The 115343-nt window shown below is 59.7% G+C and carries 92 protein-coding genes, 1 other RNA gene and 4 pseudogenes (2 of these 97 cut by a window edge); 44 read left to right on the forward strand and 53 right to left on the reverse strand.

Features of this window, described 5'->3' with window-relative positions:
- Both Enr8_RS03195 and Enr8_RS03200 read left to right on the forward strand, forming a co-directional pair.
- Positions 1-487: the end of an arylsulfatase gene (locus tag Enr8_RS03195; protein ID WP_246119928.1), read on the forward strand. 1013 nt of this gene lie to the left of the window's left edge; only the last 487 of its 1500 coding nucleotides appear in the window; its start codon lies beyond the left edge, outside the window; its stop codon occupies positions 485-487.
- Positions 488-532: 45 nt separating this feature from the next.
- A complete protein-coding gene (locus Enr8_RS03200) occupies positions 533-1093 on the forward strand; it encodes an ankyrin repeat domain-containing protein (protein WP_146429166.1) in 561 nt (186 codons plus the stop codon).
- Here Enr8_RS03200 and Enr8_RS03205 read toward each other — a convergent pair.
- The 3 genes from Enr8_RS03205 to Enr8_RS03215 all read right to left on the reverse strand — a co-directional run bounded on the left by Enr8_RS03205 (position 1028) and on the right by Enr8_RS03215 (position 4261).
- Positions 1028-1993: a methyltransferase family protein gene (locus tag Enr8_RS03205; protein ID WP_146429167.1), complete on the reverse strand. Its 966-nt coding sequence runs from the start codon at positions 1991-1993 to the stop codon at positions 1028-1030. The genes Enr8_RS03200 and Enr8_RS03205 overlap by 66 nt on opposite strands.
- A gap of 671 nt (positions 1994-2664) precedes the next feature.
- Positions 2665-3216, reverse strand: coding sequence for a hypothetical protein (locus Enr8_RS03210; protein ID WP_146429168.1), 552 nt, complete (start codon positions 3214-3216; stop codon positions 2665-2667).
- Positions 3217-3283: 67 nt separating this feature from the next.
- A complete protein-coding gene (locus Enr8_RS03215) occupies positions 3284-4261 on the reverse strand; it encodes an MBL fold metallo-hydrolase RNA specificity domain-containing protein (RefSeq protein WP_146429169.1) in 978 nt (325 codons plus the stop codon).
- A gap of 208 nt (positions 4262-4469) precedes the next feature.
- On the opposite strand from Enr8_RS03215, the gene ssrA reads away from it, so the two are divergent.
- Positions 4470-4838: a transfer-messenger RNA gene (gene ssrA / locus Enr8_RS03220) on the forward strand.
- Positions 4839-5012: 174 nt separating this feature from the next.
- Here ssrA and Enr8_RS03225 read toward each other — a convergent pair.
- Positions 5013-5207, reverse strand: coding sequence for a helix-turn-helix domain-containing protein (locus Enr8_RS03225; protein ID WP_186767407.1), 195 nt, complete (start codon positions 5205-5207; stop codon positions 5013-5015).
- Positions 5208-5354: 147 nt separating this feature from the next.
- On the opposite strand from Enr8_RS03225, the pseudogene Enr8_RS25940 reads away from it, so the two are divergent.
- The 6 genes and pseudogenes from Enr8_RS25940 to Enr8_RS03250 all read left to right on the forward strand — a co-directional run.
- A pseudogene (locus tag Enr8_RS25940) lies at positions 5355-5456 on the forward strand (transposase); the annotation flags it as partial.
- A complete protein-coding gene (locus Enr8_RS03230) occupies positions 5426-6487 on the forward strand; it encodes an IS3 family transposase (RefSeq protein WP_246119929.1) in 1062 nt (353 codons plus the stop codon). The pseudogene Enr8_RS25940 and the gene Enr8_RS03230, both read left to right, overlap by 31 nt.
- 65 nt (positions 6488-6552) lie before the next feature.
- Positions 6553-6981 (forward strand): tyrosine-type recombinase/integrase, encoded by a 429-nt coding sequence (locus tag Enr8_RS03235; protein ID WP_246119930.1) that lies wholly within the window; start codon positions 6553-6555, stop codon positions 6979-6981.
- A gap of 56 nt (positions 6982-7037) precedes the next feature.
- Positions 7038-8172 (forward strand): IS3 family transposase gene (locus tag Enr8_RS03240; protein ID WP_146429171.1). Its coding sequence is split into 2 segments (ribosomal slippage): positions 7038-7321 and positions 7320-8172, totalling 1137 coding nucleotides; the frame shifts between segments, so codons are not numbered across the junction.
- 41 nt (positions 8173-8213) lie between these two features.
- A pseudogene (locus tag Enr8_RS03245) lies at positions 8214-9041 on the forward strand (IS256 family transposase); the annotation flags it as partial.
- 264 nt (positions 9042-9305) lie between these two features.
- On the forward strand, positions 9306-9779 hold the full coding sequence (locus Enr8_RS03250) for a hypothetical protein (RefSeq protein WP_146429172.1): 474 nt from the start codon (positions 9306-9308) through the stop codon (positions 9777-9779).
- 115 nt (positions 9780-9894) lie between these two features.
- On the opposite strand, the pseudogene Enr8_RS03255 reads toward Enr8_RS03250, so the two are convergent.
- A pseudogene (locus Enr8_RS03255) lies at positions 9895-10467 on the reverse strand (ISAs1 family transposase); the annotation flags it as partial.
- 93 nt (positions 10468-10560) lie between these two features.
- Here Enr8_RS03255 and Enr8_RS03260 point away from each other — a divergent pair.
- Positions 10561-10848: a DUF1294 domain-containing protein gene (locus Enr8_RS03260; RefSeq protein ID WP_146429173.1), complete on the forward strand. Its 288-nt coding sequence runs from the start codon at positions 10561-10563 to the stop codon at positions 10846-10848.
- A 34-nt stretch (positions 10849-10882) separates the two neighbouring features.
- Positions 10883-12217: a glutamine synthetase family protein gene (locus tag Enr8_RS03265; protein WP_146429174.1), complete on the forward strand. Its 1335-nt coding sequence runs from the start codon at positions 10883-10885 to the stop codon at positions 12215-12217.
- 84 nt (positions 12218-12301) lie between these two features.
- Here Enr8_RS03265 and Enr8_RS03270 read toward each other — a convergent pair whose 3' ends face one another.
- The 5 genes from Enr8_RS03270 to Enr8_RS03290 form a co-directional block, all read right to left on the reverse strand.
- On the reverse strand, positions 12302-13723 hold the full coding sequence (locus Enr8_RS03270) for a DUF1501 domain-containing protein (RefSeq protein WP_146429175.1): 1422 nt from the start codon (positions 13721-13723) through the stop codon (positions 12302-12304).
- A gap of 76 nt (positions 13724-13799) precedes the next feature.
- Positions 13800-17054 (reverse strand): PSD1 and planctomycete cytochrome C domain-containing protein, encoded by a 3255-nt coding sequence (locus tag Enr8_RS03275; protein WP_146429176.1) that lies wholly within the window; start codon positions 17052-17054, stop codon positions 13800-13802.
- 156 nt (positions 17055-17210) lie between these two features.
- Positions 17211-18524 (reverse strand): LamG domain-containing protein, encoded by a 1314-nt coding sequence (locus Enr8_RS25945; RefSeq protein ID WP_246119931.1) that lies wholly within the window; start codon positions 18522-18524, stop codon positions 17211-17213.
- A 73-nt stretch (positions 18525-18597) separates the two neighbouring features.
- Positions 18598-20289 (reverse strand): FecR family protein, encoded by a 1692-nt coding sequence (locus Enr8_RS03285; RefSeq protein WP_146429177.1) that lies wholly within the window; start codon positions 20287-20289, stop codon positions 18598-18600.
- Positions 20286-20876: a sigma-70 family RNA polymerase sigma factor gene (locus tag Enr8_RS03290; RefSeq protein WP_146429956.1), complete on the reverse strand. Its 591-nt coding sequence runs from the start codon at positions 20874-20876 to the stop codon at positions 20286-20288. Before Enr8_RS03290 ends, Enr8_RS03285 begins: the two co-directional genes overlap by 4 nt.
- 415 nt (positions 20877-21291) lie before the next feature.
- Between Enr8_RS03290 and Enr8_RS03295 the strand changes: the two genes are divergently transcribed.
- Positions 21292-22227, forward strand: coding sequence for a cation transporter (locus Enr8_RS03295; RefSeq protein ID WP_146429178.1), 936 nt, complete (start codon positions 21292-21294; stop codon positions 22225-22227).
- A gap of 90 nt (positions 22228-22317) precedes the next feature.
- On the opposite strand, the gene Enr8_RS03300 is transcribed toward Enr8_RS03295, so the two are convergent.
- From Enr8_RS03300 to Enr8_RS25950, 13 genes are all read right to left on the reverse strand, one after another.
- Positions 22318-25053 (reverse strand): BatD family protein, encoded by a 2736-nt coding sequence (locus tag Enr8_RS03300; protein WP_146429179.1) that lies wholly within the window; start codon positions 25051-25053, stop codon positions 22318-22320.
- 38 nt (positions 25054-25091) lie between these two features.
- On the reverse strand, positions 25092-27197 hold the full coding sequence (locus Enr8_RS03305; protein WP_146429180.1) for a VWA domain-containing protein: 2106 nt from the start codon (positions 27195-27197) through the stop codon (positions 25092-25094).
- A gap of 8 nt (positions 27198-27205) precedes the next feature.
- The gene (locus Enr8_RS03310; RefSeq protein WP_146429181.1) at positions 27206-28285 is read right to left on the reverse strand and encodes a vWA domain-containing protein; all 1080 of its coding nucleotides are present in this window, start codon (positions 28283-28285) and stop codon (positions 27206-27208) included.
- A complete protein-coding gene (locus Enr8_RS03315; RefSeq protein WP_146429182.1) occupies positions 28285-29298 on the reverse strand; it encodes a hypothetical protein in 1014 nt (337 codons plus the stop codon). Before Enr8_RS03315 ends, Enr8_RS03310 begins: the two co-directional genes overlap by 1 nt.
- On the reverse strand, positions 29295-30170 hold the full coding sequence (locus Enr8_RS03320; protein WP_146429183.1) for a DUF58 domain-containing protein: 876 nt from the start codon (positions 30168-30170) through the stop codon (positions 29295-29297). Before Enr8_RS03320 ends, Enr8_RS03315 begins: the two co-directional genes overlap by 4 nt.
- 111 nt (positions 30171-30281) lie before the next feature.
- Positions 30282-31298 carry an AAA family ATPase gene (locus Enr8_RS03325; protein ID WP_146429184.1) on the reverse strand — a complete coding sequence of 339 codons (1017 nt, stop codon included), beginning with the start codon at positions 31296-31298 and terminating at the stop codon, positions 30282-30284.
- Positions 31299-31834: 536 nt separating this feature from the next.
- Positions 31835-33208 (reverse strand): sigma-54-dependent transcriptional regulator, encoded by a 1374-nt coding sequence (locus Enr8_RS03330; protein WP_146429185.1) that lies wholly within the window; start codon positions 33206-33208, stop codon positions 31835-31837.
- On the reverse strand, positions 33209-34660 hold the full coding sequence (locus Enr8_RS03335) for a sensor histidine kinase (protein WP_146429186.1): 1452 nt from the start codon (positions 34658-34660) through the stop codon (positions 33209-33211). It abuts the gene before it with no gap.
- A gap of 168 nt (positions 34661-34828) precedes the next feature.
- Positions 34829-35947, reverse strand: a complete 1119-nt coding sequence (locus Enr8_RS03340; RefSeq protein ID WP_146429187.1) for an AAA family ATPase — start codon at positions 35945-35947, stop codon at positions 34829-34831.
- On the reverse strand, positions 35944-36684 hold the full coding sequence (locus Enr8_RS03345) for an RNA ligase family protein (RefSeq protein ID WP_146429188.1): 741 nt from the start codon (positions 36682-36684) through the stop codon (positions 35944-35946). Before Enr8_RS03345 ends, Enr8_RS03340 begins: the two co-directional genes overlap by 4 nt.
- 2 nt (positions 36685-36686) lie before the next feature.
- Positions 36687-37463, reverse strand: a complete 777-nt coding sequence (locus Enr8_RS03350) for a tRNA(His) guanylyltransferase Thg1 family protein (protein ID WP_146429189.1) — start codon at positions 37461-37463, stop codon at positions 36687-36689.
- Positions 37453-37893 carry an AAA family ATPase gene (locus Enr8_RS03355; protein ID WP_146429190.1) on the reverse strand — a complete coding sequence of 147 codons (441 nt, stop codon included), beginning with the start codon at positions 37891-37893 and terminating at the stop codon, positions 37453-37455. The genes Enr8_RS03350 and Enr8_RS03355 overlap by 11 nt, the downstream gene beginning before the upstream one ends.
- A 121-nt stretch (positions 37894-38014) precedes the next feature.
- The gene (locus Enr8_RS25950; RefSeq protein WP_246119932.1) at positions 38015-38467 is read right to left on the reverse strand and encodes an SEC-C metal-binding domain-containing protein; all 453 of its coding nucleotides are present in this window, start codon (positions 38465-38467) and stop codon (positions 38015-38017) included.
- A 288-nt stretch (positions 38468-38755) separates the two neighbouring features.
- Here Enr8_RS25950 and Enr8_RS03365 point away from each other — a divergent pair, with 288 nt between their 5' ends.
- The 4 genes from Enr8_RS03365 to Enr8_RS03380 all read left to right on the forward strand — a co-directional run bounded on the left by Enr8_RS03365 (position 38756) and on the right by Enr8_RS03380 (position 46982).
- On the forward strand, positions 38756-39925 hold the full coding sequence (locus Enr8_RS03365; RefSeq protein WP_146429191.1) for an efflux RND transporter periplasmic adaptor subunit: 1170 nt from the start codon (positions 38756-38758) through the stop codon (positions 39923-39925).
- Positions 39926-39939: 14 nt separating this feature from the next.
- A complete protein-coding gene (locus Enr8_RS03370; protein WP_146429192.1) occupies positions 39940-43431 on the forward strand; it encodes an efflux RND transporter permease subunit in 3492 nt (1163 codons plus the stop codon).
- A 534-nt stretch (positions 43432-43965) separates the two neighbouring features.
- On the forward strand, positions 43966-45765 hold the full coding sequence (locus Enr8_RS03375; RefSeq protein WP_146429193.1) for a TolC family protein: 1800 nt from the start codon (positions 43966-43968) through the stop codon (positions 45763-45765).
- Positions 45766-45917: 152 nt separating this feature from the next.
- Positions 45918-46982 (forward strand): methyltransferase, encoded by a 1065-nt coding sequence (locus Enr8_RS03380; protein WP_146429194.1) that lies wholly within the window; start codon positions 45918-45920, stop codon positions 46980-46982.
- 149 nt (positions 46983-47131) lie between these two features.
- On the opposite strand, the gene Enr8_RS26550 is transcribed toward Enr8_RS03380, so the two are convergent.
- The 5 genes from Enr8_RS26550 to Enr8_RS03405 all read right to left on the reverse strand — a co-directional run bounded on the left by Enr8_RS26550 (position 47132) and on the right by Enr8_RS03405 (position 55619).
- A complete protein-coding gene (locus Enr8_RS26550; RefSeq protein WP_146429195.1) occupies positions 47132-51982 on the reverse strand; it encodes an MG2 domain-containing protein in 4851 nt (1616 codons plus the stop codon).
- A 71-nt stretch (positions 51983-52053) separates the two neighbouring features.
- Positions 52054-52608 carry an RNA polymerase sigma factor gene (locus Enr8_RS03390; RefSeq protein ID WP_146429196.1) on the reverse strand — a complete coding sequence of 185 codons (555 nt, stop codon included), beginning with the start codon at positions 52606-52608 and terminating at the stop codon, positions 52054-52056.
- A 324-nt stretch (positions 52609-52932) separates the two neighbouring features.
- The gene (locus tag Enr8_RS03395) at positions 52933-54303 is read right to left on the reverse strand and encodes a PQQ-binding-like beta-propeller repeat protein (protein WP_146429197.1); all 1371 of its coding nucleotides are present in this window, start codon (positions 54301-54303) and stop codon (positions 52933-52935) included.
- A gap of 191 nt (positions 54304-54494) precedes the next feature.
- Positions 54495-54983: a nuclear transport factor 2 family protein gene (locus Enr8_RS03400; protein WP_222434786.1), complete on the reverse strand. Its 489-nt coding sequence runs from the start codon at positions 54981-54983 to the stop codon at positions 54495-54497.
- Between the two features lie 96 nt (positions 54984-55079).
- On the reverse strand, positions 55080-55619 hold the full coding sequence (locus tag Enr8_RS03405; protein ID WP_146429198.1) for a carboxymuconolactone decarboxylase family protein: 540 nt from the start codon (positions 55617-55619) through the stop codon (positions 55080-55082).
- 218 nt (positions 55620-55837) lie between these two features.
- Between Enr8_RS03405 and Enr8_RS03410 the strand changes: the two genes are divergently transcribed.
- Positions 55838-57445: a sigma-54-dependent Fis family transcriptional regulator gene (locus Enr8_RS03410; protein WP_146429199.1), complete on the forward strand. Its 1608-nt coding sequence runs from the start codon at positions 55838-55840 to the stop codon at positions 57443-57445.
- 123 nt (positions 57446-57568) lie between these two features.
- Here the strand turns inward: Enr8_RS03410 and Enr8_RS25230 are convergent, their stop codons facing one another.
- Genes Enr8_RS25230 through Enr8_RS03420 form a run of 3 tightly spaced genes read right to left on the reverse strand, consistent with a single transcriptional unit; the run spans position 57569 to position 59108 of the window.
- Positions 57569-57727, reverse strand: a complete 159-nt coding sequence (locus Enr8_RS25230; RefSeq protein ID WP_186767408.1) for a hypothetical protein — start codon at positions 57725-57727, stop codon at positions 57569-57571.
- Positions 57724-58260, reverse strand: a complete 537-nt coding sequence (locus Enr8_RS25970) for a DUF1559 family PulG-like putative transporter (RefSeq protein WP_246119976.1) — start codon at positions 58258-58260, stop codon at positions 57724-57726. The genes Enr8_RS25230 and Enr8_RS25970 overlap by 4 nt, the downstream gene beginning before the upstream one ends.
- Positions 58173-59108 (reverse strand): AraC family transcriptional regulator, encoded by a 936-nt coding sequence (locus tag Enr8_RS03420; protein ID WP_146429201.1) that lies wholly within the window; start codon positions 59106-59108, stop codon positions 58173-58175. The genes Enr8_RS25970 and Enr8_RS03420 overlap by 88 nt, the downstream gene beginning before the upstream one ends.
- Positions 59109-59462: 354 nt before the next feature.
- Here Enr8_RS03420 and Enr8_RS03425 point away from each other — a divergent pair, with 354 nt between their 5' ends.
- Positions 59463-60425, forward strand: coding sequence for a DUF1559 domain-containing protein (locus Enr8_RS03425; protein ID WP_146429202.1), 963 nt, complete (start codon positions 59463-59465; stop codon positions 60423-60425).
- Between the two features lie 118 nt (positions 60426-60543).
- Entirely contained in the window at positions 60544-60933 is a 390-nt protein-coding gene (locus Enr8_RS03430) for a hypothetical protein (RefSeq protein ID WP_146429203.1), read from the forward strand.
- 25 nt (positions 60934-60958) lie between these two features.
- Here Enr8_RS03430 and Enr8_RS03435 read toward each other — a convergent pair whose 3' ends face one another.
- Positions 60959-61720, reverse strand: coding sequence for a hypothetical protein (locus Enr8_RS03435; protein WP_222434787.1), 762 nt, complete (start codon positions 61718-61720; stop codon positions 60959-60961).
- 433 nt (positions 61721-62153) lie between these two features.
- On the opposite strand from Enr8_RS03435, the gene Enr8_RS03440 reads away from it, so the two are divergent.
- A complete protein-coding gene (locus Enr8_RS03440) occupies positions 62154-64052 on the forward strand; it encodes a potassium transporter Kup (protein WP_146429205.1) in 1899 nt (632 codons plus the stop codon).
- 5 nt (positions 64053-64057) lie between these two features.
- On the opposite strand, the gene Enr8_RS03445 is transcribed toward Enr8_RS03440, so the two are convergent.
- The 3 genes from Enr8_RS03445 to Enr8_RS03455 all read right to left on the reverse strand — a co-directional run bounded on the left by Enr8_RS03445 (position 64058) and on the right by Enr8_RS03455 (position 67107).
- The gene (locus tag Enr8_RS03445) at positions 64058-64795 is read right to left on the reverse strand and encodes a peroxiredoxin-like family protein (RefSeq protein WP_390620152.1); all 738 of its coding nucleotides are present in this window, start codon (positions 64793-64795) and stop codon (positions 64058-64060) included.
- A gap of 119 nt (positions 64796-64914) precedes the next feature.
- On the reverse strand, positions 64915-66243 hold the full coding sequence (locus Enr8_RS03450) for a sulfatase-like hydrolase/transferase (RefSeq protein ID WP_146429206.1): 1329 nt from the start codon (positions 66241-66243) through the stop codon (positions 64915-64917).
- Positions 66244-66321: 78 nt separating this feature from the next.
- Positions 66322-67107, reverse strand: coding sequence for a DUF1223 domain-containing protein (locus Enr8_RS03455; protein ID WP_146429207.1), 786 nt, complete (start codon positions 67105-67107; stop codon positions 66322-66324).
- A 230-nt stretch (positions 67108-67337) separates the two neighbouring features.
- Between Enr8_RS03455 and Enr8_RS03460 the strand changes: the two genes are divergently transcribed.
- Positions 67338-68159: a class I SAM-dependent methyltransferase gene (locus Enr8_RS03460; RefSeq protein ID WP_146429208.1), complete on the forward strand. Its 822-nt coding sequence runs from the start codon at positions 67338-67340 to the stop codon at positions 68157-68159.
- Here Enr8_RS03460 and Enr8_RS03465 read toward each other — a convergent pair.
- The 3 genes from Enr8_RS03465 to Enr8_RS03475 form a co-directional block, all read right to left on the reverse strand.
- Positions 68098-69084: an HTTM domain-containing protein gene (locus Enr8_RS03465; RefSeq protein WP_146429209.1), complete on the reverse strand. Its 987-nt coding sequence runs from the start codon at positions 69082-69084 to the stop codon at positions 68098-68100. The genes Enr8_RS03460 and Enr8_RS03465 overlap by 62 nt on opposite strands.
- Entirely contained in the window at positions 69081-69884 is an 804-nt protein-coding gene (locus tag Enr8_RS03470; RefSeq protein ID WP_146429210.1) for a hypothetical protein, read from the reverse strand. The genes Enr8_RS03465 and Enr8_RS03470 overlap by 4 nt, the downstream gene beginning before the upstream one ends.
- Before the next feature lie 73 nt (positions 69885-69957).
- On the reverse strand, positions 69958-70608 hold the full coding sequence (locus Enr8_RS03475) for a hypothetical protein (RefSeq protein ID WP_146429211.1): 651 nt from the start codon (positions 70606-70608) through the stop codon (positions 69958-69960).
- A 330-nt stretch (positions 70609-70938) separates the two neighbouring features.
- On the opposite strand from Enr8_RS03475, the gene Enr8_RS03480 reads away from it, so the two are divergent.
- The 5 genes from Enr8_RS03480 to Enr8_RS03500 all read left to right on the forward strand — a co-directional run bounded on the left by Enr8_RS03480 (position 70939) and on the right by Enr8_RS03500 (position 76446).
- Positions 70939-71544 (forward strand): RNA polymerase sigma factor, encoded by a 606-nt coding sequence (locus Enr8_RS03480; protein ID WP_146429212.1) that lies wholly within the window; start codon positions 70939-70941, stop codon positions 71542-71544.
- A 21-nt stretch (positions 71545-71565) separates the two neighbouring features.
- A complete protein-coding gene (locus Enr8_RS03485; RefSeq protein ID WP_146429213.1) occupies positions 71566-74244 on the forward strand; it encodes a serine/threonine-protein kinase in 2679 nt (892 codons plus the stop codon).
- A 167-nt stretch (positions 74245-74411) separates the two neighbouring features.
- Complete coding sequence (locus Enr8_RS03490; RefSeq protein ID WP_146429214.1) at positions 74412-75692, forward strand: hypothetical protein; 1281 nt, start codon at positions 74412-74414, stop codon at positions 75690-75692.
- 10 nt (positions 75693-75702) lie between these two features.
- A complete protein-coding gene (locus tag Enr8_RS03495) occupies positions 75703-75915 on the forward strand; it encodes a TfoX/Sxy family DNA transformation protein (RefSeq protein ID WP_146429215.1) in 213 nt (70 codons plus the stop codon).
- Between the two features lie 39 nt (positions 75916-75954).
- Entirely contained in the window at positions 75955-76446 is a 492-nt protein-coding gene (locus Enr8_RS03500; RefSeq protein ID WP_146429216.1) for a hypothetical protein, read from the forward strand.
- Between the two features lie 131 nt (positions 76447-76577).
- Here the strand turns inward: Enr8_RS03500 and Enr8_RS03505 are convergent, their stop codons facing one another.
- Complete coding sequence (locus Enr8_RS03505; RefSeq protein ID WP_146429217.1) at positions 76578-78062, reverse strand: DNA methyltransferase family protein; 1485 nt, start codon at positions 78060-78062, stop codon at positions 76578-76580.
- Positions 78063-78202: 140 nt separating this feature from the next.
- Here Enr8_RS03505 and Enr8_RS03510 point away from each other — a divergent pair, with 140 nt between their 5' ends.
- Together Enr8_RS03510 and Enr8_RS03515 are read left to right on the forward strand one after the other, a co-directional pair.
- The gene (locus Enr8_RS03510) at positions 78203-78709 is read left to right on the forward strand and encodes a MarR family winged helix-turn-helix transcriptional regulator (RefSeq protein ID WP_146429218.1); all 507 of its coding nucleotides are present in this window, start codon (positions 78203-78205) and stop codon (positions 78707-78709) included.
- A 68-nt stretch (positions 78710-78777) separates the two neighbouring features.
- Positions 78778-80037: an NAD(P)/FAD-dependent oxidoreductase gene (locus Enr8_RS03515; protein ID WP_146429219.1), complete on the forward strand. Its 1260-nt coding sequence runs from the start codon at positions 78778-78780 to the stop codon at positions 80035-80037.
- Between the two features lie 108 nt (positions 80038-80145).
- On the opposite strand, the gene Enr8_RS03520 is transcribed toward Enr8_RS03515, so the two are convergent.
- Complete coding sequence (locus Enr8_RS03520) at positions 80146-81468, reverse strand: APC family permease (protein WP_146429220.1); 1323 nt, start codon at positions 81466-81468, stop codon at positions 80146-80148.
- Between the two features lie 260 nt (positions 81469-81728).
- Here Enr8_RS03520 and Enr8_RS03525 point away from each other — a divergent pair, with 260 nt between their 5' ends.
- Positions 81729-82655, forward strand: a complete 927-nt coding sequence (locus Enr8_RS03525) for a malate dehydrogenase (RefSeq protein WP_146429221.1) — start codon at positions 81729-81731, stop codon at positions 82653-82655.
- Between the two features lie 224 nt (positions 82656-82879).
- Here Enr8_RS03525 and Enr8_RS03530 read toward each other — a convergent pair whose 3' ends face one another.
- The 7 genes from Enr8_RS03530 to Enr8_RS03560 form a co-directional block, all read right to left on the reverse strand.
- A complete protein-coding gene (locus Enr8_RS03530) occupies positions 82880-83071 on the reverse strand; it encodes a PAS domain-containing protein (RefSeq protein ID WP_186767409.1) in 192 nt (63 codons plus the stop codon).
- 265 nt (positions 83072-83336) lie between these two features.
- A complete protein-coding gene (locus tag Enr8_RS03535) occupies positions 83337-85061 on the reverse strand; it encodes a HEAT repeat domain-containing protein (RefSeq protein WP_146429223.1) in 1725 nt (574 codons plus the stop codon).
- Positions 85062-85154: 93 nt separating this feature from the next.
- Positions 85155-85790, reverse strand: coding sequence for a hypothetical protein (locus Enr8_RS03540; protein WP_146429224.1), 636 nt, complete (start codon positions 85788-85790; stop codon positions 85155-85157).
- Positions 85791-85981: 191 nt separating this feature from the next.
- Entirely contained in the window at positions 85982-86410 is a 429-nt protein-coding gene (locus tag Enr8_RS03545) for a very short patch repair endonuclease (protein WP_146429225.1), read from the reverse strand.
- A 5-nt stretch (positions 86411-86415) separates the two neighbouring features.
- Complete coding sequence (locus tag Enr8_RS03550) at positions 86416-87573, reverse strand: DNA cytosine methyltransferase (protein WP_146429226.1); 1158 nt, start codon at positions 87571-87573, stop codon at positions 86416-86418.
- 108 nt (positions 87574-87681) lie between these two features.
- Positions 87682-88170 (reverse strand): hypothetical protein, encoded by a 489-nt coding sequence (locus tag Enr8_RS03555; RefSeq protein ID WP_146429227.1) that lies wholly within the window; start codon positions 88168-88170, stop codon positions 87682-87684.
- 102 nt (positions 88171-88272) lie between these two features.
- Positions 88273-91359 (reverse strand): Tex-like N-terminal domain-containing protein, encoded by a 3087-nt coding sequence (locus tag Enr8_RS03560; protein ID WP_146429228.1) that lies wholly within the window; start codon positions 91357-91359, stop codon positions 88273-88275.
- Positions 91360-91770: 411 nt separating this feature from the next.
- Between Enr8_RS03560 and Enr8_RS03565 the strand changes: the two genes are divergently transcribed.
- Positions 91771-92121 carry a hypothetical protein gene (locus Enr8_RS03565; RefSeq protein ID WP_146429229.1) on the forward strand — a complete coding sequence of 117 codons (351 nt, stop codon included), beginning with the start codon at positions 91771-91773 and terminating at the stop codon, positions 92119-92121.
- A 507-nt stretch (positions 92122-92628) separates the two neighbouring features.
- On the opposite strand, the gene Enr8_RS03570 is transcribed toward Enr8_RS03565, so the two are convergent.
- Positions 92629-92868, reverse strand: coding sequence for a hypothetical protein (locus Enr8_RS03570; protein ID WP_146429230.1), 240 nt, complete (start codon positions 92866-92868; stop codon positions 92629-92631).
- A 185-nt stretch (positions 92869-93053) separates the two neighbouring features.
- Positions 93054-93941 (reverse strand): hypothetical protein, encoded by an 888-nt coding sequence (locus Enr8_RS03575; RefSeq protein WP_146429231.1) that lies wholly within the window; start codon positions 93939-93941, stop codon positions 93054-93056.
- Positions 93942-94200: 259 nt separating this feature from the next.
- Here Enr8_RS03575 and Enr8_RS03580 point away from each other — a divergent pair, with 259 nt between their 5' ends.
- Positions 94201-95097 carry a metallophosphoesterase gene (locus Enr8_RS03580; protein WP_146429232.1) on the forward strand — a complete coding sequence of 299 codons (897 nt, stop codon included), beginning with the start codon at positions 94201-94203 and terminating at the stop codon, positions 95095-95097.
- A gap of 10 nt (positions 95098-95107) precedes the next feature.
- Positions 95108-95659: a hypothetical protein gene (locus Enr8_RS03585; protein ID WP_146429233.1), complete on the forward strand. Its 552-nt coding sequence runs from the start codon at positions 95108-95110 to the stop codon at positions 95657-95659.
- Between the two features lie 11 nt (positions 95660-95670).
- Here the strand turns inward: Enr8_RS03585 and Enr8_RS25975 are convergent, their stop codons facing one another.
- Positions 95671-95883 (reverse strand): hypothetical protein, encoded by a 213-nt coding sequence (locus tag Enr8_RS25975; RefSeq protein ID WP_186767410.1) that lies wholly within the window; start codon positions 95881-95883, stop codon positions 95671-95673.
- Positions 95884-96046: 163 nt separating this feature from the next.
- Positions 96047-96244: pseudogene (locus tag Enr8_RS26555) on the reverse strand (DUF5698 domain-containing protein); the annotation flags it as partial.
- Positions 96245-96496: 252 nt separating this feature from the next.
- On the opposite strand from Enr8_RS26555, the gene rlmN reads away from it, so the two are divergent.
- The 4 genes from rlmN (at position 96497) to Enr8_RS03615 (ending at position 99868) form a co-directional block, all read left to right on the forward strand.
- Entirely contained in the window at positions 96497-97558 is a 1062-nt protein-coding gene (rlmN, locus tag Enr8_RS03600; protein ID WP_246119933.1) for a 23S rRNA (adenine(2503)-C(2))-methyltransferase RlmN, read from the forward strand.
- Between the two features lie 51 nt (positions 97559-97609).
- Positions 97610-98257, forward strand: a complete 648-nt coding sequence (locus tag Enr8_RS03605) for a hypothetical protein (RefSeq protein ID WP_146429237.1) — start codon at positions 97610-97612, stop codon at positions 98255-98257.
- A 492-nt stretch (positions 98258-98749) separates the two neighbouring features.
- Positions 98750-99271 (forward strand): hypothetical protein, encoded by a 522-nt coding sequence (locus tag Enr8_RS03610; RefSeq protein ID WP_146429238.1) that lies wholly within the window; start codon positions 98750-98752, stop codon positions 99269-99271.
- A 60-nt stretch (positions 99272-99331) separates the two neighbouring features.
- Positions 99332-99868: a hypothetical protein gene (locus tag Enr8_RS03615; protein ID WP_146429239.1), complete on the forward strand. Its 537-nt coding sequence runs from the start codon at positions 99332-99334 to the stop codon at positions 99866-99868.
- Here Enr8_RS03615 and Enr8_RS03620 read toward each other — a convergent pair.
- On the reverse strand, positions 99831-100742 hold the full coding sequence (locus Enr8_RS03620; protein WP_146429240.1) for a hypothetical protein: 912 nt from the start codon (positions 100740-100742) through the stop codon (positions 99831-99833). The genes Enr8_RS03615 and Enr8_RS03620 overlap by 38 nt on opposite strands.
- A gap of 45 nt (positions 100743-100787) precedes the next feature.
- Positions 100788-102668: a heavy metal translocating P-type ATPase gene (locus Enr8_RS03625; protein WP_146429241.1), complete on the reverse strand. Its 1881-nt coding sequence runs from the start codon at positions 102666-102668 to the stop codon at positions 100788-100790.
- A gap of 221 nt (positions 102669-102889) precedes the next feature.
- Between Enr8_RS03625 and Enr8_RS03630 the strand changes: the two genes are divergently transcribed.
- The 8 genes from Enr8_RS03630 to Enr8_RS03665 form a co-directional block, all read left to right on the forward strand.
- Positions 102890-104404, forward strand: a complete 1515-nt coding sequence (locus Enr8_RS03630) for a DUF1549 and DUF1553 domain-containing protein (RefSeq protein WP_186767412.1) — start codon at positions 102890-102892, stop codon at positions 104402-104404.
- A gap of 13 nt (positions 104405-104417) precedes the next feature.
- Positions 104418-105734: a DUF1501 domain-containing protein gene (locus Enr8_RS03635; RefSeq protein WP_246119934.1), complete on the forward strand. Its 1317-nt coding sequence runs from the start codon at positions 104418-104420 to the stop codon at positions 105732-105734.
- Positions 105718-107514 (forward strand): hypothetical protein, encoded by a 1797-nt coding sequence (locus Enr8_RS03640; RefSeq protein ID WP_146429244.1) that lies wholly within the window; start codon positions 105718-105720, stop codon positions 107512-107514. The genes Enr8_RS03635 and Enr8_RS03640 overlap by 17 nt, the downstream gene beginning before the upstream one ends.
- Before the next feature lie 290 nt (positions 107515-107804).
- Entirely contained in the window at positions 107805-108773 is a 969-nt protein-coding gene (locus Enr8_RS03645; protein ID WP_146429245.1) for a PstS family phosphate ABC transporter substrate-binding protein, read from the forward strand.
- A gap of 117 nt (positions 108774-108890) precedes the next feature.
- Entirely contained in the window at positions 108891-111587 is a 2697-nt protein-coding gene (locus tag Enr8_RS03650) for an ABC transporter permease subunit (protein ID WP_222434789.1), read from the forward strand.
- Positions 111584-114121, forward strand: a complete 2538-nt coding sequence (locus tag Enr8_RS25710; protein WP_222434790.1) for a phosphate ABC transporter permease PstA — start codon at positions 111584-111586, stop codon at positions 114119-114121. Before Enr8_RS03650 ends, Enr8_RS25710 begins: the two co-directional genes overlap by 4 nt.
- A 75-nt stretch (positions 114122-114196) precedes the next feature.
- Complete coding sequence (pstB, locus tag Enr8_RS03660; protein ID WP_246119935.1) at positions 114197-115063, forward strand: phosphate ABC transporter ATP-binding protein PstB; 867 nt, start codon at positions 114197-114199, stop codon at positions 115061-115063.
- Between the two features lie 63 nt (positions 115064-115126).
- Positions 115127-115343, forward strand: the 5' end (the start) of a protein-coding gene (locus Enr8_RS03665; RefSeq protein WP_146429247.1) for a hypothetical protein. It continues 962 nt past the right edge of the window; 217 of the gene's 1179 nt are visible here — the first part of the coding sequence; the start codon lies at positions 115127-115129; its stop codon lies off the right edge, out of view.

The raw sequence follows: 115343 nt of genomic DNA on the forward strand, positions 1-115343 counted from the left end.
CGCCGCCAACACGCCGTTTCGTCGCCACAAGACTTGGGTGCATGAAGGGGGAATCAGCACGCCGCTGATCGCCCATTGGCCGAGCGGCATCAAAGCCCGCGGCGAACTCCGCAACACGCCAGCCCACGTGATCGACATCGTCCCGACGATTCTAGAAACGGTCGGCGCCGAAAAACCGGCCGAGTGGGAAGGCGAAACCATTCCCGCCGCGCCCGGCAAGAGTCTGGTACCGGCGCTCGCCAAAGACGTGACGATCGACCGCGACTACATCTGGTGGCTGCACGAAGGAAACCGCGCCATCCGCGTCGGCAACTGGAAACTGGTCGCCGCCGAAGGGGACGCGTGGGAACTGTACGACCTAAGCGTCGACCGGGCCGAGTCGAGCAACCTGGCGTCGCAGAATCCCGAGAAGGCGAAACAGCTGGAAGCTCTGTGGACCAAGCAGCTAGAAGCGTCGATCGAGCTGGCGAAGAAGTCCACAAAATAGTAGCCCGAGGCGCGAGCCCCGCAAGCAAGAGAGTGGGAACGCGCTATGGAGGAGCCGCCTGAATCGCTGGAAGACGCGCTTGGTAGTGCGGTTTGGCGGCAGGACCTCGACGCGGTTCAGCGATTGCTAGGCGCTGGCGCTAATCCGAATATTCCAGGTACCAACGGTGGTTGGTCTCCCCTCAGGCTCGCTGGCGAGCATGATGAGACCGGCGAAATTGTCCGCGCCCTGGTAGCCGCTGGCGCCGACGTCAATCTTCAGGACGAACATGATGGTTCCACGCCATTGCATCAGGCCGTGGACATGGCGATCGACGGAACGATTCAGATGAATCGGGCAGAAATTGACTGGACGACCGTTGGGGTTTACCTGGAACTGGGAGCCGACCTCAACATCGCCGATCACCGTGGTAGGACCGCCGCGGATATCGCGGCGGCCTACGGCGACAACGCCGAGCGGTCGTTTGACGAGTTTCTAAGGACCCCAGAGGCGCAGGCTGAATCGGCGTGGCTCCGTCTTGCGCTGCACTGTTTCTGTAGGTCAGGCCTCGGCCTGACGCTGCGCTGCTATCGAGCATCGCAGCGGATCCCTCAGGCCAAGGCCTGACCTACGCGGAATCCAAAGGCCGACGTTGCGCTGATAACGCTCATACGCTGCGCCAAAGCGTTGCTTTAGATCGGCTTCTTCGACCGGGCGAACCGTCAGGTGCCAGATCACGGCGCCGGCCAAGGCATAGGCGATCACCCCAAAGCTGCCCAGGAACATGCCCACCGCAATCGCCTGCGAGATCCCGGCGATCGCCATCGGGTTACGAACATAGCGATAGGGACCGGTGATGACCAACACTGGAGCGGCCGCCGTTGGCAGCGGCGTCCCTTTGCCGATCGTCGCCATCAGGACGGAACTCGAGAGACCGATCGAAGCTCCCAGCATAAACAAGATGGGGCCAAAGATCGATTGGCCAGGCAACTGAAACGCCGTAAGGCCCAGGCGGTGCTCCAGTTCGACAATCGCCGCCGGAACAATGGCCAGCAGCGCCGCCCAGAAGATGACCGTCTGCAGCGTCATCCAGAGCAGAGCCGATCGACTGGCGAGCGGGGTCGCGCGAAAGAGCGCCGGCGTTTGTTCTGGCGTGCCGTAAATCGTCGCCATCGACAGCGTCATGCCGGCCAGCCCAACCATCAGCCCTGCCGCGATCCAGGCTTCGCCGGTCATCAGGCTCACTCCCACGCAGGTCAGCGCCGGATACCAGGCCGCCGCCGCCAATCCCCAGACCGCCAGCCGGGCATGAGTCGCTTCCCGCAGCACAAAAATCGCCGCCACCAGCGAGCCGACGACCAGCAGCAGAAGATCGCCGAGCCAGAACCCGAGCAGCGTCTCGCGCGGCCAGACAGCCGGTTGAAACCAGGCGGCCGACGCCGGAACCAGGCACAACAGCAACCACCACGCAGCCGTCGCCGCCGATTGCAAAAACAAGTAGCCGGCGACAACAGTTCGCGGGTGCATGGTCAGCCTCAAAGCGCTGGTGGAATTAACGACCTAATTCCAACCGCAGGCAGCCCCGATTGTTCACCGATAAAAATGGTTGACAAAGCGCACGGAATTTTGATCGATTACCGCAAGCAAACCACTATCTGCGGATCCGTGACGATGGAACCGCAGATGAGCGCAGATAGGATGATAGAGAGGGGCGATTGCCCGTGCGAGGATGGAGCACTGGTCGGCGAAAAAAATCGATCTCGAGTCCACTTTCCATTCGGAAGCGAACTAGTCACGCGTTTCCGGTCGATGGCTCGCGACGCGAAAAAACTGCGCCGCAGTCCAGTCCCTTCCGGCATGAAAAAATGAACGCAACTGGTCCAGTCCACCACGATCGTAGCCCGAGGCGCGAGTCGAGGGAAAGCGGCCGCTCATCGACCAGCCGCATGAAGAAAAAAACGAACGTAGGCAGTCCAGTCCGCGTAGGGCAGGCCGTGCCTTCCGAAGACAAACGCCCCGATGTCACGAACACGAAGAACCGTCAGAAAAAAGAAAACAGTCCAGTCCACTAGGAATCAAAAAAACGCGCGCCAGTGGTCCAGTTTTCCTGGCGCAAAAAAACGCGCATCGGCGGTCCAGTCCTGCCGGTGCGCTTGTGGCCGCTTTTCCCTCGGCTTGCGCCTCGGGTTACTACTGCTTTACTGAACAGGTTTGACCGCAGCGGCCCAGCGGGTTAGCAGCTCTAGGCCTTCTTCTTTACTGGCGACGATCATCAGAACGGTCGTGTAGCTGGTGAAGAAGATTCGTTCGCGGACGAATTTCGAGACGCCGTCGGCGTTTTTGTATTCGAGATCGAGAAACAGCGGCTTCGAAAAATCGTACGTCGTCAGGTCCGGAATCGTTTTCTTGGCGACCTGGAAGTTGAGCTGGCCCATTGTTTGCTCGGCCTGGTCGACGTACTTTTTGACCTCGGCGATCTTGTCGGCATTGGTTTTGGGGACGTCGAGCGTGATCGTGACCAACACTTCGCCGCTGACCCCTTCGCGGGATACTTCGACCTGGAAGCCGGTGAATTGGTCGCCGGTGATGATCGGCGTTTTCGTGGTGCTGAAACCGAGCGGCGGCTCGGGCATTATCAGGTAGTTGCGCTGCACGATTTGGCGGTTGGCCTCGGTGTCGGGCGGCTGGGCTCCGGCCAGGGCCGTTAGACAGAACAACGTGCAGATTGAGAAGAGAGCGGCGTTACGCATGGTCGGTACTCAGCGAGAGGAGGTTACGTCAGGTTGTAGATCAGCAGCGTGAAAGGGTAGGGGATCGCTAACCAAGCCAATAGGCCTGGTGGCCGCGGCGAAGCAGATCGTCGACAAACTTTTTGGGGCCGTGCGTGCAGTAGATTCGCTGCGGCGCGACTTGCTCAATCGTTTCAAGCAGTTCGCCATAGTCAGCGTGATCAGATAGGGGAATCACATGGTCGCACCGATAGCGCGCCGCCAAGCGCGGATTCCAGCCCCAGCCGGTCATGGCGAACCGTTCGGCGTGGACGACTCCTCGCACATCGCAGCCCCGCTGCGATCGGGGCGCCGTCACGATCGCATGCCCCGGTTTCGGCCGGCCGTCGTACAGTTCAAAGTGGCCCAGATCGCAACCGCATTCAGTATAGATTTGACTGATGTCGTAGACCGCCTGGGGTTGTTGGACGCGGATCCCATGCTCGGTCAAGATCTTGGTCACCTCCTGGGCCTTCCCCAGGACGTAGGCGTGGATCATCGGCGTCGCGCCGCGGCGGAGCGACTTTTCGACCAGTTCGACAAACTGGGCGATCGTTTCGCTACGCGGGGGCAAGCGGTAAAAGGGATCGCCGAAAGTGCACTCCATCACCAGGATGTCGGAGTGCGGCAGATCAGCCTGGCCGGCGGTGTACGACTGGCCGAGCCGATAGTCGCCGGTATAGAGGACCGAGCCTTCGTCGGTTTCGGCCAGCAGCATCGCCGAGCCAAGCACGTGCCCGGCTGACAGCGGAGTGAGCCGCGTGCCGCGAAACTCGAACGGTTGGCCCAGCGGCATTTCGCGGTAGGTCGTTTCGCCAATCCGGTGCCGGACCAGGGCCGCAGTCTCCGGCGTGCAAAGGACGGTCTGGTGCCGGGCCGAGTGATCCATGTGGGCGTGCGAAATGAAGCCGAACTGCTGCCGCCGGCGGACATCGAGACCGATATGCCCCGGCAGCAGAAAGAGCCCGCGATCGAAATAGAAGTTCTCGCGGGGTCTGGCGTCGATTTCAAACAGCGATTTTTGCATGGGAGACGAACTGTCGCGCTGCGGGGCCGCTATCTTTGGAGTGGAAACCGAGTTATCATAACAGTTTACGTCGCCGGGCGAGAACCTTCTCCCCCCCGGGCGACGTAGAATAGAGAGGATTCGGCAGGAGTCTCGGTTCAAGTTGAGCCGGGCGGAATGTCGAAAATCAGGAAGTTGCCGTCTTACCAGGCGGTACTCTTGCGCTTCAGGGGGCGAATTGGAATCGACCGGATAGTCTGAAGTGTAAGTGGCGTGTCGAGGTTGGTCAGTGGGCCTCGTTAAAAGCTGACTACAACTATAATTGCCGAGAATAACACTCTCGCTCTTGCTGCCTAGTTTACTAGGTTAGCTTGCCGGTTGAAGGTCTTTGTCGGAGAGATCTGAAAGCCGGTCGCCAATTCCGACTCGTCTTCAGTCACGCAAAGCACGCTGAGGACTAAATAAAGTTCTTTGCTAGTTGAGGAAGTATCCCGTCGATTGGAGCCTTCCTCAGCGAAATTCAAATAGTCGACTACACACGTAGAAGCTTGCATGGAAATGTCGCGGGACGCGGGTTCAAATCCCGCCGCCTCCATCAACAAACAGCCACTTGCCTGACACGCAAGTGGCTGTTTTCGTTTGGTTTACGACGATTCCGACCACTCATCAAAACCGCTTCTATGGGACACAATTCTTCAATTGTCCCATAAACACAAGGATTTGGTGTCCCATTGTTGTGCGGCTTGTGTCCCATAGAACCGCAACGACACGGTCATTTGTTCCGCTCTTTGGCGAGGTAGCGGTAGACGGTCGCAACCGAGATTTTGAGCTTCTTTGCAATGTCGTTTCGCTTAATCCCTTCGTCCGCAAGCTGGATGATCTTCTCACCAACGGAGCGACGAAGTCTTCCGCCGCCACCTGTCTTTCGCTCCTGCGGAAACGGATCATCTGGCGTGGCATCGAACATCGGCTTCAGTGGAGTGCTCCCCAAATCCTGATCCATTCGTTATGAAAGATCCAGAGCCAAAATTCTGGCGAAGGATTTTTTATGAGTAAGAAGCGACGTCGGCATTCGGCCGAACAGATCATCAAGAAGTTGCGGGACGCGGACGCCATGTTGGCGGCTGGCAAGAGCGTTGGCGAAGTGCTTCAGGCGTTGGAAGTGAGCGAGGCGACGCTCAGCCGTTGGCGAACGCAGTACGGCGGCATGAAGAGCGAAGAGGCGAAGCGGCTGAAATCGCTCGAAGAAGAGAACAACCGGCTGAAACGGATCATCGCCGATCAAGCGCTCGACATCTCGATGCTGAAGGAGATCGCCAAGGGAAACTGACCACCCCTCAGTCGCGCCGCGAGGCGGTCAAGCAGCTTCAGGAGAACTATTCGGTCTCCGAGCGGCGGGCCTGTCGCGTGCTCGATCTGCCTCGATCGAGCCAGCGATTTGAGGGGAAGCCGAGGGACGAAGACGCCCGCCTGACCAAGCGAATTTTGGAGCTGGTGCGCGAGCGTCCGCGTTGGGGCTATCGCCAGATCTGTCAGCTGTTGCGACGCGAGGGGGAAACCTTGAACATGAAAAAGATGCACCGACTCTGGAAAGCGGCCGGGCTGAAAGTTCCGCAAAAACGCCGGAAAAAGCGGGCGACCGGCGTTTCAACGAACGCTTGCCACGTGCAGCCGGCCAGCTTCATGCATGACGTTTGGACGTGGGATTTCATTCAGTCGTCGACGATCGACGGGCGAACGATCCGCTTTTTGAACATCGTCGACGAGTACACGCGGCAGTGCCTGACGATCAAAGTGGGCCGCAGCATCACAAGCGAAGATGCGATCGATACGCTGGCCGAACTCTTCTCGATGCATGGCGTGCCGAAGCGAATTCGCTGCGACAACGGCCCAGAGTTCATCTCGTGCGCGATCAAGACGTGGCTGGTGCTGATCGGCGTCGAGGTGCTGTACATCGAGCCAGGCTCGCCGTGGCAAAACGGCTTTTGCGAAAGCTTCAATAGTCGCCTACGTGATGAGTACCTGCACCAGACCGACCTGCGGAACGAGGAGGACGCGAGGATCAAAGCTCGGGCCTGGCGAGAAGACTTCAACGAGCGACGCCCGCACAGCAGCTTGGGCTACCTGACCCCGTCCGAGTTCGCGCGTCGCTGTGCCGCTTCCACTCCAGTCGCTGCGCTCCTTCCGCTGCAGCGGCACAGCGACCCCACCCAATCGTTACCTGTTTCCCAAACCGATCTTTCATAAGGCTTGGTACAGAAAAAGGGGGCAGGCCACTTCCTTCGTTTCCGAATGAACTAGCGGAACGAATCTTGGAAGAGACCGAAGTCCTGCGAATGATCGCCCTGGAAAACAACCCACGCAACAAAGCCATCCTTCTCACCTTCTATGCTGGTGGCTTTCGGGTGAGTGAAGTAGCGGCTTTGAAATGGAAGCACCTGCAAAGCCGTGATGAAGCTGGTCAAATCACAGTCTTTGCCAAGGGCGGGAAGACCAATTCGGTTTTGATGCCTGCGGCGGTCTGGGTTCAACTTGTGGTGTTGCGTGGTGATGACTCAGGCGAATCACCCGTTTTCCGTAGCCGGAAGAAAGGTCACCTATCCGAGTGCCAGATTTGGCGGATCGTGCGTAAAGCTGCGGAGCGTGCTGGGATTGAAAAAGCCGTATCGTGCCACTGGCTACGACATGCCCATGCTTCACACTCGCTTGAAGTGGACCCCAGTTTTCGGACCACGGGTTAAGGTGGATTTCTTCGACTCTCCAGAGAGGATATCGTGGCGTCATCAGGAGAATTCAGATGGCGCGAAAGCGGCGGCGGTTTGATGCGGCGTTTAAGGCCAAGGTGGCTCTCGAAGCGGTTCGCGGGCTGAAGACGATCAACGAGATAGCTTTGCAATTTAAGGTCCACCCGAACCAGGTCACGCTCTGGAAGAAGCAGCTGCTGAATGGGGCCGAGCAGGCCTTTGAAGGGGGCAGCGCGAAGCCTGCCAAGAGCGATGAGCCCGATCCGGCCGAGTTGTATGAGCAGATCGGACGACTGAAGGTCGAGCTGGAGTGGCTCAAAAAAAAAGTTGCCGAGAACTCGTGACGAGGCGCTGCGATGGATCGACCATGGTCACCCGAAACTCAGCGTTCGCAGGCAGTGTCAACTGCTGGGCGTTCAACGCTCGCAGTTGTACTACGAACCGGTTCCCGAGACGGCGGAAAACCTCGACTTGATGCAAAGGATCGACAAGCAGTACCTCCAGACGCCTTTCTGGGGCAGCCGCAACATGACCACCTTTTTGCATCAGCAAGGCTTCGCCGTCAATCGGAAGCGAACCCAGCGTTTGATGCGAATTATGGGGCTCAAAGGGCTCGCGCCGGGACCTTCCACAAGTCGACCAGCGCCGCATCATCCAATTTATCCGTACCTGCTGAGAGACGTGGTGATCAACCGCCCGAATCAGGTTTGGTCGAGCGACGTCACGTACATTCCGATGCGGCATGGATATCTGTATCTGGTCGCGGTGATGGATTGGTTCAGCCGTTACGTTTTGTCGTGGCGATTGTCGAACAGCATGGACGTCGAGTTCTGCGTAGCCGCCTTGGACGAGGCGTTGGATCAAGGAACGCCGGAGATTTTCAACACGGATCAAGGAGCTCAATTCACCAGTCGCCAGTATACGGATCGATTGAAGTCCAGCGCGATCGAGATCAGCATGGACGGTCGCGGCCGGGCGTTGGACAACGTTTTCATCGAAAGGTTATGGAGAAGCGTGAAATACGAAGACATCTACCTCAAGCATTACGAGTCAGGCGCCGATTGTCAGAAAGGACTGACTCGGTATTTCAAATTCTATAGCCACGAACGTCCTCATCAGTCGCTGGGCAATCGAACCCCATGGGCGGTCCACACCAGCCAGCGACGGGGAGCCAAGGTACCCACCTAAGCAACTCGCTCCCGTGGTCCGAAAACTGGGGTCCACTTCACAGCGCCAACGTTGTCGTTCGGTTGAAAGAGCAATGGGGCGCAGAATATGACGAGTGGAGCAAGCGTGAGTTATCGGACAAGCACTACGTTTACGTCTGGGCCGACGGCATTCACGCCAAGGTGCGGTTGGAAGACGACGCCAACAAAAAACAGTGCCTGCTGGTGCTAATGGGAGCGACCGCCGATGGCCAAAAAGAATTGATCGCGGTGCTTGATGGTTATCGCGAGAGCGAACAGAGCTGGTACGAGCTGTTGGTCGACTTAAACCAACGCGGTCTGGCGATGGCTCCAAAGATCGCGGTCGGCGACGGCGCGCTCGGCTTTTGGGCGGCGCTGCGGAAAGTCTTTCCCGAAACGCAAGAGCAACGCTGCTGGGTTCACAAGACGGCGAACGTCTTGAACAAAATGCCAAAGAGCGTGCAGCCGAAAGCGAAAGCCGACTTACACGAAATCTGGCAGGCGGAAACGAAGCAAACTGCGGAGAAGTCGTTCGACGAGTTCCTGGAAAAATACAAGGCGAAGTATCCCGCGGCTTGCGAGTGCCTGCAGAAAGATCGCGACGTGCTGCTGACGTTCTACGACTTCCCGGCCGAGCATTGGGGCCACCTGCGAACCACCAACCCGATCGAATCGACGTTCGCCACCATCCGCCTACGTCATCGCCGCACCAAAGGCAACGGAACCCGGCGAGCCAGCCTAACCATGATGTTCAAACTGGCCCAATCCGCTTCGAGGAAATGGAGAAAATTGAACTGCTGCGAAAAGCTCGCGCTTGTCTTGGAAGGACGTTCCTTCCAAGACGGAATCCTGCAGGATAAGGCCGCCTAGTTCAGGAATTCAGAACACGATATTTGACAATAGCTCTCGGAAAGATCGAATACGATGCCGATCTGGAGCGATTGATGGGGGGGGCACGTCGGACCTTCCGAAACACTTTACAGAGTCACTCGTTTTCGCCTCAAGTTGATATTCACCGCACGAAGATGGCAGAACGAAGCGATGCACGCCGAGTCGCGAAGTCGGTGTTTTTTCAATGGAGAATCGCTCGTCGCGGCCGGGTGATTATAGACATTCGCCGACAATTGGAGACGCATGGCAACGCTATATTTCGTCTGCGGAGGACCAGGGCCAGGGAAAGACATTGTTGATGAGGTCTTCGGACGGAACTTCGAGTCGGTCGGCACGGCGAAGGGACTTTTCTCTCGCTGCAACGCCGGCGATGGCGCAATCGGATTTATTGACGTCGACGACTACTGGATCTTTTCCGGTGACGCTGACGAGGTGTTTCGGTACCACGATTCTCTTGCGACAATGCTCTCGAAAGCCGGCGAGGCTTTGGCACTGTTCGGTCAGACAACGGCTGGTTACTACGAGGTCATCAGATACAAGGAAGGAGTCGAGATTGAGCGGACTCTTGATCGGTATACTGACGCAGGTGACCGTGCGCGATTCAAGCGAAAGAACCTGAAGATGGACGATCTTTGGGAAGCAGCAGACCGACTTCTGCCGGAGCCGACTGAAGCCGTTTTCGATAGGCCGGTTCATTGGATCAAAGTGGGCGATTAGAGGCAGAACTAATGGATGGACGCGAGCCGGGATAGGCCGGTTGGCTCGCCAACGCATTGAGGATCGCTGTGGTAGTTTCGGATGATAGCCCACGGCACGGCGATCGCACCATAAATCACGTCGCCAGCAACACTTCCAGCAGATAGGCGTCGTTCCGCCCCGCTTTTAGCCGCTTGTTCTTCACACCCACCTTGGCCGTTTTGTTGTTCTTCAAGAGGCTCAAACTCGTTCTTCGCAGCAGGCTGAAGTTGATGTCGGCGTTTCCTTTGCGGATGCGGCTTTGGTCCTCGCCGAACGTTACGTCGAGTTGCCAGTGGAGCGAATTCTCGATACCCCAGTGACCGCGGACCGCTTCGGCGAAGCGTTTGCCCGTGAGGTATTTGCTAACGATATAGTAGCGGACGTCGCTTGTCTCTTTGCCGTTTTGCTTGACGATGTTAATCGTCATGCCGATCGCCTTCAGGCTCTTCCACTTGCTCGCGTACGGAAAATCATCCGCATCGATCGGGCAGAGATAATAGTAGCGCGACTCTTCGCGGCCATGCCCTTTCTCGTGCGTTTCGTGACGATGAACTTTCAGCTTCTTGAAGTCGACTTCCATCGCGGCGACGAAGTGATCGCGAATCGACTGGTGCAGGTATCGCTGATTTCCTTTGATCGCCAGGCAATAATCGCCGCCTGCGGCGACTGCGGACAATCTGCGTGCTTGCCGAAGTAAGGTGGCCTTTCCGGGGGACGCATGCTAAAACGCTGACTTTCCCACGGCTTGCACGAGATCCTGATGTTCACGGCCATCCTCTACTATCTACTGCTTGTCGCCATCACCAGCATCGTCGCCTTTGCGATGTATTGGCTCGACAAACGACTTGCTCAGAGCGACGGCCGGCGGATTTCGGAGAAGAACCTGATCTTGATCGCCATCCTGGGCGGCTGGCCGGGGGCTTGGGCGGCGCAGCAGTTTTTTCGGCACAAGACGCAGAAGACGAGCTTTCAAATCAATTTTTGGTTGGCCGTTGCGGTTCATGTTGGGATGTTGGGATTTTTCGCCTATTTGTGGTGGTGGCGGTGATTGCAAATCTCGAAACTGATAGAGAGTGGCGGCGATGAAAGGTGATTCCCTACCGACCCTGGATGACGACGTTCGTTTCGTCCGCGTAGTCTGGACCGACAACGCCAACATCATTCGCGGCAAGGCGATCCACCGCAACGGTTTGGCCAAGTATGTCACGCATGGCGTCGGCATTACCGCCGCCTCGCAGGCGATGCCGGCGATGTACGACGCGGTGATTCCGGAAACTGGGCTCGGGCCGATTGGTGAGATTCGGCTGGTTCCCGATTTCGCGACGCTTACGACGTTGCCGTACGCGCCAGGGCATGCACGGGCGATGGGGGATTTGCTGCTGGATGGAGAGCCATGGCCGCTTTGCCCACGCAGCTTCTTAAAGCGAATTGCGGCGGACGCGGCGCAGGCAGGCTTTGAAGTCAAAGCAGGCTTCGAGAACGAGTTCTTCTTGCTGCAGCCGACAGCAGACGGCGGCTTCGCCCCAGCGGACGAGACTTTGTTTGCGGCGACGCTGGCGATGGATCTGGCCCGGCCGGTGATCGACGATATTGTCGACTCGTTGTTGGCGCAGAAGGTGCCGATCGAGTTGTACTACCCAGAGTCAGGGCCCGGCCAGCACGAGCTCTCGGCTGTCTGCACAACGCTGACTCAGGCAGCCGATTGGCAGGTTGTCTTTCGTGAGACGGTCCATGGCTGCGCGGCCAGGCATGGACTGAAGGCAAGCTTCCTGCCCAAGGTCTTCGCTGAAAAGGCGGGCTGCGGATGTCACCTGCATCTCAGCTTGTGGCGCGATGGCGAGAACGTCTTTCCTGATCCGGGCGGACCTGGCGGGTTGTCGGACATCGCCTGTTCGTTTGTCGCCGGCGTGCTGGAGCATTTGCCGGCGCTGGCGGCGGTGGTTGCGCCAAGCCCGAATTCGTATCGCCGACTCCAGCCTCACTTCTGGAGCGGCGCGTATCGCTGCTGGGGATTGGATAATCGTGAAGCCGCCATACGGGCGCCAAGCAGCCCCAGCGGCGATGGCTCGGCTCATTTTGAACTGAAGACGGTCGATGCGACCGCCAACCCGTATTTGGCGGCAGGTTGCGTTGTGGCGGCGGGGCTCGATGGAATCCAGCGAAAGTTGAAGTTGCCGCCGCCGGTGCAAGTCGACCCGGGCTCGCTCTCGGACGTGGAGCGAGCCAGTCGCAACATCGAGACGTTGCCAGCAAACCTAAGCGAAGCGATCGAGCGGCTCGCGAGCGACAAGGTATTGGTCGACGCCCTAGGGCCAGATCTGGCGAAGGCGTTCTTGGCGGTACGACAGGCCGAATGGGATGCGATGAAGGGCTATCAGCTAGAAGACGAAGTTCGTCTGCTGCTGGAGCGATACTAACGGCGATTCCGTCTTGCGTCGTGGCAGAGATTGCCACCGACGCATTCCATTGTGAAGTCGTCTTGCGATCTATGATCGCAGCGCTTAAGCCAGGATGTCGCGATGGAAATGGCCTTCGTTCAGGTCGACCCGTTCGGGGCGGCCTTTGTGCATGTAGATCGTCTTGGTGTGATCCATGCCGAGCAGGCCCATCACCGTGGCGTGGATGTCATGGACGTGCAGCTTGTCCTCGACCGCGTAGAGGCCCAGGTCGTCGGTCGCGCCGATCGTCTGGCCCGCTTTGACGCCGCCGCCTGCCATCCACATGGTGAAGCCGGTCGGGTTGTGATCGCGGCCGGTACCTTTTTCGCTCATCGGGGTGCGGCCGAATTCGCCACCCCAGATGACTAGCGTATCTTCCAGCATGCCGCGTTGCCGCAAGTCGGCGATCAGACCGGCGATCGGTTTGTCGACGCCGCGGCAAAGTCGCGAGTGGTTCGACTCGATGTTGCTATGGCTGTCCCACTTGCTGCCGGCGCCCGAGTAGAGTTGCACAAAGCGAACGCCCCGTTCGACTAGGCGGCGGGCCAGCAGGCATTGGCGACCGTAAATTTCGGTCTCCTTTTGATCGAGACCATACATCTTCTTGATCTCTTCGGTCTCGCCGTCAACGTCGACGGCGTCGGGTGCGTCGGCCTGCATTCGGGCGGCCAGTTCGTAGCTTTGGATCCGGGCTTCCAGTTCGCTGTTCGACTCGCGGCCGGCATAATGGCGGCGGTTCAGTTGATTGATGTAGTCGAGCTTCCCTTGTTGCTCGGTCATCGTGACGCCGGCCGGGTTGTTCAGGTTACGAACCGGTTCCGATCCGGTTTCAAACAGCACGCCTTGGTGTCCTGAAGGCATAAAGCCGGAGCCCCAGGCCCGGGCGCCGTTGACGACCATTGCCGAGCTGTCCTTCATCACGACAAACGTCGGCAAGCTCTCGGTCGGCGTTCCCAGACCATACGAAACCCACGAACCAAGCGAAGGACGGCCGCCAAAGACGGCGCCGGTGTTCATCTGGCAGACGCCGCCGGCATGGTTGATGCCGTCGGAGACGCACGAGCGGATCACGCACAGTTCGTCGGCGATCGCGTGGTGATGCGGCAGCCAGTCGGAAATCCAAAGTCCGCTTTCGCCACATTGTTTCCATTTCCGTTTGCACTCCAGGATCGGCGAATTCGCCTCTCCCATGGCGGTCACCGGGCGAGGGAAGCTCTCGGGCAAGGTTTGTCCCGCCAGCTTGTTGACCGCCGGCTTGTAGTCGAACAGGTCCAGGTGACTGGGACCCCCTTCCATAAAGAGCCAGATGACGTTCTTCGCCCGACCGAACTGGTTGGGGATCTTCTGCGCGACCGGATTGTCGGTCGTGGCGGCGGCCAGCGGTTGACCGCTGAGCGCGGCGTACGCCATGGCGCCGAAACCGCCGCCGGCTTGCAACAGGAAATCGCGTCGTGAGTAGTGATAGTCGAAGTTATTGCAACTCATGGAAATGCTTCCTTTGGTTGGATGGTGATCCGACCGATATCTTGTCGACGACGGATACGCGATCCGTCCACGTCGTTTAGTGGAGGTACAGGAATTCGTTCGAGTTGAAGAGGGCCTGGCAGAAGTCGGTCACCGCGCTGAGCATCTTGTTGTCGGCGTCAGAGCTGTTCTCCTTGGCCGCCGTTCGCAGCCAGGCGGTATGCGGCGCCGGATGTTCGCCATCGGTCCCGTTAAAGGTCCAGTCCAACAGACGTTCGCTGTCGGCTGATTGGTCGCCGATCAGCAATCGCTGTTGGGGCAGGGCGCCTTGGCTGATCGTCAGGCGGGCCAGTTGCCCGTCCCACAAATGACCGGCCGCGTCGCGACCGCCGGCGATGATCTTCAGCGCCGGGTTTCGGATCTTATTGACGACCGACGTTTCGACGGTCGAGGTTTCCAGCTTCGCGTTCGGATCGGAAAGATCCTTCATATAGAAGGTCACCGTGCCGGCGGTCGGATTCTCTTTCGACGTAGTCGCCGAGATCGCGGCCGCCAGGTAAACCGGTTTGCCAAGCGGAAACGTCAATCCCGAAGCGACCACTTCATACGCAGGTTCATCCTGGAAGGTGCGTCCCACCAACTGCACGATGAAGTTCTGCGGATGGTAGGCCGACTTTTTGCTGGTCACGCCAATGTTCCAGCCATTCGACTTTGTTCCGCTGTTCCAGCGAGACAGCAGCGTGTTGACGCTGGCGTCCTCGTAGATCCGATCGAGGTTGACGACCGCTTCGACGGTAAATTGATCACCGAAGTCGTCGGCCTGTTGAACATGCAGGCGTTCAAAGCGGCTGCCGGGCTGAATCCAGAGCGACTTTTCGCCAAGCTGCAAGTCTTTCGCCGAGCCGAAGTGCTGCGTGATCGGACGCAAGCCGGTTTCGTTCGGAAACTTGTCTTGAGGCTTGGGCGGGGTGGGCGACGATCGTTCGATGCGGGCAACCTGCTGACCAACAAAAGCGAGCGCCCCTTTCACCTCTTCGTCCGTGGCGGCCCGGCCGTAGGCGAGTTGGTACGCCTGGCGAACGTCATCCGCGGCGAGTTCCGACTTGCCGGCCAGCAGACGCTTGGCGAACGCCCGCGAGCGGTCCAGGCTCCATTTGCCATTGACCAACAACAACGATTGCAGCGGCGTGGTCGTCGAGATCCGTTCCGAGGCTGATTCAAAGCCGAGCGGCGCGTCAAAGCCGCGGAGCATCTCGTCGGGGCGGTTACGCATTTTCTTGACGAAGATGCTGCGATAAGGGGACGTGCCGGAAACGGAGCTGCCACCGTCACGCTGCTGCAGTTCTCCGGAGATCGCCAGCTGGGCGTCGCGGACTTCCTCGGCGTCAAGCCGTTGCGGCGGATAACGCCACAGCAGGCGGTTGGTTGGATCGAGGTTCGACTCTTTGACCGTCGGTTCGCGACGCGCCGTTTGGCGGTAGGTGGCGCTGTTCATGATCAATTCATGCAGCGGTTTGATTTGCCAGCCTTCCTCCAGAAAGCGGCTGGTCAGCCAGTCGAGCAGTTCGGGATGGCTGGGGGGGTCGCCCAGGGTGCCAAAGTCATTCGGCGTTGGCACGATCCCTTTGCCCAGGTGACGTTGCCAAACGCGGTTGACGATTACCCGGGTCGAGAGTGGATTCTCTTCGCGAACCATCCAGTCGGCCAATGCGGTCCGGCGACCGGTGGTCGAAGAGGTCGGCGTGATCTTCGGCGTTTCGTCTCCCAGCAGGGCCAGGAACGACGGCTCCACTTCCTCGGTGGTCGTGCGGGTCAGTAGGTAAGTGGGCGCCGGCTCGGTACCGATGTCGGACGCCACAAAGGCGTTGGGAAGGGGCTGCGGTTTGAGCGAGTCGAACTTCTTCAGCTCTTCCTGCAGCGCCTGGTATCGCTCTAGCTTTTCTGGTTTGCTCTTGAGCGACTTTTCGTGATCGAAACGCATCGCCGCACGATGGGCCTGACGGAAGACCAGGTACGACAGCTGTTTCTCATAGGTCGTCTTTTCCTCTTCCGGCTTGTTGTAGATCTCTTGGATGTCGTCGGGGAACTGACCAACAATGTATTTCTGGTTACTGGCCATGGCGCCTTTGGTTAGCTCGGCCATTTCGTCCCGGATCGCTTTCGTCGCCTCTTCCCATTTCTGTTGCTGCTGGTTGAAGGCGTCGATTTCTTCTTTGGTGGCCAGTTGACGGTCCAGCGGCCAAGCGACCGAAGAGAGAAACGCCTGCAGACCGAAGTAGTCTCTCTGCAGAATCGGATCAAATTTGTGATCGTGGCATTGGGCGCAGCCGATGCCGATGCCAAGGAACGCTTCGCCGGTAACGCGGGTCATCTCGTTAACGATGATGTCCCAGTGCATCCGGGCGTTCCGCTGATTCCATTCGTAGATCCCCAGTCGCAGGTACGACGTGCCGATGAAGACGTTGGGATCGTCCGGGTTAATCTCGTCGCCGGCCAGTTGTTCTCGCACAAACTGGTTGTACGGCTTGTCGTCGTTGAACGATTGGATGACGTAGTCGCGATAGGCGCCGGCGCTGGGGCGGAAGGCGTCCTCGTTGTAGCCGTCGCTTTCGGCGAAGCGGACGACGTCGAGCCAGTGCTGAGCCCAGCGTTCGCCATAACGGGGACTGTCGAGCAGCTCGCGAATCAGACGTTGCCACGCGTCGGGGCGATCGTCATTGACGAATGCGGCGACTTGCTCTGGCGTCGGCGGCAGCCCATGCAGGTCAAAATAAGCGCGACGGACCAGTTCGTGACGGTCCGCTTCCGGCGCCGGTTTCAGGCCGGTCTCTTGCAGTTTGCGAGCGACGAAGTGATCGATCTCGTTGCGGGCCCACCCTTCGCCAGCGGCAGGAACGGCCGGATCCTCGACCGGTTGGATCGCCCACCAGTTGCGGTCTTCATCGGTGAACGCTTTTTCCGAGGTGCGGATCAGGTTGGAGTCCGCTTCTGGCCACGGGGCGCCCATCTTCACCCATTTGGTGAGAATCGCGATCGAGTGTTCGCTCAGTTGGCCGTTGGGAGGCATTTCGTACGAGGTGTAGTTGATCGCGTCGATCAATAGGCTTTCGTCGGGACTGCCCGGCACGACCGCGGCGCCGCTCTCGCCACCTTGCAGCATGCCATGCAGCGAGTCCAGGCGGAGGTCCCCTTTTTGCTTTTCGCCGTTGTGACAAGTGACGCACTTCGACGCCAACAGCGGACGAACCTTGGATTCGAAGAACTTCATTTGTTCGACGTCGATCGACTCTTCCGCAAACGCCGCGGCGCAGCAGGCCAACAGGCTGAGTATCGTCAGGGTGCGAATGAACATGGAAATCCTTTTGCGCTCTGAAAGGGGGGCTTTATAAACTCGTGCCGATCGTTCGCCGTAATACGGCGCTAACCAGCGGGATAATTGAGTCGTTACTGGATTTAGGTAAACGTACTTGTCGCCTACCGCAATTTTGGACCATTTCCAGGAGTGAAGCTAGGAAAATAGGGCGTCGACCGGCTTGCCGCCGTCGGTGATCGGGACCGGACGGGAACCGTCAAACAGTTCTTGGTACGGATCGATGCCCAGAGCGGCGTGGATCGTCGCGTGGTAATCGGGAATGGAGACCGGATGCTCGATCATCTTCTTGCTCAATTCGTCGGTCACGCCGTAGGCGCCTTGGTGATTCAAGCCGCCGCCAGCCAGCAGCAAACTGAAGCAGGTCCCCTGGTGTCCGCGACCCCGGAGGAGCAGGCGGTGTTTGCCGGCGGGGAAGGTGACGACGGCTGAGGCTCGCACGTGCGACGGATTGGCTCGGTCTCCACGGACGCCGGTCGCGACGTACTTGTGCGGCAACTCGAATAGGCCGAAGACCTCTTCGACGTAGGTTTCGGTCACTTCCGGCTCTTCGGGCCAACCGTTTGATTCGGGGACTCCCTTTTCGCTGATCTGGACGAGCACCTTGCCGGACGGAATCATCTCGCGGGTGACCGGCGGCGGTGGCGGATTGTATTGGCATCGCTCCGCAATCTCCGCCGGATCGAGCGGTTCGCGATAGAGGGCGATGCTGTCCATCCAGCCCTGGAACGATTGACTGACGGCGCGATTGTAGCCGGCGCCGATCACCAGATCGTCGGCATCTTGTACTGGCGGTAGATCGGTGACTCCGCCCAGGTCCCACACGCCGTCAGTCGGCTTGCCGTCGATGTAGGCCTTCAGGCTGGCGCCATCGCCGAAGGTGTAATCGACAGCGACGTGATGCCAGCCGGTCAGCGGCACTTCGGCGGTGCTCCACCAACGATGCCAGTCGGTCTTTTTCGTCTCAGGATGTCGGCTGGTGAACAGGAAGCCGAGCTGAGCTTCCTCGTGCGTTCCTTGCAAACGAACGGCATAGTTCTGGTTGGTTTCGCCGAGGTGTTCGCCCAGCTTGCCATGCCGGCCTTTGCCGATCAGGTAAACGTTGTGCCCCCTGCCGATCGACTTGATTTTTAGCCAAGCCTCAAAGGCGAGCGTATCGCCGGCGGCAAAGCGGACGTTGGTGAAGCCTCCCCGCTCGTGATCCTTAACGACGATGGCGCCTTCGTGCCCGGCAAACTGGCAGGCCTGATTGTCGGCGCTGAAGTTGGGATAGCGCGGCGTCTGCGGTCCGGCGGTGGCCGCACCGTATTTTCCGGTCCAGGCGCCTGGTTGCGACTGGCCATCGAAATTCCACTGGAGAATCGGCTCGGCCAGGGCGGCGCGATGGAAGGTTGCGAGCAACATCGTGGCGACAAGCAGCAGGGCGCTGTTGATGCGGCGAGAGTTGTTCATGGGGCTTTGGGGGTTGAGGGCAGGAGGCGGGTTGGCGGACCAGCGAAAGGCGTTGGCCGCAAGGGAGGATGCTCTATCGAGTGCCTGGCAGGCCGCCGACGAAGACGGGATCAATGTGATGAGGGTCGTCTAGGGCGTCTTGGAAGAACAGCCCCTCGACCGCTTCACCGGGACCATAGCCGAGATCGGACAGGTCGATGCCGACCGCCAATCCACGGAAGCGAATTCCTTGTTTGTGTGGCGCCATCTCTAGCGACTTCAGCTGCTCGATCGAGTCGACCGGTTCGTCAAACATGTGAACGTAAAAGTCGGTCAGGTTGCAAACGCCAGGCGACTCCATCGTCAAGTCATAGGTTTCAATCGTGTGCGACCGCAGGCCGTCGCGAAACTTCAATGGACTGACATGAAACGGGTCGCCATCAGGTGGATTGGAGAACGCTTGCAGATCAAAGAAGACGACGTCGGGACCAGGGCCGTTGACGACCGGCGTCGCGAACTGAATCGCCAAGCCAGGCGTCGCCAGCTCGCCGGAAAGGATCGGATCGGTCGTCAGCGGCTCGGCGCTGCCGCCGGGGTTGATCACGCCGGTGATCAGGCTCCGATCCGACACGGTCGCTAGACGATCGGTGGGCAACGTCTCGGGACCGCACAAAAAGCCGCCCGGCGTGAGGTTTTTGAATGCCGTAATCCGAGCCGGAATCAGTTCTTCGACCGGGATCTTCTGGATACGTCCGTCGCGCTGGACGGCGACGCTGATCAAGTCCTCGGCGCTGCCTGCTTCGTTTTTCGAGGCCTCGTACGAGACGACCCGATCAGGCAAGCCCCGACGATAAACGCTGGCGTCAAACGGAATGTTGCTGGCCGCAAACGTGCGACCTTTGGCGAGCTTCAGCGCTTTGCCGTTGGTTAGCCGGATTTCATCGTGGGTGGCCTGCGCGATTGCGTTCGCTTCGTAAACGTCGGCGGCGCCTTCGATCACCTGAACTTCCGTTTCGCTCAATTCCGAAACATTGACGCTGAACCGCGTACCGCGATCGACGAGGTGCGTCACCGGCGTTTCGACGCGAAAACCTTCGGCGCCATCCGGGGCGTGCACGCTGCAGCGGCCGACATCCAGCGCCAGGCACTCATCTGACAGCACGCGAAAGACCGCTGGACCTTCGACGATGGCGGTTGCCCCGGCCGGGAATTTGATTTTCACCAGGCCGCTCATCAGCACGTACTCTCGCTTCTGCGCCAGTAGCGAGCGAACCGGCGGGGCAAGCTCGCCGAAGAACTTGGCCCGAGCCATGCTGGAGAAGCGGACGTTGCCGTCTTCGTTGGATGGCGCCGGGGAGGGAATGCTGGGCTGGGCGACGCCGCTGGGGCGAAATACGGGAAGCGACAGGGTCGCGAGCATCAGCAGCGACAATGCAAGCGCGAGATAAAGCGCCGTACCGCGCGAAGAACGAGCGGAGGGGGCTGCTTCATTTCGTTGGGCTGACGCTGCAGCCAACCGACCGACATCGGCCATTACGCCGTCGACGAAGGTATCGGAATCTTCGGGAAGCCGCGAGAGAACCTCTTGGACAAACTGCTCTCGGCGAGCCGGCGTTTCCGGAACCGCCAGACCGAGCAGGCGATGGGTCTGATACATGTCGGCGGTCAAATGCAGCAGACTCTCGTCAGCAGCGAGCATTTCGCGCAGCTGGGCCATGCCGGCTTCGTCGAGGTCTCCCTCGAGATAGTCGGTCCAGAGTTCCGAGAATCGTGTGGGCACGTTCATGAGACGCCCCCTTCGGCTGTCGTCATACGCGTTTCGATACACTGCTGAAGTTTTTGGCGGATCTGCCAAAGCTGTTTCTTGACGGCGGCGACCGAGCGTCCGCTACGGGCGGCCATCTCTTCCAGGGGGATTTCTTCGTCGTACCGCCAGGTAACGAAGCGGCGCAAATGATCGGCCAGCGAGTCGACGCACTCTTGCAGATGATCAAGCCGCGTGGCGACCAGCTCCGGCGGCTCTTCGCCGCGCCGCTGCAACTCGCGCTGCAACAGGTCAGGGGCGTAGCGAGCATGGTAGTCGGCCAACCGCCGCAGTCGGGTCAGCTCGGTCTTCAGCTGATAGCGGGCGATCGTATAGAGCCAAGCGTCAAAGCGTGTGCCGGACTCGTAATCGTCAAGCCGCGTGAAAGCGGCGACGAACGTTCGCTGCGCGATTTCATCGACATCGATCCCAGGAGGAGCGTGCGCGGCGAGCCAAGCGCGCAGCGGAACCTCGTGCTGGCGCACGACCGACACGAAGGCGTCGGTCTCCCCATCGCGAGTTCGCTGAATCGCTGCTTCGAGAGGCGCGTTGTCGTAATTTGTTGGCATCGTCATCACTATCCAATGGCACTTGCCGCAGTGAAGTTACCCCGGTGCGTCAAAAAGATTTCCTTAAAACCGAAGATACTCGGCGCCTATTCCACGTTGCAGGTTTTATGTGGCGCTTGCGTCCCCAAAACTGGAAATTCTTGGCGCTTAGGGGGACGACATGAATCGAGTTCGCCCCAGCGAACAAGATTCGGGATGAATGAGAGACGGCGTCTCGCAAATGGCGCAAGCTTTGGATGCGAACTGGTTCCGCCATCTGCTACTAAGGGGCGCTAGGCGTCTCGTTGGGATTGTTGTGTTCAAAATAGGAGTTCGAATTCACCCGCCACGAGCGATTGTTGCGATATAGATTATTGAAGCCCCATCGAATCGATGCGGTTTGCGTATTTTATCTTCTCCGCATGATGAGCAATTTGTGACAACCGACGACAGTTCGATCGAACGCCAGTCGCTGCAACTCGGCAAATGGGCGAACTTGGCGATGGCCGCCGCCGGAGTCTCGGCGGCCTATGCTTCCAACTCCGACGCGATGTTGGTCGACGGCTTGTATTCCGGAGTCAACTTCGTTTCGGCGATCGTCGCCGCGCGGATTAGCCAGTCGATTCAGGCGCCTCCCGACTCTCGTTATCCATTCGGCTACGACGCGTACGAAGCGATTTATGTGAAGTACCGCGCCTTGGTACTGCTGGGAATTCTCGCTTTCGCCATGTTTGGCGCTGTCTCGAAGATCATTCGCTACGCTGGCGGCGGCGAAGTGCCGGAACTGAATTTTGGCCCGATCGTGATCTACATGATCGCCATGGTGGCGACTTGTCTTGGCTTGGCGTTTTGGCACCATCGCAATTGGAGGCGGTCTGGTGGGCACAGCGAATTGCTGCGGACCGAGACGAAAGCGGCAATGGTCGACGGCATCATCAGCGCCGGAGCTGGCGGTGGCCTGGTTGGGGCGGCGCTGTTGCAGGGGACGTCCTTGGCGTTTCTGGTGCCGATTTCCGATTCGATCGTTGTGCTCGTGATGTGTGGTTGTATCGTTCGCCAGCCGCTACAGATCTTTCTCGACTCGCTTCACGAGGTCGCTGGCGGTACGGCGGCAGATGACGTGTGCGCGAAAGCCCGCACGCTCGCCGAGGAGGCGGCGAAGGGGCGCCAGGTCGAAGTGCTGGAAGTCGCGACGATCAAGATGGGACGCTGTTACTTGATATTCGCCTATCTCAAGCCGAAAGCTGCGGTCACCGCGGAAGAGATTGACGCGATTCGGATCCAGCTCACCACGGCATGCCAGGAAGCGCTTGGCCTTGTTAAGGCGGAAGTGATTATTACGGCACAGTCTCCGTTCGTTGCGCCAACGTAAACGGTCGCGCGCTTTCTGAAAAAAATAAAGCGGCTAGGCGAAATCTCTCGCCTGACCGCTTTCGGTTCTCTGCTGAAGTCGATCGGTTGACTACAGAACTTCGACTTCGGGATGAGCGACCCAACCGGTCGTGCCGTTTGGCGTGCGGATCTGCAACCAGTCGCCGTCCGCTTTCAAGACTTCCAACGACTCGCCTTCGCTCAGCGTGACCGCCGAGATCGCGGGGAACTGCTCGCCGGGCGCCTGACGCAGCGTGGCGGTCGAAGCGGCGACGATCGCTTGCGGCGTCTCATCAGCCAGCCCATGCAGATTGGATGCGGCGAAACCAACGATCAACAAGCAAACGGTCGGCAGCGCCGCGCCGATCCAGTACAGGCTGGGGCGAGTCATCGCGCCCAACACGATCAGCCACAACGCGACCCACGCGGCGATGCACAGCGTCGTCGCGGCGGCCGGGTGCAACATCGCTTGGACGTTGGCCGACACGCCGGCCAGCATTCCGCTTAGCGATGTCGACGCGTCGTCCGCGGTGGGCGAGCCGGAGATCGCGGCTTGGGCGGCGGCCAGGTTTTGGCGGGCTTGCCAGTTCGAGCCATCCAAAGCGATCGCGCGGTCGTAGTTGGCGATCGCCTTGCCGGTGGCGCCAAGCTGCAGCTGGGCGTTGGCTAGGTTGACCAGCAGTTTCGGATTGCGAACGCCGTCGTCGACCAATTGGCCGTACTTCAGCGCCGCGGCCGCGAAGTCCTCGTTGGCCGCGGCCGCGTCATGCGAAGAGGCCTGCATCCCTGCTTCGTAGGCGTGGTTCGCTTCGACCAAGATCGTTTCCCGTTGCTGCGGGGTCAGCGTCGGCGTCACTTCGGTATGCAGGTCTTCGATGCGTGCGGTCTTGGCCGGGGCGTCGCTCTGCAGGAAGTGGAGCGACGTCGGCAGCACCACAGCCGCCGCCGCCATCGCCAAGCAGGCGATGGCGACTTGGCGACGTCCACCGAGGCTGGCGGTCGATCGCTTGGCCGACGTCTGCGACGAAACGGCCGACCACTTGTCGAGTAGGCTCTTGGACTGGCGTTTCAGGTCCGAAAGCTCTTCGACTTGGGCGCCGCTGTAGGCGGCGTGATCGCAGCGAGCCAGAAAGGCGTCGATTTGATCCGAACGCGGGCCGGGCCCAACCACTCCATGCAGAGCGGCGGCGATATCGCTGGCCGAGTCGGCGTGGTCAATCTGCCGGTACGCGGTGCGGAGTTGCTCGCTGCGACCTTCTTGCGTCGTCCCTTTCCGTTTGGCCAACCAGAAGCCGCCGATCGCGAGCGGGGGCAGGATAGCTGCGATCAGCCAGCTCCAGGTTGGCGTAGCATGAGCAGGAACCAGGGCGTCGACGCCGCCGTAATTCGAAAGATCGAACGGCGACGCCGAAGCGCCCTCGTCCTGCTGTGGTCCATGGCCTAGCGTTCCGCCGACGATCGCGTCGAGGGCCAGACGTTCGGCCGGAGCGACCTCAATCGAAATCGGAGCGCTTTCGGCGGTGTCAAATTGTTCGGTTTCGGGATTGAAGTAGGAGAGCGGAATGGACGGAATCTCGGTGATCCCTTCCCGGCGGGGCCGGATCGTGGTGGTGAACAACTTCACGTCCCCTTCGACGATGCCGGCCAGCGGCTCGTTGGCGACTTTGAAGTCGGCGGTCAATTGCGGCAACGCGGCCAGCGGCGGCGCCTGAACCAATTCCATCGGGCCATCGCCACGGATGCCGATGTGCAGGGTGATCGGATCACCCGCTTTGACGCTGGTCGGCGTCGCTTGCGTAACGATCTCGTATTGACCGACGGCGCCGCGATAGTCGGCGGGGCGACCGGCGGTGGGAATCGGTTTCACGTTGATCGAGTCGACTTCGGCGTCCGCCACAACCGGACGGCTGGCGACGACCGACAGCGTATTGCGGTTGAACGGCGACATGCCGAAGCCGCCGAAGGGAGACCGCCCGCCAAAGAAGTCGTCGTCGAACATTGAGCCGAACGGATCACGCGATTTGGCCAACCGCGTCGGATAGTCGAGCACGATCTGCAGGTCGTCCGCATCGATCTGGCCGGGACGCTTGGGATAGACGGTCGCATCGATCTGGTAGTGGTAGTAGGCCCGTTCTTCGCCGTTCGTGTCGGCTCGCAAGACTTCCTTGCCGCCGGGGCGTTGGCGATTTTCGGCCAGTTCATTCATACGCTCGCTGAAGGCGCCCCAGTTGGTCCCTTCCGAAAGCAACTGCCACATGTTTTCTTCCGACAGCGTCAAGTCGAAGTTGTCGTCATGGTACGGCTTGACCCACAGGTTGAGCGTCAGCGTGAGAGGCTGTCCGACATAAATGTCTTGCTGTTGACCGGTGATCTCGGCGAACAGCAGATCGCCCGTCTCGCTCTTGGTGGCGACGAAACGAATCGGCCCCGTCGAGCGGGTTTGCCCGTCAACGTTGACCGTAATCGGCGGGATCTCAAACGTGCCGGCCTCGCGAGGCGTGATTCGCCAGGCGTAGACGACCGAACTGCGATCCAGGCGACGACCGTTGATGATCGTCGTCTGGGTGCTGCGACTCGGCGTGCCGGCCAGGGTGATGTCGAGCCCCGGCACGTCGGCGATTTGCGGCTCGTCTTGCGAGGCCGCATCGGCCACTTCCAGTTGCAACGTCAGTGGGGCGCCAACGTACGCTTCGCGTGACGACAGCGACGCACGCAGATCGGCGGCGCTTGCCGGGGCCGCCGCGCCCAAGGTGACGGCGACGCATGCGAGCAGGGCGAGTGAAAAGCTGCGAGTATTCATCATTTTCGTCAGGTGAAAAAGGTTCATAACGTTTCCTGGTCGTAAAAGCGGGTTGCCGATTTGCGTTACCAATCTCGGTCGACGGGCACATAGCGGCGTTGCGCTTCGTGCTGGTTTTGCAAACGTCGCATCAGTTCGCGATCACGGACCGACTGCAGCAACTTTTGAGCTTCCTCCTTGGTCATCGGACGGGCGTCTTGCGGTTCGCCGGCGTCATCATGACCAAACTGGGGAACTCCGCTCGGCTGACCTTCCTGGTCTTGCGGCTCCTCTTGCTGCATCTCTTCCGACGATTGACCGGACGATTGCTGTTGGTCCTGCTGTTGGTCTTGTTGTTGGTCTTGTTGTTGGTCTTGTTGTTGGTCCTGTTGTTGGTCCTGTTGTTGATCCTGTTGTTGATCCTGTTGTTGATCCTGTTGTTGATCCTGTTGTTGATCCTGTTGTTGATCCTGTTGTTGGTCCTGCTGCTGATCCTGCTGCTGATCCTGCTGTTGGTCTTGTTGCTGATCCTGTTGTTGGTCCTGTTGTTGGTCCTGTTGTTGGTCCTGTTGTTGGTCCTGTTGTTGGTCCTGTTGTTGGTCCTGTTGTTGGTCCTGTTGTTGGTCCTGTTGTTGGTCTTGTTGTTGGTCTTGTTGTTGGTCTTGTTGTTGGTCTTGTTGTTGGTCTTGTTGCTCTTCCTGTTGCAGTTGGTCGATCAGCATCTGGGCAAGTTGGGCGTTGGCTCGGGCATCGCCGTCGGCAGGGTTGGCGGCCAGGGCGCTGCGGTAGTGTCCCAAGGCCGAGTTCAATCGCTCAATCGCGGCCGGTTTGTCTCGCTGGGCCAATTGCACCGCTTCGGCATAATCGCAATTGCCGAGGTTGTAGCGGGCTTTGGCTCGCAGGGCTTCGTCTCCTTCGGCAACGCTGCGGGAAAGCAGTTCGCGGGCCTGGCCGACTTGGCCGCTGCGGTATTGGGCGACCGCCTGGTTGTAAAGCAGTTCTGGCGTTTCCGGCATGTCGGCCATCAGGGCTTGGTCGTCGCCAATCGCCGCTTGAGCGCCATCGGCTTCGACCGTTTGGCTTTCCGTCGGACTGGCGGCCGCCACGTTGGTGGCCAGCATCAGCAAGACCAGCCCGGCTGCCGCTCCCTTGCCGCCAATTGCGCGGTAGGCGGAACGAAGCGGCAGCACGGCGCCGGCCGACGCGGGGAGAAAAGCGTCGATCAACAGGAGCATCAGCGCCGCGCCGATGAACCATTGATAGCGGGGGATGTAACTGTGAATGCGGGCCGTCTCGAAGTCGTGCGCTTCGACCTGCTGCACGTAGCTGCGGTAGACCTGATCCATGGCGACTTGTTTGGTTCCGGCCGGAATGTAGGCGCCGCCGCCGCTCAGAGCGACTTGCTTGAGCGTGGTCCCGTCGAGCTTCGACCAGACCTGCTGGCCTTCGTATTCGACGAACGAGCGAGCCGTTTGATCGTCGGGAATGCGGGCGCCTTGCTCCATGTCGCCAAGGCCGACGGTGAAGATGCGGATTTCCCGCTCATCATGCAGTCGCTGGGCGACTTCGATCGGGGCGCTTTCCTGGTCTTCGCCATCGGTAAAGACGACGATCGCCTGGTGGTTGCCGGTTTGATCAAGGAATCCGTTGGCGGCCGCCTGAAGCGCGTCGCCCAGTCGCGACCCGCCGACGGCGACGTCATGCGGACCGACTTCGGCCAACGTCTTTTTGAAGTCGTGGTGATGGCTGGTCAGGGGAACCATCTGCCGCGAGTCGCCGGCAAAGACGACCAGGCCGACGCGATCCCCCGGCATGGCGTCCATCATGTCTTCGATTTGTTGCTTGGCGCGGGCCAGTCGCGTGGGCGTAGCGTCTTCGGCCAGCATCGAGCGGGAGACGTCGAGCACGAACATCACCTCGATGCCGCGCTGCGGCACTTCTCGCCAGATCTTGCCCCAGCGAACGTCGACCAGGGCCAGCACTATGGCGATCATGGCGCCGACGACCAGCACGCTCTTCGCCAGCCGGCGTCGCGTGCTGCTGGCGGCGGCGAAGCGGTGGATCAGGTTGGCCGTGGCGAAACGAGCCAGGGCTCGCCGCCGGGCGATCGTCGCGATGACGAGAACGACGATCGCCGCGGCGACCAACCACAACCAGGAAAGGCTTAACAGACTTCCGACTTGAATATCCATGCGTTTCTTTACTCCGTAATCTTGCGATAGACGGTATTGCTCAGCAAAACCTCAGCGGCGATCAACCAGAACGCCAACAGCGCCAGCGGGGGCAAAGCCCACATGCCGAGATGGATCGGCTCGATCGCCAACTCGCGGAAATCGACAAAGTGTTTCGCTTCGACGTGACTCTTCTCTAACTGATCGATCTCGTCGTAAATCTTTTCGAGCGAGGCGGTGTCGGTCGCTCGGAAGTATTGCCCGCCGGTCGCATCGGCGATCGACTTCAGCGTCGCCTCGTCGATGTTGACCTGGGCCATCTGGAATGAGGTCCGTCCGGTGAACGGATCGATGACCGGCACGGGAGCTTGTCCCTTGGTGCCGACGCCGATCGTGTAAACCTTCACGTCCATCGACGCAGCCAATTCGGCGGCGACGATCGGATCGAGCTCGCCGGCGTTGTTTTCGCCATCGGTGAGCAGGATCACCACCTTGCTTTTCAGCTTCTGCTGATCCCCTTCGCTCAAGGCCGACAGCTTTTCAACCGCCAGGCCGAGGGCGTCGCCGATCGCGGTGCCGTCTTCGCTTCGCTCCATCGCGATCTTGGTTTGATCGAGCTGCTTGATCATGTAGGGATGATCGAGCGTCGGAGGCGAAATACCGTCGGCATTGCGGGCAAAGGTGACCAAGCCGACCAGGTCGGTCGTGCGGCCCGCCAGTTGGTCGTCGCCCGCGATGAATTTGCCGGCGACGTCTTTGACGGCGGTCAAGCGATCGACCGGTTGACCGTCGACATCAAAGTCCATCGCCTGCATGCTGCCAGAGCGATCGACCACCATCTCGATGGCGATTCCTTCGCTGTCGACCACCGTCTGCTTGCGTCCCTCTTGCGGACGAGCCAGGCAGACGATCAGCAGGGCGATCGCCCCCAACCGCAGCGCGGCCGGAGCCCACTGCAGACGTTGTTTCCAACTTGGCGCCAGACCGGCCATCCAGTGGGTCGAACTAAAGGGAAGGGCCGATTTTCGCTTGCTGCCAAGCAACCGCCACGCAATCAGCGGGACAAGCAACAGCAACAGCAGAAACCAGGCTGAAGATCCATAAAACATTAGGCGTCCTCCTGGGGAGCGGCCTGCGAAGTTTCGCTCGGCTGCTGGTCGGCGGTTTGTTGGATGAATTGACGGGCACGGTCAATCGCCTGGTTGGCGTCCGACTGATCGGGCTCGAACTGGGCGAATTTCACCAGGTCGGCCAGCGACAGGAAGACCCGCAACATCGCTCGTTGCTGGCCGTGTAGCACGCTGCCGCTGGCCGCCTGGTCCAGGAACTCGTCGGTCGTCAACTTGGGCGCGGCGATGTCAAACTGCTGTTCGACATAATTCCGCACGATGTTGGTCAAGCGAACGTAAAACTGTTCGGTCTGTCCGGCCCGCAGCAAGTCGGAGCGACGCAGCGCTTCTAAGTCGGCCAAGGCCTGGGCTTGCGGCGAACGTTTGCCGTTGCGACTGGGCCAAACCAACAGCGCGGCGCCGGCCAAGGCCAGAACCGCGCCGCCGCCGAGCGATCCGTACAGCCAGGCGTTGCTGGGGGACTCGTCGACCGGCAATTCCACAACTCCCTTGATATCGCGGAACTGCAGCGGATCGGGCGTGCCTTCCAAACTGCTGGTGATGGTGACGCTCAGCGGCGACGACTGAGCGATATCGCTGGTCGGGGACGCGGTTCGGGTGTCGGAATAAGCGATGGTGATCGGTGGAATTGACTGTTCGCCGGGAGTAAGGCTTTCGAGCTGATAGCGGCGGATCCATTGTCGCCCTTCGGCCGTTGGCAGGTCGGGCGCGTCTTGCGTGCCAAGGACGTTGAAGGTCCCCAGCTTCGCTTGCTCTTGCGGTAAGGTGACTAACACATTTTCGGGGACGTCGACCTTCAGGGTCAGCGTCACTGGTTCGGCGATCTGAGCGGTCTCTTGGTCAACCGTCGCCGTCACCGAGACGGGGCCGTCGGTCGACGTCCGCGTGATCGCCGCGGCGTCGGCGCTGGCGCAGAACAGCGCGAGCAGCAGAGCGGCGCAAGCGGTCTGACGAATCGCCGACAGCAGCGGAGGCGAAGTGAGGAATTTCATCGACGGCGCTCCCGTTGGTGGAAGAATTTTTGCAGGGGATCGGCGAAGTCTTCGCCAGTAAATACGTGAATCGGATCGAGGCCTAGCTTCTTGAACGTCTGATCGCGCCGCTCGGCAATCTCTTGGGCTCGCTCGGCGTAAATCTGGCGAACGCGGCTGTTGGAGGTGTCGACCAGCACCGTCTCGCCCGATTCGGCGTCGTACAGGTCGAGCAGCCCGACGTTGGGCAGTTCAAACTCGCGACGGTCCGACACGACGATCGGAATGACGTCATGCTTTCGCCGGGCGATCTTTAGCGGACGCTCGTAGTCATCGTCTTGAAAGTCGCTGACGACGAACGCGATCGAGCGGCGTTTGGCGGTGTGGTTTAGGTGCTCCAAGGCTCGCGACAAGTTGGTCCCTTGTCCGATCGGTTGACAGTAAAGCAGCTCGCGGATGACCCGCAGGACATGCCGCGAACCGCTGCGGGGGGGAATCGCTTTTTCGATATCGTCGGTGAACAAGGTCAACGCGACCTTGTCGTTGTTCCGGATGGCCGAGAAGGCGAGCGTAGCGCCTAGTTCGGCGACCAACTCACGCTTCGACTGCCAATGCGTCCCCAGGCCTTGCGAAGCGCTGAGGTCGACCAACAGCGTGACGGTCAGCTGACGCTCTTCGCGGAACAACTTGACGAACGGTTCGCCGGTTCGCGCGGTCACGTTCCAGTCGATCGCCCGGACGTCGTCGCCAATGCGGTAGGGGCGAACTTCTTCAAACTCGACCCCACGGCCTTTGAAGGCGGAGTGGTATTGGCCGGCGAGCAGGTTCTCGGCCAGATGCGACGTGCGAATCTGGATTCGCCGGATCTTTTGTAAAACTTCGCGAGGGATCATGAGCTTTGACTTACAGGCATAGGGAAGTGGTGTTGCAAATGACTTTGACAGCCGCCGGGAATTGGCTGCGGCCTACGAGGCCGCAGCCAACCCGCCAGCTTCCTCTTCGCTCTACGGGACCGCGACGTGATCGAGGATCGATCGAACCACGTCGTCGGATGTTTTTTCTTCCGCTTCGGCTTCGTACGTGACGATCAACCGATGCCGCAGCACGTCGGGGGCGATCTCTTTGACGTCTCCCGGCACGACATAGCCGCGGCCGCATAGGAACGCGTTCGCTTTCGCCGCCAACGTCAGGCTGATCGTCGCACGGGGCGAGACGCCATACTGAATCAAGTCGGCCAGCGGCAAGCGGTAGGCGCCGGGATCGCGAGTCGCCATCACCAGGTCGACGATGTAGTCGCGAACCTTTTCGTCGACGTAAATCTGGTCAACCAAATCGCGGGCTCGCAGGATCTCTTCCGGCGATAGCGTTGGGTTCACCTCCATCGAGGTCTTGGTCTTCGACATCCGCTCGAGAATCTGGATCTCTTCGTCGCGAGTCGGATGGCCAACCAGGACCTTGAGCATGAACCGGTCCATCTGCGCTTCCGGCAGCGGGTAGGTTCCCTCTTGCTCGATCGGGTTTTGGGTCGCCATCACCAGGAACGGCTCTTCGAGCTTGTAGGTGTGGTGGCCGATCGTCACTTGGCGTTCCTGCATCGCTTCGAGCAGGGCGCTTTGCACCTTGGCCGGAGCGCGGTTGATTTCGTCCGCCAAGATTAGGTTCGAGAAAATTGGTCCTTTCTGAATCGCAAAGTCTTGTTGTTGGGGACGGTAAATCTGCGTCCCGATCAAGTCGGCCGGCAGCAAGTCTGGGGTAAATTGGATCCGCTGAAAGTCGGTGCTGATTCCTTTCGCCAAGCAAGCGACGGCGGTCGTCTTCGCCAGACCAGGCACGCCTTCGATCAACAGGTGACCGTTGGTCAACAAACCAACCTGCATGCGATGAATCAGTTGTCGCTGGCCGACGATGACCCGCCCGATTTCATCGAGCAACCGGCGGAACGGAGTACTGCGAATCTTGATTTCTTCCGTCAGTTCGTTGATCCGATCATGAGCGGAGGGAGTGGAGTTAACAGTCGCCATGGGAAAGCCTCGAAGAAAGTGGTGAGCAGGGCAAAAACGCCGCAGCGTGAATGATTCAAATCGATTGCGGAAATTGGGGACGCGAGCGGTTCGCGTCGTGTGGCTCACCAAAATGCAACCGCCGTGCCAAAGCCGTTTGGCCCTAGAAAACAGGGGTTTTCGCCGTTTTCGGACGAAGGAGCTGGGGCATTTTGCCCCACGCCGTCAGAATGCCCCAATTGGAAGAGATGGGGCCCAGAAAACTGGCGCCATGTTCTTATCGCGTTTTCGCCAGAAGAGCATGTCTTCAATACGTTCTGGCAGGACCTAACCGTCCGTTGATTTTCTCGACGGACTGCGTGATCGCACGGATGCGATCCCAAAATAACGACGTAAGTCGTTATTTTGCGAGCCGCGAAGAGCTATGCTCTGAGCCTCGCGAGGTTGAAAAATGCCACGATGGCATTTTTCAACAGGCAGCTAAGACATGCTTACTTGGCGAAGACGCCGTGAAAGATGGCGCCAAGGGACAAGAGTATCTCGCGAAAGAACTTGGCCTACTCGTCGACGCCGTATTGCTTCAGCTTGCGATAGAGCGTTTTGCGATCGAGTCCCAGTACCTGGGCGGCGAGCGATTTGTTGTTGTCGACCGCTTGCAGCACGTGCAGGATATACCGCCGCTCGACTTCCTGCATCGAAGCGAGTTCGCTCGGGTCATCGCCGCCGATAAAGACCTGCGCACTGCGATAATCGCGGATCTTCTCGGGCAAGTCGTCAACCGCGATCTTTTCAAACGGGGTCAGGGCGACCGCCCGCTCCATGACGTTTCGCAGCTCGCGAACATTGCCGGGCCACGAGTAGTTCAGCAGTCGCTCGGCGGCCGGATCAGAAATACCCAGGACATTCCGCTGCGAACGCTTGCCGGCCTGTTCGATAAACCGCTGGGCCAGCAGCAGCGTGTCGGTGCCGCGAGCCCGCAGTGGCGGCAGATCGAGCTGAATGACGTTGATCCGGTAGAACAAGTCTTCGCGAAACCGTCCTTCTTCCACTTCGGTCAGCAAGTCGCGGTTAGTCGCCGTGATCAGACGAACGTTAAACGGCACTTCCTGATCGCCGCCGACCGGACGGACGACGCTTTCCTCGAGTGCCCGTAACAGCTTCGGCTGCATCGCCAGCGGCAGTTCGCCGATTTCGTCGAGGAAGAGTGCGCCTCCTTCGGCCTGCAGAAACAAACCGCGCCGTTCCGCTTTGGCGTCGGTGAAGGCGCCTTTGGCGTGACCGAACAATTCGCTCTCAAGCAGCGTCTCTGGCAACGCGGCGCAGTTGACCGGCACGAAGGGACCGCTGCTGCGGTGACTGGTCCGATGAATCGACCGGGCGACCAGCTCTTTGCCAGTTCCGCTTTCGCCGCAGACCAACACCGAGGCTTCGGTCGTTGCGATCCGAGCGATCTGGTCGTAAAGCTTCGCCATCACCGGGCTGCCGCCGACCATCTCTTCAAAGTGCCCCCCTTGCGCCGCTTCCTCGCTAAGGACCTTCACCTTCTCCTGCAACTCGCGATGTTTGACGGCGCGGGAGAGGGTCAGGGCCAGCAGTTCCATTTCGATCGGCTTGGTGACAAAGTCATACGCCCCGGCGCGAATTGCGGCGACGGCCGTTTCGAGACTGCCAAACGCGGTCATTACGATTACCGGAATGTCAGGGCGATTGGCGGTGACGCGCTCGCACAGTTCCGTACCGCTCATCCCTTTCATACGGAGATCGGTCAACAGGACGTCAAAATCCTGCGTCTTGACCAGATCAAGCGCTTCGTCGGCCGACGTCCGCCAGGTGGGCTGAAAGCCACGGAGCCGCAAGTCGGTCTCCAGCAGCTGGCACATGTTCGCTTCGTCGTCGACGATCAAGACTCGTCCACAGTTGTTCGCTTCCATTTACGCAACCTGCTGGGGCAGATAGATGGTGAATCGACTGCCTTCGCCCAATTGGCTTTGGACGTCGATCCAGCCGTTGTGATCTTCGACAATACCATACGAAACCGACAGCCCAAGCCCGGTCCCTTCGCCGACATCCTTGGTCGTGAAGAAGGGCTCAAACAAGTGGGGCATCGCTTCTTCCGAAATGCCAGTCCCTTGATCTTCCACGCTTATGCAGTAGTACTGCTCTGTTGGCGAGATGGCGCCGCCAGGGGGAGCGGCCATTTGGCTCTCCAAGGCGACGCGAACCGTCCCGCCGCTGCTGGCATGAATCGCATTAACGATCAAGTTGGTAACCACCTGTTGGATCTGGGCCGGATCGACCGCGGTCGAAAGGGAAGGGCCGTCAACGGCGACGAGTTCCACGTCGCACTGATGCGCCATCGGCTGTAGCAGGTTGATCGCGCTGGCGATTAATTCTCGCAAGTCGACGGTGGTCCGTTGCGGCGGTCGACGGCGGGCGAAGCCGAGCAGTTGGCGAATGATCTCCGCCATCCGGTCCGCTTCCGACTTGATCACCAGCGCGCTTTCGGTCACCTCTTCGGCGCTCAGCCGATGCGAAGCGATCAGCCCGGCGCGTCCCGAGACGACGTTGAGCGGCGTTCCCAGTTCGTGGGCGATGCCGGAAGCGAGCCGTCCCACCGTCTTCACCCGATCAATGTGCCGCAATTGTTCCATCGCCGACAGGCGTGCGGTCGCCGCTTCATCCAACTCTTGCTGCTGCGTTTGCAGCGTCTCGCTCATCTCGTTCAGCGCGGCGCCCAACTGGGCGATCTCGTCATTGCCGGCGACCTGCACCGGGCTAGAGAAATCGCCGGCACTGATTCGCTTGGTCTTGGCGACCAATTTGTCGAGCCGCTGCCCTACCATCCGCACGCCAAAAAAGATAATCACCAGTCCGAAGATTGACATCGCTGCGATGATCAGGGCGGTGCGATAGGTGGTCAGCCGCGCGTACTCTTCCGCTTCTTCCAGGGGGACGTTGAACTCGACGTAACCGGCTCGTGCGTTCTCGACATCGACCGGGTAGTAGATCATGTACTGATCTTCTCCTTCGGCGTCGTGCGTGATGATCGTCGCCATCGTCTTGGTGGTGGCGACGGCCAGCTCTTGTTGAGGAGGGAGATCGGTCTCGGGGGACGCGTCGCCATCGGTCGGAACCCAGCGAATGGTCATTTGCTGGTGGCGAGTGGCGAAGTCGCGGACCAACTTGATGGCGCCTTGGTGCCCTTGATCCTTCCAGGCGACGATCAACGTCTCTCGCACTTCATTGCCAAGCGACGCGGCGGTCTCTTCCTGGGCTCGCTTGTACTGCTCAAACTCGCTCTGCGCCGTCAGGTAGCCGAACAAGGAAGTCAGCAGAACAATGCCCAGCAGGAAGATGCCGACAATTTTCGCGGTCAGTTTCATGGAACGATGGGGAACTGGTCAATCCGATGAAGGTTCGTGCCCCGGCGAGACATTGCCAGTCGTCGTGGCGCGCAACGGGGGCGTCTTCAAACGCAATTGGCAAGTGTAGCATGCCGCACGGGTTTGTGACGGAGTTTCCAAGGAGCTAGAACAGAAGGATTAGAGGGGCTATTCAGCCGAATCGCCATATTCCAGCCGATGGCATTCGAGCCAGGTCGGCGGTTCGCACCGCTCGGCCAGTTTGCGAATCACCGTTTCAGGAACCTGGCTGCTGCGGGCCTTGTTCTGCGCCAAAATCTGCTTCAGCGACGGTTCGAGATAGACGATCTCGATCCGGGCGCCATAGTCGTTAAACAAGTCGAGCCACCGGCCGCGGGTCAATCGCATCGTGTTGGTGGCGTTAAACGCGAACGACTTGTTGGCGCGCAGCAATTCGCGACAACGCTCGCGGGCCAACTGGGCGACTTCTCCCTGGTTGTCGGTCGGATCGATGTCGAGCTCGACCCGAATATCGTCGAGCGCAACGATCGGCAATTCGCTACGGTTCTGGGCGATCCACGTATCCTTGCCGCTGCCAGGCAAGCCCGACAATAACGTCACGGTGCAGCGGAAGTCTTCGTGCGGAACGTAATGCAGGTTCGGCTCGGCCTGACGGAAGAAGGTGAAGCGGGCATGCTCGGTCGCAAAGGGATAGGGCTGGTCGTAGCAGCCCGCTTCTTCCGACGCCAGCTTCCAATAGTGCAGGTTTTCTTCGGGCCGCGACATCGAGTCGGTATCGCGGCCGCGGGTATCCGCCAACGCAAAGAGATAGAGCAACCGATTATTGACCAGCCATGACAAGCGGACTACTTCATGCGTCGGCTCGGATCGCTCCAGCAAAAACGTGGGTCGTCCGTGGTTCCGAACCATCCGGGCGATCGCTTCGCGCGTCAGCAAGTCGCAGCCCAAGTCGCGCAAAATCGCCCGAGCCAAATGCTCTCCCTTCACTGCATGTTTGGGAGAGCGAACGTGGCCGGTTACGGAATCGACTTCGGTCGTCAGCGGCTTGGCGATGTCGTGAAACAAGGCGGTAAACGTCAAGTTGGTCTGATCTCGCTGCGGCAGACTACTCCACTCATCAAGCCTGCGCAGTTCCTGCAAGACCATCTTGGTGTGGGTCCAAACATCTCCCTCGGCATGCCACTGGGCGTCTTGCGCGCAAGCCGCCATCGCGGCGCACCAAGGTTGCGTTTCGGCCCAGGCGGCGACTTCGTCCACGGTCGCGTTCTTCAGCTGTTCCCAGTTCATTGCCAGATATCCACGCCTTCGGCCAGTTGGTTGGGCGTCATGGCTTGTTGTTGCCAATGCTCACTCCGCTTGATCTTTTCGACAAACTCGGGACGCACGAACTTGGCCCGCGCGGTAACGGCGCCCTCGGCTTCGGTTCGCACATACAAGCCCTCCATCCGGTTGTCGGTCTTCCCTGTAAAGGGATTCTCAAAGCTGCTGTCGAACCGCGAGGCGCCAATCTGCTTTTCCAAGTCGCTACGTCGGAGCGAACCGGTATGCACAACCGGCACGGTCTGCACGCCGCTTCCTTCCAGCCGCGCCAAGCGACGCTGCAAATCGAGGAAGACGCCGTGCCGTTTGTCGTAAATGTCGAACTCAAAAAAGTAGTGCGACAGTTGACGGTAGTGAATCGAATGCTTGGCGTAGACCCACTCGCCGAACAGCAGGAAGCGGTTCTCAAGCATTTCTTCGAGCACCTGGCGTTTAACCATGGCCCATTGTTTAAACAGGTCATATTGCGGATGCATGCCTTCGGTGATCAGGTGCCCGCGACATTGCAGGACCAGTTCGCCGGCGTCGGAAAAATGAATGCCGACATTCGTGCCGTCCAGTTTCTCTTCGACGATCAGCGACGGATCGGCGATAAGCTTCGTCGATTCCGCCTCGCCAAGATGCTTGTCATCGGCGGTGCCCTGCGACCCAAACAGATGGGGCGTGCGAGGATACTTGGTAAAGTCGCCATGCGACGTACCCATGGCTAGGCTCCTTGTGTTGGTTGGGGTAATACGAGGGACCGGAGTAACTCAGCGTATTCTTCTTTTCTCGGCAGATAATAGTCAATGTAGATCCGCCGGCGGCGAGCAGCGACCGTTTGGTTGAGGATTGGGTTGAAGGAGGTTTTCTCAAACGTTTCCCAGTACAGACCGACGCCACGTTTCTGCCAACTCGGCAGACTGTTGTAGTTGATTCCCCGTTGGAGCAGCAACTCGTTTTTGTCGCGCACAGATAGCCCAAGCAAACGCCGCGTCGCTTGTCGAGCGCTGCAGCCTTCCTGGCGAAGCGTCCAATAGCACCAAGCGTTGAGCGCGTTCCTCGCCGCATCCTCACACCGCCAGCGGAAGTAGTCGACGACGAGCTCGATGTTGGGAAGTTGCGAGATGCGACAATCGAAGCTGGCCGCCTGGCCGAGTTGTAGCGAGAATTGGGCGCTCGCCTCGCCGGCGAGAGTCGAAACGTATTTGCGGAGCTTGCGACCGAAATGACGTTCGTCTCGATCAAGTAGCAGCGAGATCTCGTCACTTTCGGTATAAGCGTACAGCACGCGAAATCCGCAGTTCATCAGAGACTTCGCCGTCGCTGTCATGAAGTCGCGAAACCGAACGTCGAATGGCGCTTTGAACTGGCAAACATCTTTCGTTAGCCGAGTGAAGCTCCGGCCGTCGAGCCGTGCAACCATATACATCTCGGGCAGCACGCATAGATCGGATGCCGTTTCAAATACCCGCATCTTGTTGTCGAGCTGTTTAAATCTCATCGTTCCATTCCTCTACCTCGAAGCCGCGTTCGCTCAGGCGAACGTACCACAGGGCGTCAAAACCTTCCTCTTGCGTAGGAAGTTCTAAACGTTTCGCAGTCGCCAGCAGTCCAACCTCCGGAATCGAGTGTTCACGCTGCTGATTCCGCACCAGGCACTCGGCGATCTTCGAGCTAAAGTAGTAGCCGACAACGGAGTATCTCGCCTTCTTCAGGGCGCCAAGATAGGAAGCCCGATCATCCCGCGTTGGATTGGTATTGTCGATCACCAGGGGCTGGTCGGTCTCCAGACAAGCCGTCATCAGACGCCGCTCTCGATGGCGTGTGCGGAGCAAGTCGAGACTGATCCGCACGTGCGTGGCGAAGAAGCGTTCTCGATAGAACGACGACTTGCCCGAGGCCTGCAGGCCGATGAAGAGTATGCCTTCCATATCAACGCTCGCGATCAGTGCTGAAACGCAAAAAGCCCGCCCGATTATGAAAAACCGGGTGGGCTTGCTATCTCTCCTTAAGAGGCTTCGCCTCTAAAAGTAGTGGTCCCGGTTCACGCCGTCAAAAACAGCCTTTCGCGAGACAACACCTCTTGAAGCGGAGGCCGGAACCGCAGGGGCAAAGATCGTTCCGCCCCAGCTTTTCTTCCAGCAGTTTGTCGCCATGGACGATCCGCACTCCGCGCTTCACTTGCGTTTCGGAAGGGAATCCATGGCGCCGCTTGCTCATGTTCTCGAAAAAAATGGCTGTTCGTCGAGTTGTCGATCGAAGTCGTGTCGCATGACGCACCTCTTCTTGGTGAAAGTTCTTCCGCTTAGAGAGTTCCTGCAGCAAAAGGTTCGCAAGAACGTTTGCAGGGCGTGGAAGAAACCAACGTCTTTTTTCCACATCGCCTTGCCCGGTTGCTCTGCAACGGTCGAGACGATTCTTCCGGTTGCCGGGCGTCGCTTTGCGGTAGACCGTGCGCGCCGGGTTCTCGCCAATGCGACTTGGCGCACCGCCGCGACGTAGCATCGCATAGCGACTTGCATGGGGCAAACGCTGGCACGAGGCTTGGCAAGGTGACGAGCGAGCGCAGCCTCGGGAACCCGCGAATCGCCGCCGCAGCTAGAAAGCGAAGTCTTACGGGAGTGATGGCGCCTTAAGAATTAAAACTCCTTAAGGTAAGGCAATGAAGGGTGGGATGGAGAGTAGAGTTTGACGAAGAATGGATCAACCCACCTGGTCCTGCTAAGGCCCAAACCCCAACAAGCGCCAATCCGTCCGCGTCCCATTCTCAACCTTGAGGTATGTACCAGCGCTATGAAAATCTTAGAGACTGCTGCCATTGTTGTGGGGCTGGTTTCGCTCGCCTTTGTCGGCTGCGTTTCGCAGGCCGAATCCCACGAAGAGATCCACGGCGAATCGGAGTCGCACGCGGAAACCCATGGCGAAGCGCACGGCGAATCAGGACATCCGCAACACAAGATCATCGTCACCAGCCCGGTGGTGAAGGATGTGGTCAGTACGCAACAATACGTCTGCCAGATCCACTCCTGCAAACATATCGAAGTTCGCGCCCTGGAAGGGGGTTACCTCGACGAAATTGGGATCAACGAAGGTCAGGCGGTGAAAAAGGGAGAACGGATGTTCAAGATTCTCCCCACGCTCTACCAGGCCAAACTTGATTCGGAATCGGCCGAACTGCAGCGAATTTCGATCGAACTGCAGAACGCCGAAAAGCTGAACGCCAAAGGGATCGTTTCGCCGCAGGAAATCATGCTGAAAAAGGCGGAGCTGGCCAAGGCGCAAGCCAACATGGAACTAGCGAAAGCCGAGCTGAACTTTACCGACGTGAAGGCGCCGTTTGACGGCATCGTCGATCGCCAATATTGCCAGTTGGGCAGTCTGATCGAAGAAGGAGACATTCTGACGACCTTGTCCGACAACAATCTGATGTGGGTTTACTTCAACGTGTCGGAAGCGCGGTATCTGGAATACAAGCAAGAGCTCGATAAGAGCAAAGGCGACAGTCAAGATCAGCTGACGATCGAACTGAAGCTGGCCAACGGCGCCATTTTTCCGCAGCAAGGCGAGATCGGCGCCATTGAGGCCGACTTCAACAATACGACCGGCAACATCGAGTTTCGGGCCGACTTCGCCAATCCCAGCGGACTGCTGCGAAACGGCCAGACCGGGACGATTCTGATCCACCGGACGATGAAAGACGTCTTCGTCATTCCGCAGCGGGCGACGTACGAAATCCTCGACAAGCGGTATGCGTTTGTCGTCGATGAGCAAAACGTCGTCCATCAGCGCGACATCGCGGTCGAGAGCGAGCAGGACGACATCTTTGTGCTGAAAGAGGGCTTGGCTCCGGGTGAAAAAATCGTCTTCGAGGGAATTCGACAAGTTCGCGATGGCGACAAGATCGCGTTCGAGTACCGCGCTCCCGAAGAGATTTTGAACCACCTGAAATATCCGGCCGAGTAAGGGAGGCGCCTAGCATGTTTTCCAAATTCCTCCATCGGCCGGCGTTGGCCATCGTGATCTCGCTGCTCATCTTGTTCATGGGCGGTCTATCGATCGTGTCGCTGCCGATTTCGCAATTTCCGGACGTGGCGCCGCCGAGCGTCGTCGTCTCGCTCTCGTTCCCTGGTTCGAGCGCCAAGATTCTGGTCGACTCAACGCTCGTTATTTTGGAGCGGGCCATCAACGGCGTGCCGGACATGCGGTACATGACTTCGGCGGCCACCAGCGCCGGCGAAGCGACGATCATGATCACCTTTGAGCCGGGCACCGATCCGAACGTGGCGGTCTTGAACGTCAACAACCGCATTCAGATGGTCAAGAACCAACTGCCCCCAATCGTCGAACGAGAAGGCATCATCGTCATGCAGAACATGACGAGCATGCTGATGTACGTCAACGTTTACAGCACCGACCCCAAAGTCGACCAAAACTTTCTGTACAACTACGTCAGCGCCAACCTGCTGCCGGAGATCCAACGGACCCGCGGCGTCGGTCGCGCGAAGATTCTTGGTAACCGAGCCTACGCGATGCGGGTTGAGCTCGATCTCGACCGCATGCGAAACTACAACATTTCGTCGGCCGACATCATGGAGGCGATCAAAGAACAAAGCCTGATCGGTTCGCCAGGGCGGCTTGGTCAGGCGACTGGAACGACCTCGCAAACGATCGAATACGTGCTGACCTGGATCGGCCGGTACGACAAACCCGATCAATATGGCGACATCATCCTGCGGGCCAACGAAAAAGGGGAGATCCTCCGGCTGCGGGACGTTGCGAACGTCTCGCTCGGTTCGGCCTTTTACGACCTCTATTCCGACATCGACGGCTACCCGTCCGCTTCGATCGTGCTGAAGCAGATCCCCGGCTCCAACGCGGCCGACGTGATCGACGAGGTGAAGGATAAGCTGAAAGAGTTCAAAGCCGATATGTTCCCGCCGGGGATGGAATACGCGATCAGCTACGACGTTTCGAGCTTCCTGGACGCGTCGATCGAGAAGGTGCTGCACACGCTGTTTGAAGCGTTCGTGCTGGTGTCGCTGGTGGTCTTTTTGTTTCTGGGGGACTTCCGCAGTACGTTGATTCCGACCTTGGCGGTGCCGGTCTCGTTGATTGGGACGTTCTTCTTCATGAGTATGTTCGGGATGTCGATCAACCTGATCACGCTGTTCGCCCTGGTGTTGGCGATCGGCGTGGTGGTCGACGACGCGATCGTGGTGGTCGAAGCGGTCCACGCCAAAATGCACGAGAAGCATCTCTCTCCCTACGCGGCGACCAAAGAAGTGGTCGGCGAAATCAGCGGGGCAATCATCGCGATTACGCTGGTGATGACCTCGGTGTTTATCCCGGTCTGCTTTATGCCGGGGGCCGTCGGCGTTTTCTATCGGCAGTTCGCCCTGACGATGGCGATGTCGATCGTGCTGTCGGGCGTGGTGGCGTTGACGCTGACGCCGGTGCTGTGTGCGATGATCTTGAAGCCCCACGGCCAGCAAAAACAGACCGGCATTATCGGCTTGATGAACGGCGTCATCAATCGAACCGGCGATGCCGCTAACCCCATCCGCCTGGTGCTGTCGATGATTCTGGGCGCCGCGGTCGGCTACGGAATTTACGAATTGCTGCATGTCGAGATCGTGCACGAGGTCATCTCGGAACAACTGGAGCTGACGCCGACTCGGATGATGACGATCGGCGCTGTGATGGCGGTTCTCTTCTTCTTCACCTTCCGGGCAGTCTTCTCCGGCAGTCGCGAGGGTGAGAAGAAGTTGCGGGGGCCGATCGGCATGTTCCTGAAAGTGTTTGATAGCGGCGTCGAATGGGTGACCCGCGGCTATGTCGGCGTTGTCGGTCTGGTCGTGACCCGGCGGATCGTGACGATGGCGGTGATCGGCTTGTTCGGCTGGGGCATTCTGGTCGTCAACGAAGTGTTGCCGTCCGGCTTTATTCCTTTGGAAGACCAGGGGGTCATCTATGGAATCATTCAGACTCCGCCGGGCTCGACGCTCGAATACACAAACTCGAAGTCGCACGAACTGCAGAAGATCTGCAAAGAATTTGACGAAGTCACGTCGGTCACTTCGCTGGCCGGCTACGAAATCTTGACCGAAGGTCGCGGCTCGAACGCTGGTACCTGCTTGATCAACCTGAAGCCCTGGGCTGAACGCGAACTGACGTCCAAGGAATTGATCGCCGAGTTGGAAGAGCGGGGTCGTGAGATCTCGAACGTGAAGCTGGAGTTCTTCGAGCCGCCGGCTGTGCCGGGCTTTGGCGCCGCGGGCGGTTTCTCACTCTGCTTGCTCGATAAGACGAATACCGGCGACTACGACGCGTTTGGCAAGGTGACCGAGGACTTCCTGGCCGCCCTTGAAAAGCGGAAAGAGTTGAAAGGGTTGTTTACCTTCTTCGCGAACGACTATCCGCAGTACGAGATTTTGATCGACAATGACGTCGCCATGCAGAAAGGGGTGTCGATCGAAGACGCGATGGAGAATTTCTCGATCGTGGTCGGCAGTACCTGGGAGCAGGGCTTCATTCGCTTTGGTCAGTTTTCCAAGGTCTACGTGCAGTCGGCGCCCGAGTATCGCCGCTATCCCGAAGACCTCGACAACATGTACGTCAAGAACGACGAAGGGGAGATGGTTCCCTACTCGGCGTTCATGAAGATCGAGAAGCGGCAGGGGATGAACGAAATCAACCGTTACAATCTCTACACGACGGCGATTATCCAAGGCGCTCCGGCGGCGGGTTATAGTAGCGGTCAAGCGCTGCAGGCGATTCAAGAAGTCGCCGACGAAGTGCTGCCGCATGGCTACGGCATCGGCTGGCAAGGCTTGGCCTATGACGAAGCGGGCAAGGGAAACACGGCGGTCCTTATTTTTGCGGTCGTGGTGATCTTCGTCTACCTGGTGCTGGTCGGGCAATACGAGAGCTTCCTGCTGCCGCTGGCGGTGCTGGTCTCGCTGCCGGTCGGATTGTTCGGTTCGTTTCTGATGCTAAAAGGGATGGGGCTGGCGAACGACGTTTATTGCCAAATCGGCCTGGTGATGCTGGTCGGTTTGCTTGGCAAGAATGCGATCCTGATTATCGAGTTCGCCGTCCAGCGGCGACACGAAGGGCTCAGTATCCGCGACGCGGCGATCGAGGGGGGCGCACTCCGTTTCCGCCCGATCATGATGACGTCGTTCGCGTTCGTCGCCGGTCTGATTCCGCTGGTCCGGGCAACCGGTCCTGGCGCCATCGGCAACCGGACGATCGGTACGACGGCCGTCGGCGGGATGCTGATGGGTACGCTGATCGGCGTGCTGGTCATTCCCGGTTTGTATTACCTGTTCGCCAAGTTGTCGGACGGCAAGCAGTTGATCAAGCAAGAGCATGACGACCCGCTCAGCGAGATCTTCGAGCGTGACCAGGCGCATCCGCCGCATGAAATGGGTGGGCCTGACTCGCAGCATGGCCCGAGCCAGGCGTAGCCCGCGGAAGATTCCGTAAGAGTTTGCCAGATCGTCAAACTTAAACGCATCGCTCTCGGCAGGGCCAGGCGATGTGCGAGAAATTTGAATACGCCGCAGCGAATTTGCTGCGGCGTTTTCGTTGGCGGACTTGGTAAGGTTTGCAGCTGGTAGCGGTTGTATGCGCCAATGGCTTCGCGGCGCGGCGAGGATGAAGTGCGGATCGTCTTCCCCTAGACCGCCTAATCGGCCCCTTAATGTCTTTTAATGATGTGCTGGCGACGCGGCGAAACCTGCTGTTTTCCCGCGTCTTTCTAGCGATTCGATCAGGTAAGATCGCCGCCGCCGCGCCGGACGCGAAGGATTGCCTGACCTGCCCTTATTTTTCTGCCGATACGATTTGAGCGGGAAGTATCTAGCCCACGCGTTATGCGGTCTGTCGCAATTGGACCGTCTGGCTACGGATACTAGCACTGACCGAAAAAGTCCGCCACCAGCGCGGAAGGCATGGGATCGAACACCAAACGATTGGCAGAAGTCGCAAGGGGCGGAACGATGAGACGGAGTCGACCTAACGTTGGTTTCAAGACGAGTGCGTCGCGGCAATGCCTGATCGTAGTCGCCATCGCCTGCGTTCTGTTAGCGGCCTTGTCTGGATGCTCGATTCCCAAACTCTGTTGCGCCAAGAAGGGGCCGGATCTGCCGTACGACTTCAACGGTGAGACGACCGCTCAGAACTCGGCCGACGTCGGCATCGAAGAGTTCTTCGACGATCGCGTGCTGACGCAGTTGATGGCGCAGGGGCTGGTTAACAACCAGGAGCTGAAGATCCGTAATCAGGAAATTCGGATCGCCAGCAACGAAATCATGGCTCGTCGCGGCGCCATCCTGCCGTTCGTCTCGGTCGGCGCCCGCGGCGGTATGGAGCGAACCAGCAAATTCACTCCGCTTGGCGCCGCGGAAGAGCAACTGACCTATCCAGTGGGCGGCAAGTTCCCCGATCCATTGCCCAACGTTGGACTAACCGCCAATCTCTTCTGGCGGATCGACATTTGGCGAGAACTGCGAAACGCCCGCGACGCCGCGATGCAGCGGTATGTCGAAGCGGTCGAAGTGCGAAACTACTTCGTTACCCAACTGGTCGCCGAGATCGCCACCAGCTACTACGAACTGGCGGCCCTCGACAAGCGGATGCAATACCTCAATCAAACGATCGCCATCCAAAAGCAAAGCCTGGAAGTGGCCCAGGCGCAAAAAGACGCCGGTCGCGGTACCGAACTGGGCGTGCAGCGTTTTCTGGCCGAAGTGCGGAAGAACGAAAGCGAGTTGCTGATCGTCAAGCAGCAGATTATCGAGACCGAAAACAAGATTAACTTCCTGGTCGGCCGCTATCCGCAGCCGGTCGCTCGCACCGAGTGGGACTTCATCGTCCTCGATTCGCAAGTGTTGGCGGTCGGGGTGCCGGCGCAATTGCTCGCCAATCGCCGCGACATTCGCGCCGCCGAGCGAGAGCTGGCCGCGTCGGGACTCGACGTGTTGGTCGCCCGGGCTCGCTTCTTCCCGCGGTTCGACATCACCGCCGGCATCGGTTACGAGGCGTTCAATCCGCGCTACCTGTTTGACCCGGGCTCCTTTATCGCCAACGCCGCCGGCGAACTGGTCGCTCCTTTGATCAACAAGTCGGCGATCAAGGCCGACTACCTGAACGCCAACGCGCGTCAGCTGCAAGCGGTCTACGACTATCAGCGGACCGTGCTGAACGCCTACACCGAAGTGATCAACGCCATCACCAAGGTCGAGAACTACCGCCAGAGCGTCCAGATCAAGCAAGGTCAGGTCGCCGCCTTGGATGAATCGGTCAACGTGGCGACTGATCTGTTCCAGAACGCCCGGGCCGAATACGTCGACGTCCTCTTCTCGCAACGCGACTTGCTGGAAGCGAGAACCGATTTGATCGAGACGAAGCGACAGCAACTGTCGGCGATCGTAAAAGCGTACCAGGCCCTCGGCGGCGGCTTCCTCTGGTCGAGCAGCGGGTCGACGTGGCTGGACGTTTACTGTGAACCTCTGCTGATTGAGCCCGACGAAGTGATCATGCCGCCAATGCCGGAGGACGCGGTCGACCTGCCGGAACCGACCGCCGCTTCACCGGTACCGGCCGTCCCCACGATGGCGCCGCCGGCGATCGATCCGCAGGAACTGTCGCAGCCCGACCAAGTGAGCTTGCAACCGGCGCACGTCGATCCAATCTGGGCGAACAACCCCGCGCCCGCCACGCCCAATCGTCCCGTCTCCTACGATCAGCCGGCCGCCTATCCGCCGCCGGTGTTGATCGAAAATCCGCTGCGTCCGTAGCGCCGCTTACCAACGCAGGCAAGTAGCGGCGATCGGCGTCTCGGGTGGATCGCCGTGGGGCGACTTGCGATACTAGGGACTTGCTGGTTCGTAGTCACCCAAGTCGATTGCGACCGATGTCGAGTTTCTCCCTTGCCCGGAAGTGACGCCCCATGAACTCCGCCGCCAATGCCGCTGCTGCGCTCCACCGACCCGAGACCGATCCGACCCCCATCTTTGAGCATTTTCGGGGGATGCATGGCTCGGAGTTGTTAACCGCGGCGGTCGCTCATTTCGACCTGTTCGGTCGACTTCAGCAGCAGCCGCTCGATTTCGCGTCGCTCCGTCAGGCGTTGCAATTGGAAGAGCGTCCCGCGCACGTGCTGCTGACGGCCCTCAGGGCGATGGGCTTGTTGCAAGAAACGGACGGCAAACTGGCGCTCACCCCGCTTGCGGCTGAGCATCTCGTACCGGGCGGGCCGCTCGACTGCGGCGACTATATTGGCTTGGCGGCGCAAACGCCAGGCGTGTTGACGATGGTCCGCTTACTGAAGACGAACCGTCCTTTGGGGAGCGACGATAGCGAAGAAGGGGGCGCCGCGTTCATCTATCGCGACGGCATCAAGTCGGCGATGGAGGCGGAAGCGTCGGCCCGGCACTTTACGCTCGCGCTGGCTGGTCGGGCGAAGAACGTCGCGCCGCATCTGGCCGAAGCGGTTTCGCTCGCAGGGGCGAAGTTGTTGCTCGACATCGGCGGCGGTACCGGCATCTATTCGCACGCCCTGCTGCAGAAGAACCCGGACCTGAAGGCGATCGTGTTTGATCGCCCAGAAGTGCTGAAAATCGCCGGCGAAATGGCCGAACAGTATGGCGTCACCGATCGCTGTCAGTTGGTCGGCGGCGATATGTTCGCCGATGAGATCCCGGCCGGAGCCGACGTCATTCTGCTCTCGAACATCCTACATGATTGGGACAAGCCCGAGTGTCAGCAAGTGGTCGATCGCTGCGCCGCGGCGCTTGCGCCCGGCGGTCGACTCTTGATCCATGACGTGTTTCTCGATGACGCGCTCGATGGACCGCTGCCGATCGCCCTCTACTCGGCGTCGCTCTTCTCCTTTACTGAAGGTCGCGCCTACAGCGGCGCTGAGTATCGCGAGATGCTGACTGCCGCTGGACTGACGCCGCAGCCAATCGTGCCGACGCTGGTGCACTGCGGCGTCTTGGCAGGCGTGAAATAAGGGGAAGGAAGAGTGCAAGACTCGGTAGGATTTCGGCAGCTGAACTAGTGTAGATCAAGGCAGTTCCGCCGAGGATCCGCGATCTCGTGCTGCAGCAGCGAATTGCCGCAGTCCAGCCGCAGCTCACCGCGTTGTCGACTTGACCTGGTTTAGGGCGCCGCTTGCACCAAGAGGCGGACCGACTGACTCGTCCCCCGCTTGTCCTCGTCGTAGTACTCGTAGGCGACCGCCGGGAGGGCGAGAATATCGACCGGCATCGTCGCCTTCAGTTCGTACGCCAGCGTCAGCGGCTCTTCTGGCGATAGGCCGCGAAGATAGACAATCACGCTGCGGGCGTTGATCTCGTATTTCTCGATATCACCCAGCAGTTTGCGTTCTTCAAATTCAGCCCGGCTGACCTCAAAGCCGGCTGGAATCGGCAGGTCGAGCATCACCATCGGCGCCTCTTCGGACATGCGATTGGTGACCGTGGCGGTCGCGACAATCGAGTCGTTGACGGCCAGCTCGGTACGATCGTACTCGAGCTGGACCGTCAACGGCTCTTCCGGCTGCTCCGGCCCCGCCAGTTCTTCGTAATACTTCAGCACCACCTGGTAGCCAGTCGACGTATTGGTGGCGTCGCTCAGTCTTAGCTTCGACAGCCCAGTTGTGAACCGATCTGACAGAATGATCTGCCGCATCACGTCGGCCTGGTCGACCGGAATGGTGATGCGCTCTGCCGGTCGATCGGCCAGTTGCAGTTCGATCCGTCGCTCTTTTTCATCGCTAAGGGTCCGTCCGGTCCCTGCGATCAGCGCCTTTAGGGCGAGGACCGTCGCTTGCGTCGAATGCCACGTACCGCGGCCATCCTTATGATCGATCAGCCAAGAGAGCCCGCCGCGAATGGTCGCCGCTTCGCGTTTTCCACGAATCAGGGCCAACATGGCCAGCGAGGTCGTTTCGATATCTTGGCTGCGACCGGCTCCGTAGAACATGGTTCGCCCAGAATTGCTACTTCCCCACCAGGTTCGCTTGCCATCGCTCGACGTCTGCCGTAGCGTCTGCAATCGAGCCAGATAGGGTTGGGCCTCGAATGTGGTCGGATCGATCGCCAACAGGGCGTTGCAAACCAGAGCCAGCGTGTAGGGATCGTCAATCTGGTTGGGCCGGAATGAACGAAGATAATTGAGCGTCGCTTGCGACTGCGCGTCATTCGTCTCGCCGTCGTAGACTGCCCAGGCGATGTAGGCGGTCGTGCTCAGGCGAGCCAGATCGCCGCCGCCGCTCGCGGGATCGCCATGAAAACGATGTCCTTCCGGATCCCACGTTCCGTCAGGCTTGCGCTGCCCCAACAGCCAGCGACGCGTGCGCTCGATCAGCGCCGGATCGACGTCGTGAACCCGCGCCATGTCTTGGAACTCCATCAGGCCATAAGCGGTCAGCGTTCGATTGGCAGGCGGCCGCCCAAACCAATCGAATCCACCGCCGGCGACTTCAAAGGTTAGCAGACGCTGATAGCCGAGGTGGATGTACTGCCGAGCTTGCGCTTCGACCTCTGGCGCCGAGTTGCCTGTTCGTTTCAGGTAGGCGAGCGCCAGGACGTTGGGATACGTGGTAGAGGAGGTTTGCTCGAAGCAGCCATAGGGACGTTGGAAGATGCCGTCGAGACCTTCCACCACATGGCTGAACGTCGACGGATAGAACCGCACGATCGCGGTGACGCTCCCCTCGACCGCGTCGTCAGGGACGTTCAAGTTCAATTCGGTCGCCGAATCGAGCACGCCATTAAAGACCGTTTCGACTGGCCGCCCGTTGGGGATGATTTCGATCTCGCGCTCCAAGGCGTCCGCCACTTCGCCGCTGTGGGCGGTCACCTTCAGCTTATGACGTCCCACCTTTTCGGCGCGGATGCGGTAGTGCAGCGAGCGAACTTCGCCAGGCTGCAGCGTGATTGACTGCTCGGCCTCGTCGAGACCCTCAAACCAAGGCGCCGACGCCAGCGTCAGCGCCACTTCCTGCGGCTCGTCCAAATAGTTGTAGACGACCACCGGGACCGCAACCTCATCGCCCCGCGTCAGCGCCACCGGCAGGTTCAAATCGACGAAGAAGGGCTGGAAGACGCGCAGCGACGACTGCGACGCTCCCAACTGCCCGTTGGCCGAAACGGCGCTGGCGGTCAATCTCCATGAGGTGATCGAATCGGCCAGGTCAACGTCAATCGTCGCGCGTCCCTGGTCGTCAGTGATTAGCTCGGGACGCCACAGCAAGGTTTCGGGGAACCATTGCCGAACGCGAACCTGTTTGCCCGCTTCGCCTGGTGGTCGGTCAAACTCAAGGCCCATCTCATCGATAGGTTCAAATTCCTCCATCGTAAAAGCGGCGAGGCCCAACTGTTTTAGGTTGTTCACTGCTTCTGCCCGACGTGCTGCTTCCCGCGCTTGCTGAACCGCCGGCAGGAGAAGCGAAATTAACACGCCGCCAATCAGGATCACCGTTATCACCTCCGCAATCCGCGTCGTCTCAAAGACATACGAGAGCACGATCACGAACCCGGGGATGCCGAAAACGAGGGCGAAGATCCACCACAAGAATCCGACCAAATCCATCCCTTCCCGTTTGGTCGCTTCGATCGCCTGCACATGTTCCGGGCGAGACGACGCCGTCAGCGAGTGGTAGCTCGGCTCGTCGCGCAGGTCGTCGAGCACGTCCGGCGGGAAGTAGGCCGACAGGTCGACCAACTCTTCCCAATCGGAGCGATTGAAAACCTCAAAAACTTCCTGGTTGTTCTCGACGAAGGGAAGCAGGCGCTCCATCATCGCCTCGCGTTTCGACTTCTCGCGACGCTCGGCGCCGGCGAACAGGGCTTGCTCAAAGAGGCGACGATCGGCTGGGCGTCCCTCTAGATCCAATGACGGGGACCAGGGATAGATCGCGTAGACCGGCGTCAGCAACTCCTGCTCAAGCAGGAAGAAGCTTTGCTGCATTTGCGCGCCGGAACCAAGCACCGAGAAGACCGCTTCGTCGACCGCCGCCAGGCTGATCGCGCCCGGCGCCGGTTTGCCGTCTTGATCGGTCAGCTTCAAGGCGATCTTCGCTTTTTCGCCGGGGCGATACTGATCGCGATCAAGCTTCGCCGTGATTTGTAGTTCATTGGCCTGGCGAATGTAGAGGACCCGCGTCTTGCGGACCGGTTGGCCCTGCTGGTCGAAGCGATAGGCGCACAACTCCAGCGTGCCGAACATCTCTGGCGGCAGATCGAGCAGATACTCGCCATGCCCGTCCTTCATTTCTATCGAGTCGGTCAGGATCGTCTGACCATCTTTGACGAAGTCGAGAAAGACCGGTTCGTTGCCGCCGCCGATCGCCGACAGCCGCATCACCTCGCCTCCGTCGTAGACCGCCTTGTCGGTGCGAACGAGAAAATCATGCGCCGCTTCCCCGCACGTCAGCTTCACCTGGCTCCGCCCCACCAAGCCCGCTTCGTCGGTCGCCCGGACGATGATGTCGAGCTCTGGCGACTTCGGCGTCAATTCGCAAACGGCGGCGCCTAGTGGTGAAGTGGTAAGCTCTTCGCTGACGCCGCTCATCGCGATGCGGGCCTCGGCCGGACGACCATCGGCGTAGTTGGCCAACACGTAGACGCGATTGGGAATTCCTTGCACGAGCTTCGCCGATTCCGGAATGATCTGCACGTGGATCGGATTGATGGTAACGATCCGCGAGACAGTTTTCGTTTGTTCCTGCCCCGCTGTGTCGACGACTTTGATCTGCACATTCACCCGGGCGTTTCCGTTTTCCTGCGGCATCCCAACCAGTCGATCGGGCAGGCGGAGCGAAAATTGCGCGACGCCAGAGGCATTGGTCTCAACAGTCGCTTGGTCGGTTGCGTCGCTCGCGACATCGCTGGTCCGCAGACGCACGTTGACCGTCCCCTTTGCGACCGGTTTGCCAAAGAAGTAGTTGGCCTGCACGGTCCCTTCGATCCGATCGCCTGGCTGGTAGTATGACTTGTCGAGCTCGACTTCCAGCTTGAACTTCGGCAGCACGTACTTTTTGACGTCGACGGCGACGGCGCTTTCGGTTTCGCCCACCAGGCACTCGATGCGGTATTGCCCCTCGATGATTTCCTGGGCCAACGGACAGTCGAGCGACGTGATTCCATAGCGACTGGTCACGTCCTGCTTGCGATAGATCACGTTTCCTTTGGGATCGGTGATGCGGAAGGTGACCGCCTGGCCGGCAGTTGGTTTCAAGTCGGGACGCCGCAGCGATAGGCTCCGCATGTGGATCGTCTGGCCCGGCTGATAAACGGGCTTGTCGGTCGTCACCATTACTTGCGACGCGCGGCGCAGATGGATCTTGTGCGTCAACTTTTGGTCGCCTCCCGCGGGATGCGCGACGATCCGCAGTTCGTAGTCGCCGTCGCTCCAATCGGGCAGCTGAATCCGGGGGCGTCCGCTTCCTTGGGCGTCGGTCTGAAAGCTGGTCAGATGAAAGACTTCGTCCGAGTCGGGTTTGGCGATCGCAATGTCGACCGGCACGTCGGCGATCGTCTCGTCGCTCTCGGTATTAAAGACCACCACCCGCAGCGACGACTCGGTATCGGAGAGCAAATCGGTCTGCCCCAGCACTTTCACGTCATAGGGAGAAGGCGCCAGGTTGGTGTAATAAGCTTGCAAGCTGACGATGACCAGCAGAAAGGTGGCCGCCAGCGTAACGGCGGTCGTATAGAACTTTTGTTTCAGCGGCATCTCCCCCCACCAGTCGCCGACCCTTTGCAGGCGCGTTCGCTTTCCCAACGCGGCGATCTTCGCCTCGGTCGCTTCGATCAGGCTTTGCGACGCTTCCATCGGCGGCAGCAACTGGTACAACTCGGCCCGCTTGCGCGCTTCGTCGAGCGCCGCCTGGCAGATCGCGCATTGTTCGCAGTGCTGACGGACGCGATCGGCATAGGCGACCGACAGCGCACCATGCACGTAGGAGTCGACATCATCGAGAACGTGGGAAAATTTCGTGGACATCGTGATGATCCTGAAATCAAAAGGCGAAGCGAAGGGAAACGCGCGGCCGACTGGCGGCGGAGCGTTTCGGGTTAAAGTCGCGGTTCGAGGTAGTCGCGCATCGCGTTAAGTCCGTGATGCATGTTCGAGCGGGCGGTCGATTCGCCGCAGCCGACCACCTCGGCGATTTCGGCGAACGACATCCCGTTCCAGAGCCGCAGTGCGACGACGGTTCGCTGTTGCATGGGCAAGCGGAGCAGGGCGGTCTCGACCAGCGCGGCGTTTTCGGTGGCGATCGCGCCTTCGTCGGGGGGCGGTCCGTGTTCGAGCGCGGTATCGGCGTAGTGCGAGTCGGGGACGACCAGCGGATCGCCCTGCTTGCGAAACTCCTGCCGGCATTTGTTCATCGCGATCCCGAAGACCCAAGGGCGAACGGATCGCGGGAAGGCGTACTTGCGGCGACTGGTCCAGATCGCCAAGAAGACTTCCTGGAACAGTTCTTCCGCGCGATGATGATCCTGCGTCATGCGACGCAAGAAGGTCAAAATGGGATTGGCGTAACGGCGCATCAACAGCGAAAAGGCTTCGTGGGCCCCACCGGCCGCTTCCTGCATCAACCGCTCATCCGACTCGTAAGGATGTTTCATGTTGGTGGCTCCAGGGACGTCTTACCTACCTATTAGCGCGCCGGCGCCCTTTCGTTGAATCAGAAATCGAAGAATTTAGGAGGAATTTTGTCGCGGTGAAACCGGATGCGGGCGAATCGCTGATGTTTCGCCGTCTAGAAAGCGGGGAGAAGCTGCCAGGTCAGTTCTGGATGCCGGGGGCAAGGATCTGGCAGTAACGGCCAGACCCGGCATGCAATTCTGGCCGGATGTCGATAGTCCACGCCAATAAAAAACGCCGCCCTGGAACCTGCGGAGAGTTCCAAAGCGGCGCACTGGGGGAATATCTCGATTCGCGATCGTCGGCTAGTTCGCCTTCACGTCATACACGTACAGCGTGCCTTGATCGCGAATGTACAGCTTGCCGTTGGCGACCACCGGGTGCGCCCAAGCGGGGCTGCTGGTGCGGTCGGGTTGGCTAAATCGGCCGCGCTCCAGGTATTTCTCGCGGCTCGGTTCGATCAGGACGACCTCCCCATCTTCGGTTCGCAGGTAGAGCCGATCGTCGGCCATCGTCAGCGAACCCTTTTGAGCGTCACGCTCGCGCCAGAGGACGTCGCCGGTCTGGAAGTCCAAGCAAGCCAAAAAGCCGCCGCCGTTGCCGCCGTTACCGCCATACAACGCGCCGTCATGCACGATCATGCCGCCATGATGGTTTTGCATACTGCTGGTGAAGTAGACTTCCTCGGCTTCGTACGTGCCGTCTTCCTTCTTCTGCAGCTTGACCGCGCCGCCGCCGGTGCCGTAGGCCGAAGCGGCGAAGACCAGGCCATCTTTGTAGATCGGGGTCGAGCAGTTGATCCCCATACCGTTGGCCGGGGCGTCGTATCGCCACAGCGGTTTCCCCTCAGGCGAAACGGCAAACAAGCCCTTGGCGGCGAACTGCACGTATTGACGCTCGCCGTCGACATCGATCGCAATCGCCGAAGAGTAAGCGGCGCCAGCGCGCGGGCCACGGCCAAAGCCGCGACCACCACGACCGCCCCGTCCACCGCGGCCAGGACCTTCTTGCGGGCGAGCTTCTTCCTGCGGCTCGGCCGGAGCTTCGGCGGCGCCCGGCATCTTGCTTTGCCAGATCGTTTCGCCCGTTTTCTTATTCAACGCGACGATCATCGCTTCGTCGCCGCCGGGGGTAAAGATCACCTTGTCACCATCGATCAGCGGCGACTCACGGAAGCTCCAGGGCGGAATCGCGCCGCCAAAGTCTTCCTGCAGATCGCGCTGCCAGACTATTTCGCCATCGGCGACCTTCAAGCAGGCGACGTTCCCTTTCATCCCCATCACGTACAGCAGATCACCGTCGACGGTCGGCGTGCCGCCGGGCCCTTCTTTCGACTGCGGCATCCGCTGCTGGTACGCCGGGCTGAGCTTGCTGACCCACAGCTCTTTGCCATCTTCTTCCGACAACGCCCACACCACCTCGTCGTCCCCGCGAATGCTCATCGCGAAGATCTTGCCGTCGACAATCGCCGGAGCGCTGTCGCCGCCACCCAGGTCGGTCGCTTTCCAGGCCAGGGCCGGGCCATCTTTCGGCCACTGCTTCAGCAGGCCTTCTTCGGCCGAGATCGCGTCGCGGTTCGGCCCTTGCCACTGCGGCCAGTCGGCAGCGTGGGCCGCAGGGGCGAACAGAGGGGCGCCGCCGGCGGTCAGTGCAAGTAAAAGTGCGAAACGTTTCATCAAATATCCCCGTCGCAATTGGTATTCGTGGCATTGCCCTGCTGATATCAGGGCGCAACTCGGAATGAACCCCGTAATCCGCACAAGGTTACGGCGGTTTGACGACTATTTCGCGGGATCGGTTTCGCCATCGCTGGAGGATTTTTGTTGGATCCTCCAGCCTTAACCGTCCATCGGCTCCAGAGTGTGAGCTATCGCACCTCCGGGATGCCGCGATCGTCCGCAGGCCGGGGACCAGGCGCGGGCCAGTGAAATTTGCGCTCTCCGGCGTCGATCGGCACGTCGTTGATGCTGGCCTCGCGGCGCCGCATCAGGCCGTCGTCATCAAACTCCCACAACTCGTTTCCATAACTGCGAAACCAGTTGCCGTCGGCATCGCGCCATTCGTACTGAAATCGCACCGCGATATGGTTGTCGTCAAACGCCCACAGCGACTTCGTCAGGCGGTAGTCGAGTTCTCGTTCCCACTTGCCTGCGAGGAAGCGGACGATCTGCTCGCGGCCGGTGACGAACTGGCTGCGATTGCGCCACTGCGAGTCGAGCGAATAGGCCCGCGAAACTCGCTCGGGATCACGCGAGTTCCAAGCGTCTTCGGCCAGGCGAACTTTTTGCAGGGCCGACTCGCGGGTAAACGGCGGGGCGATCATCGGCGGCTGTGCGGCTGTGGTGCTGGCGGTCATGGGAAGGTTCCTTGTTGTAGATCAGGCCAGGGAAAATAAAGTGGGAACCGTCCAGAACATCAGGAAGTGCGGCTCCCACTTGAGCAGCAGGATCGTCTAGACGAGCGCTGGGGCCAGCGGGAAGTCGATCTCGGTTTGGGCGACGTTGTTGAAGTAGTTGGTGAAAATGTTGAGCGCGACGGCGGCGATCGTTTCGGCGATCTCGGCGTCGTCGTAGCCAGCGTCTTTCACCTCTTGCAGCTCGTCGTCGCTGACATTGCCGCGCGACTCGATCACCTGGCCAACGAACTGAAGCAGGCTGTCGACCTTGGCGTCGACCGACTTGCCGCGGCGGCTGTCGGTGACCTGGTCATCGGTCAGGCCCGTCATCTTGCCGATCGCACAGTGGGCGGCCAGGCAATAGTCGCAGCCGTTCGCTTCGGCGACCGCCAGCGAGATCTGCTCGCGAACCTTGGCCGGCAGCTTGCTGTGTCCCAAGGCGCCGCTCAGGGCCAGGTAACCTTCCAGCACTGCCGGCGAACTGGCCATCGTCCGCATCAGGTTGGGGGTCATGCCGAGTTTTCGCTGAACGCCGGCTAGCAGTTCGGGCGAGTTACCAGGGGCCGATTCGGTGGCGAGGGCTTGCAAACGAGTCATGGTTCCGTCTCCAGTAGCAGAGTAAAAGTGATGGTGTCGCACAGTTGCGACTTCTGGCGGCCCTTTAGTTCACTTCCTGTGCCAAACTGCCGAAGTTTTTTTAAGTGGATGATATGAAATAGGTTAAGGCGATTCGCTTGTGTTCGCGTGATTTACGAGATATCGTTGATTGACGAAATTTCGCGAGTTGTTTACGAAAAATCGTAAGGCGTTGGGCGATGAGTGATCACTTTCCGCTGCTGGAAGACCCAAAGCGGCTGCTGCTCGACTTGGCGCTGCGGCACTCGGTTGACGAGGTGCTGCAGTTGATCGTCGAGCGGATGGGAGGCGCCGAGCAGGTCGCGTTGGCCCGGATCTGGCTGGTCGAGTCCAGCGCCAACTGCGATGGCTGCACGCTGGCCGAGCATTGCCAGGCCCAGTCGGAGTGTCTGCACCTGGTCGCCAGCGGCGGCAGTTCGCTGGTCTCGCCCCAGGCCGACTGGTCGCGGATAGACGGCGACTTTCGGCGGATGCCGATTGGCGTGCGCAAGGTCGGCACGATTGCGTCGACCGGCATCGCGCTAGAAGAGCCGGAGTTTGGCGAGCCGCTGCCGGAGTGGATTGCCCGCCCCGAGTGGGTGCACGCCGAAGGGATCCGCAGCTTCGCCGGTCAGCCGCTGATCCATCGCGGCAGGGTCTTGGGGGTGCTGGCCGTGTTCGTCCGCCAGCCGATCGAAGTCGAGTGCATGGGGTGGCTGCGAATGATCGCCGATCACGCCGCCGCCGCGATCGCGACCGCCAGGGCGTTTGACGAGATCGAGTCGCTCCGCGAGCAGTTGGAGCTGGAAAACGAATACTTGCGGGAAGAGCTGCAAGGCGCCGGGGCGTTTGGCGAGATGGTCGGGCAAAGTCCGGCGCTGGAAGCGGTCTCGCATCAGATCGACTTGGTCGCGCCGACCGACGCGGCGGTCTTGGTCTTGGGCGAAAGCGGCACCGGCAAAGAGCTGGTTGCCCGAGAGATTCATCGGCGTAGTCGTCGCGCCGAACGCCCGCTGATCAAGGTCAACTGCGCGGCGATCCCGCGCGAGCTATACGAGAGCGAGTTCTTTGGTCACGCCAAGGGCGCGTTCACCGGAGCGCTGCGCGATCGGGTCGGACGATTTGAGTTGGCCGAAGGGGGCACGCTCTTTCTGGATGAAGTGGGCGAGATTCCGCTCGAGATGCAGGCCAAGCTGCTGCGCGTCTTGCAGGAAGGTGATCTGGAGCGGGTTGGCGAAGAGCGAACGCGGCATGTGAACGTCCGCATCATCGCCGCCACCAATCGCGACCTGCGAGCCGAAGCGGAAGCGGGCCGCTTTCGGCAGGATCTCTACTACCGGCTGAGCGTCTTTCCGCTGGAGATCCCGGCGCTGCGGCGTCGCAAGGAAGACATTCCGCTACTGGCCGAACACTTCTTGCAACTGGCCTCCCGCCGCATCGGCAAACCAAAAGCGACGCTCACCATGGCGGCGGTGCGGCGGCTGCAGCAGTACGACTGGCCTGGCAATGTTCGTGAACTGCAGCATGTGATCGAACGAGCGGCCATCACCTCGACCGGCAGTCGGCTGCAGATCGAACTGGCGGATAAGAAGCTGTCGCACAAGTCAAAGTCGACCGAAAGCGAAGTTGTCGTCCGAACCGACGCCCAGATCCGCCAGCTGGAAAAAGAAAACATCATCGCCGCGCTGCAGGCAGCCGGCGGCAAGGTCTCCGGCATTGGCGGCGCCGCGGAGTTGCTTGGCTTGAAGCCGACGACGTTGGCGTCGCGGATTAAGAAGCTGGGAGTGGAGTCGCCTGACGGCTGTTGACCGGCAAGCGGTAGCCTTTCCCTTCGGCAGGGGCGGCCTTGGTCTACGGTCGTGATTATGGCAAGAAAGGCCAGGTCCGTTTTTGGGACGGATCTGGCCTGGTGAAGATCGCGACAGTCGCGGTTAGCGAAGCAGCAGGTCGTATTCGCCCGGCAGGCAGCCGTCTCCCATCACGTAGGTCGACATCTGGAAGCTGCCGTCTTCTTGGACGTAGGCCCAGCAGTCGGAGTTGGCCCAGCAGTCGGAGTTGCGCTCGTCAATCGGTTCGCCGCGACGCGTCATTCGAACAAACGCTTTGAACGCCGGCTCGCCATTGACGGTGACCGTGCCAAAAGTCGGATAGGTGTCGGCCTTCCAGCTTTTGGGACCGTGTCGAGCAGCGACTCAGTCGGGCAAGCGTAGTCCGAGGTCTGGAAGCCGGTGAACAACGGACCGGCGCTGGCCATCGTTTCGCCGCCATTGGGGGTCGACGGGCAGGCGAAGACTTCCGGCATCAGCTCGGCCATGTGTTGGTTGCTGCTGTGGCGCCACCACTGGCTGTAGTTGTATTGGTCGGCCAGGTTCTGCTGTTCCATAAACGGCAGCAGGGCGACGTTGGGTCCAGCGGCGCGGCGAGCGGTCGAGGTTCCGCGGTTGGCGTTGGGCAGCGTGCCATAGCAGTCCGTTGATTTTCTCGACCCATAGCCGGCTAGAAAGTGGCAGTCGTTTCGGCGGGTCTGCGCTGCCCCTATGTCTTCGTCATCGAGCGCGCTCGATGACGATCGCGATACGCTCCCGGCGGGCAGCCTTCTTCGGCGATCATGAGACGCCGGAATCGTTCCTGCCCGCCAAAGCCAGAGAGATAGGCGACCGATTTGATCGAGAGATTCGTTTCGGTCAGCAGACGCTTGGCCCGCAATAGCCGACATTGATTGATTTCGTCCAGGACGGTGTGCCCGAGCAGGCTCATGAACTTCCGCTCGATCGTGCGGCGGGTCGTTGGTAGCGCTGCGACCAGTTGATTGACCGATAGGGGGCGATCGCTGCGGGTCCAGATGATGTCGATCGCCCGGTTCACGATCGGATCGTCGATCGGCCCAGCCAAGCCGCTGCGGGCCTGGGCGACCTCGGCCTGTTTGGGCAATAGATCTAAGGTTTGCGTCAGCAGCTCGAGCGAGTTCGCGCAAACCGCCGGCGTGTGCCGCGTTGGGTCTTGGTGAATCCGGCCCAGCAAGCGGTCGAACGTCTGCAGCAGCGGCTCTCGTTGTTTGCTCGTCAAACGGACCACAGCGCTGGCCGGAGAGATCGAGCCGCTTTCGACCAGGCGATGCATGAACTCGCCATGCAGCGAAATCCAACGCTCGGTCCAACCGACGGGGCGAATCGGTCGATAGCGATGCCAGACGCCGGGGAACAGCAGGAAAAGGGTGTTGGGCTCGATGTCGACTCGCCCCGTTGGAGTCGACTCAAATTCGCCCCGTCCCTCGGAGATGAACTGGATTTGAAACTCGGGAAGTTCGCGACCCGCCGCCCACGAAAACTGGTAGACCCCGGGGTGTTGCTGCGGCGGATATTCGGAGCCCGGCGCGACCATCCCGGCGCCGCCGCCGGTGACGTAAAACCCCAGCCGCATATCGCTGTCGGTGATCGGCAGGTAGTGAAAAAAACTCTCCGTTGTGCTCATGACAATGGTGATCCTCGGAAGGCGGTCGGCCCGGTTTTTCTAGTTCTACTGCGGGTATCCGATGTCGCAAAGTGAGTGTTGACGTTCTGGCGGAAAGGAGCGTTTTGATTCTGTGGGGCGAGTATTTCACCTTCGTAGAGGGTTACGGTTACCAAAAAATAGCGTTGTGGCGGTCTGGATAGCCGTAAGTGCAATTTGGACAGTGTTGCGATGACATTGTAAGTTGTCGCAAATCAAGGGTCCAATTGTCATTGCAATTTTCCGGGTAATGGTAGAATTTATCTCGCGGCGAATGGGTCGCGGTGTCCTTCTTTTTCTTTTCTCGGTCCACTCGGATCTTTGGGAGTTTTGACTATGTCTGGCGTCTATCCTTGTCGTAAAACGCCTTCTGTCCGGCACGGGTTTACCCTGGTCGAATTGTTGGTCGTCATCGCCATCATTGGGGTTTTGATCGCCCTGCTTTTGCCGGCCGTTCAGCAGGCCCGCGAAGCGGCTCGTCGCATGCAGTGTGCGAACAATCTGAAGCAGATTGGTCTGGGCCTGCACAATTTCCATGACACGTACAATCACATGCCCCCGGGGGGAAGTCGTTCCGCGCACGGCGGTTATACCTGGGGCGCTTTCATCTTGCCGTTCGTCGAACAGACCAATGTCTGGGATGCGATTCTCGACGAAGCCGGCAACTACCCGCCGGACCCGACCGGCAAGAGCGGTTCGATCTACTGCGGTTGCCACGAGTACGGCGTCTGGACGACTCCAGGCCCCGAGTCGACCGTTCTGGAAATGTACGTTTGCCCGACCGACACGTTGGCCGAACTGCGCGACTCGACCGACCAAGGTTTCCGCTGCGGCAAGTCGAACTACGCCGGCAGCATGGGCTGGGGTCACAGCTACGGCAACGGCTTCTTCAATCGCTTTATATCTTCGATCACGCGGTTCGCCGATGTGACTGACGGTCTCTCGAACACGATCGCGATTGGCGAAGTCGGAGCGGGCCGCGGCGGCTCGGCGCCTTCGCCAGAGAATCCGACCTACACCGGTTGGGCTGGCAGCCCGAAGGGTGGCTCCGGCACGTCGCTGACCCACTGGGGGCCGTTGCGTGAAGCGTGGCATGGCACGCCGATCAACCTGTTCAACGGCGGCGGTCCGCTGCAAGATCCGAATGCGTGGGAAAAGGGATTCGGCAGTTTGCATCCAGGCGGCGCCCAGTTCCTGCTGGCCGACGGTTCGGTCCACTTCCTGGCCGAGACGATCTCGTTGGAAACCTACGACAACCTGGGGCAGCGGAACGACGGCAATGTTGTCAGCGGCTTCTAGTTTTGCTCGTACTGGCGGCGATCGTGGGGCGGCATCTGCGTCTGGCCCACGATCGGCTGAGGCGGAGGGCGACCGCGCGGCAGTAACTGAAATCAACCTAACCATAGATTGAAGTGCTATGAGAATCTTATCTGCAGGAATGCTCGGCGTGGCGGTTCTGGTCACGTTTGTCGGTTGTGGGGCGAACGGTACGGTCACCGGAATGGTCACCGCAGGCGGAGAGCCGGTCGAAGCCGGGAGCATCGTCTTCCAGCCGGTCGACGTCGGCGTGAAGCCTGCTTTGGGGCGGATCGGGAGCGATGGCGCGTATGATATGCGGACCGCCGGCGACGAAGGTCTCGTCCCAGGCGAATATCGCGTTTTGTACATGCCGCCCGATCAACGCGAAGACGAAAATGGACGTCCGCTGGGGAAGCCTTCGAAATGGCGGTCGTACCAGGGACCGGCCGAAACGGTGAACGTCGAGTCTTACGAAAACGAGATACCGGTCGAACTGCAGAAACGTTAACAGCCTGTTGAAAAATGCCATCGTGTTATTTTTCAGCCTCGCCAGGCTCAGAGCATTGCTCTTCGCGGCTCGCAAAATAACGACTTACGTCGGTATTTTGGGATCGCATCCCTGCGATCTCGCAGTCCGTTGAGAAAATCAACGGACTGTTAATCGTCTTGCGGCGGGCGAACGCCGCGACGATCGTGGGCCGGAACCGGGCGACGATCTCCGAGAAGAGGAGCGGCGGCAAGAATTCTTGCCGCCGCTTTTTTTCGTTGTTGCTTCTTGGGCCTTTGGCGTTGCGAGAAAAACGATTGACAAAGCGCACGGAATAATGATCGATTGCGGGTTCGGACTCAGCTTTGACCGGCGGCTTCGTCCGATCGCACGCCGGGCAGAGCCGACCGCAAAAAAAAATTGCGTTCGGAGTCCACTTTCGGTTCGGATGCGAACGGATGAAGTGGAAGGGGCGTCCGGAGAAAAAAAAGACGCGGTCCAGTCCACCACAGCGCGAAAAAACGGAACGGTCCAGTCCTGCCGGGTTTGCAATTCGCCTTGTTTGCCTAAGGCGCCAGATCGCGGCCCCGAAAAAAATTTGTCGGAGTCCAGTCCACCACGTGGATGGCAAAAAAGCGAAATCGTCCGGTCCAGTCGGTTTCGCAAACGGCCTAAATTGCCAGAAGGGGATGGCGCGTTGGTGAAAAAAACGTCGCGGTCCGGTCCACTGGTCCGGCGGAGCCTGGACGTCAGGCGGACCTTGGCTGGTTAACAGCCTGTTGAAAAATGCCATCGTGGCATTTTTCAACCTCGGCAGGCTCAGAGCATAGCTCTTCGCGGCTCGCAAAATAACGACTTACGTTGCTATTTTGGGATCGCATTCATGCGATCACGCAGTCCGTCGAGAAAATCAACGGACTGCTAGGGAGTTTGACGCTGACGGAGAGTTACGTTCCGGCGGCTGCCGCCTATCCCGTTATCTTGGGCAAGACCGTCATAATCGCGCAGCACGCAACCTGTAGACGCGTGCTAGAGTTAACAGCCTGTTGAAAAATGCCCTCGTGGCATTTTCCAACCTCGGCAGGCGCAGAGCGTAGCTCTTCGCGGCTCGCAAAATAACGACTTACGTCGCTATTTTGGGATCGCATCCCTGCGATCACGCAGTCCGTCGAGAAAATCAACGGACTGTTAAGGACTTCATTGCGAGGCGCAATTCGTAAAACCAACGGAAACACAGGCCCATGGCGGATGACCTGACATCGACCGAAAAGGACGAAAGCAAAGCCACGTGGGCCAAGCTTTCGCTGGTCGCGCTCGGGGTCGTCTATGGCGATATCGGCACGAGTCCGCTGTACGCATTGCGAGAGTGTTTTCAGGAGGATCATGCCATCGCCGCGTCGCACGATCATGTGCTTGGCGTGTTGTCGCTGATCTTCTGGGCGCTGGCGATCGTCATTTCGACGAAGTACCTCCTCTTCATTCTGCGCGCCGACAATGAAGGAGAAGGGGGAATCCTGGCGCTGGCGGCGCTGGTTACCTCGGGCGATTTGCAAAGCGAAAATCGCCGCTGGATTATTTTCACGCTTGGATTGCTGGGCGGATCGCTACTGTACGCCGACGGGATGATCACGCCGTCGATCTCGGTCTTGAGTGCGATGGAAGGGTTGGAGGTGGCGGCGCCGGCGCTGGAAGCGTACGTCGAGCCGATCACCATTGCGATCTTGATCGGGTTGTTCCTGTTTCAATCGAAGGGAACGGCCAGCGTCGGAGCTGTTTTTGGCCCAGTCATGATGATCTGGTTCGCCGTGTTGGCGATCATGGGGATCTCGCAGTTGATCCAAGCTCCGCAAGTGCTGGCCGCGATTCATCCGGCCTACGCGATACAGATGCTGTCGGAGAATGGCCTGGCCGGATACCTGGTGTTGGGATCGGTCTTTTTGGTCGTCACCGGCGGCGAAGCGCTCTACGCCGATATGGGGCATTTCGGCAAGCGGCCGATCCGCACCAGTTGGTACTGCGTCGTGCTGCCGGCGCTGCTGCTCAACTACTTTGGGCAAGGCGCCTTTCTACTGCGCCATCCAGAAGGCGCCGTGAATCCGTTTTACTTGATGGCGCCCGGTTGGGCCCTCTACCCGCTGATCTTCCTTTCGGCTTTGGCGACGGTGATCGCGTCGCAAGCGGTGATTACGGGCGCGTTTTCGCTGACGCTGCAAGCGATTCAACTCGGCTACAGCCCACGGATGAAGATTCGCCATACTTCGGCCGAGCAGATCGGTCAGATCTACATTCCGCTGGTGAACTGGGCGTTGATGTTCGCCTGCATTGGGCTGGTGTTGGGATTTCGCACGTCGAACAACCTGGCGGCCGCGTATGGCGTTGCGGTGACGATCACGATGGTGATTACGACCGTGCTTTTTTTCCTGCTGACGCGGATGCGTTGGAACTGGCCGTTGCCTTTGGCGCTGGCGGTCTCGGGGGCGTTCTTGGTCGTCGATCTCTCGTTCTTAGGAGCGAACCTGTTTAAGGTCTCCAACGGCGGTTGGTTTCCGCTGTTGGTCGCTGGAGGCGCTTACGCGTTGTTGTCGACATGGATGGCGGGACAGCGATTGCTGGCTCGCCGGATTCGCGAAAGGGCGCTCTCGGTCGAGCTGTACATCGCCGACTTGATGAACGATCCTCCGACCCGCGTTCCCGGATTAGCAGTTTACATGACCGGCAACCCAGTCGGTACGCCATCGGCGCTGATACGGAACGTGCGTCACAACAAAATGCTGCACGAGCAGGTTGTCTTTCTGACGGTGACGACCGTCAGCGTGCCGCATGTCCGTCTGGCGAAGCGGTTTGACCTGGAAGAGATTGGCGAAGGGTTTTACCGCATTCAGATCGACTACGGTTTCATGGACTCGCCCAATATTCCGCTCACCTTGGCGACGATTCCGGCCGACCAGATCAATCTTCAGGGAGAAGACGTCACGTATTTTCTGGGGACCGAGCGTCTGATTGCGACCGCTCGGCCCGGCATAGCGGTCTGGCGCGAGCGGCTGTTTGCCTGGATGTCGCGAAACGCGCAGCCGGCGACGGCGTACTTCTCGCTGCCGCCAGATCAGGTGATGGAAATCGGCTCGCAGGTCGAGCTGTAGTGGGGCTATTTTTGTTCGCCGGCGACCTTCTTCACCGCGGCGACGACATCGGCCGGTTCAGCCCGCTTGGTGTAGTCAGCGTCAAGGAAGGCGTAGCGAATCTTCCCCTTGGTATCGATCACATACGTCGCCGAGAGGGGCAGCTCCATGGCGTCGCTGCCGTTCACTTCGCCCAGCTTGAGCATGTCGCGATAGAGGGGCAAGATCGTCTCGGGCAGTTCAAACACGAGACCGTATTTATGAGCCACCGCGTTTTGTTTGTCATGCAGCGCGACGAAGTCGAGGTCGTTCGCTTCCGCCGTTTCCTTCGCCTTCTCCGGCAGTTCCGGCGTCAACACCACCAGCTTCGCCCCGGCGCCTTCAAGCGCTTTCAGCTCTTTCTGCATCGCGCGCAGTTGCAAGTTGCAGTAAGGACACCAGCCGCCGCGATACCACATCAACACGATCGGGCCTTCGCTCCACAGATCGCTTAGCTTGACCGACTTGCCGTTCCAGCCGGTCAGCTCGGCGTCGATGGCGGCGTCGCCAACTTGCTTGGCGGAGTTTTCGATGCCGGTGTCGCGTACCGTTTGGACCGCAGTCCGCATCGTCTTCAGCATCTCGGCGGGGAAGCGTTTGCCCGCTTCGTCCGATTTCTGCTGGAGCTGCTCTCCCAGGGTTGGCGGCTGTTGTTCTTGGCCCATGGCGGCGGGCGGAAAGAGAGCCGCAAACAACAGAAAGCACAGCGAAGTAAGTGAACGCATGATGGGTTTCCTTCGACGGGATGGGTGCATGAAGCGGCTCAACTACAGAGAACTGTACGCGAGCGCCCCGGCGCCGCTCGGTACGTTTCCCTACATCCGCCGAAAAGTTCTCCCCAATTTCACTTGGCGGCGGAAGGGGCGGGGCCGGCCGGAAACTGCAGCAGCGAAGCGCCTTTCGCAGGCATCGACTCGAGTGCAGCGGATAGCTTGGCGTGGGCCGCTTTGGCGCCCGGCTTTCCGTCGGGATCGGTGATGGGGCGTTTCTCGAGCACGTCGTTGGCGACATCGAACAGCCGACCATCGTCGTAGAGTTTCCAGCGTTGATCGCGGACAAAGATAGTCGGCTTAGTGCGCTCGGGACGCGGATTGTAGTAGCAGTAGAACCACTCGCGCGGCGTGCCTGGTTCGCCCAGCAGTTGCGGGGAAAAGGAGCGACCGTCGATCGCGCCGGGGATTTTGGCAGCGGCGAATTGGGCCAAGGTCGGAAAGAAGTCGGAGAAGTCGACCAAATCGTCGCACGTCTGGCCAGCCGGAATCTTGCCAGGCCAATAGCCAATCATCGGAACCCGCGTCCCGGCGTCGGTCGTCTTTCCTTTGCCCCCTTGGATCTTCTCGCCGTCAAGTTGTGAGGCAAGTCGAACATGCGCGCCATTGTCTCCCACAAACAAGATCAGCGTGTTGTCGGTCAGCCCCCGCTGCTCGACATGATCGACGATCTTGCCGATCAGCTTGTCCATGTAGGCGACCATGTCTTCAAAGTTCCGCTGCTTCGCCTTGCGGTCGCGGATTGCACTGTCAGGCGTCGGGACGAACGGGTCGTGAACCAAGATCATCGGATAGTAGACGAAGAACGGCTTGTCCGACTCTTGATCAATGAAGTTCAATATCTGGTCGACGCAGATGTCGGGGCCATATTTCTCTTTGCCGAACTGCCTGTTCTCGCCATTGATGTTGAGCAGCGGCGCGTCGTAACGTTCGCCCAGTTTGTCGACTTGCCACAAGCACCACTGGTCGAAGCCGGCGTCGCCAGGAAGCGTGCCCTTGCCGCGAAACTGTTTGCTGTAGTTTTCGGCGCCGTAGAGCTGCCACTTGCCGGCGATCATGTTGCGATAGCCGGCTTCTTTCAGCAGATGGCCGAACGTGTACTGATCGCGATCGAGAACCGAAAAGGCGGAGTAGTTTCGTGCGTTGACCAGCCCAGTCATCAACTTGACGCGACTCGGCGTGCAGAGAGGCTGCGAATAGCAATGCGTAAACTGCATTCCGCCGGCCGCCATCCGATCGATGTTGGGCGTTTGATACTGTTTAGAACCGTAGCAGCCGAAGCACTCGTAGCCGACGTCATCCGCCATGATCAGGATGATGTTGGGCCGCTCGGTTTCGGCAGCCGACAAGGCAAGCGGTGCGACGAGTAGCGTAACACAGGCGAGAAGCAGGCTGGTTCGCATGGCGAGACTCGACGGGAGGGACGGGATGAAAACGGTCCCATTCTAGTCGAGCGGAAGGCCGCTCGTCTCTCTAAATCGCTAACCGACCAGTTCGGCCTGCGTGGCGGTCGCGATTTTCTGGTTTTCGCTCGACTGGACGAAAGCGATCACATGGTAGTCGGCCGATTTTGCGTTTACGGGTAGCGACAATTGATGCTGTCCTTGCCCTGCCGGTGTGGCGATCGTCTGCAGCTTGCGGACCACATTAACGTGCGACAGCGTGCGGCCGTCGTTTTCGCCGGCGGTCACGTCGCGGGCCGCTTGCTTTTGCACCAGCGCCAGTTGCAACTGATCGCGTTTCGTAAGATTCGTGACGTTCCAGCGGACGATCGCCGCGTCTTGCTGGCGGGTGACCTCCACGGTTAGCTTCGTCGTCGTTTGACTGTCGAGACCTGCGCGGATCGCGCGATCGGTATTGGCGACGTTGGAGCCGACGAACTCGACGCGGCCATTGACGATCATCTGCGGCGTGTAAACCTGATTGGCGCCGAAGGCTTGGGCGTAACGACGTTGTCGTTGCGAATAGGCGGCGTTGCTAAACGGATCTTCCCAGCCGAGATAGTTCCAGTAGTCGACATGCAGCGACAGCGTGTAGATCGGCAGTTTCCGCTCGCGGGCAAGCTGGTTGACGCGAGCCAGATTTTGATCGGCGCTGGGGCAGCTGTTGCATCCTTGGGAGGTGAACAACTCGATCAACGCGAAGCCGCTCGATTGTGCTCCTTCTTCTTCGCCATGCAGCGACGAATTGAGCGGAGCGCCGCAGCCGGCGGTCAAGAGGGCGGCCAGGCGAAACGCCGCACGACGTGAGACAAGTGGAAGCGTCATGGGATTAGCATTCTGCGAAGGAGAAAAGGGCGACCAGGCTGCCGAAGTCACTGCAGCTTGCAATTCTGCAGGCGGAAATCGAGAAAATCGGTGAAGCAGCAGACCGATTTGCCGCGAGTTTACCAAGTTTTGCGGCAATTCAGCTAAGACGCCCTCTTGGAGCGACGCCGTCTTTTTCCAAGAATGGAGCCTGGAAATGCAAACCGGCGACGAACCATGAAGGCGCCCGCGTGACGGCCAAGGAATCGATTCAGCTGACGCAGGAGCGGGAAACGCTGCTGATCACCTTGTACGGCAAGGCCGAAGAGAGCCGCCTAAGCGATTCGCTGCTGCAAGATCATCACGCGGTCGGCGTGATGGACCGTCTCGACTACGACTTTCCGAAACTGCGTGTGACGCGCGACGGCATGATCAGCGTTGCGATCCGTTCCAAAACGCTCGACGATTGGACGCGAGCGTTTTTGCAGCGCCATCCCAAGGCGACGGTGCTGCACCTGGGTTGTGGTTTGGATAGTCGCATCTTGCGGGTTGATCCCGCCGAGGAGGTCGCCTGGATTGAAGTCGACTTTCCGGAAGTGATCGAACTCCGGCAGAGGATCTTCGCCGCGCGTCCAGGCTGCCACGTGATCGGCGCTTCGATCCTCGAAGCCGACTGGTTGGCGTCGATTCCAAAGCATCGTCCGACGCTGGTGGTCGCCGAAGGCGTGCTTCCCTATCTGCCGGCGGCGGCTGTGCCTGAATTGTTTCGACAAATCACCGAGCACTTTGACCAGGGGGAGATTGCGTTTGACGCGTACAGTCCGTTGGGCGTGAAGACGCTCAATTTGCTGCCGTCGATTCAAGCGACCGGGGCTCGGCTGCGTTGGGGATTGGGAGATCCCCGCTCGCTGGAGTCGCAAGCGCCAAGGCTAAAGCTTGTCGCCGAGGAGAGCGGCTTCGATCCGGGCCAGCTGACCCGGATCTCGTGGCCGCTAAGGACGCTCGCCCAGCTTACGCAACTGGCGCCGCCGCTAAGGCGGTTGGGGCGACTGCTGCGGTATCGGTTTGGCTAACTCGCGCGGTCGCCTGGTATTCGTACATGATCAGCGGCACATAGGCGGCCAACAGGTAGAGTGGAAAGCAGCCAAGTTCCATCGAGACGAAGATCCCCAAGTGCATCGAGACCCCAAACCACAAGGCCCAAATGCGAGTACGTCGGAACAGGATTAACAGCGGAAATCCGGTCTCCCAAACCAGCACGCTCCAGGTCATGATCTGCGTTACCCAGTAGGGCGTCGGCAGCAGGTCGGCCGAGAAACGGGTCAGGCTCAAGTCTCGCAGCACGTAGTACAGGCTATCGCCAGCAGTCCAGTTGTGCCCAGAGAACTTGCAGAGCCCGCTGGCGCCATACATGAAGGCGAATTGAATCAGCAGCAGACGCAGGGCCCATGGGGAAGCGAGCAGCTGAACGCTTGGCTCGCCGGAGGTCGACCGACGCAACGCGTCGATCGACCAAACGGCGCCGCAGGGAGTGAGCATCACGTACAACAGCAACATTCCATGAATGTGATCGCCAGCGTTGATCGCGTACATGTTGAGGTTGGTGAACGAAATCGACAGCGCCCAAACCACGATCGCACAGATTCGGGTGTTCCAGCCGATCAATAGGCCGATTGTGGCCGCGATCCAAAAGTAGAACGCCAGCGTGATCGCCTGGGGATCGCTGATCTGCTGCAGCAGCGACCAGTGAAGTTGCGGGCGATCGAAGAACCAGCTGTAGATCTGCGGGTCGCCGGTGCTGCCGCGGCCATACAAGACCGACAGTTGCGGCAGCATGGTGACCAACTGATCGACCAGCAGAACCGCCGCGACGCCAATCCGCAGCATTGCGTAGTAATGAACGGCGATCGGCGCGGTCCACCAGCGGAAGCTCGACAACGGACGGGGGAGCCAAGGAGTAACGCCAACAACGCGGGTTGATTCTGAGACAGGGTTCATTGTTCCGACTCCGACGGCCAGGATTGATAGACGAACTGTTCGTTGGTGGGGTCGTACGCTTCGATCGGAAGGTACTCGCGAGGATAACTAGCGGCAGGCTGCCAGCGAGCGATCGCCATGCAGTAGGGGAGGGAGGCCTGATCTTGCGGTTGGCCAGGGGCGCCAATTTCAAAGCCGCGGACGTGCAGGATCACTTCGTCAGGCGTCGCGACATACGGGTAATCTTCCTGAAACTCTTCGATCCGCAGCGAAGTCCAGGCCAGGTAAATGTCAAAGTCGGTCGCCAGTTTGTCATGTATCTGCTTTGCCCAACGCTGGCGGGCCGCGGCTTCGGTTTCGCCCGATTCAAACGTAAAGCTGAGGGTCAGGTTTTGCTCGATGCTGCGCAGACGATTGCCGGCGTAGCGGAGGTAGCTGGAAGCGTCGCTTGGTTCGTTGTCCGACAGCAGCCAGGTCGACTGGTCGCTGTCGCGCCAGCGAAACTCGCAGGCCAGGAAATTCGTTTGATCGTTGATGTTGGGAGCGAATAGCGACCACCGCTGCGGTTGTTCGGTGACTTGCCCATACTTGTCGACGGCGTAAACGACCGACGATAGGCCGCCGAGCGTTGCGCTGCGCTCTCCGGCGCGACTTTCGTCGAGCGCCTTGGTGATCGCCGACGAGGTCTCGGGATAGCGAAGTGTGACGACTTCTAGCGTTTCCAAACCGTTGGCGACCGTGAGGTAGAAGAGCTGCCAAACGATGAATGTTCCGAGTGCGACGCTGCAACCGCATCGCCAAAGGTTGTGGGTAATCGACATTGCGATGAACTCCCGGCAAAAAAATAGGACGCCCCGCGGAGACGCAATCGCGGGGCGTCGCAAAAGGAAGGACTTAGTAACGCGGACCCTTCGGACCCTTCAAGTCACGCGGGGGATGCGTGTAGGGAGGACGTTTGATGTCGCGAGGGGTCGGGTAGCCAGGTCCGCCCGGCTTGTGGCTGGGGACCGGTCGGGCGCCCGGGATCGGCACGCTGATCTTGCGTTTGCCGCCGATGACCGGGGGAACGTGGGAGGTTGGAACTTGGCCTTTGGGGCTCGGTTTGGGCGCCTTGATGTCTTCAAAGATGTACTTGCGCCACTTGCTCGGCGGATCGGTCGGCTTGGGAGCGTCTTTGGCCGCAGGGTTGTGCGGCACGCTGTAACCGATTCGCGAGGTCGGGGCAGGGAGCGAAGACTTCGGCCGCGGCTTGGGCGCCTTGATGTCTTCAAAGATGTACTTGCGCCATTTGCTCGGCGGATCTTTCGGCTTGGGAGCGTTTTGGGCCGACGAGTTGGGAGACGTCGTCATGCCAAACGGACGCGGCATCGATTGCGACTTCGGGCGGATCGGCGGCTTCTTCAAGTCGCGGAAGGTAAAGTCCCGCTGTTCTTTGGGTGGCTTGCTGGGGTGCGGGGCATGGTCGGCGTAGACCAGCGAAGTGGTGACGAGCGAGGCGCCCAGCAAGGTGACGGCGCCGGCCCATTTCTGCAGATTCAAAAGCATCGTTAATCTCCGATTGGAATTTTCAAGGCGACGTTTCACAACGTGCGTCGCTTCACCAGGAGGATTGACCTGGCCGATTCCAACCGGACAGAAAAAGCGAAACAATTTCGGCCGATCGGCGCTTTGCGGCGTTTTTTGCCTGTTTTTCCCTCTTCCGCTTTAGGCTCGTCGGACGATTATTCTGGCTACCGGCCAAATCGTGTGAAAAAATGAGATTTCTTGGCCGGCGGCGAACTTTTATGGCAATCTCTGAAAGAAATTGCAGCTGCGCTCCGTTTAAGAGGATGCTCGTGATTTCTTTGTTTCCGAATTACGAAGGAGACCAGCCGCATGGATGAGCAAGATGAGCAAGACGTTTGGCCCGATCAGCAATGGTTCGCCGCGCTCGCCTCCGGCGATCCGTCGATCGAAGAAGAGTTTTGGAAGACGTACGCCGGACCGCTGCATCGGGTCGCCGATCGGCAGCTGTCGCAGCAGCTAAAGCGCCGCGTCGATCCTGAAGATGTCGTGCAGTCGGCCTGCCGGACTTTTTTCCGCCGCGTGCGGCAGGGAGAGTTTCAACTGCAGGATCGAAGCGACCTGTGGCGTTTGCTGCTGACGATCACGCTGAACAAGGCCCGGATGCAGGCCCGCTTCCACGGTCGCGCTTGTCGCGGAATGGATCGGGAACAATCGCTGGCCGAAGAGCCGGCCGGCGGCAAAGGGAGGAATTTTGAAGACGCGCTGGCCGAGATCGATTTCAACGACTTCCTGGAATCGATCCTGAAACACCTAACCGAGGAACAGCAAGAGATTTTGCAGCGGACCCTCGACGGGCAAACGCAAGACGAAATCGCCGCCGCCGTCGGTTGCAGCCAGCGAACGGTGCGGCGGATGCAAACCAAGATTCGCGAATCGTTGCAGTCGATCCTGCAAGCCGATTTGAGTTTGTCGTAAGCGAAACGATTAGGGCTCGGTATGACTGAAGTTGATGAAGAGATTCGCCGCAACTTCGAGTCCGATTGGCTCCGCGGCCAATGCGGCGATATCGTCGACTATCTGCCGATGCCGGAAGCGCCGTCGTACCTGCCGACGTTGGAAGAGCTGATTTGCATTGATCTGGAGTTTCGCTGGCAACGGATCACGAAGAGCTCGCGGGGAATCGATTCAAGCAGCGAGACGCTGTCGCTCGAGCAGCAGCCACTGGTCGAAAAATATCTCGATCGCTTTCCGCAATTGCACGATCCGGCGATTTTGCAGCGGCTGGTCGATCAAGAGATTGACGTTCGCAAGGCCTCTCCCTTCCCGCCGCAACCGACCGAATACCAGCAACGCTTTCCGCAGCTGCAGTTGCCGGGATCGTCGTTTCCAAACGCCAACGGCCTGCCTGCTGACGAAACGCGACGTTATTCGACGTTGCCCACCAAGTCAGACGTCGAGGCGTTGCCCAGTGCGTTTGGCGCCTATCAGCTGATGGAGCTGTTAGGCCGCGGCGGCATGGGGAAGGTCTATCGTGCACACCAGGCGAAAGCGGACCGGATGGTGGCGATCAAGATCGCCGGGTTCAGCGGGGCGCCGCCAGAGATTCGAGACGAAATCGCGCAGCGGTTTGAGTCGGAGGTTCGGGCCGCCGCTAACCTAGCGCATGACAACGTCATGCCGATCTACGACGTCGGCGAGGTGGACGGCAGTTTATATTACACGATGCCGATTGTCGCCGGCGACCTGGCGTCGGAGGTCCGAAAGAATCCGCTAACCAACAACGTGGCGGCTCGCTATCTGGCGCAGGCGGCGCGAGGCGTCGCCGCCGCTCACCATCAAGGTCTCTTGCATCGCGATATCAAGCCGCACAACTTGATGCTCGATCCCGACAATGAACGGGTACTGGTCGCCGACTTTGGCTTGGCTCGCTTGATGTCGGCGGAAGAGCAGCTGACGATCACCGGCGAAGTGCTGGGTACGCCTCCTTACATGGCGCCGGAGCAGATTCGCAGTTCGCATGCAATCGACGTTCGGGCCGACGTTTACGCACTGGGCGCGACCCTCTATCACTTGCTGGTCGGCAAACCGCCAATTCAAGCGGCGACGCCGGTCGAGACTTTGCGGCAAGTGTTGGAAGAAGAGCCCGCCTCGCCACGCGAATTGAACCCGCAAATCGATCGCGACCTAGAGACGATCTGCCTCCGCTGTTTGCAAAAGGAACCGAGACTTCGCTTCGCGTCGGCCGACGAACTGGCGGACGATTTGGAGCGTTACCTGCGGGGCGAACCGATCAAGTCGCGTCCGATTGGGATAGTGGGGCGACTGGATCGTTGGCGCCGCCGCAATCCCAAGATTGCGGCTCTGTCGGCTGGCTTGGCCGCGTCGCTGCTGTTGGTGGCGATTATCGCCGGGATCGGCTGGTACAGCACCGAGTGGCAACTGGCTCGTGTGATGCAAAACAACCGCCAGGGGCAATTGGCGGTGAACGATCTATACACGTTTATTCGCGATGAGCCGCTGCTGAATATGCCGGGGCACGAGGCGATACGGGCCGAGTTGCTGCAGCGTGGCCTCGATCACTATCAGCAGTTGATCGACTTGGCGGGCGAGAACGAAACGCTGCCCGCCGATCTCTTGGAAGCCCGAACGCAGCTTGGTCTGCTGAAGCTGGAGATTCGTGATCCGGCCGAAGCGGCTCTACAGTTTCGTCAGGTGATCGACGACGCGAAGAAGCTGCCGAAAGAGATTGCGGAGACTCGACAAGTACTCAGCAGCGTGAGCGACAGTTGGAACGGGCTCGGACAAACGTTGCATCGCGCAGGGAAGGAGGCGGATGCGGCGGCGGCGTTCGACAAGGCGATTGCGTTGCGGACCGCAATCGTCAAACAGGCGGCCGGCGAACTGGAGCCTGTCCGGAAACTGGCGAACGCCAAGATGAACCATGCGCTCATTCTGGCTGCCCAAGGTAAGCGGGACGATTCGCAGCAGGAACAGATCGTCGCCCAGCGCGATCGGCGTCAGCTGCTTCGCGACCATGACAAGGACGCGAAACTGCTCCGCGATTACGCCAAGGGGCAGTTCAATCTGGCTCGGCTCGAATTGACGACGCAAGGCGTGACGCCCAAGGCGACGGAGTTGCTGCAAGATGCGACGCAGCGATTCGGTCGGCTTACGGCCCTCTATTCGACCGATGCGGAACTTTGGCAGCGCTACATCGAGTGCCTGCTGACGATGTCTCAGTTGGAGGATTTCCCGCATTCCTCGCTGCAGAAGGCGTGCGATCTGTTGCCATCAGCGATGGTGCTAGCACCGGAAAATCGGGAGTATCGGATTCGCTTGATCACGATCGCGCAGCAGGCGATCGAGATTCAGATGGAGAATCGCAACTTTGATCAGGCCAATGAGCTGTGGGAAAAGGTGGAGACCAAGCTGGTCCAAAGATTGGGGGACGAGGATCAATCGATCGAAGCTGTCCGCCTGCGGCTGCTGTCGCTGCGGCAGCATGGATTGATCACGCTGGGAATGGGGGACAAGGGTTTGGCCCGGCGGCATTTGCGAGCGGCAATTCAGCGCAATAGGAATACGAAAGAGGATCCCGCCTACGCGGCGATCTGGACGTCCGCCTGGAAAAACGATTGGGAAGCGATCGAGCGACTGGCCGACTCGCTCGATTAAATTGGGACGATTGGGCGGAAAATTCATGCAAGTTTCCGCAAGACGTTCCCGCGGATACGACGATAGAGGAGATGTGCCGCTCCTTTGGCTGAAAAGGGGAGTGCTGCGCAGGTAGGAAATCAATCGTCGCCATCGTAGGCAAACCGATGCAGACAAGGATGTCGCCCATGAGCAAGCGAAAAGTGACTACGCTTGTGCTAGCGATTGCGCTCGTTTGCGGTTTGACGCGCCTGGCGACCGCACAACCTACGCCGCCCCCCTCGGGACCGATTGTCGCTCAGGCGTTTCCCGGAATGCCTTACCAATTGGTCGACCCGGCGAACTACGTCAGCCCGTTCGCATCGCTCTTTACCTCGACCCGCGGCCCGTCGACTTCGGACGAGCTGGACGCCTATTTTCAATCAAGCAGTCGCTCGCGTTTGCTCAACGTGCCGGAGATGTTTGGCGATCGTCGCGTGAGCGGGCCAACGATCTTGTTGACGCCGGTCGCGACCGGGTTGCCTGGACTGGGCGCCGAGATCCCGGTATCTGCTGCGATCTCTGGCCTTAGCGTCGCGGAGAACAACCAGGCGCTGCCTTCGGACCGCGTCTGGGTCGCTTACAACTACTTTCACAATGCGCTCGATGTGCAGACCGATACCCGGTTTGGCGCTGCCCCGCAAAACCGTTCGCAATCGCTGCATCGCACGGTGTTCGCCTTTGAGAAGTTGTTGGACTCGGGGAGAACCTCGATCGAGCTGCGAATGCCTTTTGGGGGCGCATTTGGCGCCGATGGCGTCGCGGGGGCGTTTGGCGCTTCGTCGCAGTATGGCGTTCAGGGGCATAACGTCGGCAATATGAATCTGGTGCTGAAGCGATTGCTGTATGCTGAAGAAGGATTTGCATTGTCGACTGGGTTAGGGTTGGAAGTGCCGACCGGTTCGACCGGACTTGTCACGTATGGGCCGATTCAAGCCTCGTTTGATAGTCAGACCGTTCACTTCGTGCCGTATGTCGCGATGACGCAGCGGAGCGGCTGTTGGTTTGGTCACTTGTTCACGCAGATCGACTTTGCTTCGCAAGGCGATCCGCTGCGAGTCACGATCAACGATACAGGCGCCGGCGATCTGATCGGGCGAGTTAATCAACCGGCGCTGTGGGGCTTGGACATTGGTGGAGGCTATTGGCTGGTTCCGCCTTGCGGTTGCAACAAAGGTTTGGCTCTGGTCGCCGAACTGCACTACACGACCCCGCTGCAAGACGATGATGCGTTCTCGGCTGCCGGCACGTTGACGACCGCCTCGGTCAATACGGCGGCTAGCCCGGCGTACGAAGTGTTGAACTTCACCGCTGGCTTGCAGCTTGGCTTGGGTGGAGGCTGGCAGTTGCGTAGCGGCGCGGTCTTTCCGGGGCGCGCGGAAAAAGTCTTTGACGCCGAGTATCTGCTGCAATTGAATCGCGGCTTCTAGGTCAAACGCCATGAGCGAAACCCGCCCGATCGAGTCGCTCCGAAATTTGGGGCCGAAAATCGCGGCTTGGTTGCGGGAAAGTGGAATCGAGACGATCGAAGAGCTGGACCGTCTTGGCCCGGTCGTCGCTTTTCGTTTGGTCAAACGGCGTCAAAAAGGGGCGAGCCTGAACCTACTATGGGCGCTGGCGGCCGGATCAAAGACCAAGATTGGCGGGAGTTGAGCGAACAGACCAAGAGACGGCTCAATCGAGACGCCGAACTTGACTGATCCCGGGCTGAAGACGATGAATGCAGATACGACCTATCGCCACACACAGTATGCCTGGCTTTGTTGGCTGATTGCCGCGATTTCGATTCCGGCGTTTGTTACGGCGGCCATGCTGTGGCAAAAGCCTGGCGGCGCCATTTTGATCGCGGTATCTGGCCTGATGCTGCTGTATCTCGCAGGCTCGTTTGGGCAATTGTCGGTCGCTGACGACGATGATGCCCTGCTGATCGCGTTTGGGCCTTTGCCGTTATTTTGGCGACGAATTTCATACGCCAAAATGCGCGCGGCCAACGTCGAAAGAACGACCTTCTTGGAAGGTTGGGGCATTCACTGGAGCCTGCGAGGCGGCTGGGTTTGGAATCTGTGGGGCTACGATTGCGTCGAGATTCAACTGGACCAGGGAAAGATCTTCGTCGGCACCGACCAGCCCCAGATATTGGCGGAGTTCCTGCAGGCGCGAATCGCGAAGACGCCAGCGACCTGATCGTCGCGGGTTTCACTAACAATTGCTAGACTTCCCGAAGAGGGGCCGACGAGTCTTACGTGGAGTCGTGCGATGGTCGATCCCTATCTGCCCGGTTTTTTTGACGAGCGCTGCCAGAAGCGGTTGGTCACTTAAGCGTCGCCACTTGCCCTGTTGTTCGACGCGAACTTGGCGAACTCTTTGACCAGTCCCAGGTCTTGCGCGACCGCGGCCAGGTTCAAGCGTTTCAGCAGGTCGACCGTGATGGGACGCTTGGCGTCCCAGAAAACTTGCGAGGCGTAGAACTGCTGCGCCGGTTCGCTGTGGAGCAACGTGGCGAGCAGCCGGGCCTCCTCTTCGCTTTGGCAAGCGAGAAAGTAGACGGTGTCGTCCACCACCACCGGTTTGTCGCCAGCGCTACCAATCACCGCGAATTGCAACCGCTTGTAGAACCCGGAGATCGCCACTTTCCAGGGAGCGAAAGCGTAATCGCCAACGCCAAAGACCGAAAACCGCGGACGGCGACGATAGATGGAGCTGCGACGACGATCGAGGGCTTCGCCATGCCGTTGCAGATAGGCCCAAGTTCGTGGTGCGATTTGCTCGATCTGATCGGTCGGATCGGCCGTCTTTCGCTGGGGTACCAGCATCTGTCGCTTCGGTTGAAGTGCGCCGCCGGCGACTTCCGAGCTCTTCAACATCGGGAAGAGGTAGTCCGACTCCAGCTCGACCGTTTCGTTGAGGCCGTTTTGCAGTTTTGTTCCGGCGGTTCGTAGCTCCATGACCTTGGCGCAGTCGTGTTTGACGCCCGATCGCCATTGATAGGGGGAATCGCCGGCCAGACGCCGCCATCGGCGATATGCTGCGACATCTTGGACCAACGTATTGTCGACGATCCCCAATTGGCGACTTGGCGCGTCAGCGGAGAGCGAATCGAACGTCAGGCAGGTCGTTGTCGGCTTGCCGCCCAACGTGCAGCGCAACAGGCAGGCGTCGACCGCCACGCCAAAATGCTCCGCCGCGTTGATCTGGCGAATCTCGGCGTGGGCGATTCGCTGCGACTCTTTCCAGGCAGCCTGCAGCACCTTGCGAGCGACCATCGTCTTGCACAGCATGGCGATCTCCGCCGAGCGATCATCCAGCAGCGTCACCAACTGACGGAGCATCCATTCCGAGATGTCGAAGTTGCTCTTACCGGTGATGGCGTCAATGCCCGCTTGCCGCTGGAAGTTTGACTTTTGCGGCAGGTTGTCGCTTTGAAAGAGGGTTTGCTGAGCGTTGGTCACCCAGGGTGGATTGCCCAACAGGAGAATCGGCTGGGGAAATTGGCGAAGCTTCGTCTGCCAATCGACCGAGAAGAAATCGCCCCGCTCGATGGTCGCTCGCTTTTCGCCTTGCAGCGATTGTTGCAACTGGGCGACGTAGGCGGGATTGATCTCGACGCCGATTACCTGGGCAGCGGGAAAATGGGCCAGCGCCGCATGCACGAAGGTGCCCTGACCGCAGGTCGGTTCGATGATCGTAGCGGGGCGAAGCGACTGCGCGGCGAGCAAACGCACGACCTCGTCGGCCAGCGCTGCCGGAGTTTGAAAATCGCCGAACTCGTCTTGACCCTTCTTGGTCTTGGTCGATTCCATGGCGGCTGATTATAGCCGCTGGTCGAGGTTTACCGTTACTCCAGGCGGCGGCCGATCGGTCGTAAGATCACCCATCTGGGGTGCTTGTGGGCGAACAGTTGTCTTGACGTGTGTTGTTGTGACGGGTATTGTGGAATAGCATGAGCGCCTCTACTCCCAAGTCTGATTCCGCGTCGCGTGGTCGCAAATTCGACTCGCTGCAGCAGGAAGTTTTCTTGAACCTGTGGCGGACCTACGACCGGCTCAAGGCGCTGGAAGATGAGATGTTCAGCGAGTCGGGCATCTCGGCCCAGCAGTACAACACGCTGCGGCTGCTCCGTTCGGTCTATCCCGCGGGGATGCCGACGCTGGTGTTGGGCAGTCGGCTGATCAGCCGGGCGCCTGACATGACCCGGTTGCTCGACAAGTTAGAGCAGCGAGGCTTGCTAGCCCGCCATCGCCCGCCTGAGAATCGCCGCGTGGTTGAAGTCCGCCTGACGCCAGAGGGGCGAAAGCTGGTCAATCAGCTCGACGCCTCGGTGCGGAAGTGCCACGAAAGGCAACTGGGACACCTGGACGACAAATCGCTGGACCAACTGGTCAAACTGCTGAAAGCGGCTAGAAAACCACATGAGGACGCCGAGAATCTCTCGTTAGTCGACCAGTAGATTTTCGGTTCTTTCCCAACACGTCTGCTCGCCAATTGACGTACCTGGATCTGGAATAAGAAAACAGAATGATCGCCAACGAAAAACCTCAAGTCGTCGTCATCGGCGGCGGCCCCGCTGGATCGACCGTTTCGACTTTGATCGCCCAAAAGGGCTACCGCGTCGAGCTCTTCGAACGCGAGGTGTTTCCGCGGTATCACATCGGCGAGTCGATGATTCCGGAAACCTACTGGGTGCTGAAGCGTCTGAACATGCTCGACAAGATGAAGCAAAGCAACTTCATTAAGAAGTACAGCGTGCAGTTTGTTGGGCAGTCGGGGCGTCTCTCGGCGCCGTTCTACTTTCATGACAACAAGCCGCACGAATGTTCGCAGACTTGGCAGGTACGGCGTAGCGAATTCGACCTGATGATGATCGAGAACGCCGCCGAGCATGGCGTTAAAGTTCATCAGGGAGTTCGCGTCCTGGACGTGTTGTTTGACGGGGATCGCGCGATCGGCGTCAAGGTGGTCGACGCTTCCGGCGAGACGCGCGAGGTGCTGGCCGACGTGGTGGTCGACGCCAGCGGGCAAAGCTCGATGCTGATCAACAAATTCAAGCTGCGCGTCCCCGATCCCGAACTTAACAAAGGGGCGATTTGGACCTACTTCAAAGGCGCCTACCGGGACGAAGGGAAAGACGAAGGAGCGACCGTCGTCTTGAGCGTCCAGGGGAAGAAGGGCTGGTTCTGGTACATTCCGCTTCATGACGATATCGTCAGCGTCGGCGTGGTCGGCGACTTCGACTACCTCTTCAAAGACCGCGGCGGACATGAGCAAACCTACGCCGAGGAGCTGGACCGCTGTCCGGCCGTGAAAGAGCGAATCGCCAATGCGGAGCAGGTCGAAAAGATCTTTGCGACCAAGGATTACACGTACAAAGCCAGCCAAGGGGCCGGCGACGGGTGGGTGCTGGTTGGCGATGCGTTTGGCTTTCTTGATCCTCTTTATTCATCCGGCGTTTTGCTGGCGCTGAAGTCAGGGCAACTGGCCGCCGATGCGATTTGTGAAGGGCTCGAAAAGGGAGACACTTCGAAAGAGCAGCTTGGCGACTGGCTGCCTGACTATCAGGTTGGCGTAGGGCGCATGCGCCGCCTGGTCTCGGAGTATTACGAAGGGTTCAACTTCGGCCGCTTCATTCGCCGCTTCCCTCACTTCGTGGGCCGCGTAACCGACTTGTTGATCGGCGATCTGTTCAAAGACGATTTGGACGAAGTGATCGCCGCCATGGATATGGTCAAGGCTGAAGATGAAGAAGCCCGGCTGATGGCGGCCAAAGAGCAAGACTGAGCCAGTCCTCAGTCAAAATCAAACGTCAAACCCCGTCTGGGGAAACGTGGTCGGCGATTCACGGATGTAGGGAAATCGCTGACCGCGTTTCCCCGTCTGGGGCTTTCTTTATTGTTTGCGCAGCCAGTTCGCCGCGGCGTACCAGATCATGCCGACCGCAATCAGCGCCAGGCCGGCCTGCCAAACGGCGGCGTCGACCCAAAACGGCAGCAGCAAACAGATCGCCAGGCCAAGCCAGGAAACCGTCGTCGGGTAAAGCCTTTCCGCCGGCGTCAGGCGAATCGCCGCCAGGTTCGTCAGCGCGTAATAGATCAGCACCGTAAACGCGCTGAACGACCAAGTCGTCTTCACGTCGCCGATCAGCGTCAGGCCCATCACGATCAACGCGACCAGCAAAACGGCGGCCGTCGGCGTGGTATTAGCCGCATTCAATTCTCCAAAAATCGCCGGCAGATCGCGGCGGCGTCCCATCGCCAGCACCACCCGCGAAAGTCCCAGCACCAGGTTCAACAGAACGCCGGCCATGGCGGTTGTGGCGCCAACCGCGATCACGTTAGACAGGAGCGGAGAACCGATTCGAATCGCGACAAGTTCCAGTGGGGCGCCTTGCTGCAGTGTGGCGGCGGATAGTTCGTCCGCCCCCAAGACGCCGACGGCCACAAAGCCAATTAGCCAGTAAAACGCCATCGCGATTCCCAGCGTTGCGATGATCGCAATCGGAATTGTTCGCCGGGGGTTCACCACTTCTTCGCCGAGCGTTGCGATGCGACCGTAACCGGTGTAGGCGACGAACATTAGCGCGACCGCCTGAGCGAAGCCGAGCGGCGGCGTCAGGTTCGTCGACACGGGGGAGAAGAAGGGCGTAATCCGCTCGCTCGAAAAACTGGACAGGCCGAAAAATATCAACAGCGCCAGCGCGACCAACGAGATCGTCACCAACACCGCATTGGCGAAATTGCTGCGGCGAATTCCGGTCAGAATCGCTCCCGTTACCAGCAACACCATCACCAAGCTAATCGGGAGTCGCCACGCAGGGGCGTCAATTTGGAAGAGGTTCAGCAAGTAGCCGGAGAAGCCGAGCGCCGCGGTCGCCGCCGAGGCGGACTTGGCCGCGACAAACATCCAGCCTGCTAGAAAGCCCAAGCTCGGGTGCAACCAGCGGTATCCATATTCGTAGGTCCCGCCGCTCACCGGATGAGCGGCAGCCAACTGGGCGCTACTCAAGCCGTTGCAGATCGCCAGCATGGCGGCCAGCGGAATCGCTAACAATACTGCAGGGCCAGCAGCGCCTGCCGCGATGCCGATACTGACGAAGATCCCCGTTCCGATAATCGAGCCGAGGCCAAGCAGGATAGCGCCGACCAAACCAACTTCGCGCGTCAGACGTGCCGGCGATGGCGAAGCGGGGGAGTCAGGCGAGGCGTCGTTCATGGTTGATTGTCAGGCGGTCGATGGAGAGCGATTTCGTTTAGCGTACCGTTTGGCGCTATGCGAAAGAATCCCGTAGGAGAGCGACGAGGAATTGCCGCGGGCGAAAAAACTAAGAATTAACAGAGGTTTCGCACTACCACAGTAGGCGTGGAAATCGCGAAAAAAGGGGGCGAATACGGGATTTTCGTCATGACGTGGTCGGCACGACTCGCGTTAGAATACGACCATAGAGGCGTCGCTAACTGCGAGGAAATGTCTGGATGAAGGTTTCGTTGATTGGGCTGGGCAAAGTTGGCTCGGCTGTCGCCCATGCGATCGTACTAAAAGGCTTGGCGGACGAATTGGTGCTGGTCTCGCGCCGTACCGAAATCGCGAAATCGGAAGCCGACGATCTGAATCATGCGGCGGGGCTGGAAGACCACTCGGTCGACGTGCGAGCAGGAGGTGACGAAGCTGCCGCCGGATCGGACGTGATTCTCTATTGCGATGCGTCTCCCAGTACCAACATCGATGTTGATCGCTACAGCGCCGCCCGCGGCAATCTGCAGCGGTTTAGCGAACGGATGCCGCTTTTGGCCGCCGCCAGTCCCAACGCGATTTGCGTGATGGTGACCAATCCGGTCGATGTGATGTCGTGGTTCGCCCTGCAGGTCTCCGGCTTCCCGCCAGAGCGGGTGTTTGGCGTCGGCACGTTGCTCGATACCGCTCGATTACGGCGGCTGTTGTCAGAGCGGCTTAGCGTCCACGCCAGCGACGTACGAGCCTACGTGATCGGCGAGCATGGCCAAGATCAAGTCGCCTCGTTCAGCAGCGCCTCGCTAGGGGGCGAACTGATGAAGCCGGATGAAGATCTAATGTCGCTCGCTCGCCAGGCGGCCGATTCGGCTGGTCAGATCTATCGCACTCGCGGCTATACCAACTATGGCATCGCTGGGGCGACGATGATGATTCTGGATGCAATTCGCAACAACCGACGCCGGACCGCCCCGGTCAGCCTACGAATCAATGACTACTACGGCGTGAAGGACGTGTGCCTGTCGTTGCCGGCGGTGATTGGCCGACGAGGTATCGAGCGAGTTCTGCGTCCCGAGTTGAACGACGCCGAGCAGGCGACCTTTCACCGGGGAGCGGATCGAATTCGAGCGGCGATTGACGCGTTGGCGCCATCTTTGACCGCCGCTTCTTAAAGTGATGGTTTGCCATCGGAACCGACCTAGAGCGGTTTTCTTCAATCTTTAGCATTCTGGCTGGTTGCGGCCGCGCTGGTCGGCGTTGACCTGCATCGACGAATCTTGAGGATTCGCCTGCTTCGGTCGCCTTGACCAGCTTGCCTCACTGACAGTCCGTCGAGAAAATCAACGGACTGATAGGCGTAGTCCCCATCCGCTTTTTGAAAACGATACTCGTCGGTTCACCGCTCTTGCCCAGAGTCGATCGCTGCGTGGATCCCTTCGATCACGCGATCCCGATCATCGGGATGGATGCCCGCTTTCCACCACCCGGCGTCGGCCCCGACTTGCGATTTGGAGTAACCGAAATTGCGGCGGATCCCTTCGTTCCAGCGAACCTTGTTCGTATCGAGATCCCAGTCCCAGACAGGCAAAGGATACGACGATCGCGACGACCTATCCAAAAAGGGTGGATTGCAGGAGTTTCGACACAAGCAGTCTCAGGGTGGGAACGCCGGCACTTTGGAGTGACGAAAGTTCGAAAGCGAAGGAAGCCTAAATGCTATCCTATGCGGTGTAAATCGGACAGCCAATCGAGCCTTGCGGCCTACCGAAAATTCTCGGCCAGCGCGGCCATAAAAAAAGCCGCTCCTCAACTTGAAGGAGCGGCTTTTGATCGGTAGAGCTTTCGGGGCTCCGTTACTGCACTTTGGTCAGGGCTTCGGCCGCGGCGGCACGAACCGCGTCGGACGAATCTTCGTTAGCCGCTTTGGTCAACGCCGCTTTGGCGGAGGCCGCCTGTTTGCCAAGCATGCCCAGCGACTTGGCCGCTTCCAAGCGGACCAAGTCGGAACCTTCGGTCAACGCGGCCGTCAGGACCGGCGTCGCTTTGGCGGCGGCGGGACTGGTCGAATCGATATGAGCGATGGCCCAGCCAGCGGCAACCTTGGTGAACTCGACGTCGCTGTCCAGCAGCGGCGCGATTTGCGGGATGGTCGCTTTGGCGGTCGGGCCAATACTGCCCAAGGCGTACAGAGCGCTTTGCTGCAGGCCGGCCGTTGGGCTGTCGAGGAATTTGGCGATGTCGTCGGTCGCCGGAGCGGCCGCAGCCCCCAGACCGCCCAAGACCATCATCGCTTCGCTTTGCACCTGGGGATCGTCAACTTTCAAGGTTTCGATCAGCGCGGGAACGGCAGCTTTGGCGTCTGGGCCCAGGCGACGCAAGATCGCCAGAGCGTGCATCCGCAAGCCTTCGATTTCCAAGGCCTTCGCCAGTCGCGGCGTCGCCTTGGCGCCAAGCGAAACGATCGCTTCGCGGAAGTGAACGACCACCGTCGGATCGGTGTCGGTCAGCGCCTTCAGCAAGACCGGTGCTACCATCTCACGGGGAGCGTCCAGTTCGGTCAGGCAGCGAGCCGCAGCGGCGCGAACGTTGGCGTTCTTGCTCTTCATCCCTTCGACAAGATCTTCGACGGCGTGTTCGACCGCTTCCTGGTCTTCGGGGTGCAGGCGAGCGACGCCCCACTCGCCCAGCATGTGCATGAACTCGTCATCCGAGTTGGAGGCCGATTCCAGGGCCGTTTCGGACGCCGGATCTTTGATCACGCCCAACGCGTAGGCAGAAGCGTAGCGGACCGCCATCGAGTCGTCCGCTTCCAGCGCTGCGGCCAATTGACCGACGGCCGGTTTGGCCCCGGCGCCAATCTGGCCGAGCGCGACCGCCGCTTGCATGCGGGTATCAGGGTCTTTGTGCGACTTGAGGACTTCAGCCAAATTCGGCGCGGCGCTTGCCGCTTCCGGTCCCATTTCGCCCGCGATCAGGCAAGCCCAGTAGGCGCCACGTTCGGTGGTCAAAGCCTTCTTCAAAACCGGCAGCGACTTCTTGCCTGCTTCGGCCAGGGTGTGCAATGCCGGCACGACGACGCTCGGATCGGCGTCATCCAGGATGTTGGCGATCAGCGGCAACGTCTCGTTCGGATCGGTCGGCAGCTTGCGAACGGCGCCCATCGCGGCGCGACGGACGATCGCTTCTTTGTCGGTGATCTTTTGGATCAAAGCCGGAACGGCCGGCAGCGCTTTTTCGCCGATCTCGCCGATCGCGTAGGCGCTGTAGGCCCGCACTTCAGCATCCGGATCATCCAGGCCCTTGGTCAACGCGGCCAATGCCGGAGCGGCTGCGGTTTCGTATTCGGCCAAGGCCCGAGCGGCGTGCCAACGCAGTTCGACGTTGTCGCTTCCCATCGCGGCGATCAGAGCAGGGACCGCTTTGTCGGCGTCTTCCGGTTGACGAGCCAGGGCGTCGGCCGCGGCGACCGCCGCTTCCCCTTTGTCAGACAACGCTTTGATCGAATCGGCCGCGTCGGCCCAGACGATCGAAGCGACCGCCAGCGGCAGGGCCATGGAAAACATCAGTCGTTTGATCATTGCAGACTCCGCAGAAAAGTACGTCGCCAGCGACGTGTGATTGCTAGATAGGTGTGGGAAGCTTGTGGTGTAGCCGCAGCCGACGAGCCAGGATTAGCCCGACGGGAATTGAGCGTCGTACACCAGCGATTTCATGAAGTTGCTGGCGTCGACGAAGTCTTGCGGCGAATAATCGCGAATGCGGGCTTTCAACTCGTCGTGCATCGATTCGGCGGTGCCGGTGACGTTGCGATACTCATCGACGTTGGCGTACGAACCTTCGCGAGCACGCATGGCGAAAGCCAGGTTCAGCTTTTCCCGGTACTCGTCGTATGGCTTGTCGGTCAGGATGAAGGGCCAGTTGATCTCGCCGGTGAGCGGATCCAACTGCGATGCAGCTAGACGCTGCGGAGCCCGTTCCTGATTGAAGCGGAACAGTTGTTCGCTGGTCGGCTTCGGTCCCGCCATCTCGGCGCGGAACTCGTTGTTGCGACGTCGCATCTCGAACCAGACTTGCTGGGCGCGATTCCGATTTTCGATGTACTGGCTGCGAGCCTCTTCGACGTCGATCGCCGCACGGGCTGTGTTCAAATTGTATTCGCCCTGGGCGCGAACGATGTCGGCCAAACCGCGGGCATGACTTTCCCCAACGGTCGAAGCCGAAGCGCCCGTGTTATAGTACCATTGGGCCGACGCAGTCTGAGCGACTACCGATGTGATACCGATAGCCAGAAGTAGTCGAAGCGACATGACGCATCCCTCGATTAAGTCGTATACGATTCAGTAATTCTGGATCGCGAGATAAGGCTTTGGGGAAATGGGAAGTCTTCGCGGTTTACGAAAACAACCATTCCAGAATAGCCGAACCGATGTCGAAAGCAACAAATCCGGCCTATTTCCAGGTCTTGCGTCCCCCCCGAGCAGGCTCTGCTAATCCCCGACTAATCAGCCAGAAACTTATGCAGCTTCTGGGCCAATCGAGGCCAGTTTCCCCTTTTCGTCTCGCATTCCCACACAATAAGTACCCGCCAGCCCAGTTTTCGCAGCGATTTCTGGGCCCGGCGATCGCGCTGTTGATTCCCGCTTAACTTCTTACGCCAATAATCCGCGTTCTGTTTCGGCAACGGACGTCGACCTTTGGCACAGTTGTGCTGATGCCAGAAGCAGCCATGTACGAAAATTACTTTCCCGCGACCGGGGAAAGTCAAATCGGGGCTCCCTGGCAAGTCGCGTCTTCCCAGCCGAAAGCGGTATCCCAGACGGTGGGCCAAGCTTCGCACGATCCGCTCTGGCCGAGTGTCGCTCGACCGAACCCGCCGCATGATTTCGCTGCGACTTTCGGGATCAAAATTATCGGTCGAGCGGGACATTCGCGCTACCGGCAAAAAAGCTCCAGCTGGCGGGGCGAGCAACACTCGCCGGCCAGGCGGTTGAGGTAGTTCTCCCCAATCCAGTTCAGGACGCTTGAGCAGACGGCGTCGCCGAACCCAAACAGGGCGTCGTTGTTCGAGCCGCTGATCGTGAACTCGCCGGCCCCCATCAGCCGAGCGCACTCTCGCGGCGTCAGCAATCGGACCGCATATTGGCCGTAGCCCGCCTTGAACAGGATCTGTCGTCCGCTGCCTCCTTTGGGCGTGCGTAGACAACCGGCCAGACCATCGGTCCGCATTTCGGCCATTGAGCGCTTCTCGCCGTTCGCCCCTCGGCGGACCCGGCGGAAGACCGCTCCATAACTCCAGCGGCGCTTGGCGATCATCGCATCGGCCTCGGCTCGATGCCGCGGGCTCATCTGGTTCAGCAGGTATGCGGCTCGCTCCTGCGACCACCAGGATGGGTCGTCCTTCGGCAGTTTTTCGAGGACGTCGCCCAATTGATTGTCGCTGGCGGTTGGCGGCTCCGGCAGGTCGGCGCAGCTCCAGATGATCTCGGGGTGACGCTGAACGAAGTCGACCAAAGGAGCGGGGCGCAGCTGAGACGGAGTCAGGTCCTCGCTCTCGATCGTAGCGTCGTCATCGACCGCTTTGGCGACCACAAACAGGCGGAGTCGACTTTGCGGCGTAAACCACTTGGCGTCGAGCATGATCGGATCAACCCGATAGCCCAAGTCATTCAGCGCCGACAGGACCGCCGCGAAATCGGCGCCGCCATGCGAGTTGAGTAGCCCTGGAACGTTCTCTAGCAGCACCAGCGGCGGTCGACGCCCGCCGAGCCGTTTCAGTACGTTGTGGAATCCCCAGAAGGCGGACGACTGGGCGCCTCCCAAGCCTTTGCGGCCCCCTGCGAGCGATAGGTCGGTGCAGGGGAACGAGGCCGTAGCGAGAGTCACATCGGGCATCTCCGCCACGTCCAACTGATGGACGTCTCCCAGAACGAACGAATCGTCCGCCCCAAAGTGCCCTTCATACTGGCGGCGTTTACCGGCGTCGATGTCGTTGGCGAAGCGAACTTCCCAGCCAGATCGTTCCAGGCCCAGACGGACTAGTCCAATCCCGGCAAAGAATTCGGCGAAGGTGCGCGGCGCTGGAGCGGACATAGTCGACTTCCGGTGTCAGAGCGATTGAGGAGCCCGCATTATCGCCGAGATGGGCCAAATGCTCAATCGTCCGCCGCAGAGAAGTTGGCGATCAGCAGGTTCGCTGCATTAAGTGCGGGTGCCGGAGTAAATCTCGGCGTATTCGATGATCCAGACGTCGATATAGTTGGTGAAGGTGTCGAGATCGACTTCGGCCAACTTTTCAAAGTAGCTGCGGTTAAAGGTCTCTTTATTACGAATGGCGCCCTTGGCGGTCAGTTCCAGGACGTGGACCGACGAATGCGGGCGAATCGTCATTTCGAGACGACTGTACAAGCTGCGACGCTTACCGCCGGTCAGGTCGAGGTCATCGCGGTAGCAGGCCGCCCCCCAACCTTTTTCGCCGTAGATCGTTTCGGTTTGAAAACCAGGGAAGTAGTTCGGCAGGGCGCCGACGCATTTCTCGATGTAATCCGACAGCTGCAAGCGAAACTTGCTGTGCAGCTCTTTGCACTCTTCTTCGCTGAGCGCTTGGGTGCGGATCGCCTCCGACTTCGCGGCGCTGCGTTTTTCGCCGCGCTGGATCGCTTTTTTCAGACGGTCTTCAAAATCATTCATGAATCTGCAGGTCGCGGCTGAGCGCACAGGAGGAAGCGAAAGGGGCGATGCGGACCGAGGAAGGGTGGGGCGAGAAGTCCCTTCCCAGCAAGCCGAGCGGAGCTACTTCCCCTTCGGCTTCTTGTCTTTCTCTTCTTTCTGATTCAGGAACTGGGCAAGGTCGCCGAACGAGCGAAGCGGCTCTTTGCCTTCTTTCATCGCCTCGGAAATCGGCTTTGCCGGCTTCGGTTTCGATTTCGAGACGAACGACTTCGATTTCGGCTTGCCGTGCGGACCGTGTTGCGATTTGGCGCCGTGGCGATTCTTGTCGCGCGGCGGACGTTTGGAGCGTTCCGGTCGATCGACCCGCTTTTTCGCCTCGGGGGCGGGGAGCGGCTTTTCGGTGCCGGGCTCGATCGCGGTTAACGAAACGCGACGACGGTCTTTGTCGATCTCGACAACCCAGACGGTGATGACGTCGCCGACGCTGACCACTTCGTGCGGGTCGCTGACGTAGCGATTCGCCAGGCGGCTAATGTGCACCATTCCGCTGTCATGTAAGCCGATGTCGACGAACGCGCCGAAGTCGACCACGTTAAGGACGGTTCCCGATAGTTCCATCCCACTGCGGAGGTCTTCCAGTTTCATGATGCCGCGACGGAATAGCGGCGGCGGGAAATCGGCGCGCGGGTCACGACCGGGGCGCGATAGCGAATTCAAAATATCGCGGGTTAGGTGCTCACCCACTTCCAACTCGGCGGCGAACGACTCGGGAGAAACCCCGGCGATCTTCTTCACCAATTCGGCATGGGGGGCTGACGGCGCCTCGGCTTTCGGTGGGGCTTCCGGCGTCTCGGCAACAGCCGCTTCTGCCGACGCTTCGGCTTGGGCGGGTTCTTCGGCGGCCGGCGTTTCAGCCGCCGGCTCTACGGCAGCGGTTTCGGTCGGCGCTGCCGGGGAAGCGGGTTCCACCGCGACGGGCGTCGTGGGAGGTTCGATGACTGACGTTTCCGCCGTCGGCTCGGTCGGTTCAACCGTAATCGGCTTGGCCGGCTCCGTGGGCTTGCCGGTCCGGACCTGGTCGACGGTTGCGTCGAGCTTGGTGAGGACCTTCTCGGCGACTTCGTAGCTTTCGGGGTGGATCCAGGTGGCGTCGAGCGGATTCTCGCCATCACGGATCTTGAGGAACCCGGCCGCCTGCACGAAGGCCGAATCGCCGAAGCCAGCGACCTTTTTGAACTCTTCACGCGACTTGAACGGACCGTTTTCGCGGCGGTACTCGTACAGCCGACGGGCGGTCAACTGATTCAAGCCGGAGACGTAACTGAGTAGCGCCGGGCTGGCCTGATTCACGTCGACGCCGACGTAGTTCACGCACGATTCGACGACGTTGTCGAGCGTCTCTTTCAAGTGCTTTGACTTGACGTCGTGCTGATACAGGCCGACGCCAATGTTCGACGGATTGATCTTCACCAGTTCCGACAGCGGATCGAGCAGACGACGGCCGATGCTGATCGTGCCGCGAACGGTCGCGTCGAAGTCGGGGAACTCTTCGCGACCGAGTTCGCTGGTTGAATAGACCGATGCGCCCGCCTCGTTCACGATGACGTAGACGACTTCGCGGTCGGTGATGTCTTTGGAGATGATCGACGCGACCAGGTTTTCGGTCTCGCGGCAGGCGGTGCCGTTACCAATCGCGACGATGTCGACTTCGTTCTGGCGAATCATCTCGATCAGCCGTTGGCGACCGCGAGCGACGCGATCTTCCGGCCCAATCAGATGAATGACCCCTTGTTCCAGAATCGTGCCGAATTGATCGAGCGCCACCAGTTTGCAACCGCTGCGGAAACCAGGATCGACCGCTAAGACGCGGCGTCCATGAACCGGCGGTTGCAGCAGGAGCTTGCGAAGGTTGCACGCAAAGACGTCGACCGCGTGCCCTTCGGCATGGTCGGTCAGTTCGCGGCGGATTTCCCGTTCCAGGCTCGGCAACATCAAACGCTGCAGACCATCGCGCAAACAGGGCTTCAGGAACTCGACTTGCGGGTGATCGGCCGGAATCGCGGTCTCTTCGGCCAGCGCGTTCAGGCGATCCCAGTCGCAATCGATCTTCACGCGAATGAATCGGGTGCGATCGCCGCGGTTGATCGCCAAGACGCGATGATGCGGGATCTTGGAGATCGGCTCGCGAAAATCGTAGTAGTCCTTGAACGCTTTTTCTTTCTTGCTGCGTTCACGGTCTTTCTGCTTGCGGCGCTTGTCGCGGCGCTGCTCTTGCAGGGCGCGACGCTTGGGATCGATCGTCGCTGCAGATTGTGTGGGGGGGGCAGCTGTTTCGGAAGCGGGAGATTCGTCGGTTGTAGTTTCGGCAGCCGGCGTCTCTTCGGCGGGGGCCGAAGGTTCCGTGGCGACGGTTTCTTCCGGGGTCGCCGCTTCCGCAGTGCTCTCTTCCGCAGTACTCTCTTCCGCGGTGGGCTCCGGCGATTCTTCCGCTGGCGGCGCTTCGGCGGCGGGTTCGCTGGCGGCGTCTTCCGACTTCACGTCGTCGTCTGCGCCCGAATCGCCGTCGTCGCTCGCTGGAGATTTTGAGCTAGAGGTCTCAGCCGACTGTTCGATTCGAAGGGTGACCAGCGAGCCGGTCTTCCACATGAACTTGCGCAAGCGTCCGCGGAGGATAGCGTTTTCGGCGAACTCCTCGGCCAGGATGTAACGCACTCCTTGCAGAACGGCGGAGACGTCGGCCAGCTCTTGCTCGGCGTTTACGAAGGCGGCTGCCCGGGTTTCGAGATCGGCGGCGGCTAATTTACCTTCCAGCACTTCATTGGCCAGCGGTTCGAGACCGCGCTGTCGCGCTTGCGTGGCCAGCGATTGTTTCTTGGGCTTGAAGGGAAGATAGAGGTCTTCCAGCAGCTTAGTGGTCGGCGCCTTCTGAATCTTGTCGGCGAGCTTGTCGGTCAGCTTTCCTTGCGACTCGATCGACTTCAGGATCGTCTGCTTGCGCTCTTCCAACTGGCGAAGGGCGGCAGTTCGGGCTTGGACCTTGCGGATCTGCTCTTCATCTAAGCCGCCGGTTTCGTCTTTTCGGTATCGCGTAATGAAAGGAACCGTGTTCCCATCATCCAGCAATTCGACGGTACGTTGAACTTGTTCAACCGGCAGCCCCAGTTCGCGAGCCACGATGTTGAGGTCGGACGAGACTGTGCTTTCCATATTCGCCAACAGGTATCAGGTGGGAGACGCGCGATTGCAGTTAAGGGGCGACGGCGCGAATCAAAGGCTTGCCAGAGCGGCGTCTGCGCATGGGACGCCAGACCGGCAATCTAGGGGTTACCGTTTTTGTTGTCAAGGATTCGCGAAGCGGCAAGGTCCAAGAATTAACACAGAATTCCCCTATTCGTCGTCTTTTCACGCGTTGCGCAATCGGCGACGCCCCGCTTTGGCGAACTTTACCGATTACGCGGGTGCGGCGAGCCGGTCGCCGCCAATGCGGTGCAGTTGCAGCGATTCTTCGCGATATATCGGCGGCATTATGCCGATTTCGATTCTTAGACGGAGCGATTGGGCCAGATGCGAGTCTTGCCGACGCCCCTTTCCGAGCCGCCATCGCTAGGACATTTCGCAATGGCCCCGCACTTACGAGTTTATTACGGTCCCGAAGACGAATCGACGCCGGACGTTTTGAGCGAAACGCCGGAGATCGTCGTCGGCGACGCGATGCGCGCCTTGGATTCTGCAAATCGACGGGAAGGCAAAGAGCCGAATGTCCTGCCGGAGGGCGGGACCTTGCAGCCTGGCGTGGCGGATATCGCGATCGGGCTGGAAGAACTGCTGCAGCTGATCGAGGAAGCTCGCCGCTGTGGAGTCGCGCTGCAAGACGAAATCGAAAACGAGACGGTGCTGGTTTCCCGTGATCTCTTTCGCGCTCTGCTAGCGTACCAGACGCTGCTGCAACCGCAGATTTCGTCGCATTAGAGCGGTTTTCCTCCATCTGTATCGTTCTGGCTGGTTGCGGCCGCGCTGGTCGGCGTTGACCTGCATCGACGAATCTTGAGGATTCGCCTGCTTCGGTCGCCTTGACCAGCTTGCCTCACTAACTGCCTGTTGAAAAATGCCCTCGTGGCATTTTCCAACCTCGCCAGGCTCAGAGCATAGCTCTTCGCGGCTCGCAAAATAACGACTTACGTCGCTATTTTGGGATCGCATCCCTGCGACCACGCAGTCCATCGAGAAAATCAACGGACTGCCAACGCCAGAAACGCTACAGCTATCAGAAAAACGCTCTAGGACTCCGCCGCTTCTAGGCGGCCAAGGCGTCATGTGCAAAGAGGTATGCCCCGATTAAATCGTCGGTGGCGGAAGAGCGGAAGATGCGCGAAGCTGACCCAAGAAACGCGACAAGCGTCGCTTGCTGCTTGCGACGCTTGTCGAGACGTTCTCCGCAGCGGCGCGAGAAACGCCAGCTGCGCACGAACTATTGGCTTAGTAGCCCGGGCTGTAGGGGCACGGATTCAGAAAATCACGCGGGCCGCGGGTGGTGTAGTAGGGATAGGTCACTTCGGGCGAATAGCCGCCGGCGCCCATTGCTCCAGCGCCATCGGCCACCGCCGGCGGAGCGCTGACGCTGGTTGGGTTTCTGCAAGGATTGGCGCCGATGCAATGGCAACCGACGCTTCCGACCGTCATGGCGGTCACTGCGGCGAGCAGTGCAATTCGTTTCATCTCTCTACCTTCTGGATTCGTGTGGCCTGGTCCGGGTCGTATTTTCAGCGCTGGCCGGCTCTGCGGGAGTCGACGCGCACTTGGCTCTCCATCTGCTAAATCGGCGGTAGAAACCCGAATATTGAATAATTCGGCATCTTCGGCGCGATTGGCAGTTGCTAGCATCCCACGCAGCGGGGGCGCGATTAGAGGCTGATCTGCGTCCAGGATTGCGCCTGGGCCGACGTCAGCTGCGAAAGAATGCGGATCTCGACCTCATCCAGGTAGGCGGCGATCCGGTTTTCCAGTTCCGCTTTGAACTCACGATAGACCGTCCAGATCCGCTCGAAGTGGGCGTTCGCTTCCAGCAGAATTTTTTGAATGTCGGTCTGCTGCTGCTCGCTCAGGTTCATCGATTGCCACGCTTCTGGCGAACTGAACGCCGTAATCCGTTGCACCCGCTTCGCCATCGGATCGGTACGCAACTGTTGGGCGAACAGGTGAAGCTGTTGTCCCTGGCTGGCGAGCACTTTTAAGCCGTCGTTGCGAGGAATGTCTGCCCCCGAGGCATATTGCTTCCAGTCCTGCGACATCGACGCGAGAATGCCGCCGAGCGCCGAATCTTCGGCCGCGCTGGCGTTGAGAATCTGATCTTTGAACATCCCCAGCGACACGCCGAACGTCACCGAGGCGGCGACAAAGATGATTGCAGCGGCGCGACGCCAGGCTGCGCGATGGAATTCGGTCGCGGAGATTTCGCGAATGATTCTTACCCCGACGCGCAGCAGCGCTTTGGTCGGAGGGAGTTTACGATCGGGCGACGGGTTTTTGCAGCCGACGCTGGTTACTTGTACCTCGAACGCGCTGCTGTTGAGCACCAACTGAGCGATTTCGCCAAACAGAAAGAATTCTTCTTCGTGCTCCGGGTTTACCGTTTGCAGGCGCGTTTTGGCGACTTCGAGTTCGATTGCGAAGCCAGCCATCGACTCATCCAGCAAGCGGACGCGGAATTCCTCTTTGCCCAGCACCAAGCGTCCGTTGACGTTCTCCGGCAAGACCGGAAAGCGAATCGACGTTCGACGCTCTGCTGGCATGACGCATTCGTCCGAAAAGAAAAGGATGATGAGGCGGCGGCTTTTTTCGCCTACCTGAAAGTTAAGACAAAAATTGGCGGGAGGGGAAGAATTAAAGGAATTCCTGGCTGGTCCCCTAATGCTTGGCTCCGGAAAAGCCGTTACAACCGTCATAAACCGCATCGCGTTTGCCTACGACGGATCAACCGGCAACAATAAGTGGTTGCCCCAGCGCAGTGTGCTTGTTTCCTTTTCTCGCGCGATTTCGCTAGTCGTAGACATGTCTGTTGAAACTTCTCTGGCTGACCAAGTGATCACGCGCTATCGCAAAGCGGCGGAGATCAACCTCAGCAATCCCTGCCGACGCGGAAATCTCGTGACGCTCTCGACCGGGGGGGACGCCGTGGATGTGATGGTCACCGCCGATTTGCATGGCAATCGACGCAATTTCCAGCGCATCCTCGAACTGGCGGCCCTCGACATTAACCCGCAGCGACACCTGGTTTTGCAGGAAGTTTGCCACGGCGGCCCGACCTATCCTCATGGCGGGGGCTGCATGTCGCATTTGATGTTGGAGGATGTCGCCCAGCTGGTTTGCGAATACCCGCATCGAATTCATTTCCTGCTGAGCAATCACGAACTGGCCGAGATGGTTGACTTCCCGATTCTCAAAGGGGGAAAGATGCTCAACCTGATGTTTCGGGCTGGGCTGCAAGAGATGTACGGCAATCGGACCGCGGATGTCCGCGACGCGTATCTCCATTTCCTCCGCAGCTTGCCGATCGGCGTGAAGGCGGGCGAGCGACTATTGATTTGCCATAGTCTGCCGGAGAAGTGCGACGAGAAGCCGTTTGACGCCAACGTCTTTGATCGCCCGCTGGCCGAAGAAGATCTCTCGTGCCAAGGAGACGTGGGACGCATGGTCTGGGGACGCGACTTCCGGCAGGAGAACGCCGATGCGTTTGCCAAGCAGACCGGCGCTCAGTACTTTCTGACCGGACACGAACCATCGACCGACGGCTTTCAAACGCCCAACTCGCGGCAAGTGATTCTCGATTGTTGCTGCCAGAACGGTTGCTATGCGATCCTGCCGGTTGACGACGGGATCAGCTACGGCAAATTGCTGGCCGAAGTGCAACGTCTGCACAAGCCGGCGCCTTCTCCGTACGGCATGTAAGGAGTCTGCGATGCCTGACCCATCCAGGAGCGATCCCGCAGCGCCGCGACGAATTCCGGGTCGGTTTAGCGAGTTGAATCTCAACGGGCGCTACATCGCCGGGGCGATCGCCGCACTGATCGCCTTTGCAACGTTTATCACCGTCGGGTTGATCATCGGGCTCTCCAGCTTGTATCAAAGCGACGCCAGTCCGTGGGTGGCGGCGGTGATTATCGGGGTTTTCGCTGCGGTCGTCAGCTTTCCCTTGGGACTGTTCATTGGTGCAGTAATCGCGCAGATTATGGGATACGCGAACTCTAAGCGCGTTTGGGTCCCTAAGATCACGATCACGGGCCTGATGGTAACGACGTTTTTCTGCTGCGCAGCGGCTTCGCTGGCTTACTACGCTTTCAACTACACCAGCGACGCCATGCCGCGTCGGTATCTGTTTATCGTTGTGGCGCTGGCGATGCCGCCGCTGTTGATGATCATCATCAGCCTGGGGCGAGTAACGCTGCGCTGGCTCCATCGTCGCTATCATCCGTACAACGCGGAAGTGATTGACGAAGACGTCGAAATGTAGTCGCGTCCGCGTTATTGCATCTTGAGAAAGGCTCGCCAGCCGGTGCGATGCGGCAGCGGCAGGTTCAGGCCGTCGTTATGCGAGTAGACGGGCTCGACCGTGTAGTAGAGGGCAGGGGCGTTGTCGGTTGCGATCTTCAGCAGGCGTTGCAGCTTGCGACGATGGCAGTTCATGTAGATCAGCAGCACCGGGCCGTCCCGTCCTTCGCCGGTGAAGGTCGTCACGGCGATGGCCAAGCTCTCGCAGCGCCTTGGCTACTTTCAGCCCGTCGGGCGGCGAAATCATGCGAACGATGACATGGCCGAGCGTCAGAAAGCGTTCCAAGCGAATGCCGACCGCATTGCCAGCGGCGAATCCGCCGGCGTACGCCAACAGCAGGACTGGATTTTCGCCAATGCCGGTGATCACCTGCGAGATCGCGATCGTCCAGATCAACACCTCGAAAAAGCCGAGGCAGACCGACAGCCCCTGGCGGCCTTGTACAACCGAGATGGTTCGCAACGTGCCGATCGACACGTCAACAATTCGCGTGCAGAAAATGAGGAGGGCGACGACCCAAGCCGGTTGGTCGGCGAGGAAACGCATGTTGGGCTCAAACAGCAGGCGTTTTGGTGAGAGAGGGCGAAAGCGAGATTGTCGCGGACAGTCGCAAGCGCGCTAACTCCATTGACGGAATTCGCGGCAATAACGCACTTTTCGCCCCAATCGGCGAGCCGGCCTTCCTTGGTTCTCAGCCCATTTCGACCTACAATACAGGGTCGTTTGAGCCACTCAGGGAACCGTCATGAATCAGTCGATCGAGCTAACGCATTGGGCATGCCTGCCACGGGTGGAGCGATGTTGAGTAGCATTCATGACGACGTTGCGGTCGAGTCGCTGCGAAAACGCCTGGCGCTGGACCCCCATCGCGTGCGGCGGCTGCGGAACCGGCTCTGCAAGCTGCAAGGCTCTGATGAGGAGGCCTTGAGCGAGTTGCCGACCGCCGCGCGGAAGGCGTTCGCCGACGAAATCCTTCTGCATGAGTTGACGCTCGACCAGCGGTTCGATTCGCAGGTCGACGGCGCGTCGAAGCTGCTGTTTCGGACCAGCGATGACCTGCTGCTCGAGTCGGTGATCTTGCGCGTCGCTACCGGGCGGACCGCCTTGTGCATCTCTTCGCAGATTGGCTGTGCCGCAAATTGCGACTTTTGTGCAACCGGCAAGATGGGGATCGCCCGCAGTTTGTCGGCGCCACAGATTCTCGACCAGGTCGTGCAAGCGAACCAAATGTTGAAGCCGGAAGGCCGCAAGGTTCGCAACATCGTCTTCATGGGGATGGGAGAGCCGTTTCACAACGTCGCCGCCGTCAACGAGACGCTGTCGAAGTTGGTTTCGCCGCTTGGTTTTGATCAATCGCCGCGGCGGACGCTCGTTTCGACCGTGGGCTTGCCGGCGGCCATGGTCGAATTCGCTCGTAAGTTTCCCGGCGTCAATCTAGCGCTCAGTCTGCATAGTGCGATCCAATCGCGGCGAGAAGAGATCATTCCGTTGGCGGCCAAGTACGACCTGACAGAGTTGCGGGCCGCCCTGCAGCAGGTCGCCGAGATCAGTCAGCAGTCGATCATGATCGAGTATCTGATGCTCCGTGGTGTCAACGATGGGCCCCAGGATCGGGCCGCGCTGGCGGAGTACCTGCGAGGTCTGCCGGTGCATATCAACTTAATTCCCTACAACCGAGTTGAAGCGGCGCCTCACTTGGAGGGGACTGCGAAAGAAGAGCGGGAAGCGTTTGGCGCCGCGCTGCGGGCCGAAGGGTTTACCGTAACGATTCGCTATTCGTTGGGCGCCGACGTCGACGCTGCCTGCGGCCAACTGGTCCGGCGCGAGAATCGTCGGATCGCCGCCGCCGCCGCTCAATAACGGCTCGCCATTGCCGCTAGGCGGCGAATCTTGCCAATAGGAGACCAATTGATGTCATACACGTGGAAGTATCCGCTTTACGTTGTCGCTCATTCCGGCGGTTACGCGTCGATCGTCGATCCGCAGGACGAAACGCGCCAGTTGCTGGTCGTGCTGACCTCTGAGGAGAAGGCGCTCGGCTTCATGCAGCAGTTTGCGATTTTGGGGGCGCCGCGGCTGTTGAACAACGACCGGGAGTTCGCGTGGCTGTTGGAGAGCCTGCAGGAACCGGTGACGATGGTCTGCTTTGATCCCGATCCGCTGGAGAAGGATGTGAACGCCGCTTGGGCGACGACGGTCGAAACGCTGGTGAACGATTACCTGGACGTGGACTATTCCCCTTGGAATTATCCGGTTTGCCTATTGCGGCAAGAGACCGGCTATAGCTCGATCGCGGGAAAGGGCGCCGAGGGGAACTCGGTTGTGGTCCTCTGTCTGTTTACCGACAGCGAGTTGGCGGATGAGTATCTGATCAAGACCGGCGAAGCGGGACTGGTTGAGTCGCTGGAATCGATGGACGCGACGCGTGCGGTGATCGAATTGCTGCAGGACGAGATTGCCGCAGTAGCGGTTGATCCCGAGGTGCGTGAGACGGGGCGCGTCGCCAGCAATTGCATCAGCGTAGATACGTTATTGAGTAAGTATCTGATACGAGCCTAACGAGGTGCTGCCACATGCTTAGGCAGGCCTCTCGTTGTAAAGTGGAAATCTAAAATAATTGATAAAACGCGTTTCTGAAGGGCTTGGGAGAGATATTTTTCCCTTCGCGTGGTTAATTTTCGGTTTTGCGGGAGAATTTCGGGCATCCGCATGTCAATAAACGCCCAGTTTCTATGGCGTCAATTTCCTTCTTAACGCCTGTCTGCGGCTCAGTGTTTTCCGCAGCCAAGTTTTTGGGCAGTAATTAGCGCAAACTTCGCCCATTCTTCGGCGGCGCGCTCGCTGTGGCCAATGCTAGCACGCAAACAAACGGCAATCATCGATTCGTTCCTTTTGTCATGATGACGCTCGTTCGCTGGGCGCCCCGAGATTCAGCGAATGCCTGCCAAGTACGAGACCCGGTTTCACACGATTCCCCATCGTCGCTGAAACCGACGCGAATCCCAATCGCGAACCAGAAAGCACCAAGGGGCTGGAACAATGTGGAACAGAATGAAGAAGGTTACGCCGCAGACCTGGATTGCGGCCGCGTTGCTGTTGCTGTTGGCGTCGCCGATGTACGGAGACCGCGTTCTTCGTACGGTTCGCCGCATCTCGCTGCTGCATGAGTATCAACAAGCGTTGCCCGGATTGGTTGGGCAATACCAACTTGATGTCGATGAAGAGTATCACTGGTGCGATGGAAGCCAGGGCCGCATTCTGGTCTTCAGCCAAGTCGAAGGCGGCAGTCAACATCGCCACGTCGTTTTGACCGATCTAGACTATGTGTCAAAAGGCGCCTACCAACTTAACGTCGCGGGCAAGCTTGCCGGCGTTTCTTTGATTCCGCGAATTCACCCCGTCGTGGAGCTTGTTCTTCAAGATGGTCCGGACCACATCCGTTCGGTTCACTATCGCCTGACTCCGCACGGAGTCGAGGAAGCGTACCGCAAAGATTTCGCCGCTCCCGCCAATTTTGATCCCACCTACAGCGACGTCGCCACGGCGTCGTCCTCCCCCGATTTTTCCTCCTAGACCGATTCCCACCTTACGCAGACCTCCCGGAACAGAGATCCAAGAAAGAGGGTACGAACTATGAACGAAAACAAGAAGAGTCCGAACTGGATTACCACCTTGCTGGCCGCGATCGTGTTGGCCGCGCTCGCCTATCCGCTGTATGGCGACAACGCCTTGTGGATCGTCCGTCGCACTTGCATGGTCGAGGGTTATCAACGCCCGGATGGCCTGTGGCAACGCGATTACTCGCTGGTTGCGGAACGCGACGTTGTCTTGAAGGGTGGCGGTGAACGCAAAATGCTTCTCTTCGCGTCGGAAGAAGATCAGACGAAGCCGGTTGAAGCGACCAAACGCCACGTCGTCGTGCTGACTGACCACGCCTTTCATGAGTCGGCCAGCTACGAAGTTCAGTTCAGCGGACCGATCTTCCGCGCTACGGTCCTGCCGCACCGCGAACCGATCTTCGAAGTGGTTTGCCACGGCGAAGGCGGCGTCGGCCTGGTATGCCAACGCTTTCTGCTCGGTCGCCAAGGAGTGAAGAAGATCTTCCCCGAAGTTCGCGCTTCCAACGAAGCGATTACTTCGAATCTGACTTCGCTTCGACCTGGCGCGTAAGGGTCGCTCCCAAGTAGCTGGAGCCGGTGCGCGACGTCGAGGGCTCGCCGGTCAGGATCAGCGTATTGCGATTGATCGCCGTCCACTCAAAGCCGGTTAGACGTTTGTCGTCCGGCTTGGTGATCGTTAGCTTTTCACCGTTCGCCTGGTATACGCCGGCCATGTTCAGCTTCGGCCGAACCAGCTTGAACTTGTCATCGCGGGTCGCTTTGATGACGACCTGATGTTCGGCGCCGAGCGGCAACGTCATCAGCCACGTTCCTGCGAAGTCGATCGGTTCTTTCGGCTTCCAGGCGAGTGAGATCGCCGCTTCCCGTTTCTCCGCTTGATCACGCTTCGGCAGTTTGGGCTCGGCGTCGATTGCCGGTTTCTCCTGCTTGGCCTTAATATCGCGAATCGCGCCCGCGTTTTGGTCAACTCGCACGTCCAGCTTTTTGAGTATTCCGAGCACCTCGTTGATCACTGGCGGCCCTACCTTTTTCGCGTTGGCGCTCTTGATTGCGGCGCCATTCTCGTCAACTTGCCCGCCGAGAACTTCCAGCCGCTTCATCAACTCTTCGATCACCTCCGGCGGAACCTGGTGTGACTCGACATGCTTGATGGCGGCCAGGTTCTTTTCGACTTGCTGTCCCAGCTTGGATTGTCGCTCGAACAGTTCCGCCATTTCCTTCGGGCGAATCGCATTTTCCGTCGTTCGCTCGATCGCGACGCGGTGCTTGTCGGTTTGCGTTTCGATTTGTTCCAGGCGTGCCTCCAGGTGGCGGATCTTGGCGATCAGTCCATCGATCAAGCCTTCGCCCGGTTCTTCGGCGTGGGTTGGCGAGGTGAGCAAGAGCGTCGCGGCGCAAGCGAGTGCGAGCCAATAGCGAGACATGAGGCTGATCCTTCCAGGGGCTGGAGCGAAGAGGGGATAGAACTGCTATTTATCGTAGTCGGTCAACTCGTGGGGAGGAAACGCCGCCCGCAACGCGTTGAGCACGACCACCACATCGATCACCTCTTGCGAGATCGCCCCAGCGACCGGCGGCAGCCATCCAGCCGCGGCGATCAGCATCCCCAGCATGCTCATCGCGATCCCGCCGATGGCGCTTTGCAGGGCGATGCGGCGCATGCGGCGACCGATGTGCAGCAGTTTATCGACCGTTTCGAGCGAACTGTCGAGCACCACGACCGCCGCCGCTTCGGTAGTGACGTCGCTATTTTGGCCAAACGCCACGCCGACCGTGGCGGTCGCCAAGGCCGGAGCGTCATTGATGCCGTCACCTACAAACAGGGTGTCAGCGGCGGCGGTCTCGCGGCGAACCAACTCGAGCTTCTCTTCCGGCGTCTGATTGAAATGGACCTCGGTGATGCCGACCTGCTCGGCCAGGAACTTCGCTTCCGATTCTCGGTCGCCGGTGACCAGCATCAGCTTCTCGATATGATGCTGCGGGCCCAAGTGGTCGATGAACCTTTTCCCCTCCCGGCGCGGCGCATCGCGGAAAAAGTAAACCGCCGCCAACTTGCCGTCGACCAGGATGACGCATTCCAGCCCCCCTTGCTGCTCGGGCAAAGTGGCGCTGGGATCACGCTGCAGCAACAGCTTGCGGCTGGTGACCCAGACCTCGCGGCCATGCACGATGCCGCGCATCCCTTCGCCAGGTCGCTCGTTCACTTTGGCCACTTCGTAGGTCGCGATCTCCGCCGCTTCCGCCTCTTGCTGGATCGCCTCGGCGAGCGGGTGCTTGGAATATCGCTCTAGACTGGCAACCAGGGCCAACGTCTCCATCGCTTCCGCATCGTCGGCGTTCCACTGCTGGTAAATGCGCGGAGCGCCATAGGTTAGCGTTCCGGTCTTGTCGAAGATGACCGTACGGCAGCGATCGATTCCTTCCAGCGCCGCGGGGATGCGGACGATGATTCCCATCTGAGCCGCCAGCGAAATTGAGCCGATGATCGCCACCGGGATCGCGATCAGCAAAGGGCAGGGGGTAGCGACCACGATTACTGCCAAAAACCGGGTCGCATCGCCGCTGGCGTACCACGCGATCCCGGCGACCAGTAGGGCCAGCGGCGTGTAGAACGCGCCAAGTTGATCGGCCAGGCGGCGCATGCGGGGGCGCTGCTGCTCCGCCTTTTGCATCACTTCCATGATTTTCGCGTAGCGCGAGTCGATCGCCTGACGTTCGGCCTTAATGGTAAGCGCCCCGTCGCCATTGACCGCGCCCGACATGACGCTGACGCCGGGCGTTTTTGACATCATGTAGGGCTCGCCGGTCAGGTACGACTCGTCCATGACGCTATGCCCTGCGATGACGACGCCGTCGACTGGGCAGACTTCGTGCGGCAAGATCACCAGGACGTCGTCGATCTTGATGGCGTCGACGGCGACGTCTTCCAATTGGTCGCCGTTTTGGCGGTGGGCGACCGCAGGGAGTCGCTTGGCCAGCGCTTGCAAGACGGCCGAAGCCCGGCCGACAGCCAGCGACTCCAGCGCTTCGCCCCCCGAAAGCATCAGCACCACAATCGCCCCGGCCAGGTATTCTCCCAAAATTGCCGATGCGACGATCGAGATGCCAGCCAGCAGGTCGGCGCCAAACTCGAGGTGGATGACCTTATCAAGCAGTTCCAGGATCAGTGGGATGCCGCCCACCGCGAGCGTGATCCAGAGAGGCAGGTTAAATGTCGACGGCTCGGCGTGGACCGCAAAACGTAAGCACAAATGGAGGGCGATGCCAAGAATCGCCAGCACGGCGATTGCCCATTGTCGCCGCTGCCAAACCTGCTGCCAGAAGGATGTCGGTGGAGGGGACGCGTTCATGAATGCAGGTCTTGTCGCGGGCGTTTTTGGGGAAATGTCCGCTTTAGTCTAGCGAACTACCAAGGTTTGCGGCGGCGCTGGTCGCTATCGGGCGGGGGGAGAAAATACCCTCTTTTCGTTCGCATGCGCAGCATGATCCGCTAGAATGCGGGAGTGTCGCACCTTTTCTCCTCTATCCCAATCGTTGCGTCATGGTATACCGTTCGCTTCTTTGCTTGGCGATGTGGTCTTCGTTGTGTCTGGCAACACCGGCCTGGGCTGAAGATTCGCCGACCCGCTTCGCCCAGATGACGGCGCGAATTGACCAGCTGCTAGGCGAGCGACTACAGGCGGAAGGCGTTGAGCCGCCGCCGCTGGCTGACGATGGCGAGTTTCTCCGCCGCGCTTACCTTGATCTGAACGGCGCGATCCCGCCGGTCGCGATTACCCGCGACTACTTGGCCGATAGTTCACCCGACAAGCGGCGACAGCTGATTGATCGGTTGTTGGCGTCGCCGGCGTTCGCCTCGCACATGGCCAGTACTTGGCGCGAGGTGATCTTGAAGCCGACCGAAGATTTTCAGCAGCTTCAAAACCAATTCGCCCTGCAAGCCTGGCTGCGGGAGCAGTTTTCTGACAATGCCCGCTACGACCGCATCGTCGAGCAGTTCATCACCGCCAGTAATCAGCAAGATGGCCCGGTCTACTTTTACGACGCTCTCGATCTGAAGCCAGAGCAATTGGCGGCCGAGACGTCGCGGATCTTTTTGGGACTGCACATCCAATGCGCCGAGTGCCACGATCATCCGTTCGACTCTTGGAAGCAGCACGACTTTTGGGGCTATGCCGCTTTCTTCGCTCAGGTCGAGCGACAAAACGAAAACATGGGGCGGCTGTCGCTGCGCGATCGCAAGTCAGGCGAGGTGAAGATTCCTGAATCGGACGAGACGGTCTCGCCGCTCTATCCTGGCGGGGGTGCGCCGAGCGATCGCTTCGGCGGTTCGCGGCGGCAGAAGCTGGCGGTCTGGATGGTTGCCCGCGACAATCCCTACACCGCTCGGCGAGCGGTCAATTGGGCCTGGTCGCATTTGTTCGGACGGGGCTTGGTCGAGCCGGTCGACGATCTCTCGCCGATCAACCCGCCGAGCCATCCCGAGTTGATGGATGAGTTGACGACCTACTTCGTCGAGTCCGGTTTCGACCTGCGGCAATTGCTGCGGACGATTGCGCTCTCTGACGCTTACGCGCGTAGCAGTCAAAGCGTGGATGGTCAGCGGCCCGAGCTATTCGCCGGCATGGCGATCAAATCGTTGTCTCCAGAGCAACTGTACGACAGCGTGCTGCGGCTGGGGTTGGTCAAAGAAGATGTCGCCAATCCTATCGGGCCGGGCCAGTCATTCGATCAGTCGCAACAGCGGTTGCAGTTTGTCGCCCGGATGCGTACCGTGTCGCTCGATCGAACGGACTTTGAAACCGGGGCTCCGCAAGCGCTGGCGCTGATGAATGGCCCGCCAGTTTCGCTGGCGACCGCGCCGGCGACGAGCGGCTTTCTGAAGTCGCTCCAGGCGCCGTTCTTTAGCGATGAGCAGCGGGTCGAGCTGATCACGCTGGCCGCCTATTCGCGGCGACCGACCGAAGCGGAACGAAAGCGGTTTGGCGATTACCTGGCCGCCGCTTCCCCCAATGAAAAGAATGAAGCGCTTGGCGACTTGCTGTGGGCGGTCGCCGCCAGCGCCGAATTCATGCTGAATCACTAACAAGAGAATGACGATGGCCGGAATCGATCGCAGACGATTTCTACAGCAGGCGATGGTGGGCGCCGCAAGTTGTGCGTGGTTGCCGACGCTCGTGCAGGCCGCCGCGAAGCAGGCGAACAAACGGCGTTGCATCGTACTTTGGATGTCGGGCGGGCCGAGCCAGATGGATACCTTTGATCTGAAGCCGGGGCATGCCAACGGCGGCGAGTACAAAGAGATCGCAACCAGCGTCCCGGGATTGAAGATCAGCGAGCATCTGCCGCTGTTGGCCAAACAGGCCAATCGCCTGGCGATTGTGCGCGGCATGAGCACCAAGGAAGGGGACCATCAGCGCGGCGCCTATCTGATGCATACGGGCGAACGTCCCGGCGGTCCGCTACGCTATCCGGCGATTGGGGCGGCGCTCTCCAAAGCGTTGGGAGACCCGCAGGCCGACTTGCCGAACTTTGTCGCTGTGAATCCCAATTCGGCACTCAGCCAGGCGGCGATCAGCGGCGGGTTTCTGGGGTCAAAATATGCGGCGACCACCGTTGGTCAACGAGCGACCTATGGACCGCCGGCTGCGGATGGCGAGCCGGCCGGGCCGGTTGATCTGGGCGTCGACTATCTGACGCTGCCCGGCGAGGTCTCGCCGGAACGCGCCGATGCACGGATGAAATTATGGCGGGGACAGCAAGAGGCGTTTCTCGCCGAGCGCGATGCGGCGGCGCCCAAGTCGCACGATACCGTCTTTCGCCGCGCGGTACGGATGATGAATCCGGAAGCGGCGGACGCCTTTGATCTGCACCAAGAGGAAGACGCGGTGCGTGCCTCGTATGGGAACGGGCGTTTCGGCCAAGGCTGTTTGATTGCCCGGCGACTGATCGAGCGAGGAGTGCCCTTTGTCGAAGTGACGCATGGTGGAGATGGGCTGGGTTGGGATACGCATCAAGCCAACTTCGCCGGCGTGAAACGCTTGTCGGAAGAGCTTGATCAAGGTTGGTCGACGTTGATGCGTGAGCTAGGCGAGCGAGGCCTGCTCGAGTCGACGACGATTCTGTGGATGGGCGAGTTCGGCCGTACGCCGGTGATCAACGGCAACGCGGGACGCGATCACTTTCCCGACGCGTGGAGCTGCGTCTTGGCCGGAGGCGGCATCGCCGGCGGTCAAGCTTACGGCGCGACCAGCGACGGAGGCGAAGAGGTGGTTGACGGCAAGACCGATGTGACCGAGCTGATCGCCACGTTGTGTGCCGCGGTTGGCGTCGACCCGGCGACCGAGAATATCTCGCCGCTGGCGCGACCGATCAAGATCAGCGAGGGGGCGCCGATCCGTGCTTTACTTTCGTAGGCAACTTGGTTGCGTTCTGCTGACGCTTATCGCGCTGGGCGGTTGTCGGCCCAGCCTGCCGCATGATCTGCCGCCGCCAGCCAATACGACGATTCCGCAGATCGAGCCAGAACAGGAAGAAGCGGCGGTCGTCGAGCCTATGCCCGACGAAACTCCGGTCGTGGCCGAGATGCCAGCAGAACCAGTTGAGGAGACGCCGCCCGCCAAACCTCTTCAGCCGCAAAAACTGTTGGTGATGGCCGATCGACAACCGCTGTTGTTGGACGTCTATCTGTGGATCGATGGGCGTCCGTTTGAGGAAGCGCTCGAGGTTCTGACGGAGAAGGTGCTCGCCATGGCCGACACCGATGGAGACGGCGTCGCGACCTGGGAAGAATTGGCTGATAATCCGAGCTTCAACCGAGGGCAGTTCGGCAGTCTCTCTTTCTCCAATCCGATGGAGCGGGCCCGGCTGATCAAGTTGTATGACGTCAATCGCAACGGTTGGGTCGACGCCGAAGAGACGCCGCGGCTGTTGACGCGCAACCGGGGCAAAGCCCGCGAGTTCTCGGTCGATCCCCGCGCTCACGCTTCTTTTCGGCATAGTCGCGAAACTTCCAACACGCTCCAGGTTCTTGATCGCAATGGCGACATGCGACTGTCGGCTGACGAGATCGCTGCAGCGACCGAACTGCTCGAGGCTCGCGACGCCGATGCCGATGGGATCGTCTCGGCCGCCGAACTGGCTCCGCCCCGAAATGCAATGATGGGGATGTCTGGCGCCGACGATTGGCGCGGCGAGCAAGGGGCGTTCGTCCTGGATGAGAATACGTCGTGGCCGAATGTATTGCGGTCGATCGAGACGATCTACAACTTTGGTTCGTCAGTCGAAGTGGCGATCGTCTTTGGCGAGGACTCACCGTTGGCGATGGTCGACGAAGATCAGGATGGTTATCTCGAGTATCGCGAGATCGAGCGGATTGCCGATTTGCCGCCGAGTGCGACGATCGAGATTCGTTACGGCGCCCGGCGGGAAGGGGAGGCGTTCTACAAGGTCTCTCTCGTTGATGGCGCGCAGTGCGAACTGCAGGGGACCGAGTTCGTGGAGAGTCGCGCCCTGGTCGACGGAACCGGGCGACTGGTGATTCATGCGGTTGACGATATTGAGGTCGCTACCGAAGTAGCGGATGGCGGTGAGGAATCGACGCTTGCCGGAATGCGGGCCAGGAATGCGCTCTCGCTGAACGATCGCGACAAGAACAACTATCTCGACGAAGAAGAGTTCCCACCGAATCTGGCCCAGCAGCTGACCTTTGCGATGGTCGACTCGGATGAAGATGGTCAGGTGACGCTGGCCGAACTGCAAACGGCGCTGACCAACATCGACTTGGTGAAGGCTTGCCAGATTCGGGTGCAGCGAACCGCCGTGATTGATCCGTTGTTCGCCGCACTCGATCAAAACGGCGATGGCCGGCTGGCGGTGCGGGAATTACGGGGGGCGAGTCAGCGGCTGGCTCAACTCGACCAGAATGGGGACAGCCGGGTCGGTTTTGACGAATTCCCCGCGTTTGGCGGATTGGTTGTCTATCGGGGGGGAGAGCGAGACGGCTCGACGATGCCGGCCCGCGTCGCCCAGGCGTCGGTTGAGGGGCGACCGGATTGGCATCAGGGGATGGACTTCAACGGGGATGGTGACGTTAGTTGGGCCGAGTTTTTAGGGAATCAGGGGCAATTTGAGCGGCTTGACCGGGATGGGGACGGGCTGCTGTCGGTGGTTGAAGTGGCGACTGAGTCGATCTAAACTTTGCTACCTTGGGAAGATGCCGCCGAGCGGCGTTTGCTCACGAGTTCTTAATAAAACATTCTTTGAGGCTTTACGACTTCTTATCGTATTCCACAAGCATTAGTGATTGCTGCACCTTGGGTTTCGTCAAAGTTGCGGAGAACGTTTTTAACGCTTGTTCACGGCTTCTTAATCTAATCTTAACTTTTTTGCGTCATGATAGCGGGTCGCTTCTGGGCGTCCGCCACAGGTGGAGAGACCCCAGGGGATTTTAGAATTGTGACATTTATCAGAGGGAAGCACCCACAATGAACCGTTCCCGGAACATCTTCATGGTCGCCGCTTTGGCGTTGGCCGCCCCGCTTGCCGCCTCGGCGCAAGTCCAAGTCGACCCTGCCTTGCCGTCTTACAAGCCGGTTCAAGGCGTCAACGGAAACATCAGCAGCATGGGTTCCGACACCATGAACAACCTGATGACTCTGTGGGCTGAAGGTTTTCAGAAGTTCTACCCAGGCGTGACGATCGAAATTGAAGGCAAGGGTTCGTCGACCGCTCCGGCCGCACTGACCAAGGGGACCGCGACGTTCGGCCCGATGAGCCGCCCGATGAAAGCGGACGAAATCGACGCCTTTGAAAAGAAGTTTGGCTACAAACCGACCCAGCTCGGCACGTCGATCGACATGCTGGCGGTCTTCGTTCACAAAGACAACCCGATCAAGGGGCTGTCGCTGCAGCAACTCGATGACATGTTTAGCAGCACGCGCAAGAGCGGCGGCGAAGACATCGCCACTTGGGGCCAGCTGGATCTGCAGGGCGCCTGGGCCAACCGTGCGATCAGCCTGTATGGTCGCAACTCGGCTTCCGGCACCTACGGTTATTTCAAAGCAAACGCCTTGGCGAAGGGTGACTACAAGACCTCGGTCAAAGAGCAGCCGGGCAGCTCGGCCGTGATCCAGGGCGTCGCCAACGACGTCGCCGGCATCGGCTACAGCGGCATCGGTTATAGGACCGCCGCCGTCCGCGTCGTGCCGCTGTCGAAGTCGGGCGACGAGTACGTTGAGCCGTCGCTGGAAACGGTCAGCAGCTACCCGCTGTCGCGTTTTCTCTACCTGAGCGTCAACCACAAACCGGGCACGAAGCTTGATCCGCTCCGCTTGGAGTTCATTAAGTACATCTTCAGCAAAGAAGGTCAGGAAGCGGTCGTCAAAGACGGTTACCTGCCGCTCAACGCGAAGGTCGCCCAACGGCAGCTCGACTTGATCTTGAAAGCGAACTAGTCGCCGCCATTCGCGAAGGTTATCGCCGCGTCGCCGCTTCGTTTGGAAGTGGCGGCGCGTTTTTCTCTTTCCAGCGTCTCGACCATCTCGAGACTCCCGCCGGACTAGCCCAGCCCCATGTCGCAAGACGAAAAGAGTTTCTCCGGCCGCCGTCGACGTATGAAAACGCGATGGACGGTCGCCGTCGCCGACGTGCTGTCGGAATTTGTGATCACGGTGGGCGGCATCGGGACGATCGTCGCCGTGATGGCGGTCTTCGTCGTGTTGGTCGCTCGGGTCGCGCCGCTCGGCTTGCCGGCCTCGATCTCGGACGAAGTCACTCGCGAGACCCACTGGGGATCGGCCAAACCGGTCCATCTGGCGGTCGACGAGTACCGCACGATTGGTTGGGTCTTGTTCGACGATGGTCGACTTGAGACGTTCCGCGTCGACAATGGCGAGAAGCTCGCCGAAACGCAGCTCTTTGCCGACAAGCAACTCTCGGCGATTTCGACTTCCGTTGGCCGCGGCGGCGTGTTGCTCGGCTTTCTCGACGGTACCATTCAATTCGCCAGCGTCGACTTCAAGACCTCGTTTATCGACGTTGTCGACGCCCCAGAAGAATTTCAGGGGATGAAGCCTGGCGAGCGCGCCACCTTCAAGCCCAGCGACAACGAGACCGGCGTCATCGAACTGACGTCGCAAGGTCAGTACCGTCTGCAACTGCTTACCACCAACGCCATGGAGCCGCTGCAGGTTTCCGACAAGGCGATCTTGCTGCTAGATCATGTGCCGGAACCGGGCGGTGGCGGCAACGCCGTTAGTCTCTCGAAAGAAGATCGCAAGTACGTCGCCTACTCGGCTGACGGCAAGCTGCGATATGGCATCGTCGCGGAAGAGGAAGACTTCCTTACCGGCGACGTCACGCTGAACAATGAAACGATCGAACTCGATATCGCCGATATCCAGGGAGAACGCCCCAACTTCCTGTTGCAAACGGCTCGCGGTAACGACGTCTTCCTGGCCTGGAAATCGGGCCAGATGGTACGCCTGGTCCGTCAGAACGCCGAGGATGGTTCGGGCTTTGTGCTTTCGCCGGTCGAGAAGGTCGACCTGTTGCCCGACACCGACGCCGAGCTGACCGTCTGCGACTTCATCCTGGGGCGCGAGACCGTCTTTGTCGGCGATAGCGATGGAGGAGCGAGCGGCTGGTTTTTGGTTCGCACCGCCGAGACCGACGATCCCCAGTTGCAAGAGCGCAAGACCGGCGATGGTTTTACGTTGGTACGCGTGCATGAGTTAGAGTCGGCTCCGGGCGAAAAGATCGTTTCGATGCGGGCCTCCGAACGAAGCCGCATGCTGGCGGTCGGTTATGAATCGGGGCGGTTTCGCGTCTATCAAATGACGACCGAACTGTTGGTGCTCGATCGCCATCTCCCTGGCGACGTGCCGGTCGTCAGCGCGATGATCACGCCGAAGGATGACGGCCTGTTGGTCGAGTCGGAAAACGGTTTGTCGCTGTGGAACTTCGACCCTCGCCATCCCGAGATCAGCATCGCCACGGCGATCTTGCCGGTTTGGTATGAAGGCTATCCGCAACCACGGCAGATCTGGCAAAGCTCGTCGGCCGGCGTTGAACCGGAAATGAAGCTGGGCCTCTACCCGCTGATCTCCGGCACGCTGAAGGCGACCTTCTACTCGATGTTGTTCGGGGCGCCGATCGCCCTGTTGGCGGCGATCTACACCAGCGAGTTCACCACGTACAAAGTTCGGACGTTCGTCAAACCGACGGTCGAGATGATGGCCAGCCTGCCGAGCGTGGTGCTCGGGTTCTTGGCGGCGATCGTCTTCGCCCCGGTGGTCGAATCGTTCTTGCCCTTCTTTTTGACGACGATCGTCGCGGTTCCGCTGACCTTCATCACAGCGGCGATGCTGTGGCAGCTGATGCCGCGGCGGATTGGCTTGATTTTGGAAGATTGGCGACTCTGGTTCATGGTGCCGGTCCTGTTCCTGGGGTTGTTTGTGTCGTTCCAACTGGCGCCGTGGGTCGACCATCTCGCCTTTGAAGGTAACGTCAAATCGTGGCTCAATGGAGATGGCAACGGCGTCGTCGGTTGGGTGATGCTCATGATTCCGCTCGGCGGTTTGGGGGCGTTCTTCCTCAATGGCATGGTGATCAATCCTTATCTGCGGGCTCACGCGGTGAAGTGGAGTCGCCCGCAGTTTGCGCTGATGAGCTTCGCCAAGTTTGCCGCGCTAGTGTTGATGACCTTCCTGGTGGCGTGGGGCGTATCTTCGCTGCTGTACTGGGCGCCGACCTGGTTTGGCGCTCTGCCGTGGGATCCGCGGGGGACGTTCGTCGACAGCTATGCTCAGCGAAACTCGTTTGTCGTTGGGTTCGTGATGGGCTTCGCGGTGATTCCGATTATTTACACGATCGCGGACGATGCGTTGGCCACCGTGCCAAAGCATCTGCGTTCCGCTTCGCTTGGCTGCGGCGCGACGCCGTGGCAGACGACCGTGCGTGTGGTGATTCCGACCGCGATGAGCGGGCTCTTTTCGGCCTTGATGATTGGCCTGGGCCGCGTCGTCGGCGAGACGATGATCGTGCTGATGGCCGGGGGCAATACGCCGGTGACCGATTGGAACATCTTCAGCGGGTTCCGCACGCTCAGTGCGACCATCGCGATCGAACTGCCGGAGGCGGTCGAGAACAGCACGCACTTCCGGATGTTGTTTGCGGCGGCCCTGGTGCTGTTCGTCATCACCTTTTTGATCAATACCGCGGCCGAAATCGTGCGGCTGCGTTTCCGTAAACGAGCGTACCAACTATGACCTCGCCGAAGAAGAAAAAGCCGGCGTCGCCGCGCGAGAAACGGGGGCACGTCTCGAAGCCGGGGCTTTCGCTGCTGGCCCAGGGAGAGCCGATGGTCTGGTTGACCGGCGGTTCGCTGGCGCTTTGCTTGCTGATGATCTTTGGCCTGCTGTCGCTGGTCGTTTACAACGGCATGCGGACCTTCTGGCCGGGGCGGTTGTACCAGGTCGAAACGGTCGATGGCGCCGTCTATTTGGGAGAAGCGGCCGGCGTCGAAAAGTTTGATCTGACCGAACAGCTGATCAACTCGTTTCCCCCGGAGCTGAAAAAGGCTCGCGAGCTCGCGCTGCAAAAGTTTGAAGAAGCGGGCAGCGTACCGGTCGAAGTTGAGCGGCGGCAATACCGTACCGGCAACTTCGACATCATCTCCAACTTCGACCGTGAAGGGACGCATTACCACACGGTCAACGAGTTCGAGATGGTTCAGCCCGAGGCGGAACTGCCGGAATGGGCGATGGTGATCGAGCGTCTGTCGTGGGGGCGTTTCTACGGCATGCCGGTCGAGTTCAAGCTGAGTCATCAGCGTCCGATCTCGGCGGACGAAGAGCAGTTGGAAGAGATCGTCCAACTGATTCAAGCCAACATGTATCGCATCAGCGACGCCGATCAATCGGCGCAGCTGAAAGAGGCGCTTTCCCCGGTCGAGCAGGAGCTGGCCAAGGTTCAAGCGGCCAATATCGACGCGTTCATCGCTGAGAAAAAGTCGCTGGAAGGGGAACTGCGGGCCCAGGGGAAAACCGGCCCCGAGAAACCGCTGGCCGACGTCAACTCGGCCGAAGAGAATATTGTCGGCATCGTGCAAGCGTCGGTCGGTCCCGAGGCGGCGTGGGAGAAATACAACGAGTTTCATGACGAAGTGATCAGCCGATCGCATCGCCGCAAAGAGATCGAAGAGTTTGAGGTTGGCGAGGTCAACGGCGAAGAAGAGACCGCCCGGTTGTCGCTGCGGGACGAGGAGATCGCCCACCCCGGCGTCTTTGTCGTCGAACTGGCGAACGAACTGTCGCGGCTGCAGGGACAAGTCGCCACGCTCGAAGAGATCGGCGAGAAGAACAAAGCGATCTTGAAGCAGATCGAGAAACGCTCGGGCGCCGATTCGCCGTTGGCCAAGTTCGCCGCCGAGATCGTTCAAGGACTGGCGTCCGATCTGGCCGATCAGCAAGCCGAGCCAAAAAAACGAATCGCGGAAATCGAAGGGGTCGTCGCCGACATGCCTCCCTCGACGCAGGCGGCCGTCGACAACTTCCTGAAGATCCGCAAAGAGTCGACCGAACGAACGGTCGCCTTGCAGCAAAAGATCCGCCAGCTGAACGAAGAGAACGATCGCTACGTGCTGCACATGCAGACCGCGCAGGAGATCGACAAAGACATTCCGCTGGCCGAGATCGTACGGGCCTTTCCCGCCAACCGGTTGAGCCTGTCCGGGCAGATGGGCGTTTACCTGTCGCGGTGGGGCGAGTTTCTGATGGACGACCCGCGAGAAGCGAACTCGGAAGGGGGCGTCTTTCCGGCGATCTGGGGGACGGTCGCGATGACGATGATCATGTCGATCATCGTGGTGCCGTTCGGCGTGTTGGCGGCGCTCTACTTGCGCGAGTTCGCCAAGCCCGGCCCGATCGTCAGCGCGATTCGAATCAGCATCAACAACTTGGCCGGGGTGCCGAGCATCGTCTTTGGCGTGTTTGGTTTCGCCTTTTTGATCGGCAACGTCGGACGTTATATCGACGGCGGCCCAGAGAACGCCGACTTGCCGGTGATGTCCTCGTCGCGGTGGTACTTGCTGCTGGGCGTGTTGGCGGCGACCGCGTGCGGCGCGTTTATGATGTCGATGTACGCTGTCGGCAATCGCCGGCAGTTGACCGGCGGCCGCAACATGTGGCTCGGTAAGATCGCGCTGCTGCTGTGGATTGCGGCGACCGGCGCTTTCGTCACGGCGCTGGCGACGACGCCGGAGTTCAACGGCTTCTTCACCTCGCATCTGCCCAACCCGGTGTTCGGCAAAGGCTGTCTGGCGTGGGCCAGCATTACGCTGGCGCTGTTGACCTTGCCGGTGGTGATTGTCGCGACCGAAGAGGCGTTGGCGGCGGTGCCGAACTCGCTGCGTGAAGGTTCGTACGGCTGTGGCGCCAGCAAGTGGCAGACGATCTGGCGGATTGTGCTGCCCCATGCGTTGCCGGGGATTATGACCGGCATGATCTTGGCGATGGCCCGCGGCGCCGGCGAAGTGGCGCCGCTGATGTTGGTCGGCGTGTTGAAACTGGCTCCCGAGTTGCCGATCGACCTTTCGCCGCCGTTTTTGCATTTTGATCGCAGCTTTATGCATCTTGGTTTTCACATCTACGATTTAGGTTTTCAAAGCCAAAACAGCGAAGCGGCCAAGCCGATGGTTTACACCACGACTTTGTTGTTGATCGCCGTGATCGCCCTGTTGAACCTGTCGGCGATCTGGCTTCGCGCTCGCTTGCGGCGGCGATTCCAGCCGGGACAGTTTTAGTCCTCCGTGCGGAGATCATGCAGTACAATGTCGACGCAACGCGAAATTGAGAAAATTCCTCAGACGAGAAACAGCGTGAACGAGATAACGTCTCCACAACAACCGGGCGAAGAGCGACAGAATCGTCTGGAAATGATCGCTCAAGGGCACGAGTTCGATTCGGTCATTCACGATTCGGTGAAGCGCGAAGAGTGCGTGCTGGAGATCAAGAATTTCAATCTGTGGTATGGCGAAAAGCAGGCGCTGTTTAACGTCAACATGCCGGTCCCCAAGGGGCAGGTTACCGCGCTGGTTGGTCCATCGGGGTGCGGCAAGTCGACCTTGCTCCGCTGCGTCAATCGGATGAACGATCTGATCGACACGGTTCGCATTCAGGGGGACATCGTCCTGAACGGCGATTCGATCTGCGACGCCGGCGTCGATGTGATCGAACTGCGCAAACGAATGGGCATGGTGTTCCAAAAGCCGAACCCGTTCCCGATGAGCATTTTTGAAAACGTCGTCTATCCGTTGCGGATCGACGGCGAACGAAACCGCGGCGTGTTGGAAGGGGTGTGCGAGCACAGCCTCAAAGGCGCCGCGATCTGGGACGAAGTGAAAGACCGTTTGCACGAGAGCGGGCTGAGCCTGTCCGGCGGACAGCAGCAGCGGCTCTGCATCGCGCGAGCGATCGCCAGCGAGCCGGAAGTGTTGCTGCTGGACGAACCTTGCTCGGCTCTCGACCCGATTGCGACCAGCAAGATCGAAGACCTGATTCGCGAGCTTCGCGGCGAGTACTCGATCTTGATCGTGACCCACAACATGCAGCAAGCGTCGCGGATCAGCGACTACACTGCGTTCATGTACTTGGGACGACTGGTTGAGTTTGGTCCGACCGTCGACATCTTCACCAATCCCAAATTGACCGAAACGAACGCTTATGTCACGGGACGCTTCGGATAGTCGAGCGTCCGCCGCAACAAGTTCTTCGTCTGTTTCCTTTCACACCACCATCAGGGGAAAGCGATGTCTCGAATTATTGGCGCCTTGGTTTGTTTCACGTTGATCGTAGTCGCCTGCGATCTGGCCGCCGCCGACGAGCGACGTGAACCGAAGCACGACAAGTTCGCCGTCGACTTCTGGAACTACTTGGACGGGAAGTACGACAAGTGGGATACGGTTGCTGAATTGCCCAGCTCGGTTCCCGCTCCGCAAGTTTCCGGCGACGCAAAGACCTACGCTA

Origin of the sequence: Blastopirellula retiformator, assembly GCF_007859755.1 — a bacterium.
In the GTDB taxonomy this organism is placed as follows: domain Bacteria; phylum Planctomycetota; class Planctomycetia; order Pirellulales; family Pirellulaceae; genus Blastopirellula; species Blastopirellula retiformator.

What these genes read in the sequence shown, in the direction of transcription:
- Enr8_RS03200 (WP_146429166.1), top strand. Translation starts at nt 533, where the DNA reads ATGGAGGAGCCGCCTGAATCGCTGGAAGACGCGCTTGGTAGTGCGGTT.
- Enr8_RS03205 (WP_146429167.1), bottom strand. Translation starts at nt 1,993, where the DNA reads ATGCACCCGCGAACTGTTGTCGCCGGCTACTTGTTTTTGCAATCGGCG.
- Enr8_RS03210 (WP_146429168.1), bottom strand. Translation starts at nt 3,216, where the DNA reads ATGCGTAACGCCGCTCTCTTCTCAATCTGCACGTTGTTCTGTCTAACG.
- Enr8_RS03215 (WP_146429169.1), bottom strand. Translation starts at nt 4,261, where the DNA reads ATGCAAAAATCGCTGTTTGAAATCGACGCCAGACCCCGCGAGAACTTC.
- Enr8_RS03225 (WP_186767407.1), bottom strand. Translation starts at nt 5,207, where the DNA reads ATGTTCGATGCCACGCCAGATGATCCGTTTCCGCAGGAGCGAAAGACA.
- Enr8_RS03250 (WP_146429172.1), top strand. Translation starts at nt 9,306, where the DNA reads ATGGCAACGCTATATTTCGTCTGCGGAGGACCAGGGCCAGGGAAAGAC.
- Enr8_RS03260 (WP_146429173.1), top strand. Translation starts at nt 10,561, where the DNA reads ATGTTCACGGCCATCCTCTACTATCTACTGCTTGTCGCCATCACCAGC.
- Enr8_RS03265 (WP_146429174.1), top strand. Translation starts at nt 10,883, where the DNA reads ATGAAAGGTGATTCCCTACCGACCCTGGATGACGACGTTCGTTTCGTC.
- Enr8_RS03270 (WP_146429175.1), bottom strand. Translation starts at nt 13,723, where the DNA reads ATGAGTTGCAATAACTTCGACTATCACTACTCACGACGCGATTTCCTG.
- Enr8_RS03275 (WP_146429176.1), bottom strand. Translation starts at nt 17,054, where the DNA reads ATGTTCATTCGCACCCTGACGATACTCAGCCTGTTGGCCTGCTGCGCC.
- Enr8_RS25945 (WP_246119931.1), bottom strand. Translation starts at nt 18,524, where the DNA reads ATGAACAACTCTCGCCGCATCAACAGCGCCCTGCTGCTTGTCGCCACG.
- Enr8_RS03285 (WP_146429177.1), bottom strand. Translation starts at nt 20,289, where the DNA reads ATGAACGTGCCCACACGATTCTCGGAACTCTGGACCGACTATCTCGAG.
- Enr8_RS03290 (WP_146429956.1), bottom strand. Translation starts at nt 20,876, where the DNA reads ATGCCAACAAATTACGACAACGCGCCTCTCGAAGCAGCGATTCAGCGA.
- Enr8_RS03300 (WP_146429179.1), bottom strand. Translation starts at nt 25,053, where the DNA reads ATGAACCTTTTTCACCTGACGAAAATGATGAATACTCGCAGCTTTTCA.
- Enr8_RS03305 (WP_146429180.1), bottom strand. Translation starts at nt 27,197, where the DNA reads ATGGATATTCAAGTCGGAAGTCTGTTAAGCCTTTCCTGGTTGTGGTTG.
- Enr8_RS03310 (WP_146429181.1), bottom strand. Translation starts at nt 28,285, where the DNA reads ATGTTTTATGGATCTTCAGCCTGGTTTCTGCTGTTGCTGTTGCTTGTC.
- Enr8_RS03315 (WP_146429182.1), bottom strand. Translation starts at nt 29,298, where the DNA reads ATGAAATTCCTCACTTCGCCTCCGCTGCTGTCGGCGATTCGTCAGACC.
- Enr8_RS03320 (WP_146429183.1), bottom strand. Translation starts at nt 30,170, where the DNA reads ATGATCCCTCGCGAAGTTTTACAAAAGATCCGGCGAATCCAGATTCGC.
- Enr8_RS03325 (WP_146429184.1), bottom strand. Translation starts at nt 31,298, where the DNA reads ATGGCGACTGTTAACTCCACTCCCTCCGCTCATGATCGGATCAACGAA.
- Enr8_RS03330 (WP_146429185.1), bottom strand. Translation starts at nt 33,208, where the DNA reads ATGGAAGCGAACAACTGTGGACGAGTCTTGATCGTCGACGACGAAGCG.
- Enr8_RS03335 (WP_146429186.1), bottom strand. Translation starts at nt 34,660, where the DNA reads ATGAAACTGACCGCGAAAATTGTCGGCATCTTCCTGCTGGGCATTGTT.
- Enr8_RS03340 (WP_146429187.1), bottom strand. Translation starts at nt 35,947, where the DNA reads ATGAACTGGGAACAGCTGAAGAACGCGACCGTGGACGAAGTCGCCGCC.
- Enr8_RS03345 (WP_146429188.1), bottom strand. Translation starts at nt 36,684, where the DNA reads ATGGGTACGTCGCATGGCGACTTTACCAAGTATCCTCGCACGCCCCAT.
- Enr8_RS03350 (WP_146429189.1), bottom strand. Translation starts at nt 37,463, where the DNA reads ATGAGATTTAAACAGCTCGACAACAAGATGCGGGTATTTGAAACGGCA.
- Enr8_RS03355 (WP_146429190.1), bottom strand. Translation starts at nt 37,893, where the DNA reads ATGGAAGGCATACTCTTCATCGGCCTGCAGGCCTCGGGCAAGTCGTCG.
- Enr8_RS25950 (WP_246119932.1), bottom strand. Translation starts at nt 38,467, where the DNA reads ATGCTACGTCGCGGCGGTGCGCCAAGTCGCATTGGCGAGAACCCGGCG.
- Enr8_RS03365 (WP_146429191.1), top strand. Translation starts at nt 38,756, where the DNA reads ATGAAAATCTTAGAGACTGCTGCCATTGTTGTGGGGCTGGTTTCGCTC.
- Enr8_RS03370 (WP_146429192.1), top strand. Translation starts at nt 39,940, where the DNA reads ATGTTTTCCAAATTCCTCCATCGGCCGGCGTTGGCCATCGTGATCTCG.
- Enr8_RS03375 (WP_146429193.1), top strand. Translation starts at nt 43,966, where the DNA reads ATGAGACGGAGTCGACCTAACGTTGGTTTCAAGACGAGTGCGTCGCGG.
- Enr8_RS03380 (WP_146429194.1), top strand. Translation starts at nt 45,918, where the DNA reads ATGAACTCCGCCGCCAATGCCGCTGCTGCGCTCCACCGACCCGAGACC.
- Enr8_RS26550 (WP_146429195.1), bottom strand. Translation starts at nt 51,982, where the DNA reads ATGTCCACGAAATTTTCCCACGTTCTCGATGATGTCGACTCCTACGTG.
- Enr8_RS03390 (WP_146429196.1), bottom strand. Translation starts at nt 52,608, where the DNA reads ATGAAACATCCTTACGAGTCGGATGAGCGGTTGATGCAGGAAGCGGCC.
- Enr8_RS03395 (WP_146429197.1), bottom strand. Translation starts at nt 54,303, where the DNA reads ATGAAACGTTTCGCACTTTTACTTGCACTGACCGCCGGCGGCGCCCCT.
- Enr8_RS03400 (WP_222434786.1), bottom strand. Translation starts at nt 54,983, where the DNA reads ATGACCGCCAGCACCACAGCCGCACAGCCGCCGATGATCGCCCCGCCG.
- Enr8_RS03405 (WP_146429198.1), bottom strand. Translation starts at nt 55,619, where the DNA reads ATGACTCGTTTGCAAGCCCTCGCCACCGAATCGGCCCCTGGTAACTCG.
- Enr8_RS03410 (WP_146429199.1), top strand. Translation starts at nt 55,838, where the DNA reads ATGAGTGATCACTTTCCGCTGCTGGAAGACCCAAAGCGGCTGCTGCTC.
- Enr8_RS25230 (WP_186767408.1), bottom strand. Translation starts at nt 57,727, where the DNA reads ATGACGCGTCGCGGCGAACCGATTGACGAGCGCAACTCCGACTGCTGG.
- Enr8_RS03420 (WP_146429201.1), bottom strand. Translation starts at nt 59,108, where the DNA reads ATGAGCACAACGGAGAGTTTTTTTCACTACCTGCCGATCACCGACAGC.
- Enr8_RS03425 (WP_146429202.1), top strand. Translation starts at nt 59,463, where the DNA reads ATGTCTGGCGTCTATCCTTGTCGTAAAACGCCTTCTGTCCGGCACGGG.
- Enr8_RS03430 (WP_146429203.1), top strand. Translation starts at nt 60,544, where the DNA reads ATGAGAATCTTATCTGCAGGAATGCTCGGCGTGGCGGTTCTGGTCACG.
- Enr8_RS03440 (WP_146429205.1), top strand. Translation starts at nt 62,154, where the DNA reads ATGGCGGATGACCTGACATCGACCGAAAAGGACGAAAGCAAAGCCACG.
- Enr8_RS03445 (WP_390620152.1), bottom strand. Translation starts at nt 64,795, where the DNA reads ATGCGTTCACTTACTTCGCTGTGCTTTCTGTTGTTTGCGGCTCTCTTT.
- Enr8_RS03450 (WP_146429206.1), bottom strand. Translation starts at nt 66,243, where the DNA reads ATGCGAACCAGCCTGCTTCTCGCCTGTGTTACGCTACTCGTCGCACCG.
- Enr8_RS03455 (WP_146429207.1), bottom strand. Translation starts at nt 67,107, where the DNA reads ATGACGCTTCCACTTGTCTCACGTCGTGCGGCGTTTCGCCTGGCCGCC.
- Enr8_RS03465 (WP_146429209.1), bottom strand. Translation starts at nt 69,084, where the DNA reads ATGAACCCTGTCTCAGAATCAACCCGCGTTGTTGGCGTTACTCCTTGG.
- Enr8_RS03470 (WP_146429210.1), bottom strand. Translation starts at nt 69,884, where the DNA reads ATGTCGATTACCCACAACCTTTGGCGATGCGGTTGCAGCGTCGCACTC.
- Enr8_RS03475 (WP_146429211.1), bottom strand. Translation starts at nt 70,608, where the DNA reads ATGCTTTTGAATCTGCAGAAATGGGCCGGCGCCGTCACCTTGCTGGGC.
- Enr8_RS03480 (WP_146429212.1), top strand. Translation starts at nt 70,939, where the DNA reads ATGGATGAGCAAGATGAGCAAGACGTTTGGCCCGATCAGCAATGGTTC.
- Enr8_RS03485 (WP_146429213.1), top strand. Translation starts at nt 71,566, where the DNA reads ATGACTGAAGTTGATGAAGAGATTCGCCGCAACTTCGAGTCCGATTGG.
- Enr8_RS03490 (WP_146429214.1), top strand. Translation starts at nt 74,412, where the DNA reads ATGAGCAAGCGAAAAGTGACTACGCTTGTGCTAGCGATTGCGCTCGTT.
- Enr8_RS03495 (WP_146429215.1), top strand. Translation starts at nt 75,703, where the DNA reads ATGAGCGAAACCCGCCCGATCGAGTCGCTCCGAAATTTGGGGCCGAAA.
- Enr8_RS03505 (WP_146429217.1), bottom strand. Translation starts at nt 78,062, where the DNA reads ATGGAATCGACCAAGACCAAGAAGGGTCAAGACGAGTTCGGCGATTTT.
- Enr8_RS03510 (WP_146429218.1), top strand. Translation starts at nt 78,203, where the DNA reads ATGAGCGCCTCTACTCCCAAGTCTGATTCCGCGTCGCGTGGTCGCAAA.
- Enr8_RS03515 (WP_146429219.1), top strand. Translation starts at nt 78,778, where the DNA reads ATGATCGCCAACGAAAAACCTCAAGTCGTCGTCATCGGCGGCGGCCCC.
- Enr8_RS03520 (WP_146429220.1), bottom strand. Translation starts at nt 81,468, where the DNA reads ATGAACGACGCCTCGCCTGACTCCCCCGCTTCGCCATCGCCGGCACGT.
- Enr8_RS03525 (WP_146429221.1), top strand. Translation starts at nt 81,729, where the DNA reads ATGAAGGTTTCGTTGATTGGGCTGGGCAAAGTTGGCTCGGCTGTCGCC.
- Enr8_RS03535 (WP_146429223.1), bottom strand. Translation starts at nt 85,061, where the DNA reads ATGATCAAACGACTGATGTTTTCCATGGCCCTGCCGCTGGCGGTCGCT.
- Enr8_RS03540 (WP_146429224.1), bottom strand. Translation starts at nt 85,790, where the DNA reads ATGTCGCTTCGACTACTTCTGGCTATCGGTATCACATCGGTAGTCGCT.
- Enr8_RS03545 (WP_146429225.1), bottom strand. Translation starts at nt 86,410, where the DNA reads ATGTCCCGCTCGACCGATAATTTTGATCCCGAAAGTCGCAGCGAAATC.
- Enr8_RS03550 (WP_146429226.1), bottom strand. Translation starts at nt 87,573, where the DNA reads ATGTCCGCTCCAGCGCCGCGCACCTTCGCCGAATTCTTTGCCGGGATT.
- Enr8_RS03555 (WP_146429227.1), bottom strand. Translation starts at nt 88,170, where the DNA reads ATGAATGATTTTGAAGACCGTCTGAAAAAAGCGATCCAGCGCGGCGAA.
- Enr8_RS03560 (WP_146429228.1), bottom strand. Translation starts at nt 91,359, where the DNA reads ATGGAAAGCACAGTCTCGTCCGACCTCAACATCGTGGCTCGCGAACTG.
- Enr8_RS03565 (WP_146429229.1), top strand. Translation starts at nt 91,771, where the DNA reads ATGGCCCCGCACTTACGAGTTTATTACGGTCCCGAAGACGAATCGACG.
- Enr8_RS03570 (WP_146429230.1), bottom strand. Translation starts at nt 92,868, where the DNA reads ATGAAACGAATTGCACTGCTCGCCGCAGTGACCGCCATGACGGTCGGA.
- Enr8_RS03575 (WP_146429231.1), bottom strand. Translation starts at nt 93,941, where the DNA reads ATGCCAGCAGAGCGTCGAACGTCGATTCGCTTTCCGGTCTTGCCGGAG.
- Enr8_RS03580 (WP_146429232.1), top strand. Translation starts at nt 94,201, where the DNA reads ATGTCTGTTGAAACTTCTCTGGCTGACCAAGTGATCACGCGCTATCGC.
- Enr8_RS03585 (WP_146429233.1), top strand. Translation starts at nt 95,108, where the DNA reads ATGCCTGACCCATCCAGGAGCGATCCCGCAGCGCCGCGACGAATTCCG.
- rlmN (WP_246119933.1), top strand. Translation starts at nt 96,497, where the DNA reads ATGTTGAGTAGCATTCATGACGACGTTGCGGTCGAGTCGCTGCGAAAA.
- Enr8_RS03605 (WP_146429237.1), top strand. Translation starts at nt 97,610, where the DNA reads ATGTCATACACGTGGAAGTATCCGCTTTACGTTGTCGCTCATTCCGGC.
- Enr8_RS03610 (WP_146429238.1), top strand. Translation starts at nt 98,750, where the DNA reads ATGAAGAAGGTTACGCCGCAGACCTGGATTGCGGCCGCGTTGCTGTTG.
- Enr8_RS03615 (WP_146429239.1), top strand. Translation starts at nt 99,332, where the DNA reads ATGAACGAAAACAAGAAGAGTCCGAACTGGATTACCACCTTGCTGGCC.
- Enr8_RS03620 (WP_146429240.1), bottom strand. Translation starts at nt 100,742, where the DNA reads ATGTCTCGCTATTGGCTCGCACTCGCTTGCGCCGCGACGCTCTTGCTC.
- Enr8_RS03625 (WP_146429241.1), bottom strand. Translation starts at nt 102,668, where the DNA reads ATGAACGCGTCCCCTCCACCGACATCCTTCTGGCAGCAGGTTTGGCAG.
- Enr8_RS03630 (WP_186767412.1), top strand. Translation starts at nt 102,890, where the DNA reads ATGTGGTCTTCGTTGTGTCTGGCAACACCGGCCTGGGCTGAAGATTCG.
- Enr8_RS03635 (WP_246119934.1), top strand. Translation starts at nt 104,418, where the DNA reads ATGGCCGGAATCGATCGCAGACGATTTCTACAGCAGGCGATGGTGGGC.
- Enr8_RS03645 (WP_146429245.1), top strand. Translation starts at nt 107,805, where the DNA reads ATGAACCGTTCCCGGAACATCTTCATGGTCGCCGCTTTGGCGTTGGCC.
- Enr8_RS03650 (WP_222434789.1), top strand. Translation starts at nt 108,891, where the DNA reads ATGTCGCAAGACGAAAAGAGTTTCTCCGGCCGCCGTCGACGTATGAAA.
- Enr8_RS25710 (WP_222434790.1), top strand. Translation starts at nt 111,584, where the DNA reads ATGACCTCGCCGAAGAAGAAAAAGCCGGCGTCGCCGCGCGAGAAACGG.